This window comes from Streptomyces sp. NPDC056452, from assembly GCF_042796085.1.
Taxonomy (GTDB): domain Bacteria; phylum Actinomycetota; class Actinomycetes; order Streptomycetales; family Streptomycetaceae; genus Streptomyces.
This window is the reverse complement of record NZ_JBHTRI010000009.1, coordinates 1-112254: the sequence shown is the minus strand read 5'-3', so window position 1 is coordinate 112254 and position 112254 is coordinate 1. Positions and strand designations below refer to the sequence as shown.

Annotated in this window: 99 protein-coding genes and 2 pseudogenes (1 of these 101 only partly in view); 58 read left to right on the top strand and 43 right to left on the bottom strand. The window is 71.3% G+C overall.

The annotated features are described in order from the left end of the window. On the top strand, window positions 1-1306 hold the 3' portion of the coding sequence (locus ACFQ6X_RS11655; protein ID WP_383179583.1) for an LCP family protein. The gene continues 500 nt to the left of window position 1, outside the view; 1306 of the gene's 1806 nt are visible here — the last part of the coding sequence; the start codon falls outside the window, past its left edge; its stop codon occupies window positions 1304-1306. Window positions 1307-1430: 124 nt separating this feature from the next. Here ACFQ6X_RS11655 and ACFQ6X_RS11650 read toward each other — a convergent pair whose 3' ends face one another. After that, a complete protein-coding gene (locus ACFQ6X_RS11650; RefSeq protein ID WP_383179580.1) occupies window positions 1431-2606 on the bottom strand; it encodes a serine hydrolase domain-containing protein in 1176 nt (391 codons plus the stop codon). A 67-nt stretch (window positions 2607-2673) separates the two neighbouring features. Then, a complete protein-coding gene (locus ACFQ6X_RS11645) occupies window positions 2674-3570 on the bottom strand; it encodes a LysR family transcriptional regulator (RefSeq protein WP_383179578.1) in 897 nt (298 codons plus the stop codon). Between the two features lie 142 nt (window positions 3571-3712). On the opposite strand from ACFQ6X_RS11645, the gene ACFQ6X_RS11640 reads away from it, so the two are divergent. From ACFQ6X_RS11640 to ACFQ6X_RS11595, 10 genes are all read left to right on the top strand, one after another. Beyond that, the gene (locus ACFQ6X_RS11640; protein WP_383179575.1) at window positions 3713-4678 is read left to right on the top strand and encodes a DMT family transporter; all 966 of its coding nucleotides are present in this window, start codon (window positions 3713-3715) and stop codon (window positions 4676-4678) included. 16 nt (window positions 4679-4694) lie between these two features. Beyond that, entirely contained in the window at window positions 4695-4862 is a 168-nt protein-coding gene (locus tag ACFQ6X_RS11635) for a hypothetical protein (RefSeq protein ID WP_383179573.1), read from the top strand. Between the two features lie 200 nt (window positions 4863-5062). Continuing rightward, on the top strand, window positions 5063-5869 hold the full coding sequence (locus ACFQ6X_RS11630; protein ID WP_383179570.1) for a TIGR03084 family metal-binding protein: 807 nt from the start codon (window positions 5063-5065) through the stop codon (window positions 5867-5869). Continuing rightward, a complete protein-coding gene (locus ACFQ6X_RS11625) occupies window positions 5866-7569 on the top strand; it encodes an acyclic terpene utilization AtuA family protein (protein WP_383179567.1) in 1704 nt (567 codons plus the stop codon). The genes ACFQ6X_RS11630 and ACFQ6X_RS11625 overlap by 4 nt, the downstream gene beginning before the upstream one ends. Then, a complete protein-coding gene (locus ACFQ6X_RS11620) occupies window positions 7566-9173 on the top strand; it encodes an acyl-CoA carboxylase subunit beta (protein WP_383179564.1) in 1608 nt (535 codons plus the stop codon). Before ACFQ6X_RS11625 ends, ACFQ6X_RS11620 begins: the two co-directional genes overlap by 4 nt. A gap of 7 nt (window positions 9174-9180) precedes the next feature. Continuing rightward, on the top strand, window positions 9181-11139 hold the full coding sequence (locus tag ACFQ6X_RS11615) for an acetyl/propionyl/methylcrotonyl-CoA carboxylase subunit alpha (protein ID WP_383179561.1): 1959 nt from the start codon (window positions 9181-9183) through the stop codon (window positions 11137-11139). Beyond that, window positions 11136-12299 (top strand): acyl-CoA dehydrogenase family protein, encoded by a 1164-nt coding sequence (locus ACFQ6X_RS11610; RefSeq protein WP_383179558.1) that lies wholly within the window; start codon window positions 11136-11138, stop codon window positions 12297-12299. The genes ACFQ6X_RS11615 and ACFQ6X_RS11610 overlap by 4 nt, the downstream gene beginning before the upstream one ends. Before the next feature lie 130 nt (window positions 12300-12429). Then, the gene (locus ACFQ6X_RS11605) at window positions 12430-14007 is read left to right on the top strand and encodes a 4-coumarate--CoA ligase family protein (RefSeq protein ID WP_383179555.1); all 1578 of its coding nucleotides are present in this window, start codon (window positions 12430-12432) and stop codon (window positions 14005-14007) included. Continuing rightward, the gene (locus ACFQ6X_RS11600; RefSeq protein WP_383179552.1) at window positions 14004-14738 is read left to right on the top strand and encodes an enoyl-CoA hydratase family protein; all 735 of its coding nucleotides are present in this window, start codon (window positions 14004-14006) and stop codon (window positions 14736-14738) included. Before ACFQ6X_RS11605 ends, ACFQ6X_RS11600 begins: the two co-directional genes overlap by 4 nt. Continuing rightward, the gene (locus ACFQ6X_RS11595) at window positions 14726-15361 is read left to right on the top strand and encodes a TetR/AcrR family transcriptional regulator (protein ID WP_383179549.1); all 636 of its coding nucleotides are present in this window, start codon (window positions 14726-14728) and stop codon (window positions 15359-15361) included. The genes ACFQ6X_RS11600 and ACFQ6X_RS11595 overlap by 13 nt, the downstream gene beginning before the upstream one ends. Here ACFQ6X_RS11595 and ACFQ6X_RS11590 read toward each other — a convergent pair. After that, on the bottom strand, window positions 15320-16135 hold the full coding sequence (locus ACFQ6X_RS11590; RefSeq protein WP_383179546.1) for an alpha/beta fold hydrolase: 816 nt from the start codon (window positions 16133-16135) through the stop codon (window positions 15320-15322). The genes ACFQ6X_RS11595 and ACFQ6X_RS11590 overlap by 42 nt on opposite strands. A gap of 103 nt (window positions 16136-16238) precedes the next feature. Next, complete coding sequence (locus ACFQ6X_RS11585) at window positions 16239-17348, bottom strand: citrate synthase 2 (protein ID WP_383179543.1); 1110 nt, start codon at window positions 17346-17348, stop codon at window positions 16239-16241. 259 nt (window positions 17349-17607) lie between these two features. On the opposite strand from ACFQ6X_RS11585, the gene pdxH reads away from it, so the two are divergent. Both pdxH and ACFQ6X_RS11575 read left to right on the top strand, forming a co-directional pair. Further along, on the top strand, window positions 17608-18234 hold the full coding sequence (gene pdxH / locus ACFQ6X_RS11580) for a pyridoxamine 5'-phosphate oxidase (protein WP_383179540.1): 627 nt from the start codon (window positions 17608-17610) through the stop codon (window positions 18232-18234). 380 nt (window positions 18235-18614) lie between these two features. Continuing rightward, window positions 18615-20015 (top strand): PAS domain-containing protein, encoded by a 1401-nt coding sequence (locus ACFQ6X_RS11575; RefSeq protein ID WP_383179537.1) that lies wholly within the window; start codon window positions 18615-18617, stop codon window positions 20013-20015. Window positions 20016-20076: 61 nt separating this feature from the next. Here ACFQ6X_RS11575 and ACFQ6X_RS11570 read toward each other — a convergent pair whose 3' ends face one another. Beyond that, window positions 20077-20832: an SIS domain-containing protein gene (locus tag ACFQ6X_RS11570; protein WP_329208486.1), complete on the bottom strand. Its 756-nt coding sequence runs from the start codon at window positions 20830-20832 to the stop codon at window positions 20077-20079. A 188-nt stretch (window positions 20833-21020) separates the two neighbouring features. Here ACFQ6X_RS11570 and ACFQ6X_RS11565 point away from each other — a divergent pair, with 188 nt between their 5' ends. Next, complete coding sequence (locus tag ACFQ6X_RS11565; protein WP_329208485.1) at window positions 21021-21713, top strand: metal-dependent transcriptional regulator; 693 nt, start codon at window positions 21021-21023, stop codon at window positions 21711-21713. A 638-nt stretch (window positions 21714-22351) separates the two neighbouring features. Further along, window positions 22352-23245, top strand: coding sequence for an alpha/beta fold hydrolase (locus ACFQ6X_RS11560; protein WP_383179532.1), 894 nt, complete (start codon window positions 22352-22354; stop codon window positions 23243-23245). 69 nt (window positions 23246-23314) lie between these two features. Here ACFQ6X_RS11560 and ACFQ6X_RS11555 read toward each other — a convergent pair whose 3' ends face one another. The 3 genes from ACFQ6X_RS11555 to ACFQ6X_RS11545 are packed head-to-tail and all read right to left on the bottom strand — an operon-like array spanning window position 23315 to window position 26515. Further along, on the bottom strand, window positions 23315-24958 hold the full coding sequence (locus ACFQ6X_RS11555) for a transporter (protein ID WP_383179529.1): 1644 nt from the start codon (window positions 24956-24958) through the stop codon (window positions 23315-23317). Next, entirely contained in the window at window positions 24955-25791 is an 837-nt protein-coding gene (locus ACFQ6X_RS11550; protein ID WP_383179527.1) for an ABC transporter ATP-binding protein, read from the bottom strand. The genes ACFQ6X_RS11555 and ACFQ6X_RS11550 overlap by 4 nt, the downstream gene beginning before the upstream one ends. A gap of 37 nt (window positions 25792-25828) precedes the next feature. Further along, window positions 25829-26515, bottom strand: coding sequence for a bifunctional DNA primase/polymerase (locus ACFQ6X_RS11545; RefSeq protein WP_383179524.1), 687 nt, complete (start codon window positions 26513-26515; stop codon window positions 25829-25831). A 245-nt stretch (window positions 26516-26760) separates the two neighbouring features. On the opposite strand from ACFQ6X_RS11545, the gene ACFQ6X_RS11540 reads away from it, so the two are divergent. Together ACFQ6X_RS11540 and ACFQ6X_RS11535 are read left to right on the top strand one after the other, a co-directional pair. Continuing rightward, window positions 26761-28143, top strand: a complete 1383-nt coding sequence (locus ACFQ6X_RS11540; RefSeq protein WP_383179521.1) for a transcriptional regulator — start codon at window positions 26761-26763, stop codon at window positions 28141-28143. Between the two features lie 160 nt (window positions 28144-28303). Then, window positions 28304-29752, top strand: a complete 1449-nt coding sequence (locus tag ACFQ6X_RS11535) for a hypothetical protein (RefSeq protein ID WP_383179518.1) — start codon at window positions 28304-28306, stop codon at window positions 29750-29752. A 52-nt stretch (window positions 29753-29804) separates the two neighbouring features. On the opposite strand, the gene ACFQ6X_RS11530 is transcribed toward ACFQ6X_RS11535, so the two are convergent. After that, the gene (locus ACFQ6X_RS11530) at window positions 29805-31076 is read right to left on the bottom strand and encodes an ABC transporter substrate-binding protein (RefSeq protein WP_383179515.1); all 1272 of its coding nucleotides are present in this window, start codon (window positions 31074-31076) and stop codon (window positions 29805-29807) included. Between the two features lie 174 nt (window positions 31077-31250). On the opposite strand from ACFQ6X_RS11530, the gene ACFQ6X_RS11525 reads away from it, so the two are divergent. Both ACFQ6X_RS11525 and purU read left to right on the top strand, forming a co-directional pair. Continuing rightward, window positions 31251-31697 carry a hypothetical protein gene (locus ACFQ6X_RS11525; RefSeq protein ID WP_329215137.1) on the top strand — a complete coding sequence of 149 codons (447 nt, stop codon included), beginning with the start codon at window positions 31251-31253 and terminating at the stop codon, window positions 31695-31697. Between the two features lie 28 nt (window positions 31698-31725). After that, window positions 31726-32628, top strand: coding sequence for a formyltetrahydrofolate deformylase (gene purU, locus ACFQ6X_RS11520; RefSeq protein ID WP_383179512.1), 903 nt, complete (start codon window positions 31726-31728; stop codon window positions 32626-32628). A 12-nt stretch (window positions 32629-32640) separates the two neighbouring features. On the opposite strand, the gene ACFQ6X_RS11515 is transcribed toward purU, so the two are convergent. Next, window positions 32641-33873 carry a zf-HC2 domain-containing protein gene (locus tag ACFQ6X_RS11515; protein WP_383179509.1) on the bottom strand — a complete coding sequence of 411 codons (1233 nt, stop codon included), beginning with the start codon at window positions 33871-33873 and terminating at the stop codon, window positions 32641-32643. Continuing rightward, the gene (locus ACFQ6X_RS11510; protein WP_383179506.1) at window positions 33870-34472 is read right to left on the bottom strand and encodes an RNA polymerase sigma factor; all 603 of its coding nucleotides are present in this window, start codon (window positions 34470-34472) and stop codon (window positions 33870-33872) included. Before ACFQ6X_RS11510 ends, ACFQ6X_RS11515 begins: the two co-directional genes overlap by 4 nt. Window positions 34473-34760: 288 nt before the next feature. Here ACFQ6X_RS11510 and ACFQ6X_RS11505 point away from each other — a divergent pair, with 288 nt between their 5' ends. From ACFQ6X_RS11505 to ACFQ6X_RS11495, 3 genes are all read left to right on the top strand, one after another. Further along, window positions 34761-35135 carry an STAS domain-containing protein gene (locus tag ACFQ6X_RS11505; protein WP_329208474.1) on the top strand — a complete coding sequence of 125 codons (375 nt, stop codon included), beginning with the start codon at window positions 34761-34763 and terminating at the stop codon, window positions 35133-35135. Between the two features lie 82 nt (window positions 35136-35217). Further along, a complete protein-coding gene (locus ACFQ6X_RS11500) occupies window positions 35218-35748 on the top strand; it encodes an EF-hand domain-containing protein (RefSeq protein WP_383179503.1) in 531 nt (176 codons plus the stop codon). 541 nt (window positions 35749-36289) lie between these two features. Then, a complete protein-coding gene (locus tag ACFQ6X_RS11495) occupies window positions 36290-36751 on the top strand; it encodes an ATP-binding protein (RefSeq protein ID WP_383179500.1) in 462 nt (153 codons plus the stop codon). A gap of 19 nt (window positions 36752-36770) precedes the next feature. Here ACFQ6X_RS11495 and ACFQ6X_RS11490 read toward each other — a convergent pair whose 3' ends face one another. Then, window positions 36771-37766: a GlxA family transcriptional regulator gene (locus tag ACFQ6X_RS11490; protein WP_383179497.1), complete on the bottom strand. Its 996-nt coding sequence runs from the start codon at window positions 37764-37766 to the stop codon at window positions 36771-36773. A gap of 58 nt (window positions 37767-37824) precedes the next feature. Here ACFQ6X_RS11490 and ACFQ6X_RS11485 point away from each other — a divergent pair, with 58 nt between their 5' ends. Together ACFQ6X_RS11485 and ACFQ6X_RS11480 are read left to right on the top strand one after the other, a co-directional pair. Further along, entirely contained in the window at window positions 37825-38241 is a 417-nt protein-coding gene (locus ACFQ6X_RS11485) for a DUF2809 domain-containing protein (RefSeq protein WP_383179494.1), read from the top strand. 100 nt (window positions 38242-38341) lie between these two features. Next, on the top strand, window positions 38342-39679 hold the full coding sequence (locus ACFQ6X_RS11480; RefSeq protein ID WP_383179491.1) for an MFS transporter: 1338 nt from the start codon (window positions 38342-38344) through the stop codon (window positions 39677-39679). Window positions 39680-39694: 15 nt separating this feature from the next. On the opposite strand, the gene ACFQ6X_RS11475 is transcribed toward ACFQ6X_RS11480, so the two are convergent. The 3 genes from ACFQ6X_RS11475 to ACFQ6X_RS11465 all read right to left on the bottom strand — a co-directional run bounded on the left by ACFQ6X_RS11475 (window position 39695) and on the right by ACFQ6X_RS11465 (window position 42509). Continuing rightward, window positions 39695-40885 (bottom strand): flavin-containing monooxygenase, encoded by a 1191-nt coding sequence (locus tag ACFQ6X_RS11475; RefSeq protein WP_383179488.1) that lies wholly within the window; start codon window positions 40883-40885, stop codon window positions 39695-39697. A gap of 149 nt (window positions 40886-41034) precedes the next feature. Further along, window positions 41035-41703, bottom strand: a complete 669-nt coding sequence (locus tag ACFQ6X_RS11470; protein ID WP_383179485.1) for a pyridoxal 5'-phosphate synthase — start codon at window positions 41701-41703, stop codon at window positions 41035-41037. A gap of 158 nt (window positions 41704-41861) precedes the next feature. Next, a complete protein-coding gene (locus ACFQ6X_RS11465) occupies window positions 41862-42509 on the bottom strand; it encodes a TetR family transcriptional regulator (RefSeq protein ID WP_329208466.1) in 648 nt (215 codons plus the stop codon). Between the two features lie 366 nt (window positions 42510-42875). Here ACFQ6X_RS11465 and ACFQ6X_RS11460 point away from each other — a divergent pair, with 366 nt between their 5' ends. Next, window positions 42876-43685 (top strand): VOC family protein, encoded by an 810-nt coding sequence (locus tag ACFQ6X_RS11460; RefSeq protein ID WP_383179482.1) that lies wholly within the window; start codon window positions 42876-42878, stop codon window positions 43683-43685. A gap of 206 nt (window positions 43686-43891) precedes the next feature. Further along, window positions 43892-46273, top strand: a complete 2382-nt coding sequence (locus tag ACFQ6X_RS11455) for a serine/threonine-protein kinase (RefSeq protein ID WP_383179479.1) — start codon at window positions 43892-43894, stop codon at window positions 46271-46273. 45 nt (window positions 46274-46318) lie between these two features. Here the strand turns inward: ACFQ6X_RS11455 and ACFQ6X_RS11450 are convergent, their stop codons facing one another. Then, window positions 46319-46978: a hypothetical protein gene (locus ACFQ6X_RS11450; RefSeq protein WP_383179476.1), complete on the bottom strand. Its 660-nt coding sequence runs from the start codon at window positions 46976-46978 to the stop codon at window positions 46319-46321. A 209-nt stretch (window positions 46979-47187) separates the two neighbouring features. On the opposite strand from ACFQ6X_RS11450, the gene ACFQ6X_RS11445 reads away from it, so the two are divergent. Beyond that, the gene (locus tag ACFQ6X_RS11445; RefSeq protein WP_383179473.1) at window positions 47188-47733 is read left to right on the top strand and encodes a hypothetical protein; all 546 of its coding nucleotides are present in this window, start codon (window positions 47188-47190) and stop codon (window positions 47731-47733) included. A 78-nt stretch (window positions 47734-47811) separates the two neighbouring features. Here ACFQ6X_RS11445 and ACFQ6X_RS11440 read toward each other — a convergent pair whose 3' ends face one another. The 3 genes from ACFQ6X_RS11440 to ACFQ6X_RS11430 form a co-directional block, all read right to left on the bottom strand. Further along, window positions 47812-48021: a hypothetical protein gene (locus ACFQ6X_RS11440; protein ID WP_383179470.1), complete on the bottom strand. Its 210-nt coding sequence runs from the start codon at window positions 48019-48021 to the stop codon at window positions 47812-47814. Between the two features lie 193 nt (window positions 48022-48214). Further along, entirely contained in the window at window positions 48215-51187 is a 2973-nt protein-coding gene (locus ACFQ6X_RS11435) for a BTAD domain-containing putative transcriptional regulator (RefSeq protein ID WP_383179467.1), read from the bottom strand. A gap of 350 nt (window positions 51188-51537) precedes the next feature. Then, window positions 51538-51741: a cold-shock protein gene (locus ACFQ6X_RS11430; RefSeq protein WP_003967102.1), complete on the bottom strand. Its 204-nt coding sequence runs from the start codon at window positions 51739-51741 to the stop codon at window positions 51538-51540. Window positions 51742-52049: 308 nt separating this feature from the next. Between ACFQ6X_RS11430 and ACFQ6X_RS11425 the strand changes: the two genes are divergently transcribed. From ACFQ6X_RS11425 to ACFQ6X_RS11410, 4 genes are all read left to right on the top strand, one after another. After that, a complete protein-coding gene (locus ACFQ6X_RS11425) occupies window positions 52050-52928 on the top strand; it encodes a menaquinone biosynthetic enzyme MqnA/MqnD family protein (protein WP_383179463.1) in 879 nt (292 codons plus the stop codon). A 359-nt stretch (window positions 52929-53287) separates the two neighbouring features. Next, complete coding sequence (locus ACFQ6X_RS11420; RefSeq protein WP_383179460.1) at window positions 53288-55018, top strand: serine/threonine-protein kinase; 1731 nt, start codon at window positions 53288-53290, stop codon at window positions 55016-55018. A 72-nt stretch (window positions 55019-55090) separates the two neighbouring features. After that, window positions 55091-56290, top strand: coding sequence for a cyclic dehypoxanthinyl futalosine synthase (gene mqnC / locus ACFQ6X_RS11415; RefSeq protein WP_383179457.1), 1200 nt, complete (start codon window positions 55091-55093; stop codon window positions 56288-56290). A 7-nt stretch (window positions 56291-56297) separates the two neighbouring features. Next, complete coding sequence (locus ACFQ6X_RS11410; protein WP_383179454.1) at window positions 56298-56927, top strand: hypothetical protein; 630 nt, start codon at window positions 56298-56300, stop codon at window positions 56925-56927. A gap of 39 nt (window positions 56928-56966) precedes the next feature. Here the strand turns inward: ACFQ6X_RS11410 and ACFQ6X_RS11405 are convergent, their stop codons facing one another. The 3 genes from ACFQ6X_RS11405 to ACFQ6X_RS11395 all read right to left on the bottom strand — a co-directional run bounded on the left by ACFQ6X_RS11405 (window position 56967) and on the right by ACFQ6X_RS11395 (window position 59336). Next, on the bottom strand, window positions 56967-57725 hold the full coding sequence (locus tag ACFQ6X_RS11405) for a DUF3152 domain-containing protein (protein WP_383179451.1): 759 nt from the start codon (window positions 57723-57725) through the stop codon (window positions 56967-56969). A gap of 276 nt (window positions 57726-58001) precedes the next feature. Continuing rightward, window positions 58002-58808: a hypothetical protein gene (locus ACFQ6X_RS11400; protein WP_383179448.1), complete on the bottom strand. Its 807-nt coding sequence runs from the start codon at window positions 58806-58808 to the stop codon at window positions 58002-58004. A 9-nt stretch (window positions 58809-58817) separates the two neighbouring features. Continuing rightward, entirely contained in the window at window positions 58818-59336 is a 519-nt protein-coding gene (locus ACFQ6X_RS11395; protein ID WP_383179445.1) for a SigE family RNA polymerase sigma factor, read from the bottom strand. A 120-nt stretch (window positions 59337-59456) separates the two neighbouring features. Here ACFQ6X_RS11395 and ACFQ6X_RS11390 point away from each other — a divergent pair, with 120 nt between their 5' ends. From ACFQ6X_RS11390 to mptB, 3 genes are all read left to right on the top strand, one after another. Next, window positions 59457-60149, top strand: coding sequence for a demethylmenaquinone methyltransferase (locus ACFQ6X_RS11390; protein WP_383179442.1), 693 nt, complete (start codon window positions 59457-59459; stop codon window positions 60147-60149). Window positions 60150-60280: 131 nt separating this feature from the next. Then, a complete protein-coding gene (locus ACFQ6X_RS11385; protein WP_383179439.1) occupies window positions 60281-61567 on the top strand; it encodes a geranylgeranyl reductase family protein in 1287 nt (428 codons plus the stop codon). A gap of 78 nt (window positions 61568-61645) precedes the next feature. Next, a complete protein-coding gene (gene mptB / locus ACFQ6X_RS11380) occupies window positions 61646-63127 on the top strand; it encodes a polyprenol phosphomannose-dependent alpha 1,6 mannosyltransferase MptB (RefSeq protein WP_383179435.1) in 1482 nt (493 codons plus the stop codon). A gap of 98 nt (window positions 63128-63225) precedes the next feature. Here the strand turns inward: mptB and ACFQ6X_RS11375 are convergent, their stop codons facing one another. Continuing rightward, on the bottom strand, window positions 63226-64038 hold the full coding sequence (locus ACFQ6X_RS11375; protein ID WP_383179432.1) for a C40 family peptidase: 813 nt from the start codon (window positions 64036-64038) through the stop codon (window positions 63226-63228). 958 nt (window positions 64039-64996) lie between these two features. On the opposite strand from ACFQ6X_RS11375, the gene ACFQ6X_RS11370 reads away from it, so the two are divergent. The 15 genes from ACFQ6X_RS11370 to recQ all read left to right on the top strand — a co-directional run bounded on the left by ACFQ6X_RS11370 (window position 64997) and on the right by recQ (window position 83122). Beyond that, window positions 64997-65356, top strand: coding sequence for an NADH-quinone oxidoreductase subunit A (locus ACFQ6X_RS11370; RefSeq protein WP_003992243.1), 360 nt, complete (start codon window positions 64997-64999; stop codon window positions 65354-65356). A gap of 18 nt (window positions 65357-65374) precedes the next feature. Then, window positions 65375-65929, top strand: a complete 555-nt coding sequence (locus tag ACFQ6X_RS11365) for an NADH-quinone oxidoreductase subunit B family protein (protein WP_014154689.1) — start codon at window positions 65375-65377, stop codon at window positions 65927-65929. Beyond that, window positions 65926-66636, top strand: coding sequence for an NADH-quinone oxidoreductase subunit C (locus ACFQ6X_RS11360; protein ID WP_383179427.1), 711 nt, complete (start codon window positions 65926-65928; stop codon window positions 66634-66636). The genes ACFQ6X_RS11365 and ACFQ6X_RS11360 overlap by 4 nt, the downstream gene beginning before the upstream one ends. After that, complete coding sequence (locus tag ACFQ6X_RS11355) at window positions 66636-67958, top strand: NADH-quinone oxidoreductase subunit D (protein ID WP_383179424.1); 1323 nt, start codon at window positions 66636-66638, stop codon at window positions 67956-67958. Before ACFQ6X_RS11360 ends, ACFQ6X_RS11355 begins: the two co-directional genes overlap by 1 nt. 29 nt (window positions 67959-67987) lie before the next feature. Next, the gene (gene nuoE / locus ACFQ6X_RS11350) at window positions 67988-68803 is read left to right on the top strand and encodes an NADH-quinone oxidoreductase subunit NuoE (protein ID WP_383179888.1); all 816 of its coding nucleotides are present in this window, start codon (window positions 67988-67990) and stop codon (window positions 68801-68803) included. After that, window positions 68803-70176 (top strand): NADH-quinone oxidoreductase subunit NuoF, encoded by a 1374-nt coding sequence (gene nuoF / locus ACFQ6X_RS11345; RefSeq protein WP_329208446.1) that lies wholly within the window; start codon window positions 68803-68805, stop codon window positions 70174-70176. The genes nuoE and nuoF overlap by 1 nt, the downstream gene beginning before the upstream one ends. Then, on the top strand, window positions 70173-72677 hold the full coding sequence (locus tag ACFQ6X_RS11340) for an NADH-quinone oxidoreductase subunit G (protein WP_383179421.1): 2505 nt from the start codon (window positions 70173-70175) through the stop codon (window positions 72675-72677). Before nuoF ends, ACFQ6X_RS11340 begins: the two co-directional genes overlap by 4 nt. Then, the gene (nuoH, locus tag ACFQ6X_RS11335) at window positions 72674-74077 is read left to right on the top strand and encodes an NADH-quinone oxidoreductase subunit NuoH (RefSeq protein ID WP_383179419.1); all 1404 of its coding nucleotides are present in this window, start codon (window positions 72674-72676) and stop codon (window positions 74075-74077) included. Before ACFQ6X_RS11340 ends, nuoH begins: the two co-directional genes overlap by 4 nt. Beyond that, the gene (gene nuoI / locus ACFQ6X_RS11330; RefSeq protein ID WP_383179416.1) at window positions 74070-74666 is read left to right on the top strand and encodes an NADH-quinone oxidoreductase subunit NuoI; all 597 of its coding nucleotides are present in this window, start codon (window positions 74070-74072) and stop codon (window positions 74664-74666) included. The genes nuoH and nuoI overlap by 8 nt, the downstream gene beginning before the upstream one ends. After that, window positions 74663-75499, top strand: coding sequence for an NADH-quinone oxidoreductase subunit J (locus ACFQ6X_RS11325; protein WP_383179413.1), 837 nt, complete (start codon window positions 74663-74665; stop codon window positions 75497-75499). Before nuoI ends, ACFQ6X_RS11325 begins: the two co-directional genes overlap by 4 nt. After that, a complete protein-coding gene (nuoK, locus tag ACFQ6X_RS11320; protein ID WP_307539564.1) occupies window positions 75496-75795 on the top strand; it encodes an NADH-quinone oxidoreductase subunit NuoK in 300 nt (99 codons plus the stop codon). The genes ACFQ6X_RS11325 and nuoK overlap by 4 nt, the downstream gene beginning before the upstream one ends. 12 nt (window positions 75796-75807) lie before the next feature. Continuing rightward, window positions 75808-77703 carry an NADH-quinone oxidoreductase subunit L gene (gene nuoL, locus ACFQ6X_RS11315; RefSeq protein ID WP_383179410.1) on the top strand — a complete coding sequence of 632 codons (1896 nt, stop codon included), beginning with the start codon at window positions 75808-75810 and terminating at the stop codon, window positions 77701-77703. Between the two features lie 4 nt (window positions 77704-77707). Then, entirely contained in the window at window positions 77708-79279 is a 1572-nt protein-coding gene (locus tag ACFQ6X_RS11310; protein WP_383179407.1) for an NADH-quinone oxidoreductase subunit M, read from the top strand. Continuing rightward, window positions 79276-80943, top strand: a complete 1668-nt coding sequence (nuoN, locus tag ACFQ6X_RS11305) for an NADH-quinone oxidoreductase subunit NuoN (protein ID WP_383179404.1) — start codon at window positions 79276-79278, stop codon at window positions 80941-80943. The genes ACFQ6X_RS11310 and nuoN overlap by 4 nt, the downstream gene beginning before the upstream one ends. A gap of 136 nt (window positions 80944-81079) precedes the next feature. Beyond that, window positions 81080-83122 (top strand): DNA helicase RecQ, encoded by a 2043-nt coding sequence (gene recQ, locus ACFQ6X_RS11300; RefSeq protein ID WP_383179401.1) that lies wholly within the window; start codon window positions 81080-81082, stop codon window positions 83120-83122. Between the two features lie 23 nt (window positions 83123-83145). On the opposite strand, the gene ACFQ6X_RS11295 is transcribed toward recQ, so the two are convergent. The 11 genes from ACFQ6X_RS11295 to ACFQ6X_RS11245 form a co-directional block, all read right to left on the bottom strand. Continuing rightward, complete coding sequence (locus ACFQ6X_RS11295) at window positions 83146-83751, bottom strand: Uma2 family endonuclease (RefSeq protein ID WP_383179398.1); 606 nt, start codon at window positions 83749-83751, stop codon at window positions 83146-83148. Window positions 83752-83837: 86 nt separating this feature from the next. Then, window positions 83838-86573 (bottom strand): fumarate reductase/succinate dehydrogenase flavoprotein subunit, encoded by a 2736-nt coding sequence (locus ACFQ6X_RS11290; RefSeq protein ID WP_383179395.1) that lies wholly within the window; start codon window positions 86571-86573, stop codon window positions 83838-83840. A 5-nt stretch (window positions 86574-86578) separates the two neighbouring features. After that, the gene (locus ACFQ6X_RS11285) at window positions 86579-87325 is read right to left on the bottom strand and encodes an ABC transporter ATP-binding protein (protein WP_383179392.1); all 747 of its coding nucleotides are present in this window, start codon (window positions 87323-87325) and stop codon (window positions 86579-86581) included. Continuing rightward, window positions 87322-88182 (bottom strand): ABC transporter permease, encoded by an 861-nt coding sequence (locus ACFQ6X_RS11280; RefSeq protein ID WP_383179390.1) that lies wholly within the window; start codon window positions 88180-88182, stop codon window positions 87322-87324. The genes ACFQ6X_RS11285 and ACFQ6X_RS11280 overlap by 4 nt, the downstream gene beginning before the upstream one ends. Beyond that, the gene (locus tag ACFQ6X_RS11275) at window positions 88179-89549 is read right to left on the bottom strand and encodes an ABC transporter substrate-binding protein (protein WP_383179388.1); all 1371 of its coding nucleotides are present in this window, start codon (window positions 89547-89549) and stop codon (window positions 88179-88181) included. Before ACFQ6X_RS11275 ends, ACFQ6X_RS11280 begins: the two co-directional genes overlap by 4 nt. 15 nt (window positions 89550-89564) lie before the next feature. Continuing rightward, window positions 89565-89792 carry a ferredoxin family protein gene (locus ACFQ6X_RS11270; protein ID WP_266533934.1) on the bottom strand — a complete coding sequence of 76 codons (228 nt, stop codon included), beginning with the start codon at window positions 89790-89792 and terminating at the stop codon, window positions 89565-89567. Window positions 89793-89825: 33 nt separating this feature from the next. After that, window positions 89826-90596, bottom strand: coding sequence for a GntR family transcriptional regulator (locus ACFQ6X_RS11265; RefSeq protein ID WP_329208432.1), 771 nt, complete (start codon window positions 90594-90596; stop codon window positions 89826-89828). A gap of 187 nt (window positions 90597-90783) precedes the next feature. Beyond that, a complete protein-coding gene (locus ACFQ6X_RS11260; RefSeq protein WP_383179384.1) occupies window positions 90784-91461 on the bottom strand; it encodes a GPP34 family phosphoprotein in 678 nt (225 codons plus the stop codon). After that, complete coding sequence (gene fahA / locus ACFQ6X_RS11255) at window positions 91458-92684, bottom strand: fumarylacetoacetase (RefSeq protein ID WP_383179381.1); 1227 nt, start codon at window positions 92682-92684, stop codon at window positions 91458-91460. The genes ACFQ6X_RS11260 and fahA overlap by 4 nt, the downstream gene beginning before the upstream one ends. A 126-nt stretch (window positions 92685-92810) precedes the next feature. After that, window positions 92811-94805: a CocE/NonD family hydrolase gene (locus ACFQ6X_RS11250; RefSeq protein WP_383179378.1), complete on the bottom strand. Its 1995-nt coding sequence runs from the start codon at window positions 94803-94805 to the stop codon at window positions 92811-92813. Window positions 94806-94814: 9 nt separating this feature from the next. Beyond that, the gene (locus ACFQ6X_RS11245; RefSeq protein WP_383179375.1) at window positions 94815-96314 is read right to left on the bottom strand and encodes a peptide MFS transporter; all 1500 of its coding nucleotides are present in this window, start codon (window positions 96312-96314) and stop codon (window positions 94815-94817) included. A 156-nt stretch (window positions 96315-96470) separates the two neighbouring features. Here ACFQ6X_RS11245 and ACFQ6X_RS11240 point away from each other — a divergent pair, with 156 nt between their 5' ends. The 5 genes and pseudogenes from ACFQ6X_RS11240 to ACFQ6X_RS11220 all read left to right on the top strand — a co-directional run. Next, window positions 96471-97481, top strand: coding sequence for a polyprenyl synthetase family protein (locus ACFQ6X_RS11240; protein ID WP_329208425.1), 1011 nt, complete (start codon window positions 96471-96473; stop codon window positions 97479-97481). A 218-nt stretch (window positions 97482-97699) separates the two neighbouring features. Beyond that, window positions 97700-98965, top strand: a complete 1266-nt coding sequence (locus ACFQ6X_RS11235; protein ID WP_383179372.1) for an outer membrane lipoprotein carrier protein LolA — start codon at window positions 97700-97702, stop codon at window positions 98963-98965. A gap of 102 nt (window positions 98966-99067) precedes the next feature. Beyond that, a complete protein-coding gene (locus tag ACFQ6X_RS11230) occupies window positions 99068-100048 on the top strand; it encodes an ABC transporter ATP-binding protein (protein ID WP_383179369.1) in 981 nt (326 codons plus the stop codon). Beyond that, window positions 100035-100925: an ABC transporter permease gene (locus ACFQ6X_RS11225; RefSeq protein ID WP_383179366.1), complete on the top strand. Its 891-nt coding sequence runs from the start codon at window positions 100035-100037 to the stop codon at window positions 100923-100925. The genes ACFQ6X_RS11230 and ACFQ6X_RS11225 overlap by 14 nt, the downstream gene beginning before the upstream one ends. 198 nt (window positions 100926-101123) lie before the next feature. Next, window positions 101124-101702, top strand: a pseudogene (locus tag ACFQ6X_RS11220) (TetR/AcrR family transcriptional regulator); the annotation flags it as partial. Window positions 101703-101880: 178 nt separating this feature from the next. On the opposite strand, the gene ACFQ6X_RS11215 reads toward ACFQ6X_RS11220, so the two are convergent. The 3 genes from ACFQ6X_RS11215 to ACFQ6X_RS11205 form a co-directional block, all read right to left on the bottom strand. After that, complete coding sequence (locus tag ACFQ6X_RS11215) at window positions 101881-102429, bottom strand: flavodoxin family protein (RefSeq protein ID WP_383179363.1); 549 nt, start codon at window positions 102427-102429, stop codon at window positions 101881-101883. 134 nt (window positions 102430-102563) lie between these two features. After that, window positions 102564-103370 carry an HAD family hydrolase gene (locus ACFQ6X_RS11210; RefSeq protein ID WP_383179360.1) on the bottom strand — a complete coding sequence of 269 codons (807 nt, stop codon included), beginning with the start codon at window positions 103368-103370 and terminating at the stop codon, window positions 102564-102566. Between the two features lie 66 nt (window positions 103371-103436). Further along, window positions 103437-103886 carry a VOC family protein gene (locus ACFQ6X_RS11205; protein ID WP_383179355.1) on the bottom strand — a complete coding sequence of 150 codons (450 nt, stop codon included), beginning with the start codon at window positions 103884-103886 and terminating at the stop codon, window positions 103437-103439. Window positions 103887-103908: 22 nt separating this feature from the next. Between ACFQ6X_RS11205 and ACFQ6X_RS11200 the strand changes: the two genes are divergently transcribed. Together ACFQ6X_RS11200 and ACFQ6X_RS11195 are read left to right on the top strand one after the other, a co-directional pair. Next, window positions 103909-104538 carry a CGNR zinc finger domain-containing protein gene (locus ACFQ6X_RS11200; protein ID WP_383179350.1) on the top strand — a complete coding sequence of 210 codons (630 nt, stop codon included), beginning with the start codon at window positions 103909-103911 and terminating at the stop codon, window positions 104536-104538. Window positions 104539-104551: 13 nt separating this feature from the next. After that, window positions 104552-104938 carry an SRPBCC domain-containing protein gene (locus ACFQ6X_RS11195; RefSeq protein ID WP_383179347.1) on the top strand — a complete coding sequence of 129 codons (387 nt, stop codon included), beginning with the start codon at window positions 104552-104554 and terminating at the stop codon, window positions 104936-104938. A 6-nt stretch (window positions 104939-104944) separates the two neighbouring features. On the opposite strand, the gene ACFQ6X_RS11190 is transcribed toward ACFQ6X_RS11195, so the two are convergent. Beyond that, entirely contained in the window at window positions 104945-105394 is a 450-nt protein-coding gene (locus ACFQ6X_RS11190) for a hypothetical protein (protein WP_383179344.1), read from the bottom strand. Window positions 105395-105482: 88 nt separating this feature from the next. After that, window positions 105483-105947, bottom strand: a complete 465-nt coding sequence (locus tag ACFQ6X_RS11185; protein ID WP_383179341.1) for a winged helix-turn-helix transcriptional regulator — start codon at window positions 105945-105947, stop codon at window positions 105483-105485. Between the two features lie 164 nt (window positions 105948-106111). On the opposite strand from ACFQ6X_RS11185, the gene ACFQ6X_RS11180 reads away from it, so the two are divergent. Next, on the top strand, window positions 106112-107560 hold the full coding sequence (locus ACFQ6X_RS11180) for an MFS transporter (protein WP_383179885.1): 1449 nt from the start codon (window positions 106112-106114) through the stop codon (window positions 107558-107560). 48 nt (window positions 107561-107608) lie between these two features. On the opposite strand, the gene rarD is transcribed toward ACFQ6X_RS11180, so the two are convergent. Together rarD and ACFQ6X_RS11170 are read right to left on the bottom strand one after the other, a co-directional pair. Continuing rightward, window positions 107609-108655: an EamA family transporter RarD gene (rarD, locus tag ACFQ6X_RS11175; protein ID WP_383179338.1), complete on the bottom strand. Its 1047-nt coding sequence runs from the start codon at window positions 108653-108655 to the stop codon at window positions 107609-107611. A 117-nt stretch (window positions 108656-108772) separates the two neighbouring features. After that, complete coding sequence (locus ACFQ6X_RS11170) at window positions 108773-109633, bottom strand: SDR family oxidoreductase (protein WP_383179335.1); 861 nt, start codon at window positions 109631-109633, stop codon at window positions 108773-108775. 102 nt (window positions 109634-109735) lie between these two features. Between ACFQ6X_RS11170 and ACFQ6X_RS11165 the strand changes: the two genes are divergently transcribed. After that, window positions 109736-110158 carry a winged helix-turn-helix transcriptional regulator gene (locus ACFQ6X_RS11165; protein ID WP_383179332.1) on the top strand — a complete coding sequence of 141 codons (423 nt, stop codon included), beginning with the start codon at window positions 109736-109738 and terminating at the stop codon, window positions 110156-110158. Between the two features lie 7 nt (window positions 110159-110165). On the opposite strand, the gene ACFQ6X_RS11160 is transcribed toward ACFQ6X_RS11165, so the two are convergent. After that, window positions 110166-111224, bottom strand: a complete 1059-nt coding sequence (locus ACFQ6X_RS11160; protein WP_383179329.1) for a 2-oxoacid:ferredoxin oxidoreductase subunit beta — start codon at window positions 111222-111224, stop codon at window positions 110166-110168. Then, window positions 111217-112254: pseudogene (locus ACFQ6X_RS11155) on the bottom strand (2-oxoglutarate ferredoxin oxidoreductase subunit alpha); the annotation flags it as partial. The gene ACFQ6X_RS11160 and the pseudogene ACFQ6X_RS11155, both read right to left, overlap by 8 nt.

The window sequence follows — 112254 nt, the reverse complement described above, 5'->3', positions numbered from 1 at the left end:
CACCGGCGGCTTCAGTAAGGACCGCCCGATCAACATCCTGGTGATCGGGACCGACAAGCGGACCGGCAAGGGCAACGAGGGCTACGGGGACAAGGGCAGCGTCGGCCACGCCGACACCACGATCCTCTTCCACGTCTCCAAGGACCGTACGAACGCGACCGCGCTGAGCATTCCGCGCGACCTGATAACGGACATCCCGGACTGCCCGACGGACCAGAGCGACGGCACGACCAAGGACATCGCAGGAACCCCGGGCAAACGGTTCAACGAGAGCCTCGGGCAGTCCGGGCGTACGCCCAGCTGCACCATGCGCACCATCACGGAGATCACCGGGATGAAGGTCGACCACTTCATGGTGGCCGACTTCAACGCGGTCAAGACCATGACCGCGGCCGTGGACGGGGTGGACGTCTGCCTCGCCAAGGACATCGACGACCCGGACTCCCACCTCAAGCTCGACAAGGGCGAGCACACCCTCGACGGTGAGCAGGCCCTGGCCTTCCTGCGGACCCGGCACTCGGTCGGATTCGGCGGCGACCTGAGCCGGATCGAGATCCAGCAGCAGTTCCTGGGCTCGCTGATGCGGAAGCTGAAGTCCAACGAGACCCTGACGAGCCCCACGAAGATGTGGAGCCTCGCGGAGGCGGGCACCAAGGCGCTGACCGTCGACGACAAGATCAGTGACATCAACCAGCTCCGCAAACTGGGCATGGAACTGGCCTCGGTCGACCCGAAGAACATCACCTTCACCACGGTGCCGGTGATAGACAACCCGACCGAGAAGGTGAAGGCCACGGTCGTCCTGGACGAGACCAAGGCCCCGCAGGTGTTCTCGATGATGCGCGAGGACGTCTCCTTCACCGCGGTGGAGAAGCAGGAGAAGGCCGCGGCCAAGGCCAAGGACGCCGCCAAGCTCAAGGGCGAGATGGCCGACCCGGCGGACGTCCGGGTCGACGTCTTCAACGGCGGAGCCCCGGCAGGGTCCGCGCAGGAAGCGCTGGACTGGCTGCAGAACGAGGAGGGCGTACTCAAGTCCGCCAACCAGGCCAACGCACCCGAGAAGGTGGCGAAGACCCAGTTGGTCTACGCCCCCAACCAGGCGGACCAGGCGCGCCGGCTGGCCGACCTCATGGGCCTGTCGGCCTCGGCCCTGAAGCCGACGACGAGGGACGCGGGCGCGATGGACCCGATGGTGCTGACGCTGGGCCCGGACTTCAAGGAAGCGGGCACCCCGCTCGCGGCCCCGCAGAAGGCCCCGGAGGACATCCAGCAGGTCCAGGCGGACAAGGCGGTCTGCGCCAAGTAACCCCACGGCGGCCCGATCCCGCGCACCCCAGCCCGTCCGGCGTTCGAGGACGGAGCCGGTGCTCCGGACCGGGCCGCCCGTGCAGGGGCCCGCCCGCACCTGACTTGCCGGCACCGCACCCGCGCTACGCGCGCACCCGCACCCGGTCCACCGCCCGGATCACCGCCGCGGCCAGCCGCCCGTTCTCCGGCGCGGGCCCGCCCGGCAGCGCGAACCGGCGTCGCGTGTAGCCGTAGGCCACACCGTGGACCGGGTCGGCGAACGCCTGCGACCCCGCGGCACCCGCGTGCCCGAACGCCCCCTCGCCCAGGAACGGGTAAGGCACCTGCGACGCCTCGAAGCCGACCGTGAAGGGGTTCGGCTCTCCGGTCACCACGTCGTCGCCCGTCCACCGCACCCGGCCGACCTCGGCCAGCACGTCCGGCTTGAGCAGGGGTGCCCGGCCGTCCACCTCCGAGATCGCCGCCGCGTACATCCCGGCCAGCCCGCGCGCCGATGCCACCCCGCCGGCCGAGGCCTGGCCGAGGGCGCGCACGGCACGGGTGTTGGCGAATTCGACGAGGTCGAGGGGCGGGTCCGACGTCCAGCCGAACGCGAGCGACATCAGGCCCTCCGGGTCCACGGGGTTCGCCTCGGCCTCCGCGGCCTGCTCGGGCGTGGGCACGCCGGGCCGGATGGCCACGTACCGCGGTTCGAGCGCCTCGGGCAGCCCCAGGTGGAAGTCCAGACCGTACGGGGCGCGTACCCGCTCCTCGAACAGCTCCTGGATCGACCGCCCGGTGGCCCTGCGCACGACCTCACCGGTGAGGGCGCCGATCACCAGCGCGTGGTAGCCGTACGCCGTTCCCGGTTCCCAGAACGGCCGCTGGCCCGCCAGCCGCTCGGCGAGTATCCGGTCGTCGGCCAGCTCCGCGACGCCGAGTCCGCCGTCCGCCCAGACCACGCCGGAGCGGTGCGAGACCAGCTCGTGCAGGGTCAGCCCGCCCTTGCCCTCGGCGGCGAACTCCGGCCAGTACGACGCGACCGTCCGGTCCAGGTCCAGGACGCCGTCCTGGACGAGCAGGGCGAGGACGAGGTGCGCGGCGCCCTTGGTGGAGGAGTACACCGCGGGCAGTGAATCCCCGGCGATCCCCTCCCCGGCCCACAGGTCCACCACCCGGCGGCCGTGGTGTTGGACGGCGAGCTGGCCGCCCGGCTCGGTGTGGTCCTCGGCGAGTACGGCGGCGAACTCCTCCCGTACGTCCTCGAAGCCGGCCGCGACCGTGCCGTGCACGGTGATGGTCCTGTCCTCGTCCGACATGGCGTGCCCCCGGAGTGATCGGTTCGGTTGGACTGTCCTCAGCTGCCAACTTCCCGACCCCGGCGCTTCATTCCCCGCGGTCGACGATCTCCCTTGCGAGCGCGACCAGTTGGGGCAGGGCAGGGTGGCCGGGCCCGTCCCGCCGGGCCAGCAGGACGGGCAGTGGCGGGGCGTCGTCGAGCGGCCGGTACGCGACCCCGGCGTGCGGGTGCATGTCGGCGGTGGACGCGGCGGAGACGCCGGCCCCGCGGCCCGCGGCGATGGCGGTGAGCCAGTCGTCGGTGTTGGCGACGGTGAGCGTGGAGGCGGGCCGCGCGTGCGGGGGCCACAGGCCGAGCGTGGTGGTGCCGGAGACGGTGTTCAGGACGACGGCACCGCCGGCCAGGTCGGCGAGCGACAGCGACCGGCGGGCGGCGAGCGGTCCGTCGGCGGCGACGGCCGCGACCCGGTTCTCGGTGAACAGCAGCTCGGTGACGAGCCCCGGCGCGTCCACCGGCCCGCGCAGGAGCGCCGCGTCGACCTCGCCACGGGTCAGGCCGGCCGTACGGTCGTCGATCCGCAGCAGTTCGAGCGGGGTCTGCGGGTGGCGCTGCTGCCAGGTCCGCAGCAGGGGTGTGGTGTACGGGCCGAACGCCGACCAGGCGTGCCCGAGCCGCAGCGGCCAGTGGCGCAGCCGTCCCGCGTCGACGGCCTCGTCGAAGGCGCCGACCGCGGCGGCGGCCTTGTCCCGGAAGAGGACGCCCTCGGTGGTGAGGGCGAGATGGTGCGTGGACCGGTCGACGAGCCGGACGCCCAAGTGCTTCTCCAGGGCCGCGAGCGTCCGGGAGACGACGGGCTGGGTGAGCCGGAGCCTGGAGGCGGCCCGGGTGACGCTGCCCTCCTCGGCGATCGCGAGGAAGGCGCGAAGGTGCCGGAGCTCGATACCGCGTCCGCCGCCCCCGCCACTGTCCTGTCCTGTGCTCATGCGTGGGGAGCATAACGGGAGCGCAATCGGCATTTCACGCGAGGCGCGCCCGTCTCTACGGTGAAGGGGTGAGGCCTGAGCGGGTAGTGCCGTACTGTGGACCCACTAGTGCACTCCACTGAACTTTTTTGAAAGGTCCCAGGTGAACGACCAGCGCAGTGCCGCAGAGCCGGCCGCAGCCGTCGCCGTACCGGAGGCGGTGTCCGCGCTCGACGAGCCCGGCCACGGCCGCCCGGGCCGTCCCGGCGCCCGCAGGGCGGCCCTCGTGCCGGTCGCGCTGGTGGTCGCCGGCGGGCTCTCCGTGCAGTTCGGCGCGGCGGTCGCGGTCCTGCTGATGCCGAAGGCCGGCGCACTCGGCGTGGTCACGCTGCGGCTGGCCGCCGCCGCGCTCGTCCTGCTGGTCGTCTGCCGTCCGAAGCTGCGCGGGCACTCCCGGGCGGACTGGGGCACGGTCGTGGCGTTCGGCATCGCGATGGGCGGCATGAACACGCTCTTCTACCAGGCCGCCGACCGCATCCCGCTGGGCGCCGCCGTCACCCTCGAGGTGCTGGGTCCCCTGGTCCTCTCCGTCGTCGCGTCCCGCCGCCTGGTCAACTTCGTCTGGGCGGGCCTGGCCCTCGGCGGCGTCGTCCTGCTGAGCGGCGGAGGCTTCGACCGCCTGGACCCGGTCGGAGCGGCGTTCGCCCTGGGGGCGGGCGCGATGTGGGCGGCGTACATCGTCTTCAGCGCACGCACCGGCCGCCGCTTCCCGCAGGCGGACGGCCTGGCCCTGGCGATGGTCGTCGCGGCGGTCCTCACGCTCCCGCTCGGCATCATGGAAGCCGGCTCGAAGCTCCTGGTGCCGTCCACGCTGGCCCTGGGCGCGGCCGTGGCCGTGCTGAGCTCGGTCCTCCCGTACACCCTGGAGCTCATGGCCCTGCGCCGTCTGCCCGCACCCACCTTCGCGATCCTGATGAGCCTGGAGCCCGCCATCGCCGCCACGGCGGGCTTCCTCATCCTCGACCAGGCGCTCTCCGCGACCGACGCCCTGGCCATCGCCCTGGTCATCGGCGCCAGCATGGGTGCGGTGCGCGCCGCGTCGCGCAGAGGGACCATGGAAGTGAGCTGAGGAAGGGGGCCCGCCCATGGGATCCGCGAAGGGAACCGATGAGTACGACGGGCTGTACGCGCACACTCCCTCGCAGGCCGAGGGTGACCGCGACGAACCCGCCGGGAGCAACCGGGCCTCCGAGGTCCACCCGGACGTTCCACGGACCGAACCCTCACAGGCCGAGGGCGACCGCACGGAGTAGGCCCCTCGTGCCGACCTCCGCGCCATGATTGGGAGTTGTTGTTCGCATTCCGTCGGCGCCCGGCCGCGTGGGGAGTGTCAACAACCGCTCCCGATCACCCGTCCTGGACGACCGGTGAAAAATAATGCAAGCATGCTTGCTTGTTTTCTGGGGCACTGGCATGCTCCGGGGCACACCGCCACGCCCCCAGGGAGCGCACCGTGTCCGATGCATCGGCCGTGACCGTCGCCGTACTCGAGGATCTGCGTCAGGAGAGCAGTGAACTCGACCTGCTGGTAGCCGGACTGAGCGCGGAGGGGTGGGCCGGGCCGACGCCCGCCGAGGGGTGGACCGTCGCCCATCAGATCGCCCACCTGAACTGGACCGACGAGGTCGCGCTGATCGCCGTCACCGAGCCCGACGCCTTCGCCGCCGAGGTCGACAGGGCGGTCGCCGACCCCGGGACCTTCGTCGATCAGGCGGCCGCCGAGAGGGTGGCGCTCCTGCCGCCCGACGCCCTGCTCGTGCAGTGGCGCGAGGACCGGGCGCGGCTTCACGAGGCGCTGCTGGCGGCGCCCGCCGGGGCGAAGTTCCCCTGGTACGGGCCGCCCATGAGCGTCGCCTCGATGGCGACCGCGCGGCTCATGGAGACCTGGGCGCACGGGCAGGACGTCGCCGACGCCCTCGGTGTGACACGGAAGCCGACCGGACGGCTGCGGCATGTGGCCAGGATCGGGGTGCGGGCCCGGGACTACGCCTACTTCGTGCGGGGCGAGCAGCCACCCGATGAGCCGTTCCGGGTGGAACTGGAGGGACCGGACGGCGAGTTGGCCGTCCATGGGCCCGAGGGTGCCGCGCAGCGCGTCACCGGGCCCCTGCTCGACTTCTGCCTGCTCGTCACCCAGCGCGCCCATCGCGACGACCTCGCCCTGCACGCCGTGGGAGCCGACGCCGAGCGGTGGCTGGACATCGCGCAGGCCTTCGCCGGGCCCGCCGGTCCCGGGCGCCCCCGGCAGGGGGACCGGTGACCCGGCCGCTGCGCATCGGCAACGCCTCCGGCTTCTACGGCGACCGCTTCGACGCCGTACGGGAGATGCTCACCGGCGGTCCCCTCGACGTCCTGACCGGGGACTACCTCGCCGAGCTGACCATGCTGATCCTGGGGCGCAGCCGGCTCAAGGACCCCGAACGCGGGTACGCGTCCACGTTTCTGCGGCAGTTGGAGGAGGGCCTCGGGCTGGCCCACGAACGCGGCGTCAAGATCGTCGCCAACGCGGGAGGGCTCAATCCGGCCGGGCTCGCCGACGCCGTGAGGAAGTTGGCCGACACAGTGGGCGTGCCCGTACGCGTCGCGCATGTCGAGGGCGACAGCCGGCCCGTGCCCGACGGATTCCTCACCGCCAACGCCTACCTCGGCGGCGCCGGGATCGCCGCCTGTCTGCGTGCCGGGGCGGACGTCGTCGTCACCGGACGCGTCACCGACGCCGCCCTCGTCACCGGGCCCGCCGCCGCCCACTTCGGCTGGGGCGACGAGGACCACGACGCCCTCGCCGGGGCCGTCGTCGCCGGGCACGTACTGGAGTGCGGGACCCAGGCCACCGGCGGGAACTACGCGTTCTTCGGTGATCACGACGTACGCAGGCCCGGGTTCCCGCTCGCCGAGATCCACGAGGACGGATCGAGCGTCATCACCAAGCACGACGGTACGGGCGGCGTCGTCGACCTCGGCACCGTCACCGCCCAGCTGCTGTACGAGACCGGCGGGGCCCGGTACGCCGGACCGGACGTCACCGCCCGGCTCGACACCGTACGGCTGACGCAGGACGGGCCGGACCGGGTACGGATCTCCGGGGTGCGGGGCGAGGCGCCGCCGCCCACGCTCAAGGTCGGGCTCAACCGGATCGGCGGCTGGCGCAACGAGGTCGTCTTCGTGCTGACCGGGCTCGACATCGGGGCCAAGGCGCAGCTCGTGCAGGACCAGTTCGCCGACGCCCTGGCCCGCGGCGGGCGGCGGCCCGCCGAGGTGCGGTGGGAGCTGGCCCGTACCGACCGTGCCGACGCCGCGAGCGAGGAGACCGCCAGCGCCCTGCTGCGGCTCGTCGTCCGTGACCGGGACGCGGAAGCGGTCGGGCGCGCGGTGTCCGGGGCGGCCGTCGAGCTGGCGCTCGGCAGCTACCCCGGCTTCCATGTGACCGCCCCGCCCGGGAAGGGCGCGCCCTACGGGGTGTTCGAGGCCGCTTACGTACAGGCCGAGGAGGTCGGGCACGTGGCCGTCCTGCCGGACGGGGAACGGGAGACCGTGCCCCCGGCCGTACGGTGCAGGGCCCTCGAAGAGGTCGAGGAGCCCGGGCTCCCGGAGCCGCTGCCCTCCGGCCCCACCCTCTCCGCGCCGCTCGGCCGTGTCGCCGGAGCCCGCAGCGGCGACAAGGGCGGTGACGCCAACGTGGGTGTCTGGGTACGCAGCGACGACGCGTGGCGGTGGCTGGCCCACGAGCTGACCGTCGCCCGCTTCCAGGAGCTGCTCCCGGAGACCGCCGGGCTCACCGTCGTACGCCATGTCCTGCCGAACCTGCGGGCACTGAACTTCGTCGTCCACGGCCTCCTCGGCGAGGGCGTCGCCGCGCAGGCCCGCTTCGATCCGCAGGCCAAGGCGGTGGGGGAGTGGCTGCGGTCCCGGTGCCTGCCCGTTCCCGTGGCGCTGCTGGAAACAACGGAGGTGACCGCATGACCGTCCTGTCCACCGCACTCGACACCGCCGGCCCCGAATACGCCGCCCACCGCGAGGCCATGCTCGCGAAACTCGCCGAGCTCGACACCGAGCACGCCAAGGCCCTGGCGGGCGGCGGCGAGAAGTACGTGGCACGGCACAGGAAGCGCGGCAAACTGCTGGCCCGCGAGCGGATCGAGCTGCTGGTCGACCCGGACACCCCGTTCCTGGAGCTGTCCCCCCTCGCCGCGTGGGGCAGTGCCTCCCCCGAGTACACCGTCGGGGCCTCGCTCGTCACCGGGATCGGGGTCGTGGAGGGGGTCGAGTGCCTGATCACCGCCAACGACCCGACCGTGCGCGGCGGTGCCTCCAACCCGTGGACGCTCAAGAAGGCCCTGCGCGCCAACGAGATCGCCTTCGCCAACCGGCTGCCCTGCATCAGCCTCGTCGAGTCGGGCGGGGCCGATCTGCCCTCGCAGAAGGAGATCTTCATCCCGGGGGGAGCGCTGTTCCGCGACCTCACCCGGCTGTCGGCGGCCGGGATCCCCACCGTCGCCGTCGTCTTCGGGAACTCCACCGCGGGCGGCGCGTACGTCCCCGGGATGTCCGACCACACCGTGATGATCAAGGAGCAGTCGAAGGTCTTCCTCGGCGGGCCGCCGCTGGTGAAGATGGCCACCGGTGAGGAGAGCGACGACGAATCGCTCGGCGGCGCCGAGATGCACGCCCGCACCTCCGGGCTCGCCGACCACTTCGCGCTCGACGAGCACGACGCGCTGCGGCAGGCCCGGCGGATCGTCGCCCGCCTCAACTGGCGTAAGGCGCACGCCGATCCGGGGGCCGTTGAGCCGCCGAAGTACGACGAGGACGAACTCGTCGGGATCGTCCCGGGGGACCTCAAGGTCCCCTTCGACCCGCGCGAGGTCATCGCCCGGATCGTCGACGGATCGGACTTCGACGCGTTCAAGCCGCTCTACGGGACGAGCCTGGTCACCGGCTGGGCGCGGCTGCACGGCTATCCGGTCGGCATCCTCGCCAATGCCCAGGGCGTGCTGTTCAGCGAGGAGTCGCAGAAGGCCGCGCAGTTCATCCAGCTCGCCAACCAGCGCGACATCCCGCTGCTTTTCCTGCACAACACCACCGGCTACATGGTCGGCAAGGAGTACGAGCAGGGCGGCATCATCAAGCACGGCGCGATGATGATCAACGCGGTGTCGAACTCGAAGGTCCCGCACCTGTCCGTGCTGATGGGAGCCTCCTACGGGGCCGGCCACTACGGCATGTGCGGCCGCGCCTACGACCCCCGCTTCCTCTTCGCCTGGCCCAGCAGCAAGTCCGCCGTCATGGGCCCCCAGCAGCTCGCCGGCGTCCTGTCGATCGTCGCCCGCGCCTCCTCCGCCGCGAGGGGCCTGCCCTACGACGACGAGGCCGACGCGGGACTGCGCGCCATGGTGGAGCAGCAGATCGAGTCGGAGTCGCTGCCCATGTTCCTCTCGGGGCGGTTGTACGACGACGGGGTCATCGACCCGCGCGACACCAGGACCGTCCTCGGGATGTGCCTGTCCGCGATCCACACGGCACCGGTCGAGGGCGCCCGCGGCGGCTTCGGCATCTTCCGGATGTGAGGCCCAGATGATCACCACTCTCCTTGTCGCCAACCGCGGCGAGATCGCCTGCCGGATCTTCCGCACCTGCCGTGAACTGGGCATCTCCACCGTCGCCGTGTACTCGGACGCGGACGCCGGAGCCCTGCACGTACGGGAGGCGGACACCGCCGTGCGCCTCCCGGGGGCCGCACCCGCCGATACGTATCTGCGCGGCGACCTCGTCGTCGCCGCGGCCCTCGCCGCGGGCGCCGACGCCGTACACCCCGGGTACGGCTTCCTCTCCGAGAACGCCGGATTCGCCCAGGCCGTGCAGGACGCGGGCCTCGTATGGGTGGGGCCGCCGGTGAAGGCCATCGAGCTGATGGCGTCCAAGACCCGGGCCAAGGAGCTGATGGCCGCCGCCGAGGTGCCCCTCCTCGCCCCCGTCGACCCGGTCCGCGCCACCGCCGAGGACCTTCCGCTGCTGCTCAAGGCGGCGGCGGGCGGCGGCGGACGCGGGATGCGTATCGTGCGCGAACTCGACGACCTGCCGGGCGAGTTGACCGCCGCCTCCGCGGAGGCGGCCTCGGCCTTCGGGGACGGCGAGGTCTTCGCCGAGCCGTACGTCGAACGCGGCCGGCACGTCGAGGTCCAGGTCATGGCGGACGACCGGGGAACGGTGTGGGCGCTCGGCACCCGCGACTGCTCGCTCCAGCGCCGCCACCAGAAAGTCATCGAGGAGGCCCCCGCGCCCGGGCTCGACGAGGCGCTGCGGCAGCGGCTGCACGACGCCGCGGTCGCGGCCGCGCAGACGGTGGGCTACCGGGGCGCGGGGACCGTCGAGTTCCTCGTATCGGCCGAAGGGCGCCCGTACTTCCTGGAGATGAACACCCGCCTCCAGGTCGAACACCCCGTCACGGAGGCGGTGTTCGGGCTCGACCTTGTCGCCCTGCAGCTCCGGGTCGCGGAGGGCGAACCGCTGCCCGCCGCCACGCCCCCGAAGCCGCACGGGCACGCCGTCGAGGCCCGGCTGTACGCCGAGGACCCCGCCGCCGGCTGGCAGCCGCAGACCGGGACGCTGCACACCCTGGAGGTGCCGGACGAGCCCGGGCTGCGCCTCGACACCGGGTACGCCGGCGGCGACACCGTCGGGGTGCACTACGACCCGATGCTCGCCAAGGTCATCGCGCACGCGCCGACCCGTACCGAAGCCGTACGCCTCCTCGCCCGCGCCCTCGAACGCGCCCGCATCCACGGGCCGGTCACCAACCGGGACCTGCTCGTACGGTCCCTGCGCCACCCGGACTTCACCGGTGCCCGGCCGGACACCGGCTTCTACGACCGGCACCTCGCCGCCCTCACCCCCGGGCCCGACGCCGGGGAGCAACGACTCGCCGCGACCGCCGCCGCCCTCGCCCGGGCCGCCGACCGGCCCGCCTCGGGCCCCGCCCGTTTCGGAGCCTGGCGCAACGTCGCCTCCCGGCCCCAGGCCAGGAGCTACCGCGGCGAACCCGACGGCAGCGAGCACGAGATCACCTACCGGACGGGGCGCGGCGGCCTCCTGCCGGAATCCGGCGAGCGGGTCGTCCTGGCCGCACCCGGCAGCGTCCGTCTCGAAACGGGCGGCGTCACCCGGCACTTCGCCGTCGCGGAACACGGCGGGCGGGTGTACGTGGACGGCGACCGCGGCTCGTACACCTTCACCGCCCTGCCCCGCTTCACCGACCCCACCGAACGCACCGAACCCGGCTCCCTGCTCGCACCCATGCCCGGCACCGTCGTCCGCCTCGCGGACGGGCTCGCGCCGGGCGTGGCCGTCGAGGCCGGACAGCCGCTGATCTGGCTGGAGGCGATGAAGATGGAGCACCGCATCCTCGCCCCGGCCTCCGGCACCCTCACCGTGCTCCACGCCGCCCCCGGCCACCAGGTCGAGGTCGGCGCCCTGCTCGCCGTCGTCACCGAACCCGCAGACACGGGATCCGCCGCACCGGAGGAGAACGCATGAGCACCGTCCTCGAAACCGAAGAGCACAAGGCGCTGCGCGCCGCCGTCGCCGCACTCGGCACGCGTTACGGGCGCGACTACATGACCTCCGTGATCCGTGAGGGCTCCCACCCCCACGAGCTGTGGAGCGACGCCGCCAAACTCGGCTACCTCGGCGTCAACCTCCCCGAGGAGCACGGTGGCGGAGGCGGCGGCATGGCCGAACTCTCCATCGTCCTGGAGGAGCTCGGCGCCGCCGGATCGCCCCTGCTGATGATGGTCGTCTCGCCCGCCATCTGCGGCACCGTCATAGCCCGCTTCGGCACGGAGAGCCAGAAGCGGCAATGGCTGCCCGGCCTCGCCGACGGCAGCCTCACCATGGCCTTCGGCATCACCGAACCCGACGCCGGGTCCAATTCCCACCGCATCACCACGACGGCCCGCCGCGAGAGCGGGGGAGGCTGGGTCCTCACCGGGCGCAAGGTCTTCGTCTCCGGCGTCGACATCGCGGACGCCACCCTCATCGTCGGGCGCACCGAGGACGCGCGGTCCGGCACGCTCAAGCCCTGCCTGTTCATCGTCCCGCGCGACGCCCCCGGCTTCGGACGCTCACAGATCGACATGGAACTCCACGCGCCGGAGAAGCAGTTCGAGCTGACCCTCGACGACGTGCGGCTGCCCGCCGACGCGCTGGTGGGCGATGAGGACGCCGGCCTGCTCCAGCTGTTCGCCGGGCTCAACCCCGAGCGGATCATGACGGCCGCGTTCGGTATCGGGATGGGGCGGTACGCGCTCGGCAAGGCCGTCGAGTACGCGCGCACCCGCCAGGTGTGGAAGGCGCCGATCGGCTCCCACCAGGCCATCGCGCACCCCCTCGCCATCGCCCACATCGAACTGGAACTGGCCCGGCTCATGATGCAGAAGGCGGCCCGGCTGTACGACGAGGGCGACGACATCGGCGCCGGAGAGGCCGCCAACATGGCCAAGTACGCGGCCGGCGAAGCCTGTGTGAAGGCTGTCGACCAGGCCGTCCACACCCTCGGCGGCAACGGCCTCACCCGCGAGTACGGCCTCGCCTCCCTGATCACGGCGGCACGCGTGGCCCGCATCGCTCCCGTCAGCCGGGAGATGATCCTGAACTACGTCTCCCACCAGTCGCTGGGTCTGCCGAAGTCGTACTGAGGACGCTCTTGGTCCAGGGTCTCCCCATTCCGTACGGCAGGGGCGATTCTGTCTCTTCACACCCGCGCGGCGGCCCCGCTCCCCGGAGCGGGGTCCCGCGCCCGCCGCACCGCGACGACAGGGGACCGCCATGGTGTTCCGCAGCGAGTACGCAGACGTTCCGGCTCTCGACACACCCATCCACGAAGCGGTCCTGGGCGAGGCCGCCGCATTCGGCGACACGGTCGCCCTGATCGACGGTACGAACGGCCTCTCCCTCACCTACGGCCAGCTCGACACGTTCCACCGCCGCATCGCCGCCCACCTCGCCGAAGCGGGACTCCGCAAGGGCGACGTCCTCGCCCTGCACAGCCCCAACACGATCGCCTACCCCCCGGTGTTCTACGGGGCCACGCGTGCCGGAGCCTCCGTCACCACCGTGCACCCGCTGGCCACGGCCGAGGAGTTCGCCAAGCAGTTGAAGGACTCCGCCGCCCGCTGGATCGTCACCGTGTCGATGTTCCTGGACGTGGCCCGCCGGGCGGCCGAACTCGCGGGCGGTATCCAGGAGATCTTCGTCTGCGACCAGGCCGACGGACACACCTCCGTACTCGACATGCTGGGCTCCACCGCCCCGGAACCCGAGATCGCGTTCGACCCCGCCGAGGACGTCGCCGCCCTCCCGTACTCCTCCGGGACGACCGGCACCCCCAAGGGCGTCATGCTCACCCACCGCTCCATCGGCACCAACCTGGAGCAGCTGCGCCCCTTCATCCCCATGGGCCCCGGCGACAGCATCCTGGCCGTCCTCCCCTTCTTCCACATCTACGGGCTGACCGCCCTGATGAACGTCCCGCTGCGCTGCGGAGCCACGGTCGTCGTCCTGCCCCGCTTCGACCTCGACCAGTTCCTCGGCGCCATCCAGGAGCACCGCATCAGCGGCCTGTACGTGGCCCCGCCCATCGTCCTGGCCCTCGCCAAGCACCCGGCCGTCGGCAACTACGACCTGTCCTCGCTGCGGTACATCGTCAGCGCCGCCGCCCCCCTGGACGCCGAACTCGCCGCAGCGTGCTCGGCCCGCCTCGGCCTGCCGCCCGTACGCCAGGCCTACGGCATGACGGAACTCTCGCCCGGTACCCACGTCGTACCGCTGGACGCCGAGAACCCGCCGCCCGGGGCCGTCGGGAAGCTGCTGCCCAGCACAGAGATGCGGATCGTGTCGATCGAGGACCCCGGCAAGGACGTCGGTACCGGCACCGACGGCGAGATCCTCATCCGCGGCCCCCAGGTGATGAAGGGCTACCTCGGACGCCCCGAAGCCACCGCCGAGATGATCGACGCGGACGGCTGGGTGCACACCGGGGACATAGGCCGTGCCGACGAGGACGGCTGGCTGCACGTCGTCGACCGGGTGAAGGAACTGATCAAGTACAAGGGCTACCAGGTCGCGCCCGCCGACCTGGAGGCCCTGCTCCTGACCCACGAGTCCGTCGCGGACGCCGCCGTCATCGGGGTGTACGACAGCGAGGGCAACGAGATCCCCAAGGCCTACGTCGTACGCCAGCCGGCCGCCCAGGACCTCACCGCCGACGACGTCATGGCGTACGTCGCCGGGCAGGTCGCCCCGTACAAGAAGGTCCGACGGGTCGAATTCATCGAGGCCGTACCCCGCGCGGCCTCGGGCAAGATCCTCCGGCGGGAACTGCGCGACAGGGAGAAGCAGCGATGACCCTTGCGGAACGTGCCCACGAGCGGGGCATCACCACCCTCACCCTCGACTCCCCGGCCAACCGCAACGCCCTGAGCGCACGGCTCGTCTCCGAACTGGCCGGGGCACTCGACGACTGCGCGGCGGACGACACCGTACGGGCGGTGATCCTCACCCACACCGGCAACACGTTCTGCGCGGGCGCCGACCTCACCGCACCGGCCGACCCGCACGCCTTCGTCGCCCTCATGCGGCGCATCGTCACCCTGCCCAAACCGGTCGTCGCCCGGGTCACCGGGCACGTCCGGGCCGGCGGGCTCGGGCTGCTCGGTGCCTGCGACATCTCGGTCGCGGGCCCCGACTCCTCGTTCGCGCTCACCGAATCACGCCTCGGCCTCGCCCCGGCCGTCATCTCCCTGCCCCTGCTGCCCCGCCTGGACCCCCGCGCGGCATCCCGCTACTACCTCACCGGGGAACGCTTCGACGCGGCGGAAGCCGCGCGGATCGGTCTCGTGAGCCTCGCCGCCGAGGACGTGGACAAGGCGCTCGTACCGGTACTGGACGGACTGCGCAGGGCGTCGCCGCAGGGGCTGGCCGCCTCGAAGGAGCTGGCCACGGCTACTGTGCGGAGGAGTTTCGACCAGCACGCAGAAGACCTCATCGCCCGCTCGGCGGCCCTGTTCGCCTCCGCCGAGGCACGGGAGGGGATGACGGCCTTCCTCGAACGACGGGACCCCGCATGGGTGTGGTAACGCCCCCGAACCCGAAATCCCCCAAGCAGGACAGGAGCCGGGCCACCCGCCAACGGCTCCTGGAAGCGGCGGTCGCCTGCCTCGCCGAACACGGCTGGGCAGGCTCCACCGTCTCCGTCGTCGCCGAACGCGCCGGGGTGTCGCGCGGCGCCGCCCAGCACCACTTCCCGACCCGCGAGGACCTGTTCACCGGCGCCGTCGAGTACGTCGCCGAGGAACGCTCCGCCGCCCTGCGCGCCCTGCCCGTCCAGGGTCGCCCGGCGGTGCTCGCCGCCATCGTCGGCCTCTACACGGGGCCGCTCTTCCGCGCCGCGCTGCAGCTCTGGGTCGCCGCGTCCAACGAGGAGCAGCTCCGCCCCCGCGTCACCGAACTCGAGGCCCGAGTGGGCCGCGAGACCCACCGCATCGCCGTCGAGCTCCTCGGCGCCGACGAGAGCCTCCCCGGAGTCCGCGAGACGGTCCAGGGCCTCCTCGACATGGCCCGCGGCCTCGGCCTCGCCAACCTTCTGACCGACGACACGGCCCGCCGCCGCAGGGTGGTGGCCCAGTGGGCCGGCCTGCTGGACGAGGCGCTCGGCGGGTCACGCGCCGCCGGCGACCCGCGTGCCGAGGAAGTCCAGTAGCGCCGCGTTGAACAGCCCGGGCTGCTCGACCCCCGGCAGGTGGCCCGCCCCTTCGATGACGGTCAGCGTGGCGTGGGGGACGAGACGGTGGATGTCCTCGGCGCTGCTGACCGGGGTGTAGACGTCGTCCGCGCCGACCACGATCAGGACCGGTACCTCGACGGCGGCGAGGGTGTCGCGGTAGTCCGGGCGTTCGGCCCGCCCCCGGAGGGCGGCGGCGGCGCCCTCCGGGTCGGTGGCCCGCATCATCCCCAGGACGTGTGCCGCCACGTCCGGCAGGGCGGTGACGTTGTACGCGGCGAGCATCTTGTCGATCACTTCGGCCGCGTAACCGTCCATGCCCTCGGCCAGCAGCCGGTCGGCCAGGGCGTTGCGGAACTCCTTGCCCTCCTCGGTCTCGGCGGGCGCGGACGTGTCGGACAGCACCAGGGCCAGCACCCGCTGGGGGTGGCGGAGCTGGAACTCCATGGTGATCTGGCCGCCCATGGACACCCCGCCGACGACCGCGCGTTCCACGCCCAGGTGGTCGAGGAGAGCGGCGATGTCGTCCGCGAAGCCGGAGAGGAAGACCGTGCCGGGGGTGACGCCGCTCTCGCCGTAGCCGCGCAGATCCGGGGTGATCACGCGGTATCCGGCCGCTGTCAGTGCCTTGACGGACGGCGCCCACAGGGTGCGGTTGAACGGATGGCCGTGAACGAGGACGACCGGCAGTCCGTCCGACGGCCCCTCGTCGTCGTAGTGCAAGGTGGCGTCGTTCAGCGCTGTGTGGCTCATGCCGGCCACCCTAACGTCGTGGCCGGCGGTGGTTCCGTCGGGCAACTGGCAGGGTGCGCACGGAGGTTGAGGCCCCCGTGCGGCATGCCCCGGCGCCGGTACGTCAGTTGCCCAGATCCGCGAGCTGCTCGTACCCCGGGATCTCCCGCGGGTTGCGCGAACCCGGACCGACGTACGTCGCCGAGGGGCGCACCAGCCGGCCCGTCCGCTTCTGCTCCAGGATGTGCGCCGACCAGCCCGCCGTACGGGCGCAGCTGAACATCGACGTGAACATGTGCGCCGGGACCTCCGCGAAGTCCAGCACGATCGCCGCCCAGAACTCGACGTTCGTCGCCAGCACCCGGTCCGGGCGCCTGGCGTGCAGCTCCTGAAGGGCGGCCTTCTCCAGCGCCTCCGCCACCTCGAAGCGCGGCGCCGCCAGCTCCCGCGCCGTACGCCGCAGGACGCGGGCCCGCGGGTCCTCGGCCCGGTAGACACGGTGGCCGAAGCCCATCAGCCGTTCGCCCTTGTCGAGGGCCTTCTTCACGTACGCGGTGGCGTCGCCGGTGCGCTCGATCTCCTCGATCATGCCGAGGACCCGGGACGGGGCACCGCCGTGCAGCGGACCCGACATCGCGCCCACCGCACCCGACAGCGCGGCCGACACGTCCGCGCCGGTCGACGCGATGACGCGGGCGGTGAACGTCGAGGCGTTCATGCCGTGCTCGGCCGCGGAGGTCCAGTAGGCGTCGACCGCCTTCACGTGCCTGGGGTCCGGCTCACCGCGCCAGCGGATCATGAACCGCTCCACCACGGACTGCGCCTTGTCGATCTCGCTCTGCGGAACCATCGGCAGCCCCTGGCCGCGCGCCGACTGGGCCACGTACGACAGGGCCATCACGGCGGCCCGCGCCAGGTCGTTGCGCGCGGTCTCCTCGTCGATGTCGAGCAGCGGTTTGAGCCCCCACACGGGCGCCAGCATGGCGAGCGCGGACTGCACGTCGACACGGATGTCGCCGGAGTGCACGGGGATCGGGAAGGGTTCGGCGGGCGGCAGGCCGGGGTTGAACGCCCCGTCGACCAGCAGACCCCAGACGTTGCCGAACGACACATGGCCGACGAGGTCCTCGATGTCGACGCCGCGGTAGCGGAGCGAACCGCCTTCCTTGTCGGGCTCGGCGATCTCCGTCTCGAACGCGACGACTCCTTCAAGTCCGGGTACGAAGTCGGACATCGGGCGGCTCCCTCGGCTCGGCGGCTGTATGCAGGCCACAGAGGCCCGCTCTCGATACTGGCGGGTACCCACGATGCGGGGAAGGGTGACATCCCGCACAGCACCGGGTTGCTCCGGCGGGCGGTTGTGCCCCCTCCCGGCCCGGCACACCGACCGGCTGCGGCAGGATGGCCCCGTGCCCACAGCTGATGCCACTCCGTCTTCCGCTTCCGCCTCCTCTCGCGCCTCTGCCTCCGATTGCACCACCGATCCGGCCGCGATGCGCGAGCAGTACCGCTCCGAGGACTTCACCGAGAAGGACCTCGCGGCCGATCCGATGGACCAGTTCGCCCACTGGTTCCGCCAGGTCGCCGGGGGCGGCGCACTGCACGAGCCGAACGCGATGGTGGTCTCCACGGCCACGCCCGAGGGCCGGCCGTCCTCCCGCACGGTGCTGCTGAAGCACTACGACGACCGCGGTTTCGTCTTCTTCACCAATTACGGCTCCCGCAAGGGCCGCGAGCTCACCGCGAACCACTACGTCTCGCTGCTCTTCCCCTGGCACCCGCTGGCCCGCCAGGTCATCGTCACCGGCACCGCGGTCCGCGTCGGCCGCGAGGAGACGGTCGCCTACTTCCGCACCCGCCCGCACGGCTCCCAGCTCGGCGCCTGGGCGAGCGAGCAGTCCACGGTGATCGGCTCCCGCGAGGAGCTGGTGACGCGCTACGAGGAGCTCGCCGCCCGCTACCCGGAGGGCGAGAAGGTCCCGGCACCCCCGCAGTGGGGCGGCTTCCGCGTCGTACCGGACACGATCGAGTTCTGGCAGGGCCACGAGAACCGGCTGCACGACCGGCTGCGGTACGTGCGCGAGGGCGAGGACTGGACCGTGGAGCGGCTCTGCCCGTAGGGCCCCGGCCCCACCGGGCCCCGGACACGCAGAAACCCGCAGGCTCTGGTCCCTCCTTGCGGAGGAGCCGGCCGGACTTACCGGCGAGCCTGCGGGTCGGTGACTGCTTGGGTTTCGGCAGACAGCCTGCCGAGGTGCACTGTGTGCGACGACGGGCTGTCAGCCCGCAGCCACCTCACGAATCCGATAAGACTGCACTTTTCGGATCACCTCCTTTCGACGTGTGACCACAGCCTAGGAACCCGTCCCGGGAGACACAAGGCATTTATCGGGGATCGGATGGCCGCCGGATTTCGCGGAAGTGGCTGTGCGGTGGCTCACGTTCGAGTTCAATGGTCTGACGTGCGGCAATGCGGAACACGTCCTGCGGGGGGTACGGAGTGAGTGCTTCCAGGAGCAGTGGAACCACCGACGCGCTCGGACCCGACGAGGACCCCGAGCCGGACCCCGGGCGCGAGCCCCGGGCGGGTGCGATCCCCGGGTCCCAGTTGCTCGCGGCGCTGCTCGACGGGATGGACGCCGCGCTCTGCGCGTTCGACGCGCACGGCACGATCACCCACTGGAACCGTGAGGCCGAGCGGATTCTCGGCTGGTCCGCCGGGGAAGCCGTGGGGCGGAGCGGATTCGCCGGGTGGGCGGTGCGGAGCGCGGACGCGGGGGACGTGCAGGGACGGCTGATGTCCGCCATGGACGCCCCCGGACGGCAGGTCCACGAGTTCGCGCTGCTGCGCAAGGACGGCGGGCGGGTGCTCGTACGGACGCAGTCCTCCGGAGTGCGCGGCGAGGGCGGGAAGCCGGCCGGGGTGTACTGCGCGTTCAGTGAGGTGCACGCGCAGATCGATCTGGAGCGGTCCATCGCGCTGAGCGAGGCGTTGTTCGAGGACGCGTCGTGGGGAGTCGTCCTCGTCGACGTCGATCTGCGGCCGACCGTCGTCAACTCCTATGCCGCGCGGGCGCTGGGAGGCGGGCGTACGGCGCTGCTCGGACGTCCGCTGGGCGAGCTGGTCGTCCAGGGGGTGGAGGACCTGGAGGGCGCGCTGCAGCACGTGCTCGCCGAGGGGGCGCCGCCCGCGCCCGCGGAGCTGTGGGTGACGCTCAGGACGGCCGAGGGCGACCGGCGGCGCTGCTGGCGCAGCGGGTTCCTGCGGCTGGCGTCGCCCCTCGCCGAGGAACCGGTCCCGCTGGGGGTCGGCTGGCTGTTCCGGGACGTGACGGCGGCGAAGCTCGCGGAGCAGGAGGCGGACCGGGTGCGCTTCCGGTCGAACCAGCTGCACCGGGCGGCCCGCCAGGCTGCCGAGTGCGAGGACCCCATGGAGGCGGCGACCTCCTCGCTGGACTTCGCCCTGGCCGGGTTCGCCGACCACGTGGTGGTCGATCTGCTGGCGGGGGAGCGGCTGGTGCGGGCCGCGGCGACGCCGGCCGACGCGCCGGGCCCGTGCCTGCCGGTGTCGGGCGGCTCGATCCCGGTGCGGTACGGGCCGGGGCACCCTGCCCTGCAGGCGGTGGAGCGTACGGGCTCGGTGCGGGCCAGCGCGCGGGCCGGGGCGGACGAGGAGTGGGCGGTGGAACGGCAGTGGCCCCGGGATGCGGTGCACGCGCTGTGCGCGGTGCTGCGGAGCCGGGGGCGGACGCTGGGCGTGGTGACGTTCCTGCGCTCGGGGAGCCGCAGCGCGTTCGAACGCCCGGACGCGATGTACGCGGAGAGCGTGGCGGTCCGGGTCGCCTCGGCGGTGGACCTGGCCCACCTGACCGCCGGCGGTACCGGCCCGTCCGGCGTTTGAGGACGGAACCGTGCACCCGGTCCGGGGTGCCGCTCCCTCCCGCCCGGCCCGGCTCGGCCGCTCAGTGCCGGTAGAAGATCCGGTCCCCGTACTCCCGCATCACGCGCCCGTTCCACTCGTGCCCGCCGTCCACGTTTCCCGACCGCAGCAGCGGCGGCTCGATCCCCCGGGCGACCAGCTCCTCCGCGGCGGTGGCCATCATCGCCTGCATCAGCGCACTGGTGACGACCGTCGACGCGGGCGCGAACGGTGCCTCGATCCCGTCCGCCGTCAGTTCCGCGTCGCCGATCGAGATCTTGCTGTCGAGCACGATGTCGCAGTGGTCCCGCAGGAATCCCCCCGAGGTGTGCCGCGACCGGGTGCCCGTCGCGTACGCGACCGAGGTGACTCCGATGACCGTCAGCCCGAGCGCCCGGGCGTTCTGCGCCATCTCCACGGGCAGTGCGTTGCGCCCCGACAGGGAGATGATCACGAGGAGGTCGCCGGACGTCGCGGGGCTGGAGTCGAGCACGGCGCTCGCGAGACCGTCCACCCGCTCCAGCGCGGAGCCGAGCGTGGCCGGCATGACGTCGACGCCGACGGTGCCGGGGACGGCCAGCAGGTTCATCAGGGCGAATCCGCCCGCCCGGTAGACGACGTCCTGCGCGGCGAGGGAGGAGTGCCCCGCCCCGAAGGCGAAGAGCCGCCCGCCCGCGGCGACCGTGTCGGCGATCGCCGCACCGGCGGCCGCGACGGCGGCGGACTCCTCGTCGCGCACACGCTCCAACAGGCCGATCGCTGCGTCGAAGAACTGACCGGCAAGCGTGCTGTCGCTCATCGAGGAGGCCTTTCCTACGGGGTGGGGTGTCCGTGCCGCGGATCACGTTGCGGTCTGGACCAGTGGGCTGTCAATACCGCTCCGGTGCACCGGCTGCCGCCGCGGCGGCACGGTTGTCGGTGCTATGCGTCAGAATTGGTGCAGGGCCATCGCACGACGACTTCATGTCACAGCATCGAGGGGCACGTATGTCCGGACTGATCGATACAACGGAGATGTATCTCCGCACCATCCTCGAGCTCGAAGAGGAAGGCGTGGTCCCGATGCGCGCCCGGATCGCGGAGCGGCTGGACCAGAGCGGTCCGACGGTCAGCCAGACGGTGGCGCGCATGGAGCGGGACGGGCTCGTCCAGGTCGCGGGCGACCGCCATCTGGAACTGACCGACGAGGGGCGCCGCCTCGCGACGCGCGTGATGCGCAAGCACCGGCTCGCCGAGTGCCTGCTCGTCGACGTGATCGGTCTGGAGTGGGAGCAGGTCCACGCCGAGGCCTGTCGCTGGGAGCACGTGATGAGTGAGGCCGTGGAGCGCCGGGTGCTGGAGCTGCTGCGGCACCCGACGGAGTCTCCGTACGGGAATCCGATCCCGGGCCTGGAGGAGCTGGGCGAGCAGGCGGAGGCCGATCCGTTCCTGGACGAGGGCATGGTGAGCCTGTCCGAGCTCGACCCGGGCGCGGAGGGCAAGACCGTGGTGGTGCGCCGGATCGGTGAGCCGATCCAGACGGACGCCCAGCTGATGTACACGCTGCGACGGGCGGGCGTGCAGCCCGGCTCGGTGGTCAGCGTGACGGAGTCGCCCGGCGGTGTGCTGGTCGGTTCCAGCGGTGAGGCGGCGGAGCTGGACTCCGAGGTCGCCTCGCACGTCTTCGTCGCCAAGCGCTAAAGGCCTGGCCAAGGCTTTGCCGGGGCCTCTTCGGGGCCCCGGCGGGCCGGGCCGCGGCGGCCTTGCGATTGCAGTCGCGGATGCAGATGCACGTGCAGAAGTGGACCAGTAAAGCCCGCTTTCTGTTTTCCGTCCGGAATCGCAGCGCCCGGGCGAATCGCGTGCCAGGCTGTGGCCAGGCATATGACCTGAGAGTGTCGGCAGAGCCTGCCGCGCGGTCGGGGAGGGAGCAGGGAATGCGCCCGTCGTACTGGCATGTGCACCGTGAGGTGGCTGCCGCGCTCCCGGACGCCCTGACGGCCGTACGGCGCGAGTGGCGTGCCCCGGCGGCTCCGCGTGAGGGCGGACCGATCCGTTCCGGAACAGGGGAAGGCCCCGGCGCCCGAGGGCGCCGGGGCCGGTCCTCCCCTGCGCTGACCTGGAGCCCCGAGCTCTCAAGGTCAGTCCCCACGGACCCCTGTCCCCGAGCGGTCCGCTTCCCGCAGAAGGTCTCCCCGCAGTGGCGGGCGTCAATCCTGGAGGGCTGTCACTCGAACGTGGGGTGTTACGAGTCGGAACCCGATTTTCGAATAAAGGTTCGATAGTCTGGCGGAGGCGACCACACGGTGATCGAGGACCAGAAGGGGGTGCCAGAACCTATGGTGCGGCGCATTGATGTGACCGGATCCGACGGCGTACGCCTTGCCGCCTGGGATTTCGCCAATCCGCCCAAAGGGCGTGCGGAGGCCGAGCGCGCCCCCGGGATCTTATTGCTCCACGGGCTGATGGGACGCGCCACGCACTGGTCCTCCACCGCCCGCTGGCTCTCCGAGCGGCACCGGCCCGTCGGCCTCGACCAGCGCGGGCACGGCCGCAGCGAGAAGCCGGCCGAGGGCCCGTACACCCGTGACGCGTACGTCGCCGATGCCGAGGCGGCGATCGAACAGCTCGGTCTCGCGCCCGTCACCCTCATCGGACATTCGATGGGCGCTCTCACGGCGTGGCAGCTCGCGGCCAAGCGCCCCGATCTCGTCAAGGCCCTGATCATCTGCGACATGCGGGCCTCCGCACTCGGGGCGGCCTCGCAGCGGGAATGGGAGGACTGGTTCGACGCGTGGCCGGTCCCCTTCGCGACCCTTGCCGACGTACGGAAGTGGTTCGGCGAGGACGATCCCTGGGTGGAGCGGCCCAACCCGTCCCGCGGTGAGTTCTTCGCCGAGGTGATGGCCGAGCGGTCCGACGGCTGGCGCCCCGTCTTCTCCCGCCGCCAGATGCTCCGGTCCCGGGCGACCTGGGTCTACGACGCCCACTGGGAGGAGCTGGCGCAGGTCCAGTGCCCCGCCCTGGTCCTGCGCGGCCTCGACGGCGAGCTCGGCCGGGCCGAGGCCCAGGAAATGGTCCGCGTCCTGCCGCGCGGGCAGTACGCGGAGGTGGCCGATGCCGGCCACCTCGTCCACTACGACCAGCCGGAGGGCTGGCGCACGGCGGTGGAGCCGTTCCTGGAGCAGCTCGCCGAGGACTTCCGGGACGACAGGGCGCCCGTCAGCCCCTGACGGGGGACGGCTCCGGCGGGCCCGGCCCTCAGCCCCTGACGGGCGACTGCTCCGGGCGGGCCCGGCCCCTCAGCCCTTGCTGACCGCGGTCAGGATCTCCGGGAGCCGGTCCGCCGTGCGGGGCGCGGCCAGCCGCACCCCCAGCCACCCGATGAGCCCCCCGTACACCGTGCCCACCGGCAGCATCAGCCACAGCCAGTCCAGCAGATCGGCCGTGTGCAGCCAGATCGTCAGACCGATCACGGGCCCGCAGAGCAGTCCGGCCACCACCATCCCGCCGAGGATGGAGATCCAGGCCAGCCCTCCCTGCCCGGGCGCCACGTTCTTGAACGCGCCGTCCTGCGGGATCGAGTACGGGAACAGCGCCGAGGCCATGGCCCCCACCGCGAGCATCCCGCCCAGCAGGGCGAACGACAGCCCCATGGCCGCCGGCATCGTCGCCCAGTCCCCGAGCACGGCCGCTGTCACGACGTTCACCAGGACCGTGTACGGCAGGGTGATCAGCAGCAGCGCCAGCGCCCGCGCCCGCAGTTCGAGGTAGGCGTCCCGGGTCGAGGAGATCGTCTGCGCCACCATCCAGAAGGCGGAGGTGTCCTGCCCGAACTGGTTGTACATCTGCATGCCCAGCATGCCCGCCGCGAACGAGGCGAGGTAGACCGAGCCCGCCCCCTGCACCGCGTTGAGCACCGGCACGATCAGACCGACCGCCAGTGCCGTCACCCAGGTCGCCTTCGTCTTCGGGTCCCGTGCGATGTACCGCAGACTCCGCTCCATCACCGTCCCCGTACGCCCCTCGGGAAGCAGCGCGAAGAGCCCGGAGCGGCCGGCTCCGGACCGCTTGGAGGCCGGCTCGGCGGCGGCGATCGTGGAACCGTCCGGTGTTGTCATCAGCTTCACCAGGCTCCGCTGCCACAGCCACCCCAGGGCGCCCAGGGCGAGCACGGAGAGCAGCAGCTGCACGAGAGCCGTCCCGTACGCCCCCTCGGACGCGGACCCCACCGCGCCGAGTGCCGAGGCCGGCGGCAGCCAGCGCACCACGTCCGCGAGCGGTTCGAGCGAGGACAGCCCGCCCGCCCGGCCCAGGCGCTGCGCACCGAAGTTGACGAACTGGATGCCGACCCCGATCACCAGCCCGCTGAGCACCGCGAGATCGCGGCCCTTGCGGGAGGTCAGCAGCCGGATGTTGGCCGTGGCCACGGACCGGGCCAGCGCCACGCAGACCAGCAGCGTCAGCGGTACGGCGACGACCGAGGTCACCACCGCAGCCCAGCCGCGTGCCACGGCGATCACCGAGCCGAGCACCAGGGCGAGCGTGAAGAGCGGCCCGATACCGATCAGCGAGGCCACCAGCAGCGCCCCGATCAGCGGGCGGGGCCGCAGCGGAAGCATGACCAGCCGGCTCGGGTCGAGGGTCTCGTCGCCGCTCGGGAAGAACAGCGGCATCACCGCCCAGCCGAGCGCGACCACCGCGGTCATCAGGACCACGAGGGTCTCCGCCTGGGCGTTGCCGCGCAGCACGACGAGCCCGATCACCTGGCCCACGGCGAGCAGCACGGTGACGACGAGGGACGCGACATAGGCGGCCCGCCGCCCGGACGACTGGCGCAGACCGTTGCGCAGCAACGTCAGCTTGAGCTGTACGAAGACGGGGACGAGGCCGTGGCCCCCGACGGCCGGGACGGCGGACCCCACGGGTGCGTCGAGCACGGTCATCGGGTACCGCCCAGCCAGTCCAGGGACTCCCCGGTGTCCCGGCTGCCCGCGCCGACCAGTTCGAGGAACGCGTCCTGCAGCGAGGACGCCTCGCCGCGCACCTCGGCCAGTGTGCCGTGGGCCCGGATCCGGCCCGCCGCCATGACGGCCACCCAGTCGCAGAGCGACTCGACGAGCTCCATCACATGGCTGGAGAAGACGACGGTCGCGCCGGAGCGCGTGTAGCGCTCCAGCACACCGCGAATGGTCTGCGCCGACACCGGGTCGACGCCCTCGAACGGCTCGTCGAGGAAGAGGACTTCGGGGTTGTGCAGCAGTGCGGCCGCCAGGCCGATCTTCTTGCGCATCCCGGTCGAGTAGTCCACGACCAGCTTGTGCTGGGCGCCCGCGAGGTCGAGCACGTCGAGCAGCTGGGTGGCCCGCTTGTCGACCTCGGCGCCCGGCAGGCCGCGCAACCGACCGGTGTACGCGAGGAGTTCACGCCCCGAAAGCCGCTCGAAGAGCCGCAGTCCCTCGGGGAGCACCCCGATCCTGGCCTTCACCGCGACCGGGTCCCGCCAGACGTCGTGCCCGCCGACCTCGATCTTCCCCATGTCCGGCCTGAGCAGACCGGTCACCATCGAGAGCGTCGTGGTCTTGCCCGCGCCGTTGGGGCCCACCAGGCCGACGAACTTGCCTGCGGGCAGCTCGAGATCGATCCCGGCGACCGCGACCTGTTCGCCGAACCGCTTCCACAGCCCCTGCACCCGCACAGCGGGCGCCCCCACCGCCGGCCCGGAGATGTCCGTGTTGTCCGTCACGGTTCCGCTGTCCGTGTCCGTATGGTCCGGCATGCCACTGCCTTTCGGTATCCCCGCTCGTGGGGACACCCTACGAAAGGCGCGTCCGGGCGTCGGCGGCCTCCCGTGCACAGGCGTAGGCGAGGGGGCTGATGAGCTCCGCCGCGTCGGGCAGCCACCGGTTGGTGTGGGTCGGCCGGCGGGCCCACTGCACGGCACCGCGCCCTCCGACGCGGGTCGGCGGCCCGGCCACGTAATCGCCCTCGCCCCGGCCCACGAGGTCGATCGCCGCGGCGTCCCAGCCCAGGTGCCCCACGAGATCGGGTGCCTTGGCGGCGGCGCCGGGCAGCACGAAGAACAGCATGCGGCGGTCGGGGGTGCACGTCACCGGACCGAGCGTGAGGTCCATCCGCTCCATCCGGGCCAGGGCCAGGAACCCGGCGGTCTCCGGGACGTCGAGTGCGTCGAAGGCGCGCCCCGTCGGCAGGAGTACCGAGGACTTCGGGTGCTCCACCCACATCCGGCGCGCGGCCGCGGCGCTGCCGGTGGCCTGCCCGGCCCAGTCGGGCCGGGTGGGATGGGCTCCGGGGGAGGGGCAGCCGGCGTCGCCGCACGAGCAGCGTTCCCTCCCCTCCACCGCTTCGAGCCAGGTGCCGGGAAACACGTCCCAGTGCCGCTCCTCCGCGTACCGTGCTGCGGCGTCGAGCAGCTGTTCACCTCGCTGTTGGGGGACCTGTGCGGCTTCCGTCACTCCGATGGGCTCTTCCACGAACAACACAACTACCGCCGCCACCTGGGGTTACGGGCGTGGCGCAGTGGGACACGGCGGATCGATCCTGCATATGGGGCGCACGGAGGCATGGACGGGGGCGCGCGTGAGGCAGTGCACCGATGTGCGGGTAACCACTGCAGGACTGTGCCAACTCGCTACTGCTCGTACCCAATGCAGATGAATATGCGCATTTCTTGTGTATGTGCCGGGCAGTGATCCCTTCATTGATCACTGCGGTCTCAGGGGGAAAAATGGCAGCCAGGCCTCTCGTCGCCCGTCAGCCGAACGAACGGCTTCAGACGCTCATCCAGGAAGCCGCCTGTTCCAACGCGGGCCTCGCACGTCGCGTCAACATGGTCGGGACGGAGCGCGGACTCGACCTCCGCTACGACAAGACCTCCGTGGCCCGCTGGCTGCGCGGACAGCAACCGCGTGGCAGGGCACCGGGAATCATCGCCGAGGCGCTCGGCCGCAAGCTCGGCCGTACGGTCACGATCGACGAGATCGGCATGGCCAACGGCAAGAACCTGGCCTCGGGTGTGGGCCTGCAGTTCGCGCCCACCGTGCTCGGTGCGATCGAGCAGGTCTGTGAGCTGTGGCGCAGCGACGTGGGGCGCCGCGACCTGCTGTCCGGGTCGGCCGTGGCCGCGTCGGCGCTGGTCGAGCCCAGCCGGGACTGGCTGATCACGGGCGCGGACCCGCAGGTGGCGCGGACGGCGGGGGCCCGGGTGGGCATGCCGGACGTGGAGGCGGTGCGGGCGATGACGGCCGCGCTCGTCGACCTGGACCACCGCTTCGGCAGCGGACATGTGCGGCCCGTCCTCGTGCACTACCTCAACAGCGTGGTGTCGGGGCTCCTTTCGGGGGCGTACCGCGAATCCGTCGGCCGGGAGCTGTTCGGCGCGGCCGCCCGGCTCACCGAACTGGCCGGGTACATGGCCGTCGACACCGGCCAGCCGGGGCTGGCCCAGCGGTACTACATCCAAGCGCTGCGCCTCGCCCAGGCCGCGGGCGACCGGGCGTACGGCGGCTATGTGCTGGCCGCTTCGATGAGCCATCTCGCGGCCCAGCTCGGCAATCCGCGCGAGATCGCGCAGCTGGCCCGGGCGGCGCAGGAAGGTGCGCGGGGCCGGGTGACGCCGCGCGCGGAGGCGATGTTCCACGCGGCGGAGGCCCGGGGGCACGCGCTGATGGGGGACGCCCGTACCTGCCAGGTGGTGGCGGGCCGGGCGCTGACGGCGCTGGAGTCGGCCGACCCGGACACCGGCGACGACCCGTCCTGGATCGCCCACTTCGACGTGGCCTACCTCGCGGACGAGCTGGCGCACTGCCACCGCGACCTCGGGCAGGCGGAGCCTGCCGCGCGCAGGGCGAAGGAGGCTCTCGCGGCCCTCCCGGAGTCCCGGACCCGACGCCGCGGGATCGGGCTGGTGCTGCTGGCCACCGCGCAGGTCCAGCAGCGTGAGGTGGAGCAGGCGTGCCACACGGGCCTGCGGGCGATGGAGCTCCTGGGCACGGTGCGCTCCAGCCGGGGTGCTGAATATCTCGATGACCTCAAGCAGCGGCTTCTGCCGTACGGGGAGACGCCCGCGGTCCGGGAGTTCGGCGCCAGGATGGAGCTGCAGGCCGCCTGAGCTGCCGATTCTTCGAGTCCGCCATGAACAGCGCCGGAAGCGGGCTGCGTGTTACCGGCTGTGTGAAGGGGTGGTGAGCGCTCCCGGGCGCTTGGCGTGGGGCGGCAGCCACCCGATAGCGTGAGCCGACGATTCCATAGGTTCACACGTAGGAGTCCCGGTGACGCAGAGCGGACAGGGTGACGAGCGGCAGCTCCCTGCTGTACGGCCCGCGCACGAAGGTGTCGTGCTGCCCGCAGAGGGCGGTGCCCCCTGGACCGCGGGAGGGCCCGCAGGAGGCCCGGCGGCCGACCAGGCCGTCCCCGCGGGCGGGCAGCCGTGGGGCCAGCCCTGGGGGCCGCAGGACGCGCACCAGGACGGCACCGCCCCGGGGCAGCTCCCGCCGGAGCAGCACCAGCCGGGTGCGTACGCACCGCAGCAGGGGCAGTACCAGCCCCAGCAGCAGTACGCCGCCCCGCAGGACCCGTACGCGCACCGGCAGGACCCGTACCAGCAGCAGTACGCCCAGCCCCTGCCGCCCGAGGCCGTGCCCGGTATGGGAGCGGGCGGGGACGCGGACGCCACGCAGTACATCGCGCCCGTACCCGGGGGCCCCGGCCCCGGTGGCCTGCCGCCCGAGCACCGTGCCGAGTCGACCCAGTACCTGGGGCAGACGTCCCAGCCCGCCCAGGCGGGCGACGCGGACGCGACCCAGTACATACCGCCGGTGCCCGGTGGAGCTCCGTACGGCATACGGCCCGGGGCCCCGGGCGACCGGCAGCCGCCCGCGGAGTTCGACAGCCTGTTCCGCAGCGAGGAGCCCGCGGGCGCCACGCAGCAGATGCCCCGCTTTGACGCCGGTCAGCAGCAGCCGCGCCGCCAGCAGCCCGGCCGGCCCTACCAGGGCGCGCACGGGCAGCCGCAGCCGCCGCAGGCCCAGCAGCCCTTCCCGCCGGGCGCGCAGGAGCCGCCGGAGCACCAGGGGCGCGGAGGGCAGGGCGGACGGTCCTCGCACATCAAGCTGATCGCCGCGGTCGTCGTCGGCTGTGCCGTCATCGGGCTCGGTGCGGGTGCGCTGATGAGCGGCGGCGACGAGGGCGGCAAGGGCGACAAGCAGCCGGTGGCCGCGCAGAGTTCACCCGCCGCCGGGGATCCGACCGCCAAGGCGGCCGACCCGGCGGAGCCGCAGGCCCAGGCGCTGGACAAGCTGCTCGCCGACAGCAACAACAGCCGTGCGGCGGTGATCGGCGCGGTGGAGAAGATCAAGAGCTGCCGGGCGCTGGACCAGGCGGCCGCCGATCTCAGGGGCGCCGCGGCGCAGCGCCGCGATCTCGTGACGCGGCTCGAGGGGCTCTCCGTCGACCAGTTGCCGAGCCACGCGGAGTTGAAGTCCTCGCTGACGAAGGCCTGGCAGGCGTCCGCGGAGGCCGATGACCACTACGCCGCGTGGGCCGGCCAGGCGAAGAACAAGAAGGTCTGCAAGGGCGGCAGCGCCAAGTCGACCGACGAGAAGGCCAAGGCCGACGCGTCGAGCGGTGAGGCCACCCTCGCGAAGCGCGAGGCTTCGGGGCTGTGGAACTCCATCGCCCAGAAGTACGGCCTGACCAAGCGCGCCCCCACCCAGCTCTGAGCGGTACGACCTTCGGGCCCCGGCTTCTCGGCCGGGGCCCGTCGGCCGTGCGTCAGAACATGCGGCGGGCGTCCATCAGGGTCTCCGTGACGTCCACGAAGCCCTTCTTCTGGGCGACCAGGCGTCCTTCGCGTACTACCTGGAACGTCACCTGCCTGTTGACGATGCGCGGATACCCGGGCGAGCCGATGGTGTCCGCCCAGCGCCAGCGCAGGACCGGTGTCAGGCCGCCGGTGTCCGCCTCGGCGCCCCGGTTGAGGGCGACCGCGAGGCTGCTCGCCGTGATCTCCGGCCGGTCCATCGCCTCGATGACCTTCCTGAGCGCGGTGTACGCGATCCACGTCGTCTGCACGCCGGTGTCCTCGGGATCGATCCGGTTGTCGCCGAAGGCGTACTTCTCGATCACCCCCCGCATCTCGGCCCAGCGGGCATCGCCCGAGTCCGGGTACCAGCCGGTGACGTATGCGCCCTCGAACGGGCTGTTCCGGCCGCCCGTACGGTCGATGAGCGGCTGCCCGATGCTGCCGAGCACGGAGGAGATGCGGACCTCGCTGTCCTCCGGCTCGAGGCGGCGGAACGAGTCGAAGAACGTCTCCGTGCGCTCGCCCAGCACGGCGGTCACACAGCCGTCGCCGGCCTGCTGGAGAGCCTTGGACGCCTGCGAGTCGTACGAGGTGGCCCCCTCGGGGGCCCTGATGTCGTAGGACGCGGGCCGGTCGGCCTTGGTGAGGCTCGAGTCGACGAGCGAGGGCATGCCGTCACCGACCAGCGAGTCGGGCCGTACGAGCGACACCTTGTCGCACGTGGCCGCCAACTGCTGCCCGTTGCCCGCGAGCAGGGCCGACTGGCCGCCGTTGACCGGGTAGGAGAGATAGCTGACGAACTCGTCGGCCGAGGCGCCGTAGCCGCCGATGTACGGAATGCCGGCAGCCTCCAGAGGAGCCAGGAAGGACCGGCCGTACCTGCTGTACGAGCCGACGACCGCGACCGCGTTCTCTTCGACCGCACGCCGGGCGCACTTCGCCGCGCCGCGCGAGGTGTCGTCCTCGTTGCAGGTGATCACCCGCAGCTCGTGACCGTCGATGCCGCCCTGCTCATTGATCCAGCGGCCGTAGGTCCTCGCCATGGCCGGCATGCCCGCCATGTTCACCGAGTCGGCGAGGGTCGCGTCCGGGGCCCAGGTCATGACGGTGACGGGCTCCCTGGAGCCCCCCGAGACTCCAGGGATCACCCCGCAGCCGGATATCAGCAGCGCCCCTGCCGCCGCCGTACACGTGAGGATTTTGTAGGGGCGGGGGGAGGTGAGGCGTCGCCATCCGGTCATGGGCATGAACTTTTCCGCCCCAGGGGTAACGCCGCAGTGTGCTCCGTTCAACGCTCGGTGACGTAAAGGTGAATTGCAGGGGGCTGTGTGCACACGAGCGGAGGGAACGTACGATCGACAACCGTGCAGCAAGGTTCGGAGAACACTTCCCGTCGCGGCCGTCGCTCCTCCACCATGGGCGACATGCCGCTCAACGACATGCCGTGGTGGCGCTGGCGCAGCAATGTGCGCTCGGCGCTGCACATGCTTTCCGACCCCGTCTTCCACCACGAGTGCTGGCTGGCCGGCCGGGAAGGGTACGGCGACGTCACCGACGCCGTGTACCGCCTGGTCGAGGACACCTGGCTGGACAACTGGTCCGCCGAGAAGTACGTCGGGACGATCTTCCGCGACTCGGCCGAGGCGGCCCTCGTGGACGTCGCCGCGCTGCGGGTGCTGCGCATCATGCACCAGGTCGGCGCGGACGCTCCCGTCTCCGTCTACCTGGAGCACCAGGGCTGGCCCGAGGCCGTCGCGGCCGCTCGCGAAGCCCATGTGATGCTCGCCACGAACGACGCCGAGGACCCGGACATTCCGCCGCGTTCCCTGGACGTGCTCCGCATCATGACCAGATCGGCCTGACCCGGGAAGGGTGTGGCACCCTACGGGAATGACCGCGCCGCAGCCTGCCGAATCCGTCCCCGCCGCTGCCTCGGACGCCTTTGCCGAGCAGTACGTCCTCACGCTCTCGTGCCCCGACAAACAGGGCATCGTGCACGCCGTGTCGAGCTATCTCTTCATGACCGGCTGCAACATCGAGGACAGCCAGCAGTTCGGCGACCACGACACCGGTCTCTTCTTCATGCGGGTCCACTTCTCCGCGGACGTCACGGTGAACGTGGACAAGCTGCGGGCCAGCTTCGCCGCGATCGGCGACTCGTTCCGGATGGACTGGCAGATACACCGCTCCTCCGACCGCATGCGGGTCGTGCTGATGGTCAGCAAGTTCGGGCACTGCCTCAACGACCTGCTCTTCCGCTCCGGCATGGGGGCGCTGCCGGTCGAGATCGTGGCCGTCGTCTCCAACCACACGGACTTCGCCGAGCTCGTCGCCTCGTACGGCATTCCGTTCCGGCACATCCCCGTGTCCAGGGAGAACAAGGCGGACGCCGAGGCGCAGCTCCTCGAGCTCGTACGCGGTGAGAACGTCGAGCTGGTCGTCCTGGCCCGCTACATGCAGGTGCTCTCCGACGATCTCTGCAAGCAGCTGAGCGGCCGGATCATCAACATCCACCACTCCTTCCTGCCGAGCTTCAAGGGCGCGAAGCCGTACCACCAGGCCCATGCGCGCGGTGTGAAGCTGATCGGTGCGACGGCGCACTACGTGACCGCGGACCTCGACGAGGGGCCGATCATCGAGCAGGAGGTCGAGCGCGCGGGCCACGGCGTCACGCCGGACCAGCTCGTCGCCATCGGGCGCGATGTGGAGTGCCAGGCGCTGGCGCGCGCGGTCAAGTGGCACGCGGAGCGGCGCATCCTGCTCAACGGCCGCCGTACGGTGGTCTTCGCCTAGGGCCTGACCGGTTCACAGCCGGCTGAGGGACGCCGCGGCGAACAGCACGTCGCGGATCGCCTCGCGGTCGCCCTCCTGCCCCGCCGCGGCTTCCACCGGCGGGACGTGTCCGGCGACCAGCCGGCAGAACTCCACCCCGTCGAGTGCGACCTGCGCGACCGTGTGCTCGGGGGAGCCGACCGCGGCCGGTGAGTCCAGCGCGATGTACCAGTTGCCACCGCCCCGGCCCTCGACCTCCAGATGGAGTGACCGCCCCGGGGATCCGGCCGTCACCAGCTGCCGGGCGGGCGCGGCCAGCCCGGCGCGGCGGCGGCCCGCCAGGGTGGCGGGCAGCAGCCGCGCCGCCAGGTCGATCATCCGGTGGAGATGGGCGGCGGCGGGCGGCTCGTACGGGTAGTCCACCGCGTCCGCGATGTCGCCGCCGTGCACCCAGCACTCGAAGGCCCGCTCCAGGAGCGAGTCCTGCAGCGGGAGGGCGAAGTCCCCGTACGGAACGGACTGCTCCGCGACACCGCGGCCGGCGAAGGACACCGTACGGATGAGGGTGTGGCTCTGGTCGCGCCAGGGCTCCCGGACGGCCCGCGTGGGCGGCCTGAAAGCGGCTGACCAATACGTTTCGGTGCGCTCCGTCGGCGACAGGGGCTTCACACCGGCTCCGAGCGGGTCGTCGAGCCCGAGAGCCGTGGAGACCAGGCCGTCCACGGCCATCAGGTGGGCGATCACCCCGGCGACCGTCGTCTTGCGGTTGACCTGGCGCTCGCCCTCGAACCACTTCAGCCGGACCGGCGCGTGCCACTCGGAGTCGCCGATGTCCCGGAGCAGGGCGTCGAGCCGGGCGGTCTCCGCGTCGTAGGGAGCGGCCCAGGCAGGGACCGGGATCCTCGCCGGGCGGCGGCCCAGGCAGCCCTCCAGGACCCGGGCCCGGAGCATCGGATCCAGGTCCAGGCTGACGTCGCTGTGCAGGAGCCCCACGGCGTCGCGCAGCCGCAGCGCCTCCTCCGCGCAGGGGGCGCACACGGTGAGGTGGTCCTCGACCGCGGCGGTCTCCTCGGCCGAGCAGGCGGCCAGGGCCCAGGCGCCGAGAAGGGACTTGAGCACCTTGTGGGAGAGGACCGGAGGGCCGGGCTCCGTGGGAGTCATCGCCGTGAGGTCCTCGCTGTCGTCCGCGGCGGCCCGTGGCCCGGGTATACGCCGCGCGCCCAGGTTCTCCCCGTCGCGGCCGTTCCCGCCGTTGCCCCCGGTCACAGCGCCCGCCCGTATCCGGGCGGCGAGAAGCCTTCCAGCGGTCGGGTGTTCGCGGTCGAGAGCAGCTGCAGCCCCAGGCGCAGCCGGCGCCGGGCCTCGTCCCCGGTGACACCGAGGTCGGCCGCGGTCTGCCGGTAGTCCCGGCGCTGGATGTACGCGAGCTCCAGCGCGGCGCGCAGCGGCGCCGGCATCGACGCGACGATGTAGTCGGCGCGGGCCGCGGCCGTGGCCCTGCGGACCCGCTGCTCCAGCTCCTCCGTGGACAGGCTGTCGTCCTCGCCGTCGGAACCGGCCCCGTCGTCATCGACGTCGTCATGAGCTCTGCGCAGCCACTGCACGGACCGGTGATGGGTGAGCCGGGTCACCCAGGACCTCATGGAGCCCTGTTTGGGGTCGTACGCGTCGGGGTTCTCCCAGACGTAGCCGAACACCTCGCGGGTCACCACGTCCGCGGCGTCCTCGTCGTCGAGCATCCGGTGGGCCTGGCTGTGGATGAGCGCCGCGAACCGGTCGTAGAGCTCGCCGAGAGCTGCCGCCTCGCCGCGCGCCAGCCGCTGCTGCATCCGGCGGTCCCAGCGGGGTGGTGCGTCCTTCGCCATCGAGCCCCCAGCCCTGTGCCCCTCGTCACGTCGAATGTAGTGGCCGCCGTCGGCCGTGCACGCACCTTTCCACCAAGTACGTCCCTCGAGTGGCGCCGGATGATAGGGAATACGTCACGCGTTGCCGTTTCCGGGCAGGGTAAACGGACTTCAAGTGATCATTTCCGGAGGAAACCCGCGCCGGTTGGTGAGCAGGCGGGGTTTCACGGGCAGGGGACCGGGGCAGCCGCGAGGAGGAACGGAAACTTCCGCATCCTCGGGATTCCCCGGAACGAGAGGCCCAGTCGCGTGACGCTGAAGGTGGACGAGACCGAGCAGGGCGAGTGGACCGTGCTGCGGATCCGGGGCGAACTCGATCTGGTGACCTCACCCGTCGTACGCCAGTCCGTCCACGGGGCGGTGGCCGAGGGGCAGCACGACGTGGTCCTGGACCTCTCGGGCGTCCTCTTCTGCGACTCCAGCGGTGTCGGTGTGCTGATCGCCTCCCGCCGCCTGATGAAGTCCTGCGGCGGCCGGCTGCGGCTCATCCTCCCGGCCAGGGGCGCGGAGGACGGCTCGCACGTCAACAAGGTGCTCGGCGCCCTGGGAGTGCGCCGCCTCTTCGAGGTCTACCCCGACGCCGAGGCCGCCACGGACGAGGAATCCCGGCCCCTCACGGCGTGACCTCCTGAGTTAAGACCAGGTTGTAACACCGGCTGGGGGCTTTAGTGACACGTGACGCCGTTCGGCGTCGTACGCTCCCCGCATGGACAGCGCAGAGTACGAGCGCAAGATCGCGCACCGCTTCGCCGCCTTCGACCAGGACGGCAACGGCTACATCGATCGCGCCGATTTCAACGCCGCGGCATCCCGTCTGCTCACCGAATTCGGTACGACGGCCCGCTGCGACAAGGGGCAGGCCCTCTATACGGGCGCCGAGGCCTTCTGGCAGGGCATGGCGGGCATCGCCGACGTGGACGGGGACCAGCGCGTCACCCGTGAGGAGTTCGTGGGCGGGGCCGTGAAGCGGCTGCGTGACAACCCCGAGCGCTTCGCGGAGATCGCCCGCCCGTTCCTGCGCGCGGCGATCTCCGTCGCCGGCGGCGCGGAGTCCGCAGGCTCGGCGTCCGCTCCCGTGGCGGCCGTGGAGCGGGCCCTGCGGGTCCTGGGCGCCGAGGACGCGGTCGCGGGCGTCGCGGCCCGCAGCCTGGATGCCGACGGGGACGGCCGGATCGCCGAATCGGACGCGGTGGCCGCGTTCGCGGCGTACTTCACCGTGATCGAGCCGGACGCGTAGGACCTCCGCTCAACACGCCCAACCGCACAAGCAGTTCGCGCCGGGCCCGCCGCAACGACCGCGGTGGGCCTGCCCGGGGGTCCCGGGCTGGTGGGGGACGGGGCGGGAGCGTGCCGGCGGCGGGGTGCGGTGTGACGCAGTGCAGCCGATACCGGGTTGTGTCCTGGTCCGGCTCGTCACCGGGCGGAGTCGTCCACCCGGCTCGGGTACGCTCCGTTGGATGCGAGTGGTTCTGGAACCGAGGGATCCGGATGTGGCCTGTGCGGCGACTCCGGGCCGGGAACGGCGCCCTGCTCGTGACCCACGGAGATGCGCCGGGCCTGCCGGGGAGTCAGCTCCCTCGGTGCCCACGCGCTCCTGTTCGACTCTCCGCAGCGTGCGTCGCACAATATGCACCACGCGTACTCCTTCGCGCTGGAATATGCCCGAAGCGCTTGTTGCGGTGACTGTACGTCAACCATGCTGTCTCGCAGGGGAGTCACGTTCCGTGACCCTGAGGAGGCGCGAGGCGATGTGTCCGCCGGTTCGGATGGTGTGAGCGGTGCAGGTGCTTCAGGTTCAGCTGGAGGTCGGGCCGGATCCCGCAGAGGTGGGGAGGGCCCGCAGATGGGCGCGGTCGCGACTGGTCGGGTCCGGAATAGAGGACGATGAGCCGCTCGCCGAGACGCTCATCCTGCTGATCTCGGAGCTCGTCACGAACGCGGTGGTCCACACGGGCTGCCCGGCCGTGCTGCGGATGCTGTTCGGCTCCTCGGGATCGACCGGGACGGTGCGGGTCGAGGTGGCCGACACCAGCTGCTGTCCTCCTCAGCCGCGTCACGCCGAGGGCGAGGACACCAACGGCCGTGGCCTGGAGCTGGTCGACGGCCTGGCGGACCGCTGGGGCTGGCTGCCGGAGGGCGCCGGGAAACGGATCTGGTGCGAGATCGACCGGGGCGGCCCCGTGATGGTCCCGGTGATCCAGGAACAGCCGGGCGACCTCGCGCGACGGGCCAGTCTCTGAAGGCGGCGGGCCCTGTGTCCTAGCGTGCCTGCCCGGGGACCGTCGAGCGGAACGTACGCCGGTACACCGTCGGTGACACCCCCAGCGCCGCCTGGACATGTTGCCGCAGGGACGTGGCCGTACCGAACCCCGCGTCCCGTGCCACCTGGTCGACCGACAGGTCCGTGGACTCCAGCAACTGCCGTGCCCGCTCCACCCGCTGCTGGGTGAGCCACTGCCCCGGGCTGATGCCGACCTCCTCGCGGAAGCGGCGGGTGAACGTCCGCACGCTCATCGACTCCTGGTGCGCCAGGTCGCGGAGCAGGATCGGCTGTTCCAGCCTGCCGAGCGCCCAGGCGCGCGCACCGGTCGTCGTCGCGAACTGCGTCTCGGGGACGGGCCGCTGGATGTACTGGGCCTGGCCTCCGTCGCGGTGCGGGGGGACGACGGTGCGGCGGGCGACGTCGTTGGCGACGGCGGTGCCGTGGTCGCGGCGCACGATGTGCAGGCAGAGGTCGATTCCGGCCGCGACCCCGGCGGAGGTCAGGACGTCGCCGTCGTCGATGAACAGGACGTCCGGATCGACGCGGACGTTCGGGAAGAGCCGCTGGAAGTGGTCGGCGGCCGACCAGTGCGTGGTGGCGGGGCGGCCGTCGAGGTACCCGGCGGCGGCCAGGACGTAGCCCCCCGTGCAGATGGAGACCATCCGCGTACCCGGCCTGATGTACGCGAACGCGGCGGCGAGCTCGTCGGTGAGCCTGCCCTCCGAGTACACCGGGCCGAGCTCGTACGAGGCGGGGATGACGACCGTGTCCGCGGTGGCCAGGGCCTCGGGGCCGTGCTCGACGACGATGCTGAAGTCCGCGTCGGTGGCGACCGGGCCCGGCGGACGGACGGAGCAGGTCACGACGTCGTACAGCTTCGTGCCCCTGTTGAGGGGTTCGGAGCTCAGCGAACGGCCGAAGATCCGTTGGGGAATGCCCAGTTCGAAGGGGAGCAGCCCGTCGAGGGCGAGTACGACGACGCGGTGCGGCATGCGGTTTCCTCTCCCACGGCTGGCTTGCTGAGACCTTAAGCTGATAGGTGTCCTCGACGTGAAGGAAAAGTCGGCGGGCCCTGCGTTCATTCCCTCGGTGGCGGGTCCCCGGGCGGTGGCGGCGGCAGCAGCTCTTGTGACGGTGGCGGCGGGGCTCGGCGTGCGGTCCGTGGCGGGCGGCGAGCTCGCGAAGTACGCGGGGGACGCGCTGTACACCGTGCTGATCCACGCCCTCGTCCTGTTCCTCGTGCCCAGGGTGCGGCCGCTGACGGCTGCGGGGTCGGCCCTCGCGTTCAGCTGGGCGGTCGAAGCGGCGCAGTTGACGGGGGTCCCGGCGGAGCTGTCCGAACGGAGCGCGGTGGCCCGGCTGGTGCTCGGCTCGACGTTCAACGCCCCCGACCTGTTCTGGTACGTGGTGGGAGCCGCCGTGGCCTGGGCCGTGCACACCGCGTACCGGAGCAGGTCCGGCGCCTGACCGTACGGAGAGGGCGGCCCGATCCCTGGTGGCCCGATCTCTGCGAAGGGTGTCTGTCCAGCCACTCGTACGGGAGTCGCGGCCCCCGGATGCTGGCTGCGTGACACAGACAACCGAAAGCGCCGCCAGGGACGACGACCGTCGGACCACACCCGCCGACGCACCCCGTCGTTCCTCCCGTCCGCGCATCCACCGGGCATGGATCGTGGCCGCCGTCACCTTCGTGACGATCATCGGCGGGGCCGCCTTCAACTCCCTCCCAGGCCTCCTCATCGACCCCCTCCACACGGAGTTCGGCTGGTCGCGCGGGGAGATCGGCCTGGCCGTCTCGATCGACATGGCGCTGTACGGGCTGACCGCGCCGTTCGCCGCCGCACTCATGGACCGGTTCGGCATCCGCCGGGTCGTGGTGGTCGCGCTGAGCGCGGTGGCCGCCGGGGCGCTGGCGAGCGTCTGGATGACGGCGTCCTGGCAGCTGATGATCTACTGGGGCCTGCTCGTCGGCCTGGGTACCGGCTCGATGGCCATGGCCTTCTCGGCCACCGTCACCAACCGCTGGTTCGTCGCCCGCAGGGGTCTGGTCACCGGCATCCTCACCGCGGCCGGCGCCTCCGGCCAGCTGGTCTTCCTCCCCCTGTGCGCCTGGATCGTCGACGAGCACGGCTGGCGGCCGGCCTCGGTGACGGTCGCCCTCGCCGCGCTCGTCGTCGTCCCGTTCGTCTGGCTCCTGATGCGGGACCACCCGGCCGACGTGGGGCTCGCCCCGTACGGCGGTTCGTACGTGGAGAAGCCGGCTCCCGCGGTGGGCGCGGCGACCCGCACCGTACGGGTCCTGCTCGACGCGGCCCGCACGGGGCCGTTCTGGCTGCTTGCCGGCTCGTTCGCGATCTGCGGTGCCTCCACCAACGGCCTGATCCGCACCCACTTCGTGCCCTCGGCGCAGGACCACGGCATGGAGATCACCGCGGCGGCCTCGCTGCTGGCGGTCATCGGGATCTTCGACATCATCGGCACGATCTTCAGCGGCTGGCTCACGGACCGCTTCGACGCCCGCAGGCTGCTGGCCGTCTACTACGCGCTGCGGGGCATCTCGCTGCTGTTCCTGCCGATGCTGATGGCACCGGCCGTGCACCCGTCGATGCTGTTCTTCATCATCTTCTACGGTCTGGACTGGGTCGCCACGGTCCCGCCGACCCTGGCCCTGTGCCGCGAGCACTACGGCGAGGACAGTGCGATCGTCTTCGGCTGGGTGCTGGCCTCGCACCAGGTGGGCGCGGCCCTGGTGGCGTTCCTGGGCGGCGTCGCACGTGATGTGTTCGGTTCGTACGACGTGGTCTGGTACGCGTCGGGGGCGCTGTGCGCGTCGGCCGCCCTGATGGCGCTGGTGATCCGGCGGAAGCCGGCCGACGGCGCGCTGAAGGACGCGGCCGTCGGCTGAGGAGCTGCTGCCGGGTCAGCGCGTGCGGGCCAGCCGCCCGGCGATCTTCCGGGCGTCCAGGGCCATTTCGCGGAGGTTCCCGCTGATCGGATTGGTGAACCCGGTGAAGTAGAGGCCGGGCGCCTGCCGCGGGGTGCGGGCGCCGTGCACCACGGGGCGGCCACGGGCGTCCAGTACGCCGAGGTGGCCCACCAGGTCCTCCAGGGCCCGCCGGTACCCGGTCGCCGAGATCACCGCGTCCGGGGTGATCCGGGTTCCGTCGGCCAGCACCACCGTGTCCTCGTCGAAGGACTCGACGGCAGCCACGGGGACCACCAGGCCGCGCTTCACCGCGTCGATCAGGCCGACGTCCTGGATCGGGATCGCGCCCTCCTTGACCCGGGAGTACAGGCCCGTGTCCGGCCGGGGCAGACCCTGCCCGGAGAGGTCGGGGACGGAGATGCGGGACATCAGGCCACCGGCGCGGTCGACCAGCCGGACCGGCAGCCTGCGGACCAGGACCGCGGTCGCCTGCGCGGGCCAGCCCGCCGTCGAGCGGCGCACGATGTGCGGCGTGGTGCGGACCGCGATACGTACCCGGGAGGCGCCGCCCTCCACGAGGTCCACGGCGATCTCCGCCCCCGTGTTGCCGATGCCGGCGACGAGGACGTCCCGGCCCGCGTACGGGGCCGGGTTGCGGTACTCGGCGGCGTGCGTCAGTTCGCCGGTGAAGGTCTTTGTACCGGGCCAGTCCGGTGTCCGCGGGGTGTGGTTGAAGCCGGTGGCCACGACGACCGCCCGGCCGGTCAGCACCCGGCCGCCGGTCGCGGTCAGCTGCCAGCCGGTTCCGTCGGCGGCCGGGTCGATCCGGTTGACCTCGACGCCCGTCACCACTTCCAGCTCGTGGTGCTCGGCGTACTTCTCCAGGTAGCGCACCATGTCGTCGCGCGAGACCCAGCGCCCGAACCGGCGCGGCATCGCCAGCCCCGGCAGAGCCGACCAGCGCCTCGTGGTGTGGAGGTGCAGCCGGTCGTAGTGACGGCGCCAGGACGCCCCGACGGCACCGGACTTCTCCAGCACCACGGCCCGTACTCCCTGTTCCCGCAGGGTCGCTGCGACGGCGAGGCCGCCCGGCCCGCCGCCGATCACATAGACCGGCCGGTCGTCGGTGCGGTCGATGGAGGAGGGAAGAACGGGGCCACCGGCGGTGGATGTGCTGTCTGACATGTTCCGGAGCGTAATCCGGCGTTCACTTGATGGGTCTCGGTCAAGACCGGAATCGGTTGCGAATTGATCACGGATGCGTGCTTGCTGTGCGTTCGGAGGCCGATTTCGGCTTCTCCTGCACACAAGCGTTCACAGCACCGGTGCGGTCTCTACGGCCACAGGAGTTCGCGGGTCCACGTGCCGCCGGCCTCGCGGCGGTAGCGCAGACGTACGTGCCGCCGCTGCGCGTCGCCCTGGAAGAACTCCGCCTCCTGGGGCTCGACCACGTAGCGCGTCCAGGTCTCCGCGTCCGCGTCGGGCTCGGCCCGGGCGCGTTCCCAGGCGGCCTCGGAGGCCCGGACGAGCTCCTCGGACGAGGCGAGCACCTCGCTCTGCGAACCCGTCAGCGCGGCGGCCAGCGCGCCGGTCGACCGGGCGTGCAGATCGGCCAGGCTCTCCGCGCGGCCCACGGGGGTGACCGTGCCCCGTACCCGGATCTGGCGCCCCTGCGCGGGCCAGTAGAAGTTGAGGGCCGCGTGCGGGCGGGCCGCGAGCTGGCGGCCCTTCTCGCTGGTGGAGTGGGTGGCGAAGTGCCAGCCGCGCTCGTCGGCGTCGTGCAGCATCAGCGTCCGCACGTCGGGCCTCCCCTCGGCGTCCACGGTCGCCAGGGTCAGGGTGTGCGGCTCCGTCTGTCCGGCGTCCACGGCCTCGGCGAACCAGGTGTGGAAGAGGGCGAGGGGGTCGGCGGGCGCCGTGGACGGGTCGAAGCGGGGGAGGGTGACGTCCCAGACGCGCTGGGCGTGGAGCAGCTCGCGGAAGGCCTTCTGTGCATCGCTCATGGATCCATTCCACAGCCTCGCGGGGCCGTTCGCCCAGTGGGTGCGGGAACGCCGACGGCGGACCACGTGGGGAGTGGTCCGCCGTCGGTGAGACAGGACGTGGGGCGCCGCGGGGTGGCCGCGGGTGCCCGGCGTGTGTGGGGGGTCCTGGCCGGCGCCTACCTGACCGGCTTCTTGCCGGTGATGCCGAGGTGTACCAACAGGGCGAGGTTCGGCCGGAGTTCGGCCTGCTTCACGCCCCAGGTGGTGAAGCCCTTCTGGTGCGAGGCGACCGCGGCCAGCATCACGACCATGGAGCCCGCCACGGCGGCGGGGCTGACGTCCTTGTCGACCTTGCCCTTGGACTGGAGCTCCTTGACCGAATCCGTCAGGGAGTTGGTGACCGAGTTCAGGATCTTCATGCGGATCTTGTTGAACCGCTTGTCGCCCTCGGCCGCACCGAGGTCGACGACGCGGAGGATCGCGTCGTTGCGCCGCCAGAAGTCGAGGAACCCCTCGACGAGTTCTTCGGATGTCTGCCAGCCGGCCTTGCCGATCCAGGAGCGGCCTGCGACCAGTTCGGTCAGGCCGGCACCCTCCTTGGCCATTTCCTCGGCGACTTCGAGGACGGCGCCCTCGACGTCGGGGAAATACTGGTAGAAGGTCGCGGGTGAAGTCCCCGCCTTCCGGGCCACGTCGATGACTTTGACGTCCCGGTACGGCGAGGAGCTGAGCATCTCGCTGAGGCAGTCGAGCAGCTTCTGCCGCGTCGCCTGACCGCGCCGACCAGCCACGCGGCCGTCGACGGTGCGTACTTGTCCTGTCATGCCGTCAGCTTACCGAGGGGTGATCGGAGCGCGATTTGACCGACTGCAAATGGGGAACGCCCCAGTGCGGACGGGGTGCACGGCGCTTTTCCGTGGGGGCGGGGCCGGTCTGCGGGAGGCTGATCCGGGGCGGGTCGGGAGCTGTGGAGCGCAGCTGCCGGCGCGGTGGGAGGTTCCGGTGTGACGGTCTTATCAACAGCCTGTGGATAACTTCGGTGGACAACTTTCGTCCACGAGGGGCGCAGAACCTTCACGATTCGGGCGAATGTTCTATTTGGACGGGTCGGGATGCTCGGGGCGCGCCGCGCGGCGCCCGACGTTACGTTGACTGTGACGGGCGTCACCGCTACGGAAGGACCCGGGCCCATGGTCGTATTCGCGCAATCCGCGCCGTGCTGGGTGGATGTGCAGCTCTCCGACCTCGAAGCCGGCAAGCGCTTCTACGGCGGGCTCTTCGGCTGGACCTTCCGGGCGGGTGACGGCATGCCCTTCGCCGACGCCTTCAGCGACGGCAAGCTCGTCGCCGCACTCGCCGCCAAGCAGGACGGCCGCATGCCGACCGCCTGGGGCGTCTACTTCGCCACCGACGACATCCTCGCCACCGTCGCCGCGATCCGTGAGGCGGGCGGCCAGGTGATCACCGAACCCGTTCGGGCGGGCCGGGCCGGCGTACTGGCCCAGGCGGCCGATCCCGGCGGCGGGGTCTTCGGGCTGTGGCAGGCGGGGGACAGGGCCGGCTTCGAGAAGCAGAACGAGCCGGGATCCTTCTGCTGGACCGAGGTCTACACCCGTCAGCCGGAGCGTGTGGACGCCTTCTACGAGGAGGTCTTCGGCTTCCGGGGCACGGACCTCGACGAGCCCGGGGGCGGGAGCGACGACAGCGACGTACTCGGTACGGACTTCCGCATGTGGTCCCCGGCCGGCAGCGATCCGGGGCCCGACACCGCGATCGGCGGACGGAGCGTCATCACGGACGCGTTCCCCGAGATGATGCCCAGTTACTTCCTCAACTACTTCGCCGTAGCCGACTGTGTCCGTACCGTCGAGACCGCCACCCGCCTGGGTGGCCGGATCTCGGCTCCGCCCTTCGATATTCCTTACGGGCGCATGGCGGTTCTCCAGGACGACCAGGGCGCCGCGTTCGCGGTACTGCAGCCGACCGAGCTGTTGCCGTAGCTGTTGCCGTAGCTGTTGCCCCGGCTGTCCTGAAAGGGGTGGAGTGCCACAAGACACCCCGATCCGCCCCCGGGTTCGCAACCGGGGCCTGAGCCAGGAAGAATCAGGGTGCGCACCGCCAGGTGGTGCCCAGTGGTGAGACGCTGCACAGGGCGGGATTTCGCGGGCTTCTGTTCCTGAGGTCCGTACGGGGAGGTGGCAGGCAAGTGGAGCAGCTGACGCAGCATGACCCGAGGCGGATCGGCCCGTTCGAGGTGCTGGGACGACTCGGGGCCGGCGGCATGGGGCTGGTCTATCTCGCGCGCTCGGCGTCGGGCCGGCGGGTGGCGATCAAGACGGTACGCACGGAATTGGCCGAGGACCAGCTGTTCCGGGTCCGTTTCACGCGTGAGGTGGAGGCAGCCCGCGCGGTGAGCGGCTTCTACACCGCCGCCGTCGTCGACGCCGATCCGCGTGCGGCAGTGCCATGGCTGGCCACCGCCTACGTCCCCGCCCCCTCGCTCGAGGAGATAGTGAGTGAGTGCGGGCCGATGCCGACGCAGGCCGTGCGGTGGCTGGCCGCGGGCATCGCGGAGGCCCTGCAGTCGATCCACGGGGCAGGACTGGTCCACCGCGACCTGAAGCCGTCCAACGTGCTCGTGGTCGAGGACGGGCCGCGGGTGATCGACTTCGGTATCGCGTCCGGTGTCTCCAACACCCGGCTGACCATGACCAACGTCGCGGTGGGCACTCCCGCGTACATGTCTCCGGAACAGGCACGCGACTCGCGGAGCGTGACGGGGGCGAGCGATGTGTTCTCGCTCGGCTCGACTCTGGTCTTCGCGGCGACGGGACATGCGCCCTTCCACGGGGCGAATCCCGTCGAGACCGTGTTCATGCTGCTGCGGGAGGGGCCCGACACGGAGGGGCTGCCCGACGACCTGCGTCCGCTGATCGAGTCCTGCATGCAGATGGACGCGACGCGGCGGCCCAGCCCGGCCGATCTGCAGGCCCAGCTGGCCCCGCACCTGTTCGCCTCCGGCAGTGACGACAGCGGTACGGCGTCGGCGTGGCTGCCGACCCGGGCGACCGCGATGATCGAGCAGCGCAGGGGCGGCGGCCGCACCGCCGCCGTGCCCGCGCCCGTGGTCGCGCCGCCCCAGCAGCCCGGCCCGCCGCCCCCGGGAGCCGACTGGGACGGTGCCTGGCGCGCGGGCGGCGACGTACGCACCGCGCCCGCGCCGTCGCAGGTGGCGCCCGCGCCCGACGGCGGCCCGGTGCGGCTGCCCGGCGCGCAGGTGCCGATCGGTCCGGGCCCGCGCCCGGTGGACGTACGGGGCGCGGCCGCCGCGCACGCGGACCCGGCCACCGGCTGGGTGCGCCCGCCCGCAGGGCTGAACGGCGCGGCCGGCGGGGCCGCCCCCACGGCCCCGGTGCCCGCCCCCTCGCCCGCCCCGGACGCGGCGCCGGACCGCTGGCGGCCGTGGCGTTTCCGCATGTCGAACGATGTGTGGGGCACGCCCGTCGTGGTCGGCGATCTGCTGTACGTGACGTCCTTCGAGGTCCACGCGCTGGATGTGGGCAACGGGCGCCGCCAGTTCAAGACGCGGGACGTGGCCTGGGCGATGGCCGTCGACGGGGGCAGGATCCATGCCTCGGACGGTCCGTCCCTGTACGCGCTGGACGCGGCGACCGGCGCCGAGCGGTGGCGGCTGCAGACGGACGCGTGGGTGTACTCGCTGAAGGCCGACCGCGGCACGGTCCTGACCGGGACGCGCGGGGGTGGCGTACAGGCGTGGGAGGCGTCCAGCGGCGAGAAGCTGTGGGAGGCCCGGGGCGTCCAGAGCGACTTCGAGACGCCCGAGGCCGGGCCGGTGATCCACGACGGCACGGTCTACCTGTGGCAGGACGCGCGGCTGCGGGCCGTCGACGCCCGGACGGGCACGGAGCGGTGGTCCTACCCCATCGGCGACGCGGCCTCCTGTGGCGGTGTGCCCGTGCGGGTGACCCCGGCGCCGGACGGCTTCGTGTACATCGCCGCGGGAACCCGGGTGCTGGCCGTGGACACGGTCTCGGGCCGGGTGCGCTGGCACTTCGAGTCGCCGGCCGCCTTCCTGTCGCCGCCCGCCTTCGCGCCGGGACCCGCGGTCACCGGGGGCGGGGTGTACCTCGCCGACTATCTCGGCACCGTGTACGCGCTGGACGCCTCGACCGGCAAGGACCGGTGGCGGATCGCGACGGAGGCCCGGCAGTCGATCGAACCCGTGCTGGTCACGGCGGGGAACGTGCACGTCGGCAGTGGCAGCGCGCTGTACACGCTGGACGCGGTGACCGGCACGCCCAAATGGCGGTTCGCGGCGGGCGGCGACGTGGTCGGCGCACCGGTGGTCGCGGACGGCCGGGTCCACTTCGGCTCGGCGGACCACGTGCTCTACACCCTGGACGCGGCGGGCGGCCAGCTGCGCTGGAAGCTCGCCACGGGCGGCGAGATCACGGGCTCACCGGTCGCGCAGGCGGGTGTCGTCTACGCGTGCAGCAAGGACCGGTGCGTGTACGCACTGGACGCGCTGAAGGGAACGGGGACGGGGAGCAGGGCGGCACGGACGTAACCCCGGTCACGCCTCAGCACGCCTTACGGGCGTCTCACGGGCGTCTCACGGGCGGGGCGGGGGATGGCGGCCGTCGTCCTCGTCCTTGACCGGGTACGGGGCGGTGTCCTCGTCGGACCTGCCCCGGTGCTGGCCCGTCCCCGGCCCCGTGTACGGGTGCGCCTCCGGCTCCGGCCACGGCGTCGTCTGCGCCGACATGCCCGGCTCCTGCGTCGGAGGCCAGGTGTCCGGACGGTCGTCCGGCGGCACGGGATACGGGTCGAGGTCGTCACGCGGTGCTGCCCGCACTGCCCGCGTCCGCCCCGACATCACCAGGGCGCCCAGCAGGAGCATCACACCGCCCGCGGCCGCCTGTGCCACACCCATCCGCAGTCCGGACCCGTCGCCGTCCACGGTCAGGCTGCCCGTCGCCTGCCCCTGGCGGACCATCCACAGCACGGTGAAGCCGAGAACGATCAGGCCCGCCACGGCCACCACCCAGCGTGAGCGGAGCACCACGCCCACCAGGGTCACCAGGGCGGCGAAGAGGAACGGCAGAAGGATCGAACCGAGCACGGCCGACGAGGTGGCGCTGATGCCGTTGAACAGGTCCTGGATGCGGTAGTCCCGGCCGAGGCGGCCGTCGTACCAGCTCTGGAAGGGGCTCTGGACGGCGGCCGCCGCTCCTAGGAGAGCAAGGACGGAGCCGAGAACATTGCGGATCATCGTCAGCCTCCCGGGCCTGTGCGCAGGACACCGCTCTCGGGCTCGACGCTACGCCCGGCCCCTCACCCGTGCCATCGGAGACCATTGCCAGACCGTGACAGGGTCATGACTGGACTGCGGGTCTGCGGCGGGAATGCTGTGCGTTACGGTGTCGCGCGGCTGTGCGACGGCCGTGGACGGCCGACAACAAACAAAGGGGGGCTGCATCGATGATGCGGCGACGAATGAGGTTCGCGGCGGTACTGGTCGTGGTGGTGCTCGCGCTCACCGGATTCTCCACCTCCAGCAGCGGCGGCAAGGGCGGGAAGAGCCGCAGCGGCAAGAGCAGCAGCTCGGGCGGCGGCTGCTCCAACTCGAAGAAGAGCAACAACGGTTACCACGACTACGACTACGACGACGACTACGACAGCTCGTCGAGCAGTTCGTCCGGCGGCTCCACCTACTCCACGCCGACCCCCACCGCGACCGCGACGGACGCCCCCGACGTCCGGGTCGTACGCTGCGCCCAGCCCCGCAAGGGCAAGCGCAAGGCGGTCACCACGTCGACGGTCGAGATCCGGTCGACGGCGACGGGCACACACACCTACGACGTCGACGTGACGTTCCTCGACGCGAGCGGCAACACCGTCGACACCGGTGAGACCACGGTCGACCTCGACTACGACCAGGCCGAGACCCTGACGGTCCGCATGGACAGCCCGCGGACCGTCTCCCGGGTGAAGCGCTGCCTGGTCACGGCGGAACTGCGCTACTGAATCCTGTGCGCGGACACGCAGCGGCCGCGGCGGCACCCCCTCCGCGCCGCCGCGGCCGCTCCCCGTGCGTCGTGAGGTCTAGTTGGCCGGCTCGCCGGTGGCGTGCGCGTCCGCCGGCTTGAGCGGCGAGCCGGTCGCGTGGGCGTCCTGAGTGGTGATCTCCTCGCCGGTGGCGTGGGCGTCCGCCGGCTTGAGCGGCGAGCCGGTCGCGTGGGCGTCCTGAGTGGTGATCTCCTCGCCGGTGGCGTGCGCGTCCGTCGGCTTGAGGATGTCGCTCTTGTCGGCCATGAGGTTCAACTCCTGAAAAGGTCTGACAGCGGATGGATGGGCCCGCCCGGCGGTTCCCCCGTGGATCGCCGGGCGGGCCTTCCAGGGCCGTTCACCTTAGTGGTGTGGCCACTCGGCAATCCGTCTGCCCCCCGACGCGACGGATCGATGAGTAGAGAGTGCCGTGCGGCGATAAACGATTGATGAACGCCCGTCAGGAAGCCCTGGCGACCGGGGCCGGGGCCAGCAGGGCGCGTACCGCGTCGGCTTCCGGCGACCCCAGCTCGTCGAAGATCGACAGAGCCTCGTTCCAGCAGACCTGTGCGCGATCGGTCTGCCCTATGCCCGCGAGCCCGCGTCCCAGTGCGGTGAGGACGTTCGCGCGCCGCCATTCGCCGCCGATGCCGCGCAGGATCACCAGTGCCTGCTCGGCGTGTGACGCCGCGTGAGCCGGCTGGCGGATGGCGAGGTGCAGCTCGGCCAGCCGGAACAGGGTCATCCCGTGCCACAACTGCTGGCGGCTGTCACGGAATATGGCCATGGCCTCGGTGAGTGCCTGCTGGGCGAGGCCCGTCCGGCCCGTGCCGGTGAGCGCCAGTCCCAGCGCGTACTTCCCGTTGGCCAGGCGCAGGGCCAGACCCGAGGCGTCCGTCTCGTAGATGCCGACGCCCTGCTGGGCGAGGTCCACCGCACTTGCCGTTCGCCCCGTGGCCAGGTGGACCCGGGACAGGTTGCACAGGGCCGAGGCCTCGCCCGGCTTGTTGCCGTCGGCACGGAAGGCGGCCAGGGCCTGCGTCAGGTGGGTCTCGGCATCGGTGTGCCGGTTCTCGTACAGGGCGACGATGCCGCGTTGGTTCGGGACCTGGGCCAGCGAAACAGGGTCGTCGGCCAGCCGGCCGAGTTCGAGAGCGCGCCTGGCCTCGCTCTCCGCCTCGGCGAACCGTCCGGAGACGCTGAGGACATGGGTGAGCATCGTGCGGGCGCGGCCTTCGGCCCGCGCGTCTCCCGCCGCGCGGGCTGCCTCGCTCACGGCTTTGGCCGCAGTGGCGAACTGGTGTGAGTTCGCACCGGATTCACCCAGATCGACCACGGCCATGAGCAGGTCGGACGCCCGCCGGGGCATGCCGGAACCGGCCGACTGGCGTGCGCAGGCCAGCAGTCCGCTGGATTCCGAGAACAGCCAGTCCAGTGCGGTCTCGCGGACCCGGAAGGTGAGACCGGGGTACTCGGTGCGCGAGAAGTGGTCGAGCACCCGCTCCCCGGGCCGCTCCAGCGCGTACACCCCCGCCGCCGTCGCCAGGTAGAAGTCCAGCAGCCGCGACAGCGCCAGCTCCCGTTCCACCGGCGGCTGTTCGTCACGTTCCGCGCACGCGCGCGCGTAGAGGCGCACCAGGTCGTGGTAGCGGTAACGTCCCGGGGCCGCCGACTCCAGGAGGCTCGTGTCGACCAGGGCCTCCAGGAGGTCCTCCGCCGCGTGCGTCTCCAGGTTCAGGAGGGCGGCGGCGGCCGCGAGGGAGATGTCCGGGCCGTCCGCCAGGCCCAGGAGGCGAAAAGCGCGGGCCTGCTGGGGTTCCAGCTGGCCGTAGCCGAGCTCGAAGGTCGCCTTCACCGCGAGGTCGCCCGCCTGGAGCTCGTCCAGCCTGCGGCGTTCGTCGGCGAGCTTCGAGGCCAGCACCGAGACCGTCCAGGTGCGGCGGGCGGCCAGCCTGGACGCGGCGATACGGATGGCCAGGGGCAGGAACCCGCACGCGGCGACGACGTCGAGGGCTGCCTCGCGCTCGGAGGTGACGCGTTCGTTGCCGACGATGCGGGTGAAGAGCTGCAGGGCCTCCTCGGGGGACATCACGTCCAGGTCCACCAGGTGCGCGCCCGCCAGGTCGACCATGCGGACCCGGCTGGTGACCAGGGCCGCACAGCCCGCCGTGCCGGGGAGCAGGGGGCGGATCTGGGCCGCGTCGTGGGCGTTGTCCAGGAGGACCAGGATGCGACGGCCGTCCAGGGTGGAGCGGTACAGGGCGGCCCGCTCGTCCAGGGAGTCCGGGATCGCGGAATCGGGGGTCCCCAGGGCGCGCAGGAACGCCCCCAGGACCGTCTCCGGTTCGGCGGCTCTCGCGCCCGCGCCCTGGAGGTCCACGTACAGCTGGCCGTCGGGGAAGTGCGGGCGGGCCCGGTGGGCCACGTGGACGGCCAGCGTCGTCTTGCCGACGCCGCCGATGCCGGCCAGTGCGGAGACGGCCATGACGGAGCCCTCGGCGGTGGCGAGCCGGTCGCCCAGCTCGGTCACGAAGGGGGCGCGGCCCGTGAAGTCCGGGACGGTGGCCGGGAGCTGGGCGGGGCGGACCGGGACGGTGGCAGGGGCCGGCTCGTCGACCGGGCGGGCCAGTTCCTCGTCGGCCTGCAGGATCCGCTGCTGGAGCTGGGCCAGCTCGGGGCGCGGGTCGACGCCCAGTTCCTCGGCGAGCAGACGCCGGGTGTCCGCGTACACCGCGAGCGCCTCGGCCTGGCGGCCGCTGCGGTAGAGGGCGACCATCAGCAGCTCGCGCAGCCGCTCGCGCAGGGGGTGCGCGGCGGTGAGTGCGGTCAGCTCCGAGACGGCCTCGGCGTGGCAGCCGACCTCCAGGTCCATGTCGAGCCGGGTCTCGGTGAGCTGGAGACGCCATTCCTCCAGGCTCGTGCGCTGGTTCTCCGCGTACGGGCCGGGCACCGAAGCGAGCGCCTCGCCGTCCCACAGGCCGAGCAGTTTGTTGATCAGGGTGCGGGCCTGGCAGCGGTCACCGCCGCCGCGCGCCTTCTCCGCCTCGGCGGCAAGGTCCTGCGCGAGCGTGAGGTCGAGCGCCTCGCGGCTGATCCGGATCGCATAGCCGCCCGACTCGCTGACCAGGGTGTCCTGCCCCAGGATCTTGCGGAGCCGGGACGCGTACGTCCGTACCGCCGCGAGCGCCTGCGAGGGAGGGTCGTCGCCCCAGAGGGCGTCGATGAGCTCGGCGGCGGTGGCCGTGCGGCCGTCGCGCAGGAGCAGGGCGACCAGCAGGGCCCGTTGCTGGGGCGACCCGGACGCCAGAGCCTCTTCGCCGCGCCAGGCGCGAACGGGACCCAGCACGGCGAAGCGCAGTTCGGTGCCGGCCGTCCGTCCTTGCGGAGCACGCTGCTCCGGAACGCGCACACGAGGTCCGTCGTCGCGGTCCATTGATGCCCCCTGTCCTGCTTGCCCCGCCGGTCCTGCCGATCGTGCTCTGCTCCGTGGCGCTGGTATCGCGCTCAACAGTCTGCCTTGTTATAGGCGGACTCGTCAGCAGTGGGTGACGCTCTGCACAAGGCCTCGACAACGATTCGGGGACGGCGGCCTTTTCGGACAAGTGACGCCGCGTCGGATGAAGCCCCCCGGGTGCGCCGGCCGGGGATGCCGGCACCGTCGGCGTCGCCGGGGCGCGGCATCGGTCCGGTGGACGCAAGGCAGGAGCCCCGCTCCTCCGCCGGGGCGGGGGAGCGGGGCTCCTTGGGTACTGCTGACCGGCCGCGATCGGCCGACCCGGGCAACTAGGCCGGGGTGACGTTCTCAGCCTGCGGACCCTTGGGTCCCTGAGTGACGTCGAAGTTCACGACCTGGTTCTCCTCGAGAGAGCGGAACCCGGACGCGTTGATCGCGGAATAGTGAACGAAGACATCCGGGCCGCCGCCGTCCTGGGCGATGAAGCCGAAGCCCTTTTCAGCGTTGAACCACTTGACGGTTCCGGTAGCCATAAGCCCTCCTTGGGCCAAAGGGTTGCCCTGCTCCAGAACCTGCAAACAAGTCTGAAAACTACAAAAGCCTGCGGGTTACATGCTCCGCAGGCTCTGTACTGCAAGGGAAACCAAACTGCAACTTGCGGGCGAGCCTAGCACGCAGTCTGCGGGGAGCGGTAGAGGGAAAGATCACTTCACTCGGATGTTTGGCGGACGTGTGCTCGAGGTGGCGGAGAGGGGCCCGAAGGGGGTGCCGGAGGAGACTCGGGGAGCCGTCCGGGCGCCCCGCTGGTGCCCGCCCGGGGGCGCAGGTCTAGCCTCGCGATGTGGACAATTCAACCGTCTCTCCCGTAGAAGGCGACGACCGTCGCAGCAGGCCGCGCGTCGGCCACATCCAGTTCCTCAACTGCCTTCCCCTCTACTGGGGGCTGGCACGGACGGGGACCCTGCTCGATCTCGAGCTCTCGAAGGACACCCCGGAGAGACTCAGTGAGCAGCTGATCAGGGGCGACCTCGACATCGGTCCCGTCACCCTGGTCGAGTTCCTGCGCAACGCCGACGACCTGGTCGCCCTCCCCGACATCGCCGTCGGCTGCGACGGGCCCGTGATGTCGTGCGTGATCGTCTCGCAGCTGCCGCTCGACCGGCTCGACGGGGCCCGGGTGGCGCTCGGCTCGACCTCCCGCACCTCCGTACGGCTCGCCCAGCTGCTGCTCGCGGAGCGCTTCGGGGTCACGCCCGACTACTACACCTGCCCGCCCGATCTCGGTCTGATGATGCAGGAGGCCGATGCGGCCGTGCTGATCGGCGACGCAGCGCTGCGCGCCAACCTGCACGACGCCCCGCGGCTCGGGCTGCAGGTCCACGACCTGGGCAAGATGTGGAAGGAGTGGACGGGGCTGCCGTTCGTCTTCGCGGTCTGGGCGGTCCGCAAGGACTACCTGGCCTCCCACCCCCTGTACGTGGAGAAGGTGCACGAGGCGTTCCTGGCCTCGCGTGACGTCTCGCTGGAGGAGGTCACGAAGGTGGCCGAGCAGGCGGCGCGCTGGGAGGCGTTCGACGCCGAGGTGCTGGAGCGCTACTTCACGACCCTGGACTTCCGCTTCGGCCCGGACCAGCTGGCCGGGGTGCGCGAGTTCGCCCGCAGGACCGGACCGACGACCGGCTTCCCCGCGGACGTGACGGTCGAGCTGTTCGGCGGCTGATCCGGACAGGACGGGAATGGTGCGGGAACAGATGAATCCCGTACCTTCCCGGGTCCGGCCGGTCGTTTATCGCTCTCCGTCCACGGAGACCGCCACCGGCATTCCCTTCCGGTAAAGGGACGAATGGGCCGGGGGTCCGCCCGGTGTGCCCGAAGTCGAATAGCGGACAACCTCCGGAACGCATCCGGCCCGCCTCCCGGTATCGCGCGGATGAACGGCGTATTCGCGCCTTTCGCTGTGGCGAAAACCGCCCTTCGTGCCCTTAGGGGCGAAATCGGCAGAAGGGTTCTCAGTGACCGCATGACCTGTGCGCCCTAGGCTGCGGTCGGAGGTCCCAAAGGCCCACAGGGGGAGACCGTATGCAGCCGCTGGAAGCCGGCGAACCGCACAGCATCGGCGCCTACCGGCTGCTCGGCCGGCTCGGGGCCGGCGGCATGGGCCGCGTCTATCTGGGCCGCAGCGCGGGCGGACGCACCGTGGCGGTCAAGGTCGTCCACCCCCACTTCGCCCTCGACGAGCAGTTCCGTGCCCGATTCCGGCGTGAGGTCGAAGCGGCCCGACGGCTCGGAGCGCAGTGGACGGCCCCGGTCCTGGACGCCGACCCGGACGCGCCCGTGCCCTGGGTGGCCACCGGTTACGTCGCCGGGCCGCCCCTCTCGGACGCGGTCACCCGGCACGGCCCGCTGCCCGAGTACGCGGTACGGACCCTGGGAGCCGGCCTCGGTGAGGCGCTCGACGCCGTGCACGCCCACGGCCTCATCCACCGGGACGTGAAACCGTCCAACGTCCTGCTGGCACTCGACGGCCCCCGGCTGATCGACTTCGGGATCGCCCGTGCCCTCGGCGCGACCGTCTCCCTCACCTCCACCGGGGTCTCGGTCGGCTCGCCCGGCTACATGGCGCCGGAACAGATCCGGGGCCTGGACATCTCCGGCGCGGCCGACGTCTTCTCACTCGGTGCGGTCCTCGCCTACGCGGCGACCGGCAACGCCCCCTTCGCGGGCGACTCCTCCGCCGTACTCCTCTACAAGGTGGTGCACGAGGAACCCGAACTGGGCGACCTGGAGGGCGAACTGCGCGAACTGGTGGCCGGGTGTCTGGCGAAGAACCCCGGTGACCGGCCGGCCCCGGCGGAACTGGCCCGCAGGCTCGCGCCGGGCGGGGCCGCCGCGCTGGTGACGGCGGGCTGGCTGCCGAACTCCCTGGTGCGCGAGGTCAGCCGGGCCGCGGTGGCCCTCCTCGACCTGGAACCGCAGGAGGCACCGGTCCAGTCCGGCCCGGTGCCGTTCAGCAACGCGTCACTGGGGAACGCGGCGCTCGGCACGTTCGGCCCGCCCCTCGCACCGCCCCCGCCGTCCCTGCCGCCGCGCACCGGCGGAGCCGACGGCACGGCAGGCGGGGAGAGCCGGGCCGGCAGGGACAGCGGTGACAGGACCGGCGTGCCCGGACAGCGCGGACCCGGCAGCCGCGTCGCCGTCAGCGTGAGCGCCGACTCCCGGCCAGGGGCGGGCCGGGGGCGACGGGTGAGCTGCACCGTCGCGCTGGCCGTGGCCGGAGCACTCGCCGCGGTGACGCTCGGCACGGGGATGCTCCAGGACCTGCTGCAGGACGGCGGCGCCGACAGTCACAACGACGGAGCCGCGAAGCCCCCGGCGGCCACCGAGTCGAAGAGCCCGGGATCGACCGCCCCGGAACCGACCGCCACGGGCGGCGGTTCGGTGAGCGCGCTGCCCGAGGCGTTCGCCGGCACCTGGCAGGGGCCCACCACCGAACGCAGCGGCCTGCCGCACGGCACGGTCACCGCCGTCTTCACCGAAGGGAAGAAGGGCGAGGACGTCGTCCGCCTTTCGCACCGGCTCGATGTGCTCGGAACGACCGTCGAGTGCAAGGGCATCGGCCGGCTCGTCTCCGGTACGGCCACGGAGGTGAAGGTCCGGGAACGCACCGACCCGGACAACGCCGACAGCGCCCTGTGCACCGGCGGCGATGCCGATCTGGTCTTCACCCTCACGGGCAACACGCTCGGTTATCGCTCCCAGGAGGAGGCCGCCGGCACCCCGAAGGGCACGCTGACCCGGTCCGACGCCTGACTCCGGCAGGGGCTGGCGTAGGCTGGATCGGTCCGTGGATCCGTAGAGAAACCGCCGAAAGGTGACAGCCCGGTGACCGAGAAGGCCGACCTTCAGCCCGTCCTCGACCGCGCCGCCGAAGGCGGGCGGATCTCCCCGGAGGAGGCGCTCGACCTGTACCGGTCGGCACCGCTGCACGCGCTGGGGGTGGCGGCCGACACCGTGCGCCGCCGTCGTTACGCGGGTACGGAGCACATCGCGACGTACATCATCGAGCGCAACATCAACTACACCAACGTGTGTGTCACGGCCTGCAAGTTCTGCGCCTTCTACGCAGCGCCGAAGGACACCGCCAAGGGCTGGTCCCGCGATCTCGACGACATCCTGCGCCGCTGCGCGGAGACCGTCGAGCTGGGCGGTACGCAGATCATGTTCCAGGGCGGTCACCACCCGGACTACGGCGTCGAGTACTACGAGGAGCACTTCTCCGCGATCAAGAAGGCGTTCCCGCAGCTGGTCATCCACTCGCTCGGCGCCTCCGAGATCGAGCACATGGCGCGTATCTCCGGCGTCTCCGCGAAGGAGGCCATCCAGCGCATCCACGCCGCCGGCCTCGACTCCTTCGCCGGCGCCGGAGCCGAGCTGCTGCCTGCCCGGCCGCGCACCGCGATCGCTCCGCTCAAGGAGTCGGGCGAGCGCTGGCTGGAGATCATGGAGATCGCCCACGGCCTGGGCGTCGAGTCCACCTCCACCATGCTGATGGGCACCGGCGAGACCAACGCCGAGCGCATCGAGCACCTGCGGATGATCCGTGACGTACAGGACCGGACGGGCGGCTTCCGCGCCTTCATCCCGTACACGTACCAGCCGGAGAACAACAAGCTGAAGGGCCAGACGCAGGCCACGCTCTTCGAGTACCTGCGGATGATCGCCATCGCCCGGCTCTTCCTCGACAACGTCGCCCACATCCAGGGCTCCTGGCTGACCACCGGCAAGGAGGTCGGCCAGCTGTCGCTGCACTACGGCGCGGACGACCTCGGCTCGATCATGCTGGAGGAGAACGTCGTCTCCTCGGCCGGCGCCAAGCACCGCTCGAACCGTCTGGAGATCATCGACCTGATCCGCAAGGCGGGCCGGGTTCCGGCGCAGCGCGCCACGACGTACGAGCACCTCGTCGTCCACGACGACCCGGCGAACGACCCGGTCGACGAGCGGGTCGTCTCGCACATCTCGTCCACGGCGATCGCGGGCGGCACCGCCCACCCGGAGCTGAAGCTCCTCGACGCCAACTAGCTCTGCCGTGCTGACGATCCATGCCGCCGACGCGGTCATCGGCGCCCCGGAAGGGGCGGATTCCGTGGCCGTGGACGGCGGCTCCGTCGTCGCCGTGGGCTCGTACGGGGACGTCACCGCCGCCTTCCCGCAGGCCAGGGTGCGGCGCTGGTCCGGGCTCATCACGCCGGGCCTGGTGAACGTCTCGGCGCGCGCCCTGCTGGAGGCGGCCTACCACCCCGACCCGCGCGAGGCGGACGAACTGGGCACCGTCCCGCTGACCGGCGACGCGGTCGCAGCCCTCGGGATGGACGACGCCCGGTGGGGCGCGAGTGCCCGGCGCGGGCTGCAGCGGATGCTCCGGCACGGTACGACCGCCGTCGCCGGCACCTTCACCCGGCCCGCTGTGCGCACGGCGGTCATGCGCTCGGGACTCCGCGTCCACGCACCGGCCGAGGGGGACGCGGGCCGGCCCGTGTCCCTCGACCCGCTCGCGGGGACGGAGCCGGCGGACGCGCTCGGCGGGCCGCCGGTGATCGGCGGCCCCGCCGACCTGGCGGTGTTCGATGTGCGGGACACGGCGGAACTGGCCGCGGTGGGCGCGGGCAGCTGTGTCGCGACCGTGCTCGGCGGGCGCCTGGTCTTCCGCCGCTCCTGAAGGCTGCACCGGCCGCAGGCCCTCCGCTCTGCGCGAGGGTCATTGCGCGGACGGGCCGCCCAGGTACGTTCCGTCGGAGGTGTAGGGCCAGGCGTTGGACACACACCCCTTCAGACCCTTGATCTGCTGCATCATCGCCGGAGCCGGGCGCCCGGGGCCGGGGCAGGTCTCATGGCCGTGGCCCAGCCAGTGGCCGACCTCATGGTTGATGATCAGCGCCCGGTACTCGGCCGGCGAGCCGTCGAAGGTCGGTGAACCGAGCTGCCAGCGCCGCAGGTTGACCATGACGTCCTTGTCGCCGCGGCAGTTGAGCTCGCCGCGGGTGTTCAGGTCGAAGGTGCCGCACAGCCGGTCGGTGGTGGCCGGGGTGCCGATACGGATCACCAGCCCGGCCGAACTGTCGCTCACCTGGCGGAAGGAGCGGGTTCCTCCCCTGCTCCAGCCGCGCGGGTCGGCGAGGATCGCGGCGACGTCCTCGGCGGCCCGGTCGGGATCGACTCCGCTGCCGTTCTCCACCTCGACACGGTAGGGGTGCCCGCTGCCCGCGGCCGTGGCGCCCTCCTGGGCGACCGTGAAGGTGCCGGGGCCGGACTCGGGCACCTTCGGCGGCCCGGACTTCTTCGCGCCCGGGGAGGGCCCGGGGGAACGGGGGGAGGGGGAAGCCGTGGCCCGGGCACTGTCCGAGGCCTCGGGTGTCTTCGCGAGGCGGGACGGGGCCGGCGTGACCGCGGCGGGCGGGGCAGGGGCGGCGGCCGGCGGGGAAGCCTGCCCCCATGGATGGTTCAGGTAGAGGAACACCGCGGTGACCGTGGACGCGAAGGTCGCCAGAAGGACCAGCGAGCGCTTCTGTCTGCGTCTTCGTCGTGCGCGGGCCTGCTGCCGGGACCACCGGGGTCTGCCGGGAGCTGCTCCTCCTGGCGGGCGGCGGGTGGCGGGGGTGCTCCGTATTCGGTTGCCTGTGTGCGTGTTCAGGGTGCGTCCGTCCGTCTGTTCGTCTGTCCGTGCCGGGGCGGTCGTCGGGGGAATGTCCGAGGGGAGCCCGGCCGCGTGCGGCCGGGCCCCGCGGGCACGAGGTCAGCCGCCCCGGACGCTCACCTGCTTCTCGAGCAGCGGGTGCTCGTCCGCGTACCGCACGACGTCCAGCAGTCCGCTCTCCCGTACCCCGTCCAGGAGTTGCTGCGCGGTCACCGGCGCGGACGTCCCTGTCCGCTCGTCCGGGGAGATCTCCAGCAGGACGTCACTGCCCCTGTATGTGAACGCCATCGAGGTGGCGTCGGTTTCCATCGAGCCCGACGAACCGACCCGGATCCTTGTCTCGGTACCGGCCTCCAGCTCCACCGTCTCGCACGTCATCCCCTTCTCCGGAACGCTCGTGCAGGGCCCGGCGGCCACACCGTCGTCCGGCCGCACCGCGAACGTCACACGGAAAACGTTCCCGTCCTTCTCCCCCTGGTAGGCGACGACGGAGGAGTCGAGCGGACGGATCGTCCCGACCGCGTCCGGCAGCGCCCCGTCCAGCACGGCGGCCGTCCACTGCTGGAACTCCTCGAACCGCTTCCGCTCGGCGCCGGACAGACCGTTCAGGCTGCCCTCCTCCGGCTCGCCCGAGGTGGCCTCCACATGGACGGGCGTGCGGTACGGGGCCGGGGGGACCGTACCGGTGGCCGCGACACCGGCCTGCGTACCGCCGCCCGGCAGCGCGAGCGCCCCGAGCGCCGCCAGCCCGGCCACCCCCAGGGCGCTCGCCACGACCGCCAGCCGCGCCCGTGCCCGGCGCCGCCGCCCGGACACGGCTGCGGCCGCGACCAGGTCGGGCAGCGGCGGCAGATCGTCGACCGTACGCTCCATCGCGTCCCTGAGCAGGGAGACATCGTTGTTCATCGCGGATCCTCAGCTCTCGGTGGTGTAGATGTGGGCCGGCCCCAGCTGCTCCCGCAGCCGCGCCAGCGATCGCGAGCACTGGCTCTTGACCGTGGACTCGCTGCACCTCAGGAGTTCGGCGACGGACTCGACGCTCAGGTCCTCCCAGTAGCGCAGCACGACCATCGCCCGTGCCCGGGGCGGGAGTCCGGCCAGTGCGTCCAGCAGCGTCACCGTCAGCTCGGGACCGACGGCGGCACGCGGGGTGTCCACCCGGGTGTGGGCGAGGAGGTCGCGGAGCCGGCGTCGGCGCTCCGCGAGATAGGTGCGCGTCAGCACGGTGCGCGCATAGGCCTCCGGGTACTGGGCCCTGCTAGCCCGCCGCCAGTGCTGGAAAAGCTTCGCCAGCGTCGTCTGGGTCAGATCGCGGGCAGCCTCCGCGTCACCGCAGAGCAGATACGCCGTCCGGTACAGACGGCGCTGGCTCGCCCGGGCGAATTCCTCGAAGCTCGTGGAGCCGGCGGAATCCCGGCTGTGGGCGGTGGACATCTGCCTCCTCTCTCCGGTTCTCGGTGGTCTCACCCTGTTACTGAGTGCCGCCGGACCCAAAAGGTTGAAGCGGCTCACGCCGCCGTGAGACGTCGGCACGCGGGCTGCTTGAATGGGAGGGTGACCCGAGCATCCCTGGACAAGCAGCCGCACGAAGTCGCCTCGATGTTCGACGACGTGGCGGCGAACTACGACCTCACCAACGACGTGATCTCCCTCGGGCAGGCCAGGCTCTGGCGCAAGGAGGTCGCGAAGGCGGTGGACGCGCGCCCGGCGCAGAAGATCCTCGACCTGGCCGCCGGAACCGCCACCTCCTCGCAGCCCTTCGCCAGGGCGGGCGCCTACGTCGTGCCCTGCGACTTCTCGATCGGGATGCTGCGGGTCGGCAAGGAGCGCCACCCGTGGATGCCGTTCACCGCGGGCGACGGGACGAAACTCCCCTTCAAGGACGAGTCGTTCGACGCCGTCACGATCTCCTTCGGGCTGCGCAACATCCAGGACACCGACCAGGCGCTGCGCGAGCTGTACCGGGTGACCAAGCCCGGTGGCCGGGTCGTGATCTGCGAGTTCTCGCAGCCGACGTGGGCGCCGTTCCGCAGGGTCTACAGCGAGTACCTGATGCGGGCACTGCCGCCGGTCGCCCGCACGGTGTGCACCAACCCGGACGCGTACGTGTATCTCGCCGAGTCGATCCGCGCCTGGCCCGACCAGGCGGGCCTCGCCGCCCGGCTGCAGAAGGCCGGCTGGTCGGACGTCGCCTGGCGCAACCTCACCGGTGGTGTGGTGGCGCTGCACCGGGGTGTGCGCGACTGAACCCCGGTACCTGCGGGTCGGGCCCCGGACACCCCGGCCCGGCCGCCGGGACCGCCCCGGCCGGGCACCCATAGACTGCACGCGACCGGTGCCGCGCGGCACGCGATTTCGAGTCTTCGGGAGATCCGACCGTGACCGAGCAGCCCCTCTCCGAACACAGCGCGGACGTGATCGTCGTCGGGGCGGGCCCAGCCGGCTCCACGACCGCGTACTACCTCGCCAAGGCCGGACTCGACGTACTCCTCCTGGAGAAGACGGCGTTCCCGAGGGAGAAGGTCTGCGGCGACGGCCTCACCCCGCGCGCCACCAAGCAGCTCGTGTCCATGGGCATCGACATCTCCGAGGAAGCCGGCTGGCTGCGCAACAAGGGCCTGCGCATCATCGGCGGCGGCGTCCGCCTCCAGCTGGACTGGCCGGAACTCGCCTCGTTCCCGGACTACGGACTGGTCCGCAAGCGCGACGACTTCGACGAGCAGCTGGCCCGCCAGGCGCAGAAGGCGGGCGCGCGGCTGCACGAGCGCTGCAACGTCGGCGCTCCCCTCGTCGACGAGCGCACCGGACGCATCACCGGCGTGACCGCCAAGGTCGGCGAGGAGAAGACCCCGGTCACCTTCCACGCCCCCCTGGTCGTCGCCGCCGACGGCAACTCCACCCGGCTCTCCCTCGCCATGGGCCTGCACCGCCGCGAGGACCGCCCGATGGGCGTCGCGGTCCGTACGTACTTCACCTCGCCCCGCCACGACGACGACTACCTGGAGTCCTGGCTGGAGTTGTGGGACCGGCGCGGCGCCGAGGACCGCCTGCTGCCCGGCTACGGCTGGATCTTCGGCATGGGCGACGGCACGTCCAACGTCGGCCTCGGCATCCTCAACTCCTCCTCCGCGTTCAAGGAGCTCGACTGGCGCGAGGTGCTCAAGGCCTGGTGCGCCTCCATGCCGGAGGACTGGGGCTACACCCCGGAGAACATGACGATGCCGATCCGCGGCGCCGCGCTCCCGATGGCCTTCAACCGCCAGCCGCACTACACCAAGGGCCTGCTGCTCGTCGGTGACGCGGGCGGCATGATCAACCCGTTCAACGGCGAGGGCATCGCGTACGCCATGGAGTCGGGCCAGATCGCCGCGGACGTCATCGTCCAGGCCCACGCCCGCGCCACCCCCGCCCAGCGTGAACTGGCCCTGAACAACTACCCGAAGGTGCTGAAGGAGACCTACGGCGGCTACTACACGATGGGCCGAGCCTTCGTGAAGCTGATCGGCAACCCGAAGATCATGAAGATCGCGACCCAGCGGGGCCTGACCCACCCCCTCCTGATGAAGTTCACGCTGAAGATGCTCGCCAACCTCACCGACCCGACGGGCGGCGACGCGATGGACCGCATCATCAACGGCCTCTCGAAGGTCGCACCGAAGGCCTGAACCGGGGTGTGCCGGAGGGTGTGACCCGGACCCTGTGTCCGGCCGCGGGCCCGGTGTAGGTTGCGGACCATGCGGGCCATGGGGGAGTGGAGCGCCGGCGCATGCCGCCGGCTGGGTACGGCCGGATCGGCCGGGGTCGCCCTGGGCGGCTGGGCCGTCGGCACCCTGCCGGCCCGCGACCCGTGGGGGGTGTGGGTGCCTCACGGGGCCGTGGTCGGCGCCGTGGGCCACTTCCTGGCGTACGGCGGGCTCACCCTGCTCGTCATCGCCTGGTGGCAGTACCGCAGGGCCGGCGCCTCCGTACGCGACACGATCCGCACCCTCGTCTGCTGGGCGGCCCCGCTCGTCCTGGCCCCGCCGCTCCACAGCGCCGACGTGTACAGCTACATAGCCCAGGGCGCGATGGTCCTCGAGGGCCACGACGTCTACAGCGCCGGTCCGTCGGTACTCGACCCCGCCGGGCCGGGCGGCGACGCCGCGGCGAGCGTGGGCGGCCACTGGACCGACACCCCGGCCCCGTACGGTCCGTTCTTCCTCATCCTCGCGCGGGGTGTGGCCTGGGCGACGGGCGGAACGATCGTCCCCGCCGTGCTGGGCATGCGGATCCTCGCCCTGGGCGCGCTGGCGCTGATCGTATGGGGCCTGCGGCACCTCGCCCGGGAGCACGGCCGCAGCGAGAGCGCGGCCCTCCGGCTGGGCGCGCTCAACCCTCTGCTGCTCGTGCACGTCGTCGGCGGCATGCACAACGACGGACTGATGATCGGCCTCATGCTGGCGGGCGCGGTGCTCGCCCTGCGCGGGCGGTGGATCACCGGCGCGGCGCTCATCGGCCTCGCCGTGATGGTGAAGTCCCCGGCGGCCGTGGCGCTGTTGTTCGTAGGCGTAGTGGTGGGCCGGGCGGCGACCGGGTCCGTCGTACGCCGGGCCGCGAAGGGGCTGCTGGCGCCCGGACTCGTCGCCGGGGCGGTCGTGGCCCTGGTGACGCTCCTGGGCGGCACGGGCTTCGGCTGGCTGGGCACCCAGGGCGTCGCCGGACGCATACACACCGCGCTGTCGGCCAGCAGCGACCTCGGCCTCGGGCTGGGCGAACTGCTGCGGCTGACCGTCGGCACCGACCCGGACCCGGTGAAGTCCGCCGTACAGAACCTGGGTCTGCTGGTGGCCCTCGTGCTGATCGCCCGCCTCGCGTGGCGCTCCGCGGGCGGCCGTACGGAACCGGTCCACGCCCTCGGGGTCGCCCTGGTGACCCTGGTGGCCCTCTCCCCGATGGTGCAGCCGTGGTACCTGCTGTGGGGTACGGCGGTGCTCGCCGCCACCGCGTGCGAGGGCCGGATCCGGAACGTGGTGACCGTGCTGTCGGCGGCGCTCGTGTACGAGACGCAGCCCTCCGGCTCGACCCCCGTGTACGGCTTCGTGCTGGCGGGGCTCACCTGCGTGGCCGGGGTGCTGCTCCTGCGCCGCGAGGCGGCCACGCGGGAGTTGCCCCGGGTGCCGGTGCAGCGCGGGCCCGAGGACGCCGTGACGAAGGCGGAGGCGGACATGCCGGCCGCCTCGCACTGACCGGCAGCACCGCCGCACACCGACGGGCCGTCACTCCCGAGCGGGGGAGTGACGGCCCGCGGCCGTACTCAGGTGTCCGGTCTACCGGAGCTTGTGAATCAGAGAACGCGGACCGCGCCCGACGGCGGGTCGTAGTCCAGGGACTTCTGCACCACACCGGTGCTGGAGTTCTGCGCACCGACGAACTGGCCGCCGCCCACGTAGATCCCGACGTGGTACGCGCTGCCCGCGCCGCCCCAGTACAGGATGTCGCCGGGCTGCAGGTTGCTGAGTGAGACCTGGGTGCCGGCCGTCGACTGGCTCTGCGAGACACGCGGCAGGTCGACGCCCACCGTGCGGAACGCGGCCTGGACGAGGCCCGAGCAGTCCCACGAGTTGGGGCCGGTGCCGCCGGAGACGTACGCGTCGCCGATCTGCGACTGCGCGAACGCGACGACGGACGCCGCGGAGCCCGTGGCGTTCGACGAGTAGGAGGGGGAGTCCGAAGAGCCCGAGGAGGCGCTGAGCGTCGTGCGCTCGGAGGTACGGGAGGCGCGCTCGGCGGCCTCCGCCTTGGCCTTGGCGGCCGCCTCGGCCTTCTTCTTGGCCTCTGCCTTGCGGATCGCCTCGGCCTTGGCCTTCTTGGCGGTCTTGGCCGCGGTGGCCGCCGCTGCGTCCTCGTTGGCCTGCGTCTCGAGGTCGAGGGCGACCTGCTGCGTGGCCTGCGCGGAGGCGGCGACTGCGGTGGAGAGCCCGGCGGTGATGGTGGGCATCTCGATGGTCTGGGTCACCGGCTCGGCCTGCGCCGGGCCGGCGGCACCTGCGACCGCGATGGTGCTGAGGACGCCACCGGCAACTCCGGCGCGCAGCGCCGTCTTGGAGGCGCTTTGGCGGGGCTTCCGGTGGCTGGGTATGTGAGCGGTGTGGGACATGGGTACTAGCGCTATCAGGGCTGTAGGGGTCCCATCAAGAAACGTGTGTTGCGACACAGTTACGTTCGGAATCTGTGAATCCGCTTATTTGAGGCCTTTATTGACGCCGTAACGGGCAAACCGGGCACCCGTCATCACAGCCGTGATCACGGAGTTTCAGCAATACGCCCGAATTGCCCGTCGCTTACCATCCGTTCACACCGATGGCCAAGCCCGCTTTTGTTGAAGCGTTGGTGGAGTGATGCAGGTCACAGCATGACTCTTGCGTGAGAGGCAACCGCGCGACCGCGTCCCGAGTGGGGGCGGAATCGGCCGGCCCCTCCCGGCTCCGTGGCCTATTGGCGAGTCATGTCCGTTTGCTCCGGGTCCGGTCGGCGTCCGGTCGGCATCCGGGTCGGCGTCCGGTCGGCGTCCGGGTCGGCATCCGGTCGATGCCTCGCCGGTGACCCCTCGGTATCTCGTTCGCGATCCCCGGTGCCCCGTCCGCGGTCCTTCGGCGGTTCAGCACTCTGTTCGGGGGCCGTGCGTCCGGAAGTTCGTGAATGCGTGCGCATTGTCCACATCGGTACCCCGGACCCCACGTCCGGGTGGCTGCCGGACGGTGCCGATTCCTATATCACCGGCAGAGCGTCCATCGCCAATTTGCTTGCAATGGCCGTCGATTGATAGAGCTATGCGCCTTTGACCAGCGGTAACGCCACCGGATGTCACGTCTCGTAGCTACTCGGCCGCTTCGCGTACGAAGATCACCGCTCATCCGACTTCATGATCGTTCGTCAGGTGGTGGAGATCACAAAGACGGTGACGTACCCCGTGTCGCAGATCACAGGACGGCAGGCATAGGATGCGGGGCAGTCGGGCTTGTGAACTGCCTCACATGTGCACGATCTTGGTGAGGTGGCGAGCCGGTCGCCCGATGCGGTCCAACGGTCAAGGACGACTGGAAGGAGCGAGGAGCGTGAATGCCTACGCGCCCATCCTCGTGCTCGGCGCCCTCGGGGCAGGCTTTGCGATCTTCTCCGTGGTCATGGCCACGCTTATCGGGCCAAAGCGGTACAACCGAGCAAAGCTGGAAGCGTACGAGTGCGGTATCGAACCCACCCCCACTCCAGCTGGAGGCGGCCGGTTCCCGATCAAGTACTACCTGACGGCGATGCTGTTCATCGTCTTCGACATCGAGATCGTCTTCCTCTATCCCTGGGCGGTCACCTTCGACGCCCTGGGGATCTTCGGGCTCGTCGAGATGCTGCTCTTCGTGCTCACCGTCTTCGTCGCCTACGCGTATGTGTGGCGCCGGGGCGGCCTGGAATGGGACTGAGGGGCTGAGGGGCACACCATGGGACTCGAAGAGAAGCTGCCAAGCGGCTTTGTGCTGACCACTGTCGAGCAGGCCGCCGGCTGGGTACGGAAGTCGTCCGTCTTCCCTGCCACCTTCGGCCTCGCCTGCTGCGCCATCGAGATGATGACGACCGGAGCCGGGCGCTACGACCTGGCCCGTTTCGGGATGGAGGTCTTCCGCGGATCGCCGCGGCAGGCGGATCTGATGATCGTCGCGGGACGGGTCAGCCAGAAGATGGCGCCCGTCCTGAGGCAGGTCTACGACCAGATGCCGAGCCCCAAGTGGGTCATCTCCATGGGGGTTTGTGCGTCATCGGGCGGTATGTTCAACAATTACGCCATTGTGCAAGGTGTTGATCACATTGTTCCGGTCGATATCTATTTGCCGGGATGCCCGCCGCGTCCCGAGATGCTGATCGACGCCATCCTCAAACTCCACCAGAAGATCCAGGGCTCCAAGCTCGGGGTCAACGCGGAGGAGGCCGCCCGCGAGGCGGAGGAGGCGGCCCTCAAGGCACTCCCCCTGATCGAGATGAAGGGGCTGCTGCGGTGAGCGACGAGCAGAAGAACAACGGAGTGCCCGCACCGCGCGAGGACTCCGGTGACGTCATCGGCGTACGCAAGGGCATGTTCGGTGCCAACAACGGCGGCGACACCTCGGGCTACGGCGGACTCGTCCGCACCGTGACCCTGCCGGGTGCCTCGTCCCGCCCCTACGGCGGCTGGTTCGACGAAGTGGCCGACGAGCTGGAAGGGGCCCTGGAGGAACAGGACCTGCTGCCCGCCAACGCCATCGAGAAGACGGTCGTCGACCGGGGCGAACTCACCTTCCACATCGCCCGCGAGCACCTGCTCACCGTGGCCCGCACCCTGCGCGACGACCCCGCCCTGAGGTTCGAGCTCTGTACGGGCGTCAGCGGCGTGCACTACCTCGGGGACAAGGGCCGCGAGCTGCACGCGGTCTACCACCTGAGGTCGCTCACCCACGGGCGGCTGATCCGCCTCGAGGTGTCCGCCCCGGACAGTGATCCGCACATCCCGTCCCTCGTCGCGGTCTACCCGACCAACGACTGGCACGAGCGCGAGACCTACGACTTCTTCGGGCTGGTCTTCGACGGGCACCCCGCCCTCACCCGGATCATGATGCCGGACGACTGGCAGGGCTTCCCGCAGCGCAAGGACTATCCGCTCGGCGGCATCGCCGTCGAGTACAAGGGCGCCCAGATCCCGGCTCCGGACCAGCGGAGGTCGTACAGCTGATGACCACTCCCCATGCAACACCCCGTGCCACGACCGAGGGGACTGTATATACAGTCACCGGCGGCGACTGGGACGAGGTCGTCGAGTCCGCGGCCAAGGCGGACGACGAACGCATCATCGTCAACATGGGCCCCCAGCACCCGTCCACGCACGGCGTGCTGCGGCTGATCCTGGAGATCGACGGCGAGACCGTCAAAGAGGCCCGCTGCGGCATCGGCTATCTCCACACCGGCATCGAGAAGAACCTCGAGTTCCGGAACTGGACACAGGGCACCACCTTCGTCACGCGCATGGACTACCTGACCCCGTTCTTCAACGAGGCGGCGTACTGCCTCGGGACGGAGAAGCTCCTCGGTATCGAGGACCAGATCCCCGACCGGGCCACCGTCCTGCGCGTGCTCCTGATGGAGCTCAACCGGATCTCCTCGCACCTGGTGTGCATCGCCACCGGCGGCATGGAACTCGGCGCCACGACGATCATGATCTACGGCTTCCGTGATCGTGAACTCGTTCTCGATCTCTTCGAGCTGATCACCGGCCTCCGGATGAACCACGCGTTCATCCGGCCCGGCGGCCTGGCGCAGGACCTGCCCCCGGGCGCGGTCGACCAGATCCGCGAGTTCATCAAGACCATGAAGAAGAACCTGCCGGAGTACGACAAGCTCGCGACCGGCAACCCCATCTTCAAGGCCCGTATGCAGGACGTCGGCTACCTCGACCTGACCGGCTGCATGGCGCTCGGCGCCACCGGCCCGGTCCTGAGGTCCGCCGGACTCCCGCACGACCTGCGCAAGAGCGACCCGTACTGCGGCTACGAGAACTACGAGTTCGACGTGCCCACCGCGGACACCTGCGACGCCTACGGCCGCTTCCTCATCCGCCTGGAGGAGATGCGCCAGTCGCTCAGGATCGTCGAGCAGTGCCTGGACCGGCTGGAGCCGGGCCCGGTCATGGTCGCCGACAAGAAGATCGCCTGGCCCGCGCAGCTCGCGCTCGGACCCGACGGACTCGGCAACTCGCTCGACCACATCAAGAAGATCATGGGCACCTCCATGGAGGCCCTGATCCACCACTTCAAGCTGGTGACCGAGGGCTTCCGGGTCCCGGCCGGACAGACGTACACGGCCATAGAGTCCCCCAAGGGCGAGCTGGGCGTGCACGCCGTCTCGGACGGCGGCACCCGGCCCTTCCGGGTCCACTTCCGCGACCCGTCCTTCACCAACCTGCAGGCCATGGCGGCGATGTGCGAGGGCGGCCAGGTCGCCGACGTCATCGTCGCTGTCGCGTCCATCGACCCCGTGATGGGAGGCGTCGACCGGTGACCGCATCCAACCAAGAAGTCAGCCTGGGGATGCCGCAGCTCCCCGCCCCCGCCTACCCGGCCGAGGTGCGCACCCGGCTCGAAGCGGACGCGAAGGAGGTGATCGCCCGCTACCCCGGCAGCCGCTCCGCGCTGCTGCCGCTGCTGCACCTCGTGCAGTCCGAGGAGGGGTACGTCTCCCGTACGGGCATGACGTTCTGCGCCGAACTGCTCGGCCTCACCACCGCCGAGGTCACCGCGGTCGCCACCTTCTACTCGATGTACCGGCGCCGTCCGAGCGGCGACTACCAGGTCGGGGTCTGCACCAACACCCTGTGCGCGGTCATGGGCGGCGACGCCATCTTCGACCGGCTCAAGGACCACCTCGGCGTGGGCAACGACGAGACGACCGAGGACGGCAAGGTCACGCTCGAGCACATCGAGTGCAACGCGGCCTGCGACTTCGCGCCCGTCGTGATGGTCAACTGGGAGTTCTTCGACAACCAGACGCCGGAGAGCGCGACGCAGCTCGTCGACGACCTGATCGCCGGCCGGACCGTCGAACCCACCCGCGGCGCCCCCCTGTGCACGTACAAGGAGACCGCCCGCATCCTGGCCGGCTTCCCCGACGAGCGCCCGGGTGCCGTCGCGGCGACCGGCGGAGCGGGTGCCGCCTCACTGGTCGGACTGAAGCTGGCCAGGGGCGAGGCCGCCCCGCAGCCGCGCGTCGTCGCCCCGCGGGGCGAGGCCCCGAGCGACCAGCCGCAGAAGGGTGCCGAGCACCTCAGCTCGCACGACGCGCCGCAGCAGACCTCGGCCTCCGACCCGGAGCACCCGGCCGGGCCCGCAGCCGAGGAGGGGGAGTGATGACCTTGGCAGCCGAGATCGACAAGAACGGGACCAGCCCGGAGAAGCTCCTGGCCCCGGTCCTCTCCGCCTTCTGGGACGAGCCGGAGTCCTGGACGCTGGACACCTACCGGCGTCACGAGGGCTACGAGGGCCTGCGCAAGGCGCTGGCCATGTCGCCGGACGACCTCATCGCGTACGTCAAGGACTCCGGTCTGCGCGGGCGCGGCGGCGCCGGCTTCCCCACCGGGATGAAGTGGCAGTTCATCCCGCAGGGCGACGGCAAGCCGCACTACCTGGTCGTCAACGCCGACGAGTCGGAGCCGGGGACCTGCAAGGACATCCCGCTCCTCTTCGCGAACCCGCACAGCCTCATCGAGGGCATCGTGATCGCCTGCTACGCGATCAGGTCCTCGCACGCCTTCATCTATCTGCGCGGTGAAGTCGTCCCCGTACTGCGGCGGCTGCACGAGGCCGTACGTGAGGCGTACGAGGCTGGGTACCTGGGGAAGGACGCCCTGGGCCCGGGGCTCGACCTGGAACTCACGGTGCACGCCGGTGCCGGTGCGTACATCTGCGGTGAGGAAACCGCGCTGCTCGACTCGCTCGAAGGACGCCGCGGCCAGCCCCGGCTGCGTCCCCCCTTCCCCGCGGTCGCCGGTCTGTACGCCTGTCCCACTGTGGTGAACAACGTCGAGTCCATCGCCTCGGTTCCCGCGATCCTGAACAAGGGCAAGGACTGGTTCAAGTCCATGGGCAGCGAGAAGTCCCCGGGCTTCACGCTGTATTCGCTCAGCGGGCACGTCACCAGCCCCGGCCAGTACGAGGCCCCGCTCGGCATCACCCTGCGCCAGCTGCTCGACATGAGCGGCGGCATCAGGGCCGGACACCGCCTGAAGTTCTGGACCCCCGGCGGCTCCTCCACCCCGATGTTCACCGAGGAGCACCTCGACGTCCCGCTGGACTACGAGGGCGTCGGCGCCGCCGGCTCCATGCTCGGCACCAAGGCGCTGCAGTGCTTCGACGAGACCACCTGCGTGGTGCGGGCCGTCACCCGCTGGACCGAGTTCTACGCCCATGAGTCCTGCGGCAAGTGCACGCCATGCCGTGAGGGCACCTACTGGCTCGTCCAGCTGCTCCGCGACATCGAGGCCGGCAAGGGCGAGATGGCCGACCTCGACAAGCTGAACGACATCGCCGACAACATCAACGGCAAGTCCTTCTGCGCCCTCGGTGACGGCGCCGCCTCGCCGATCTTCTCCTCGCTGAAGTACTTCCGCGAGGAGTACGAGCAGCACATCACGGGCAAGGGCTGCCCCTTCGATCCCGCCAGGTCGACCCTCTGGGCCGACGACAAAGACGACAAGAACGCTCACCGGGGGGTGAACGCATGACAGTCACCACGAGTGCGCCCTCCGGGGGCGGCGAGGCGGCCATCCCGCCCGAGGACCTGGTCACGCTGACCATCGACGGCATCGAGATCAGTGTCCCCAAGGGCACCCTGGTCATCCGTGCCGCCGAGCTCCTCGGCATCGAGATCCCGCGCTTCTGCGACCACCCCCTCCTCGACCCGGCCGGCGCCTGCCGGCAGTGCATCGTCGAGGTCGAGGGCCAGCGCAAGCCGATGGCGTCCTGCACCATCACGTGCACCGACGGCATGGTCGTGAAGTCGCAGATCACCTCGCCGGTCGCGGAGAAGGCCCAGAAGGGTGTGATGGAGCTCCTGCTCATCAACCACCCGCTGGACTGCCCGGTCTGCGACAAGGGCGGCGAATGCCCCCTGCAGAACCAGGCGATGTCGCACGGCGGCGCCGACTCCCGCTTCGACGGGAAGAAGCGCACCTTCGAGAAGCCCGTCCCGATCTCCACCCAGGTGCTGCTGGACCGCGAGCGGTGCGTGCTCTGCGCGCGCTGCACCCGGTTCTCCAACCAGGTGGCGGGCGACCCGATGATCGAACTCATCGAGCGTGGCGCGCTCCAGCAGGTCGGCACCGGGCAGGGCGACCCCTTCGAGTCGTACTTCTCCGGCAACACCATCCAGATCTGCCCCGTCGGCGCGCTCACCTCGGCGGCGTACCGCTTCCGCTCCCGGCCCTTCGACCTCGTGTCGACGCCGTCGGTGTGCGAGCACTGCGCGGGCGGCTGCGCGACCCGCACCGACCACCGCCGCGGCAAGGTCATGCGGCGGCTCGCCTCCAACGACCCCGAGGTCAACGAGGAATGGCTCTGCGACAAGGGCCGCTTCGGATTCCGCTACGCCCAGCAGCGTGACCGGCTCACCACTCCGCTCGTACGCAACGCGGACGGGGTACTCGAAGCGGCGAGCTGGCCCGAGGCACTGGCGGCCGCGGCAACCGGTCTCTCGGCCGCCCGCGGCAGGGCCGGTGTCCTCACCGGCGGCCGGCTCACCGTCGAGGACGCCTACGCGTACAGCAAGTTCGCGCGGATCGCCCTCGGCACGAACGACATCGACTTCCGCGCCCGGATCCACAGCAGCGAGGAAGCCGACTTCCTGGCCGCGCGGGTGGCCGGACGCGGTCGCGACCTGGACGGCAGCGGGGTCACGTACACCTCGCTGGAGAAGGCCCCGGCGGTCCTGCTGGCCGGCTTCGAGTCCGAGGAGGAGGCGCCCGGCGTCTTCCTGCGGCTGCGCAAGGCCCACCGCAAGCACGGGCAGCGGACGTTCGCGCTCGCCTCGCACGCCACGCGCGGACTGGAGAAGGCGGGCGGCACCCTGCTCCCCGCCGCCCCCGGTACCGAGACCGAGTGGCTGGACGCGCTCGCGGGCGGTGTCGGACTTGAGGGTGACGGTGCCGTCGCCGCCGAGGCGCTGCGCGGTGAAGGCTCCCTGATCGTGGTGGGCGAACGGCTCGCCGGGGTCCCCGGGGCGCTGACCGCCGTCGTACGGACCGCCGCCGCCACCGGTGCCACGCTCGTGTGGATTCCGCGGCGGGCCGGCGAACGCGGTGCGGTGGAGGCGGGCGCGCTCCCGTCGCTGCTGCCCGGCGGCCGTCCGGCGACCGACCCGCGGGCCAGGGAGGAGGTGGCGTCCGTCTGGGGCGTCGCCGAACTCCCGTCCCGCTTCGGCCGCGACACCGGCCAGATCGTCGAGGCCGCGGCCACCGGAGAGCTGGCCGCGCTGCTGGTCGCCGGTGTGGACCCCGAGGACCTGCCCGACCCGGCCGGTGCCCTGCGGGCGCTGGACGAGGTCGGCTTCCTGGTCTCGCTGGAACTGCGCCCCGGCGCGGTCACCGAGCGGGCCGACGTGGTCCTTCCCGTCGCCGCGGTCGCGGAGAAGCCCGGCACGTTCCTCAACTGGGAGGGCAGGGCGCGGATGTTCGAAGCCGCGCTGAAGCCCGAGCAGCTGCCGCGCACACTCTGCCCGACCGACGCACGGGTCCTGCACATGCTCGCCGACGCCCTCGACGTGCACCTCGCACTGCCGGACCTGAGGGCGGCGCGGCGCGAGCTCGACCGCCTCGGCGGCTGGCAGGGCACCCACGCCGAGGACCCGCGGGCCACGTCCCGGCCGGTGCCCGGGGCCGGCGACGGCGAAGCCGTACTCGCGGGCCACCGGATGCTGCTCGACCGGGGCCAACTGCAGCAGGGCGACGAGGCGCTGGCCGGAACCCGGCACGCGGCCGTCGCACGGCTCTCCGCCGCCACCGCGGCCGAGACCGGAGTGAAGGACGGCGACCTGCTGGCCGTCACCGGACCCGCCGGCACCACCGAACTCCCGCTGACGGTCACCGACATGCCGGACCGGGTGGTGTGGGTGCCCCTCAACTCCGTCGGCCGGGGCGTTCCCGCCGACACCGGAGTGCAGCCGGGCGGACTGGTCCGGATCGGTCCGGCCGCCGGAAGCCCCGCAGAGACACCGGAGGTGCGAGCGTGACTGGCCTCGCTCAACTCGCCGCGACACCGAACGGTGCCGTACTCGCCGCCGAGGACCTCTCGATGTTCGGCACGGACCCGTGGTGGCTCGTCGTCGTCAAGGCGGTCTTCTGCTTCGCGTTCCTGATGGTGACCGTGCTCTTCTCCATCGTGTGGGAGCGCAAGGTCGTCGCCTGGATGCAGCTGCGCATCGGCCCGAACCGGCACGGCCCCTGGGGCATGCTCCAGTCGCTCGCCGACGGCATCAAGCTGATGCTCAAGGAAGACGTCATCGTCAAGCGGGCCGACAAGGTCGTCTACGTCCTGGCCCCGATCATCGCCGCCGCACCGGCGTTCATGGCGATCGCGGTGATCCCGTTCGGCCCGTCGGGCAACGAGGTCTCGATCTTCGGGCAGCGCACGACGATGCAGCTCACCGACCTGCCGATCGCGATGCTGTACATCCTCGCGGTCGCCTCCGTCGGCATCTACGGCATCGTGCTGGCCGGCTGGTCCTCCGGATCGACGTACCCGCTGCTCGGCGGTCTGCGCTCCTGCGCCCAGATGATCAGCTACGAGATCGCGATGGGCGCCGCCTTCGCCTCGGTGTTCCTCTACTCCGGGTCGATGTCGACCTCGAAGATCGTGGAGGCGCAGGAGGACCGCTGGTTCATCATCCTGCTGCCGGTCTCCTTCATCATCTACGTCGTCACGATGGTCGGGGAGACCAACCGGGCCCCGTTCGACATGCCGGAGTCCGAGGGCGACCTCGTCGGCGGCTTCAACACCGAGTACTCCTCGATCAAGTTCGCGATGTTCATGCTCGCCGAGTACGTCAACATGGTCACCGTCTCCGCGGTCTCCGTGACCCTGTTCCTGGGCGGCTGGCGGGCTCCGTACCCGATCAGCACCTTCTGGGAGGGCGCGAACCACGGCTGGTGGCCGATGCTCTGGTTCGTCATCAAGGTCCAACTGCTGCTGTTCTTCTTCATCTGGCTGCGCGGCACCCTGCCCAGGGTCCGCTACGACCAGCTGATGAAGCTCGGCTGGAAGGTCCTGATCCCGGTCTCCGTGGTCTGGCTGATGCTGGTGGCCACGGTCAGGGCGCTGCGCAACGAGGGCTACGACTTCTCGAAGATCGTGCTGTACGTCGCGGGGGCCGTGATCGCGATCCTGCTGATCTCCTTCGTCGTCGACATCTTCCGGGACCGCAAGGCGAAGGAAGCCGAAGCGGCTGCCGAGCCGGAGCCGGCGTTCGACCCGATGGCGGGCGGATTCCCGGTACCGCCGCTGCCCGGACAGAGCCTGCCGCCGGTACCGCGCCGCAGGCCGCGCCGTGAGCGGGAGCTCGTTGTCAGTGGCGGACCCGATACTCAGAGTGACGAACACGCGAGTGACGGAAAGGAGGCTGACGGTGTCTGAGTCATCAGAACCCTCAGGGGAGAAGTTCCAGAATCCTGTGGCCGGCTTCGGCGTGACCTTCAAGGCCATGTTCAAGAAGCGGCTGACCGAGCAGTACCCGGAGACGCCGAAGGTGACGGCGCCGCGCTTCCACGGCCGGCACCAGCTCAACCGTCACCCCGACGGCCTGGAGAAGTGCGTCGGCTGCGAGCTGTGCGCCTGGGCGTGTCCGGCGGACGCCATCTACGTGGAGGGCGCGGACAACACGGACGAGGAGCGCTACTCCCCGGGGGAGCGCTACGGCCGCGTCTACCAGATCAACTACGCGCGCTGCATCCTGTGCGGGCTCTGCATCGAGGCGTGCCCCACCCGGGCGCTCACGATGACGAACGAGTTCGAGCTCGCCAACACCACCCGCGAGAGCCTCATCTACACCAAGGACGAGCTGCTCGCGGGGCTGGAGGAAGGCATGGTCGACAGTCCGCACGCGATCTTCCCCGGCATGGACGAGCAGGACTACTACCGGGGCCTGGTGAGCGAGGCCGCACCCGGTACGGAGCGTCAGACCGCGGTCTCCAAGGGCGAAGCCGACAAGGAGGTGGACGCATGACCTCCGGTCTGGCCGCCGCGGCCTCCACGACCTCCACTCCCGAGGCCGTCCAGTTCTGGCTGCTCGGCACCGTCGCCGTCATCGGCGCGCTCTCCACCGTCCTGATGAAGAAGGCGGTCCACAGCGCGCTGTCGCTCGCCGGCACCATGATCGTGCTGGCGGTCTTCTACCTCGCCAACGGCGCCTACTTCCTGGGCATCGTCCAGGTCGTCGTCTACACCGGCGCGATCATGATGCTGTTCCTCTTCGTGGTCATGCTCGTCGGTGTCACGGCGGCGGACTCGCTGAAGGAGACCATCAAGGGCCAGCGCTGGCTGGCCGCCGGATGCGGACTCGGCTTCGGCGTCCTGCTGATCGCCGGCATCGGCCAGGCCTCCCTGGCCAGCTTCAACGGCCTCGGCGCGGCGAACGCCCAGCACGGCGGGAACGTCGAGGGCCTCGCCAACCTCATCTTCACCAAGTACGTCTTCGCGTTCGAGATCACGGGCGCCCTGCTGATCACGGCGACCGTCGGCGCGATGCTCCTGACGCACCGCGAGCGCACCGAACGCGCCAAGACGCAGCGGGAGATGTCCGAGGACCGGGTGCGCAGCAACCACCTCCCGCCGCTCCCCGCCCCGGGTGTCTACGCCCGGCACAACGCGGTGGACATCGCCGGACTGCTCCCGGACGGCACCGCCTCCGAGCTCACCGTCATGCAGACGCTGCGCCGGCGGGGCCAGATCCGGGACGTGTCGACCGAGTCGCTCGCCGACCTCAAGGCGCTGGAACAGCGCTCCGGGGAACGGCTGGGCCGTGACCACGAAGAAGAAGGGGAGGAGATCGCCAAGTGAATCCGGTCAACTACCTCTACCTCGCCGCCCTTTTGTTCACGATCGGCGCCTCCGGCGTCCTGATCAGGCGGAACGCGATCGTGGTGTTCATGTGCGTGGAGCTGATGCTCAACGCCTGCAACCTCGCGTTCGTCGCGTTCTCCCGGATGCACGGAAACCTCGACGGCCAGATCATCGCCTTCTTCACGATGGTCGTCGCCGCCGCCGAGGTCGTCGTCGGGCTCGCGATCATCGTGTCGCTGTTCCGCTCCCGCCACTCGGCCTCGGTCGACGACGCCAGCCTGATGAAGCTGTAAGGGGTCGGAATCGTGGAAAACCTGATTGCGCTGCTGGTCGCGGCGCCCCTGCTCGGAGCGGTGGTCCTGCTGTGCGGGGGCCGCCGGCTCGACCGGGCCGGCCACTGGCTCGGCACGCTGTTCTCCGCCGCGGCCTTCGTCGTCGGCGTGGTGCTGTTCATCGACATGCTGGGCAAGGGCGCCGAGGACCGCGCCCTGCACCAGATGCTGTACAGCTGGATTCCCGTCGAGGGCTTCCAGGCCGATGTGGCCTTCCAGCTCGACCAGCTGTCGATGACGTTCGTCCTGCTGATCACGGGTGTGGGAACGCTGATCCACATCTACTCGATCGGCTACATGGAGCACGACGAGCGCCGCCGCCGCTTCTTCGGCTATCTGAACCTGTTCCTCGCGGCGATGCTCCTGCTGGTCATCGCCGACAACTACCTCCTCCTGTACGTCGGGTGGGAGGGCGTCGGCCTGGCGTCGTACCTGCTCATCGGCTTCTGGCAGCACAAGCCCAGCGCGGCCACCGCCGCCAAGAAGGCCTTCCTGGTCAACCGGGTCGGCGACATGGGCCTGTCGATCGCGATCATGCTGATGTTCACCACCTTCGGCACGTTCGCCTTCGGGCCGGTGTTCGCCGCGACCGACGGGGCGAGCGAGGGCAAGCTGACCGCGATCGGCCTGATGCTGCTCCTCGCGGCCTGCGGCAAGTCCGCCCAGGTCCCGCTGCAGTCCTGGCTCGGTGACGCGATGGAGGGCCCGACCCCGGTCTCCGCCCTCATCCACGCCGCCACCATGGTGACCGCCGGCGTCTACCTCATCGTCCGCTCCGGCGCGATCTTCAACGCGGCGCCCGACGCCCAACTGGTCGTCGTGGTCGTCGGCGCGGTCACGCTCCTCTTCGGTGCGATCGTCGGTTGCGCCAAGGACGACATCAAGAAGGCCCTCGCCGGGTCGACGATGTCGCAGATCGGCTACATGGTCCTGGCCGCGGGTCTCGGCCCCATCGGCTACGTCTTCGCGATCATGCACCTGGTGACGCACGGCTTCTTCAAGGCCGGCCTCTTCCTCGGCGCCGGTTCGGTCATGCACGGCATGAACGACGAGGTCGACATGCGGAAGTACGGCGGCCTGCGGAAGTACATGCCGGTCACCTTCATCACCTTCGGCCTCGGCTACCTCGCGATCATCGGCTTCCCCGGCCTGTCCGGCTTCTTCTCCAAGGACAAGATCATCGAGGCGGCCTTCGCGAAGGGCGGCACGGAGGGCTGGATCCTCGGCTCCGTCGCCCTGCTCGGCGCCGCGATCACCGCGTTCTACATGACGCGGGTGATGCTGATGACGTTCTTCGGCGAGAAGCGCTGGCAGGCCGACGCGGAGGGCCACGACCCGCACCCGCACGAGTCGCCGAAGTCGATGACGATCCCGATGGTCGTGCTGGCCTTCGGGTCGGTCTTCGCCGGAGGCTTCTTCTCCATCGGCGACCGGTTCATGCACTGGCTGGAGCCCGTCACCGGACACGACCACGGGCACGCGCCCGTCAGCGCGACCACCGTCACCTCCGCCACCATGGTGGTGCTGGTCATCGGTGTCGCCATCGCCTGGTTCATGTACGGGCGCAGGCCCGTCCCCGTCGTCGCCCCGCGCGGCTCGCTGCTCACCCGGGCCGCCCGCCGCGACCTTCTCCAGGACGACTTCAACCATGTGGTCCTGGTCCGCGGCGGCGAGCACCTCACCCGCTCCCTGGTCTACGTCGACCACACCCTGGTCGACGGCGTCGTCAACGGCACGGCCGCCTCGATGGGCGGGCTCTCCGGCCGGCTGCGCAAGCTGCAGAACGGCTATGCCCGCTCCTACGCGGTCTCGATGTTCGGCGGTGCGGCGGTCCTCATCGCCGCAACCCTGCTGATGAGGGCGGTCTGATCACATGTCCTTTCCCCTCCTGACAGCGACGGCGGCGCTCCCGGCGATCGGCGCGATCGCCACCGCCGCCGTCCCCGCCGCACAGCGCACCGCGGCCAAATGGCTCGCGCTGATCGTCTCGCTCGGCACGCTCGTCCTCGCGGGCATCGTGTTCGCCCGCTTCGAACCGGGCGGCGACCGCTACCAGCTGACCGAATCGCACGCCTGGATCAAGGACTTCGGCGTCCGGTACGAGCTGGGCGTCGACGGCATCGGGGTGGCGCTCCTCGCGCTCACCGCGCTGCTGATCCCCTTCGTCATCCTGGCCGGCTGGCACGACGCCGACCCCCTGGAGACGAAGTCCTCCCGCTGGAGGCCCACGCAGGGCTTCTTCGCCCTCATCCTGATGGTCGAAGCGATGGTGATCCTCTCCTTCGAGGCCACCGACGTCTTCCTCTTCTACATCCTCTTCGAAGCCATGCTCATCCCGATGTACTTCCTCATCGGCGGCTTCGGGGACCGGGCGCACACGGGCAGCGACGAGAACGCGGCGGCGCAGCGCAGCTACGCGGCCGTGAAGTTCCTCCTCTACAACCTGGCCGGCGGGCTCATCATGCTGGCCGCCGTCATCGGGCTCTACGTGGTCGCGGGGAGCTTCTCGCTCTCCGAGATCGCCGAGGCCCGGGCCAACGGTTCGCTGGAGATGGCGAGCAGCACCGAGCGGTGGCTGTTCCTCGGCTTCTTCTTCGCCTTCGCGGTGAAGGCGCCGCTGTGGCCGCTGCACACCTGGCTGCCCAACGCCATGGGCGAGGCGACCACCCCGGTGGCCGTCCTGATCACCGCGGTCGTCGACAAGGTCGGCACCTTCGCGATGCTCCGCTTCTGCCTCCAGCTGTTCCCGGAGGCCAGCAAGTGGGCGACGCCGGTGATTCTCGTGCTGGCGCTGATCTCCATCATCTACGGGGCGCTGCTCGCCGTCGGCCAGCGCGACATCAAGCGGCTCATCGCCTACGCGTCGATCTCGCACTTCGGCTTCATCGTGCTCGGCATCTTCGCGATGACGAGCCAGGGCCAGTCGGGCGCCACGCTCTACATGGTCAACCACGGTCTCTCGACGGCCGCGCTGATGCTGGTCGCGGGCTTCCTGATCACGCGGCGCGGCTCGCGGCTCATCGCCGACTACGGCGGGGTGCAGAAGGTGGCACCGGTGCTGGCGGGGACGTTCCTCATCGGCGGTCTCGCCACGCTCTCGCTGCCCGGACTCGCCCCGTTCGTCAGTGAGTTCCTCGTCCTGGTCGGCGCGTTCAGCGCGTACCCGGTGGTCGGCATCATCGCGACCCTCGGCATCGTGCTCGCCGCGCTGTACGTCCTCGTCCTCTACCAGCGGACGATGACGGGACCGGTCACGGAGGCGGTCCGGAGCATGCCGGACCTCAAGGTCCGTGAACTGGCGGTCGCCCTGCCGCTGATCGCCCTGCTGATCTTCCTGGGTGTCTTCCCGAAGCCGCTCACGGAAGTCGTCAACCCGGCGGTGCAGCACACCATGCACGACGTACAGAAGAAGGACCCCCAGCCCGAGGTGGAGGCCGCCAAGTGAGCGCAACAGCTGTCCACAGCCTGTGGACGACGGCGGGCGGCGGGGTGACAACGGCTGCCGCGGGCGACAAGTTCACCGCGCCGACCATCGAGTACGCCCAACTGGCGCCCGTCCTGATCGTGATCGGCGTCGCCGTCCTGGGCATCCTGGTGGAGGCCTTCGTCCCGCGCAGGGCCCGCTACACCACGCAGGTCTTCCTGACGGTCGTCGCCCTCGGTGCCGCGTTCGCCGCGGTCCTGGGGCTCGCGGCCGACGGGTACGCGGGAAAGAACGCGCAGATCGCCGCGATGGGCGCCGTCGCCGTCGACGGCCCCGCCCTGTTCCTGCAGGGCACCATCCTGCTCGTCTCGATGGTCTCCGTCTTCACGTTCGCCGAGCGGCGCCTGGACCCCGCCTCGCACGGCAACCGCGTGGACTCCTTCGCCGCGCAGGCCGGTTCGGTGCCCGGCAGTGACGGCGAGAAGGCCGCGGTCAAGGCCGGGTTCACCACGACCGAGGTCTTCCCGCTGGTCCTCTTCTCCGTCGCGGGCATGCTGGTCTTCCCGGCCGCCAACGACCTGCTGACCCTCTTCATCGCGCTCGAGGTCTTCTCCCTCCCGCTCTACCTCCTGTGCGCCGTCGCCCGCCGCAAGCGGCTGATGTCGCAGGAGGCCGCGGTGAAGTACTTCCTGCTCGGGGCCTTCTCCTCGGCGTTCCTGCTCTTCGGGATCGCCCTGCTCTACGGATACGCGGGCACCGTCTCGTACGCCGGTATCGCGAACGTCGTGGACGGCACCGTCCAGGAGATCGACCCGGCGCTCGCGGACACCATGGGCAACGACGTGCTGCTGCTGATCGGCGGCGCGATGATCCTCATGGGCCTGCTGTTCAAGGTCGGCGCGGTCCCGTTCCACATGTGGACCCCGGACGTGTACCAGGGTGCGCCGACGCCGGTCACGGGCTTCATGGCCGCGGCGACGAAGGTCGCCGCGTTCGGTGCCCTGCTGCGCCTGCTGTACGTGGTGCTGCCGGGTCTCACCTGGGACCTGCGCCCCGTCATGTGGGGCGTCGCGATCGTCACGATGCTGGGCGGGGCGATCGTCGCGATCACCCAGACCGACATCAAGCGGCTGCTGGCCTACTCCTCGATCGCGCACGCGGGCTTCATCCTCGCGGGTGTCATCGCGGCCAGTCCGGAGGGGATCTCCTCGGTCCTCTTCTACCTCGGCGTCTACTCCTTCGTGACCGTCGGCGCCTTCGCCGTCGTCACCCTGGTGAGGGACGCGGGGGGCGAGGCGACGCACCTGTCGCAGTGGGCCGGTCTCGGCCGGCGCTCGCCGCTGACCGCGGCGGTCTTCGCCGTGTTCCTGCTGTCCTTCGCCGGTATTCCGCTCACCTCGGGCTTCTCCGGCAAGTTCGCCGTCTTCAAGGCGGCGGCGGACAACGGCGCGGGCGGCCTGGTCGTGGTCGGTGTGATCTCGTCGGCCATCGCCGCGTTCTTCTACATCCGCGTCATCGTCCTGATGTTCTTCAGCGAGCCGAAGGCCGACGGCCCCACGGTCGCCGTCCCGTCCCCGCTGACGATGACGACGATCGCGGTCGGAGTCGCGGTCACGCTGGTGCTGGGCCTGGCCCCGCAGTACTTCCTGGACCTGGCGAGCCAGGCGGGAGTCTTCGTGCGGTAACCGCGTGAGAAGCGCCGCGACAACGCCGGACGGGCCCTGGAAGTCAAACCCGTCCGGCGTTGTCGTATGTGGCGCCTATGGTTGCTGTGGACGGTTGGACAGCGACACGGACGGCACGGACGGGCGGAACGGAACGATGAGTGTGACGACCGAGAGCGCCGCGCAGCAGACGCTGCACCGGGTGTTCGGGTACGAGGCGTTCCGCGGCGAGCAGGGTGCGGTGATCGAGCATGTGGTCGCCGGTGGCGACGCGGTCGTGCTCATGCCCACCGGGGGCGGAAAGTCCCTCTGCTACCAGATCCCCGCCCTGGTCAGGCCGGGTACCGGCGTCGTGGTCTCTCCACTGATCGCGCTCATGCAGGACCAGGTGGACGCCCTGCGCGCGCTCGGTGTCCGCGCCGGCTTCATGAACTCCACGCAGGACTTCGACGAGCGCCGCTCGATGGAGGCCCAGTTCCTGGCGGGCGAGCTCGACCTGCTGTACCTGGCCCCGGAGCGGCTGCGCCTGGACTCCACCCTCTCGCTGCTCGCCCGCGGCGAGATCTCCGTCTTCGCGATCGACGAGGCGCACTGCGTCGCCCAGTGGGGCCACGACTTCCGCCCCGACTACCTGGCCCTGTCCGTCCTGGGCGAGCGCTGGCCCGACGTACCGCGCATCGCGCTCACGGCCACGGCGACCGACGCCACGCACCAGGAGATCACCCAGCGCCTGGGCATGCCCGAGGCCAGGCACTTCGTGGCCAGCTTCGACCGGCCCAACATCCAGTACCGCGTCGTGGGGAAGTCCGACCCGAAGAAGCAGCTGCTCACCTTCCTCAAGGAGGAGCACCCCGGGGACGCGGGCATCGTCTACTGCCTCTCGCGCAATTCGACGGAGAAGACCGCCGAGTACCTCTGTCGCAACGGCATCGAGGCCGTGCCGTACCACGCGGGCCTGGACGCGTCGGTGCGCGCCGAGCACCAGTCGCGCTTCCTGCGCGAGGAGGGCCTGGTCGTCGTCGCGACCATCGCCTTCGGCATGGGCATCGACAAGCCCGACGTGCGCTTCGTCGCCCACCTCGATCTGCCGAAGTCCGTCGAGGGCTACTACCAGGAGACAGGACGCGCGGGCCGTGACGGTGCGCCCTCCACGGCCTGGATGGCGTACGGACTCCAGGACGTCGTCCAGCAGCGCAAGCTGATCCAGGGCGGCGAGGGCGACGAGGCGTTCCGGCGCCGGGCCGCCGCGCACCTCGACTCGATGCTGGCGCTCTGCGAGACCGTCCAGTGCCGCCGTGCCCAGCTCCTGACGTACTTCGGCCAGGAGCCCGGCTCCGAGAGCTGCGGCAACTGCGACACCTGCCTCACCCCGCCCGAGACCTGGGACGGCACGGTGGTCGCGCAGAAGCTGCTGTCCACCGTGGTCCGGCTGAAGCGGGAGCGCGGGCAGAAGTTCGGGGCCGGCCAGATCATCGACATCCTGCTGGGCCGCAAGACGGCGAAGATCATCCAGTTCGACCACGACCAGCTCTCGGTCTTCGGTATCGGCGAGGAGCTGGCCGAGGCGGAGTGGCGTGGTGTGGTGCGCCAGCTGCTGGCCCAGGGGCTGCTCGCCGTCGAGGGCGAGTACGGCACGCTGGTGCTGACCGAGGAGAGCGGTTCCGTGCTCGGCCGGGAGCGCGAGGTACTGCTGCGCAAGGAGCCGAAGAAGCCGACGGCCAAGTCGGCGAGGGGCGAGCGCAAGGGCAAGTCGGCCGCCGCCGTGGCGGACCTGCCGGCCGAGGCCCTCCCAGTCTTCGAGGCGCTGCGCGCCTGGCGCGGTGCCCAGGCCAAGGAGCTGGGCCTCCCGGCGTACGTGATCTTCCACGACGCGACGCTGAGGGAGATCGCCGCGCTGCGCCCCGGTTCGCTCGCGGAGCTGGGCGGGATCAGCGGCCTGGGCGAGAAGAAGCTGGCGACGTACGGCGAGGGCGTCCTGGAGGTGCTGGCCGGGCTGGGAGACGTCGAGCCGGGCGCCGACAGTGCCCCCGCCGAGCCGGAACCGGCGTCCCGGCCTGCAGCGGTCCCGCCGCAGCCGGAGGCCTCACGCGCCGCGGGGCCGGTGCGGGCTGCCCAGGTGGAGCCGGTGCGGCAGGCGCAGGCGGAGCAGGACACGGACACGCACTTCGGCTGGGACGAGGAACCGCCCGAGTTCGACTGAGCGCGTGACGGGCGGCGACGGGTCTACTCCGGCGTCGCCCGGCGGCGCGTGACGATCGCGGTCAGGTCGAGATCGACGGGGAAGGGCGCGGAGACCTTCATCCGGTCGTGGAAGATCCCGGTGGACGTATAGGCGCCGGTGGCGGGTTCCAGCTCGAAGACGTACACGACTGCTCGGCCGTCCTGGTTCTCCACCCGCCAGTAGTGCGGAATCTTCGCCCGCGCATACTTCACGGGCTTGGTCTCCCGGTCCCGGGTGACGGACTCGTCGGACACGACCTCGACGGCCAGCACCACACTGTGCGACGGGAACCGCGTCTGCCGCAGACTCTCGACCGCGTCCGCACGCACGACGACCACATCGGGCTCGGGCCGGTTCTGGAAGTCGACGTCGATGGTGAATTCGCGAAAGACTTCCAGGTCGAGCGGTGCGAGCGACTGCAGCTGCCACTTCAGGTAGTCGATCGCACGCTCATGGAAAACGGTCTGCGGACTTACGAGGACGAGGCTCCCGTCGATCAGCTCCGTATGCGGAGGCAGATTCGGAAGCGTGTCCAGGTCATCGGCGGTCCATCCGCCCGCGGGCGGAACCGCCCACCGCGGCTCAGGTGCCTCGGGTCCGACGCTCATCAGTGCTCCCATATGAAGGAGTCTCGCGGGCCCGTCCAGCGTATCCGCCGACAACCGGATCAAGCCCACCCGCACGTGTGCACGACTCACGCGTCGTTGACCACCGCCCCCCTCGCCGCGTACGCGCGCACGTCCGCGTCCGGGTCGGTGAGGACTCCGGCCAGGGCTTCCCGGGCCGCGTCGTGGGCAGTGTGGTGCAGCAGCGCCAGGACCGCCGCCTTGCGTACGTCGGCGTTCGGGTCGCCCAGGGCCCCGGCCAGCGGGGCGACCGCGGCATCCGGGGCCGCCGAGGAGAGCGCCGTCGCCGCCCCCGCCCGGACCTGCCACGCGGGGTCCCCCAGGGCAGCAGTAGCCGTCGCGGCGTACGGCGCAGGGCACCCCGTCGCCGCGAGCGCGGCCAGGGCGGCGGCGCGGACCAGCGCGTCCTCGTCCGCCAGCAGCGGGGTGAGCGGCTCCGGGGCGGGGGTGTGCGTGGCGGCCAGCCCCTTCGCCACGGCCACCCGGACCTCGCGGGACGGATCGGCCGCCGCAGTAGTCAGTGCCTCAACCGCGTCCACCGAGACGAGCGCGCGGACGGTGTGCAGCCGCACGTCGATGACCGGGTCGCCGAGCGTGCGCGCGTACAGGTCGGCGTCCCCCAGCCGCAGCGCCCGCAGGGTGTCCAGCGCGGTGGCCCGTACGACCGGGTCGTCCGAGCCGAGGGCCGTCACCAGCGGTGCGCGCAGGGCCGGTTCGGCCGGCAGCACCTCGACCAGTTCCCGCAGGGAGGCGGCGGCCGCCGCCCGCACCGACGGTGCCGGGTCGGCGAGCGTCCCGGCCAGTGCCGGACCCGCGCCCTCCGGCGTCGACTCGGTGAGCGCGGCCACGGCCGCCCGCCGGACCGCCGGGTCCGCGTCGGCCAGGTACGGGGCGAGGACCGGCAGGTCCGGCTGGTCGTCGGCGAGCGCGAGGAGTTCCAGGATGCGGGGGGACGGGCCGGACGGTGCGGGCGCAGCGGCGGCGGGCGCGGAGTCCGCCGCCGTCCGGGAGCCGGACGACGGGGCCACGTCCCGCCGTCCCGCCGTGGCGACCTGCTCCGCCGCGACCTCGCCGATCTCGCGCGAGGCCCCGCCCACGGGGGCGAACCCCTCCACGGGCACGAGGTAGGGAGCCACCGGCCTCGCCGTGAACTCCATCGCTCCCGAAGCGGACTTGTGCAGGTCCAGGTGGTGGAACCAGTCCGCGTCGTCACGCTCGGGATGGTCCGTACGCTCGTGGTACAGGCCCCAGCGGGACTCCGTGCGGGCCAGCGAGGAGCGTGCCGCCATCTCCGCGCAGTCCCGGATGAAGCTCACCTCGGCGCACCGCATCAGCTCGTGCGGGGTCGTCGCGCCCATCTCCGCGATGTCGGTCCGCATCCGCTCGAACGCCTCCAGGGCGAGCGAGAGCCGCGCCCCCGACTTGGGCGGGGCCACGTAGTCGTTCACGAAGCGGCGCAGTTTGTACTCGACCTGGGGCTGCGGCGGCCCCTGAGGGTTGTGCAGCGGCCGGTAGATCAGCTCGTGGGCCTCGCGCAGCTGCTCGGCGGGAAGTTCGCCCTCGTACGCCGTGAACTGCGAGGCGTCGGCGCCCGCGAGGTCACCGAAGACGAACGCGCCGATCATGTAGTTGTGCGGGACGCAGGCCAGGTCCCCGGCGGCGTACAGGCGCGGCACCGTCGTACGGGCGTGGTCGTCGACCCGGACGCCGGAGGCCGAATGGCCGCCGCACAGGCCGATCTCGGAGATGTGCATCTCGATGTCGTGGGTGCGGTAGTCGTGGCCCCGGTTCGCGTGGAACGTGCCGCGCGTGGGCCGTTCCGTCGTGTGCAGGATGTCTTCCAGGGCGCTGACGGACTCCTCGGGGAGGTGGCTCAGCTTCAGGTACACCGGCCCCCGGTCCGAGGCGACCTCCGCCGCGAACTCGGCCATCATCTGCCCCGACCAGTAGTCGGAGTCGACGAACCGTTCGCCGTGCCGGTTCACCTGGTAGCCGCCGAACGGATTGGCGACGTAGGCGCAGGCAGGACCGTTGTAGTCCTTGATCAGCGGGTTGATCTGGAAGCACTCGATACCGGTCAGCTCGGCGCCCGCGTGGTACGCCATGGAGTAGCCGTCGCCGGCGTTGGTCGGGTTCTCGTACGTCCCGTAGAGGTAGCCGGACGCGGGCAGCCCGAGCCTTCCGCACGGCCCGGTGGCCAGGACGACGGCCCCGGCGCGGACCGTGACGAACGCTCCCGTACGGGTGTTGAAGCCCGCCGCCCCGATCGCCCGGCCGTCGTCACCGGTGAGGATCCGGACCGGCATCACCCGGTTCTCGATCCGGATCCGCTCCCGCATCTCGCGGCGCCGCAACTGCCGGTAGAGAACCTTCTTGACGTCCTTGCCCTCGGGCATCGGCAGCACGTACGCACCGGAGCGGTGCACTTGGCGGACCGCGTACTCCCCGTGCTCGTCCTTCTCGAACTTCACCCCGTACGACTCCAGCCGCTGCACCATCGGGAAGCCGAGCTCCGCGGTCCGGCGGACGGTGGACTGGTCGACGATGCCGTCGTTGGCGCGGGTGATCTCGGCGACGTAGTCGTCGGGTTCGGCCCGGCCCGGGATCACGGCGTTGTTGACGCCGTCCATCCCCATGGCGAGGGCGCCCGAGTGCCGGACGTGCGCCTTCTCCAGCAGCACGACGGTTGCTCCGTGCTCGGCGGCGGTGAGGGCCGCCATGGTGCCGGCCGTTCCGCCCCCGACGACCAGTACGTCGCAGGAGAGTTCCTCGGCGTCGGCGAGGGCGGGGATCTGCACGGTCATGCCTTTCAGTGGGCGGGAGTGAGCGATTCGAGGACCTCGCGGCGCAGCGCGACGGTCGCCGGGTCGGCATGCGCGGCGCGTTCGCGCGGACGCGGTACGTCCAGGACGCGACCGGTGGGCAGCAGCGCCACCCGGTCGCCGAGGAACAGCGCCTCGTCCACGTCGTGCGTGACGAAGAGGACGGTGGCGCCCGTGCCGTGCAGGACGTCGACGAGCAGCTGCTGCATCCCGGCCCTGGTCTGGGCGTCCAGCGCGCCGAAGGGCTCGTCCATCAGGACGGCGCGCGGTTCGGCCGCCAGGGCGCGGGCCAGCTGCACACGCTGGCGCTGGCCGCCCGAGACGCGGTGCGGAAGCTTCGCCCCGTGGTCCTCCAGGCCGACCCGGGCCAGCCAGGACTCGGCCCGGCGCCTGCGCTCGGAGCGGGCCACGCCCCGGATGGCGAGGGGCAGTTCGACATTGGCACGCACCGTGCGCCACGGCAGCAGCGCGTCGTCCTGGAAGACGAGGGCCCGCTCGGCACGCGGTGCGGTGATCGGCTCGCCGTCCTGCGCGACCTCGCCGCCGAGCGCGGGCAGCAGCCCGGCGAGGGTGCGCAGGAGCGTGGACTTGCCGCAGCCGGACGGGCCGACGACGGCGAGGATCTCACCGGGTACGACATCGAGGTCGATCCCCTCCAGGACGGGTGCCCCGGCCCGGCCGAGCACGGCACCGCGCAGGGTGAGCCGGACGCCCGGGGACGTGGTGGTGGTCATGGGTGCACCCGCTCCTTCGCCAGGGTGGCCGGCGCAGCCGCCGGGGACACGGTCCGGGGCCGCTGCCGTACGGGGGACGGGGGGCGGCTCTCCGTACGCGGCAGCCACCGTGTGAGTTGGCGGCCCAGCAGTTCCACCGCCGTCGAGGTGATCCAGCCGAGCAGGCCGATCGTGGCCATGCCGACGAAGACGCCCGGGTAGTCGACGACCGTGTAGTCCTGCCAGGTGCGGTACCCCACCCCGTACTCGCCGGAGATCATCTCGGCGGAGATCACACAGATCCACGACACCCCGATGCCGACGGAGAGCCCGCCCAGGATGCCGGGGAGCGCGCCGGGCAGGACGACGGAGCCGAGGACCCGCCACCGGCCGCCGCCCATCGTCAGGACGGCCTCCTCCCACACCGGGGTGAGGGCGCGCACCGCGTGCCGGGTGGAGACCATGACGGGGAAGAACGCCGCGGTGCACGTGATGAAGACGATCCCCTGCTCGTTGCTGGGGAAGAGCAGGATCGCCACCGGTACCAGCGCGATGGCCGGGACCGGGCGGATCACTTCGAGGACCGGGCCCAGCAGGTCACAGGCCAGCCGGGAGCGGGCGACGGCGGTGCCGACCGTGATGCCCAGGACGGCGGCCAGGGCGAAGCCGGTGACGATCCGGGTCAGGCTGTCGGTGAGGTCCTGCCAGTACGCGTCCGTGCCGAGCCGGTCGCCGAAGGCGCGCGCCACATCGGTCACCGTCGGGAACTGCTCGAAGCGCAGCCACAGGTTGATGTCGAAGGCGGTCAGCAGCTGCCAGATGCCCAGGGCGGCCACCAGCGACAGGGCCCGCAGCACGATCGACCACCGGCCGCTCATGAGACGCGGGCCCGGTCGAGCGCGGTGGCGTACGGGACGATCCGGGCGCCGGGGTGCGTGGCGACGTCGGCGCGGGCCGCGGATCCGGTGACGTACGGCCGCAGTGCGGCGCCCTCGGACACCCAGACCGCCCGGTCGGCGAACCACAGCGTCCCGGTCCTCGCGTCGGGGACGTACGCGGCGCGGACCTGCCCCGGGTGCGCGGCGGCGTACCGCAGGACCTCGGTGGGGGTGGCGAACGCCGACGTGGCGTCCTTGCCCTTCAGCCAGACCTCTCCGCCGCGCGCGGCGGGCGGACCGGCTGCCTGCGCCTTCGCGTAGGCGGAGCCGTACACCCGCTTCACGTACTGCTCGTCGACGAAGGCGTCCACGTCCACGTCGCCGACCAGCTTCGCCGAGCGCAGCACGGGGACGTCCTTCTTGAGCGCCGCGACCAGTGCGGGCTTCACCGTGGTGTCGAACGTCGCGATGCCCTGGGAGCCGTTGTAGAGGTGCACGACCTCGGCCGGCAGGCCGGTGGCCTTCGCGACCGATTCGGACGACGCCACCGGGTGCTCGTGCAGGTAGTCCGTCGCCCGGCCCTGCGCCCGCAGGAAGTCCTCCAGCACGGCGGGCCGCCCCTTCGCGAACTCCTCGCGGACGGTGACCCCGTGGAAGGTCGGAAGATTCAGCTCCGCCCCGTCGTAGAGGGCCTTCGCCCGGCCCTGGAAGGCCAGCAGTCCGGGCCAGGCCACGAACTGCGACAGGGCGTCCGCACTGCCGGCCTGGAGCGCGGACGCACCCACCGCGGGCTGCTGGTTGAGCTTGCGGATGTCCTTCTCCGGGTCGATCCCGGCCCGTTGGAGCGCGCGGACGAGCGTTCCGTCGGCGGCCGATCCGACACTTGTGGAGACCTTCTTGCCGCGCAGGTCCTCCAGCGAGTCGAGGTCCGAACCGGGCGCGGTCACCACGGTGTTGAGGCCGCCGCGCAGGTTGTACCCGGTGACCGAGACGAGGGTGGTGGGACGGTTCAGCTGCTTGCCGCGGGCCGCGTTGATCAGCAGAGGGAAGTCGCCCATCGAACCGATGTCGATCTTCCCCGCGGTCATCTGCGCGGTGATCGGCGCGCCGGTCGCGTAGTCCTGCCACTTCACCTTGTACGTGACGCCGTCCCGTTCGCCGCGGGCCCGCAGCTCTTCCTCGAAGTAGCCGAGGGAGCGCAGGAGGGTGCCCGCGGTGACGGTGTTGATGGTCCTGGACTGATAGCCGACGGTCACCGTGACCGTGTCGCCGTCACCCGCGCTCGCTTCGCCGCCGCAGCCCGCGGTGAGCGGGACGAGAGTCGCGGCGGTGAGCAGGGCGGCGGCGCGGATTGCCGTGCGTCGCATGGGAGGAAGGGCCTTTCACCTGAGGAGGTAGGGCATGTTGACCGTGACCGCGTCGGTGGGACACCGGGCCGCGCACGGGCCGCAGTACCAGCACTCGTCGACATGCATGAACGCCTTGCCGCTGTCCGGGTTGATGGCGAGGGAGTCGAGAGGACACATGTCGACGCAGAGGGTGCAGCCGTCGATGCACTTCGACTCGTCGATGGTCACGGGCACGTCGGCCCGCTGGGGCGCCAGAGGCATGGCGGTCTCCAGGAAAGAGGGGAAGGAGGGGTCTCAGTCCGACCTGTGCAGCAGGCCGCTCATGCTGATGCGGTCACCGCGGAACCGGATGAACTCCAGGTCCACGGGCCGCCCGTCACAGAGGTGGGTGAGGCGTTCCAGCATCAGGACGGCGGCGCCCTGCGGGGTCTCCAGGACGGCGGCGGAGTGCGCGTCGGCGTTGACGGCCTCCAGGGTGATCTCGGCGGTGCCGAGCGCCCGGCCGGTCAGGGATTCCAGCAGCCGGAAGACATCGGTGTTCTCCAGGTCGCAGCCGAGCAGCCCGGCGCCGATGTCCATCGGGATGTACGTGAGGTCGAGGGACAGCGGCAGCCCGTTCAGCAGCCGGCGCCGCTCGATGTAGAGGACGTCGGTGTGCTCGGCGATCCCGAGCCGTCGCGCGACGGGTCCGGGGGCGGCCACGGGGCCGACGGTACGGACCTCGTTGGTGACCCGGCCGTGTTCGTGCAGGGTCTCGGCCAGACCCTGGAGCCGGTCCAGGCCGTGCGAGTACTTCTCGCTGACGACGACGGTGCCGACGCCGGGCTGGCGTTCCACCAGGCCCTCCGCGCGCAGCAGGTCGAGGGCCTGGCGGACGGTGTTGCGGGAGACGCGGTAGTCGGCGCCGATGGTGTCCTCGAACGGCAGTACGCCGCCGGGAAAGCCGCCGGTGCGCACCTGGTGGCGCAACAGGTCGGCCAGCAGCCGGGCATGGTCCGCGCGCAGCCGGCGCCGGCGGGCGGCGGCGACGGGCACGGTGTGCTCACGGATGCGATCGGCTGGCATGCGCTGGACCATACCGACGGGGCCCCCGCGGTGGTGTTGCCGCAGTGTTGCGCCACTTCCGGCCCCGAGTCGCAGGCCTGTGACCTGTGGCTTTCCTCCCGTGTGACGAAGATCTGCCACCCGGGACGACCACCCCTCGGACACCGGGGGCGCCCTTCGGTCACCCCTCGGACACCCGGGGCAGGTGTCAGTCGCCGCCTCCGCCGCCACCCCCACTGACGCCGCCGCCTCCGCCGTTCTGGCCGGCCTTGTCCTGGCGCACGTTGCGGTGCACCGCCAGGGCCGGCCACTCCTGGCGGGCCAGTGCCCGCACGGCCGAGCGGGTCCGCCGGTCGCCCTGCCTGACCGCCGACGGCAGCTCGACCGCCGCGGCGAGGGCCGCCAGCAGCCTGTCGCGGCGGTCGGGGAAGCCCGCCCCGCCGGCCGCCGCGAAGTGCTCCCGTATGTGTGCCGACAGGCCGCCGGGGCCCGGGAGATGGCGGTGGTAGGGCAGCAGGCCGAGGAAGCGGCGGGTCTCCCTGCGCAGGATGCCGCGCTGCACCAGGGCGTCGAGACAGAGGCCCTCGGCCTGCCGCCCGGCGTGCCGGACCCAGCCCCTGGCCGACACGCCCCCGCGGAACCGGCTCTTGCCGGGCGCCGGCAGGCTGCGCAGGAACACCGCGAGCAGCGGGTCCGGCGGATCCAGCGGATTCGTCACGTGCACCCGGCCGTGCTCCTCGGTGATCCGCCCCTGGAGCTCCAGTTCGGCCAGTACGGCCCCGGCCAGGCCGTACTCCAGGTACCTGCCCCGGCACAGCGGCCTGCCGCGCACCGGGTCCAGGGCGAGCAGCAGCAGTTCCTCGGGGAGTGTCGGCCGTTCGTTCACGCCGCGGGCACGATCCGGCCGGTGACCTCGCCGAGACCGACGCGCGTGCCGTGCGGCCCGGGGGCCCAGGCGGTCAGGGTGACCGTGTCGCCGTCCTCCAGGAACGTCCGCTTGCCCTCGGGCAGGTCCAGCGGATCGCGGCCGTTCCAGGTGAGTTCGAGCAGGGAGCCGCGCTCGCCGGGCTCGGCGCCGCTGACGGTTCCGGAGCCGTACAGGTCACCCGTGCGCAGCGAGGCGCCGTTCACCGTCATCTGCGCCAGCTGCTGCGCCGCCGTCCAGTACATGGAGGAGAACGGCGGTTCGGAGACCGGCTGTCCGTTGATCTCGACCGAGATCCGGATGTCGAAGCCGCCGGGCTCCTCGTCGTCCGCGTCGTCCAGGTAGGGGAGCAGCTCGAAGTCCCGGGCGGGCGGAGCGGTCCGGGCCGCGTCCAGGGCCTCCAGCGGGGTCACCCACGCCGATACGGAGGTGGCGAAGGACTTGCCGAGGAACGGGCCGAGCGGCACGTACTCCCAGGCCTGGATGTCCCGCGCCGACCAGTCGTTGAGCAGGCAGAGACCGAAGACGTGCTCGCGGAAGTCGGCGAGCGCGACCGGGGCGCCCTGCCGCGAGGGGACGCCGACGACGAAACCGACCTCGGCCTCGATGTCCAGCTTCACCGAGGGGCCGAAGACGGGGGCCGGGTCGGTGGGCGCCTTGCGCTGCCCGGAGGGGCGCACCACCTCGGTGCCGGAGACGACGACCGTGCCCGCCCGCCCGTGGTAACCGATCGGCAGGTGCTTCCAGTTGGGTGTGAGCGCCGCACCGTCGGGCCGGAAGATCCGCCCGACGTTGGTGGCGTGGTGCTCGCTGGCGTAGAAGTCGACGTAGTCCGCGACCTCGTACGGCAGGTGCATCGTCACCGCGTCCACCGGATACAGCAGGGGCTCTATGTCCGGGCGGTGCGCCGGGACCGTCACCCAGGCGGTGAGCGCGCGGCGCACGTCCCGCCACGCGGTGCGGCCCGCCGCGAGGAGCGGCGTCAGGCTGGGCCTGGCCAGCAGCTGGGCGTACGGAGAGCCGAGCGCGTGCGCGGCGGCCCCGGCGTCCAGCACATGGGTGCCGATGCGGACGCCGACCCTGCGGTCGTCCGGGTGTTCGGGGGTGGAGAACACTCCGTACGGAAGGTTGTGCGGACCGAAGGGGTCGCCCTCGGCCAGATCGAGCGGGCTGCTCTCGGGCATCTGTTGCTGCCTCGCTTTCCAGGTCGCTTGGGGGACACGTTACGTCGGCGGTGGCACCCGGCGGCAGTGTCTCAACTATGCGTAATGCCCGGAAAGTTCCGTCGTACTCCCGTATGGCCGTCGCCTTCATCCCGCCGTGCGCGGGATCCTCTTCTCCCAGGTCCGGTGGAAGACGATCTCGTCTCCGTCCCTGCACACCACCTCGTTGGACGTGATGAAGTCGTCCGCGTCCGCGCTCGTCTCCGAACGCGACTCGATCCTCACGTCCCAGGACATCTCCGGCCGGTGCAGCCGGATCTTCCAGTCCGAGCGGGCGGCGGCCGAGAGCGGGTCGTCCTCACGGATCGTGTACGTCTCGAGCGCGTCCTCGGTGAACTCCAGTCCGTCCGGGTAGACACGCGTGCCGCCGTAGCGGGGGTCGACCTCCAGCCGCCATTCGCCCTTGGCCACGTCGCGGACCACCAGACGCTCCGGGCGTTCCTCGTCGAGCGTGACCGGGAAGACGACGCCGAGCGGCTCCGACTGCTCCGGTTCGCCGAAACTGATCGCCGGGTCCTCGGTGTGCCTGCGCACCGGGAGCTCGACGAGGCTGCCGTCCGCGTCGAGCGTGAAGCCGTCCGAGCCGGCCTGCGGCCAGATCCACGGCCAGTACGAGGACGAGACGGCGAGCCTGATCCGGTGGCCGGGCGGGAAGGTGTGCCCGATGCCGTTCAGCTCGAAGGTCACGTCCTCGGTCTCCCCGACGGGCCAGTCCTCCGACCGGTCGCGCCCGTGGCGCGCCGCCAGGTTCAGCACGCCCCGGGTCACCAGGGTCGAGGCACCGTCCGGAGCCACGTCGCAGAGCCGGGCGATCGCCTGGCCGCGCGGCACGTCCATCCGGATGCGGAGCCTCACCCGGGGCCGGCCGAGGATCTCGATGGGGGCCTCCTCGACGGGGAACTCGAAGCACACCGACTTGGCGTCCTCGTCGCGCTGGTCGGGCGGCAGGTCGGCGGCGTTGCCGAAGGGGAAGAAGCGGCCCGCGTCCAGCCCGGTCTGCTGCGGCGAGCGCACGGTCTGCGGACCGCCCTGGAGGGCGTACGCCACCGGCGCGACGTTCTCCGACGGCCAGTCCGCGTCGCCGACCCAGCGGCCGGGAAGCGTCTCGTAGACGGTCGCGGGAGGGTGCGAACCGCTGATCCAGGACCGCAGCAGGGGCTCGTTCATCACCCCGGTGTCCTTGTCCTTGAGGTGCTGGTCCCACCACCGCAGGGTCTCCTGGAGGAAGCCGATCGCGGGCCCCGGGGGCAGCCCCCGGTCCGGGTACTGGTGCGACCAGGGGCCGATCAGCCCCCGCACCTTCGCCGGGTCCAGGTGTTCGACGAGCCGCAGGACGGTGTCGCGGTACGGGTCGTGCCAGCCGCCGACCGCGAGGACAGGGGCCTTGACGGCGCCGTAGTCCTCGCACACGCTGCCGTGCTTCCAGTAGTCGTCACGGGTCTGGTGCGCCAGCCACGTATGGATGAACGGGTCGACGGCCTCGAGCCGCTTCAGCCACATGTCCTTCCAGTCGTCGCCGACGTCCGCCGGGTCCGGCGGACGGCAGACGAAGGCCAGCATGGTGGCGGCCCAGGCGTGCATGTCGACGCCGAGGACGGAGCCGCCCATGTAGTGGACGTCGTTGTCGTAGCGGTCGTCGGCCGAGCAGACGGTGACGACCGCCTTCAGGGGCTCCGGGGCCAGGGCGGCGATCTGGAGGGAGTTGAAGCCGCCCCAGGAGATGCCGAACATGCCGACCCGGCCCGAGCACCACTCCTGCTGGGCGAGCCAGTGCACGACGGCCACCCCGTCGGCGAGCTCCGTCGCGTCGTACTCGTCGCCGGGCATGCCCTCGCTGTTGCCGTGCCCGCGCACATCCACCCGTACGGAGGCGTAGCCGTGGCCCGCGTACCAGGGGTGGCGCTGCCAGTCGCGCGGGGCCGTCCAGTCGCTCAGGCGGTAGGGCAGGTACTCCAGCAGCGCGGGCACCGGTTCGTCGGTGACCGGCCGCCAGATCCGCGCGTACAGCTCGGTGCCGTCCGGCAGGGGGATGTAGAGGTCCTCGTGGGTCGTCTCGTAGGGGAACTCGGTGCGGATCTGCATGGCGGTACCTCAGTGGACGGGGTGCATGGTGCGCTTGAGCCAGGGAGCGGCGGCGAGGACGGCCACACCGGCCGCCACCGCGATTGCGCCATTGACACCGAAGTAGGCGGGGTTGGAGACCTCGCCGTACAGCTTCACGATCTGTGCCTGGATGCCGTTGGCGAGGGCCAGGGACAGGAACCACAGCGCCATCGTCTGGCTGGCGAACGCCTTGGGGGCGAGCTTCGTGGTGGCGGACATGCCGGACGTCTCCAGCAGGATGTCGCCGAGCCCGAGGAGCAGGTACGAGCCGACGATCCACCAGGCGGCCATCCGGTACGTGTCGTCGGCGTGCCCGGAGGTCGGTACGACCATCAGGAGGAACGACAGACCGCCGAGGATCACCCCGAACGCGATCTTGTTCGAGGCGTGCGGCTGGCGCGGACCCATCCGGGCCCAGACCGCGGCCACGACGGGCGCCAGGGCGACCTCGAAGGCACCCAGCGCGGAGGCGTACCAGCTCGCCGGGAAGTGGAAGCCGAAGATTTCCGTGCGGGCGTTGGTCGAGGCGAGCAGCATCATCGTCGAGTACGCCTGGAAGAGGATGAAGTTGAAGACGACGGACGCCAGGAAGAGCACGACGTACGGCCGCAGCCTGCCGCGTTCCTCCGGAGTCACCCGGGGACTCCGGAACATCACCACGAAGTACACGACGGGCAGGATCACCGACACCAGGGTGAGCACGTCGACGAAGCGGTCCATGGTCAGCCACCCGGACAGCGCAAGGCCCGTCGCCACGAGGGCGAACACGACGACTCCGGCCACGATCGTCAGCACCGCGCGGCGCATCGGACCGGGCGCCAGGGCGTACTCCGCCGCGTGCTTGCGCCCGGCCAGGTGACGCCGGCCCAGCACGTACTGGATCAGGCCGAGCGTCATACCGAACGCGGCGGCCGAGAAGCCCCAGTGCCAGCTCGCGTGCTCGCCGAGCCAGCCGGTGACCAGCGGACCGGCGAAGGCGCCGATGTTGATGGCCATGTAGTAGAGCGCGAACCCGGCGTCGCGGCGCTGGTCCTCGGTGGCGTAGAGCTTGCCGACCATGGAGGCCACGTTCGGCTTGAGCAGGCCCGTTCCCGCACTGATCAGGCCGAGGCCCACCCACGTCATCGTGGCGGTCGGCACGGCCATCGCGTAGTGGCCGCACGCGATGAGGATGCCGCCGTACAGGACGGCGCGGTACGAGCCGAGGATCCGGTCGGCCAGCCAGCCGCCCGCGACGGAGACCAGATAGACCAGCGTGCCGTAGGCCGCGGACACCGAGGCGGCGGTGCCCGGGTTCATGCCCATGCCGCCGTTCGCGACCGTGTCGGCGAAGAAGAGGACCAGGATGGCCTGCATCCCGAGGAACGAGAAGCGCTCCCAGACCTCCAGCCCGGACAGGGTCATCAGACCCCTCGGATGGCCGAAGAAGGCGTGGTCGTCCCCGGGCGGCGGCTGGTCCGGCTCGACGTCGGTCGCGGTGAGGGACAAAGCGGCAACTCCTGATCGTATGACCTGATCCCGAACATACCGGCGATGGCGGGAAGGCGCCCACGTTGATCCAAAGGCGACCGGATACGCTGAGTTGAGTGAGGACAGCGACACATCGACATTCCGTGTGATCGTCAGCAGACAGGAGATCCCCTCGTGACCGTCGTCGGGCCGTTCGGACTGCGCGTGCGGGACCAGGCTCTTGAGGCCGATGTCCAGACCGGTTTGGCCGCTGTCGAGGCGGGGCTGCTGGATGCCACCAAGAGCGAGGTCCCGTTCATCACGGAGGCCGCGCAGCACCTCGTGAGCGCGGGGGGCAAGCGGTTCCGTCCGCTGCTGGTGATGCTGGCGTCCCAGTTCGGTGACCCGGACGCGCCGGGAGTCGTTCCCTCGGCCGTGGTCGTCGAACTGACGCACCTGGCGACGCTGTACCACGACGACGTCATGGACGAGGCGGACGTACGCCGCGGGGTGGACAGCGCGAACACCCGCTGGGGCAACTCCGTCGCCGTCCTGACGGGCGACTTCCTCTTCGCCCGCGCCTCGCACATCCTGGCCGACCTCGGACCCGAGGCCGTACGCATCCAGGCGGAGGCGTTCGAACGGCTCGTCACCGGTCAGATCCTGGAGACCGCGGGCCCGCGCGACGGCCGCGACCCCGTCGACCACTACATGGACGTGCTCGGCGGCAAGACCGGCTCGCTGGTCGCCGTGTCCGGACGGTTCGGCGCCATGATGGCGGGCGCGGACGAATCGGTCGTCGACATCCTCACCCAGTACGGGGAGCGGCTCGGCATCGCCTTCCAGCTCGCCGACGACGTCCTCGACATCGCCTCCGACTCCCACGAGTCGGGCAAGACGCCCGGCACGGACCTGCGCGAAGGCATCCCCACCCTCCCGGTACTCCATCTGCGCGCGCAGGCGGCGGCCGACGGAAAGCCGGACGACCTGGAGCTCGTCGCGCTCCTGGACGGCGACCTCGGCGACGACGACCGGCTCGCGGAGGCGCTGCGCAGGCTGCGCGCCCACCCCGCGCTCGAGCAGGCGCGGCGGGACACCATCCGCTACGCGCAGGAGGCGCGGGCGACCCTGGCACCGCTGCCCGAGTGCTACGCGAAGGCCGCGCTGGAAGAGCTGTGCGACGCCGTGGTGCACCGCGCGGGCTGACGCGGGCCCGGCCCGTCCCCTACTGGATGGCGGACCCCGGACCCCCCGGTGTCATACCGGAGGGGTAGACACAGTTGCTCCCGCGGGCTGACGCATGGTGCCGCCCGATTTGGTCAGATGGAGAACAACCACTCCTGACCACATCGGGTGAGAATGGCGGCAGGGAGTGGACAGAGTGCAACCGGACGGAAGCCGCCGACCACGGAGGTAGGGCACACATGGCACCGAACGACAGCGCAGAGACCAACGGCGAGGCCACGGGCACTGTCGTGGGCCGCAGGAAGGCCGCACGCTACATCGTTCCCGTCGCAGTGGCAGGAGTGGCCGCCGCGACGATCGGACTCGTCCCGGCGCTCGCGAACTCCGGGGACCCGGAGCTGCCGAAGATCACCGCGCAGGAACTCATCGAGAAGATCGCCGCATCGGACGAGGAGCAGCTCTCCGGCACGGTGAAGGTCAGCACCGACCTCGGCATCCCGTCCCTCGGCGGGCTCGCGGACTCCTTCGCCCAGGGCGCGACCGGTACGGACAAGGGGGGCGACGGCACCTCCAGCGCCGCGCCCGAGGCGAAGCTGATGGAGCTCGCCTCCGGGACGCACACGCTGCGGGTGGCGGCCGACGGCCCCGACAAGCAGCGTCTGTCGATCCTCGGCGAGGCCTCCGAGTACAGCATCGTCCACAACGGGGACGATGTCTGGGCGTACGACAGCAAGTCCAACGAGGCGTACCACGCGCAGTCCGGACAGAGCGACCGCGCGGGCGGGAAGGCCAAGGAGCACAAGGCGCCCGGCGGCGTCCCGGCCACACCGAAGGAGCTGGCCGAGGAGGCACTCGCCGCCGCGGGTGACACCACGTCGGTCACGGTCGACGGCACGGCGCAGGTGGCGGGCCGCGACGCGTACCAGCTGCTGATCAAGCCCAAGCAGTCCGGTTCGACGATCGGCTCCATCAGGGTCGCGGTGGACGCCGAGAACGGCGTACCGCTGAAGTTCACCCTGTCGCCGAGCAGCGGCGGCAAGGCCGCGATCGACGCCGGTTTCACGAAGGTCGACTTCAAGAAGCCCGACGCGTCCTCCTTCTCCTTCACCCCGCCCAAGGGCGCGAAGGTGACCGAGGCCGACGAGCTGCAGGCCGAGGCCGAGAAGAACGCCAAGGCGGACAAGGTTCCGGAAGACCTCGCGGCACTGGAGGACTTCAAGGGCCTCAACGTCATCGGCGAGGGCTGGAACGCCGTCGCCGTGATCGACACCCCCGGCGGCAAGGGTCTCGCGGGGCTTCCCACGGAGGGCACCGGATCCGGTGATGTGCCGGAGGGTGCCATGCAGTTCCTGGACGCCCTCGGCGACAAGGTCACCGGCGACTTCGGCTCGGGCACGGTCTTCAAGACGCGCCTGGTCAACGCCCTGGTGACGGACGACGGCAAGGTCTACGTCGGCGCGGTCACCAAGGACGCGCTGGTGAAGGCAGCCAACACCGCCAAGTAGTACACGCCGTACGCACCGCCCCGCCGTACGCTCCGTACGGCGGGGCGGCCCGTTCACGGACGGCAGCCCCACGGCGGCGAGCGGGAAGGACCGGGAGTGCGCATGACCGACACAGCGGCCGGAACGGTGGAGGCGGGACCGGGGCCGGCCCCCGTGATCGAGACCCGCGGCCTCACCAAGCGCTACCGTGGCGGCCAGCTCGCCGTGGACGGACTCGACCTCAGCGTCCCAGGCGGCAGCGTCTTCGGCTTCCTCGGCCCCAACGGCTCGGGCAAGACCACCACCATCCGGATGCTCATGGGCCTCATCGACCCGACGTCGGGCACCGCACACGTCCTCGGCAGATCCATGCCCGCCGCATCCCGCACCGTGCTCCCGCAGGTCGGCGCACTGATCGAAGGGCCCGCGCTGTACGGGTTCCTGAGCGGCCGCGACAACCTCCGGCGGTACGACTCCGTCGATCCGTCCGCCGATCCGCGCACCCGACGCGCACGCGTCGAAGGCGCCCTGGACCGGGTCGGCCTCGGCGCAGCGGCCGGCAAGAAGGCCAAGGCGTACTCGCTCGGAATGAAACAGCGCCTCGGGCTCGCCGCCGCGCTGCTCCAGCCCCGCAGACTCCTCGTCCTGGACGAGCCGACCAACGGCCTCGACCCGCAGGGCATGCGCGAGATCCGCTCCCTGATCCGCGAACTCGCGGCCGAGGGCACCACCGTCTTCCTCTCCTCCCACCTGCTCGACGAGATCGAACAGGTCTGTACGCATGCCGCGGTGATGGCCCGCGGGCGGCTCCTCACGCAGGGCTCTGTCGCCGAACTGGCGGCGGGCACCCGCGGCCGGCTCTCCGTCACCACCCCCGACCCGGGCGCCGCCGCCCGCATCCTCCGGGAGCACGGGGCGACGGGTCTCCTGAGCGACGGGGACCGGGTCACCGCGGACGCGCCACCGGCCGGGGTCGAACTGGCGGACCTCAACACCGCCCTGGTGCGCGGCGGAGTCCGCGTACGGTCCTTCGGCGTCGAACGGGCCTCGCTCGAGGACGCCTTCGTCGCACTCACCGGAGAGGGATTCGATGTCGCAGGCTGAACTCACCACGGCGGCCGTACCCCGCGCACCGCGCAGCCCGCTGTGGACGCTCGGAATCCTCCGCTCCGAACTCACCACCACACTGCGCCGCTGGCGCACTCTGGCGCTTCTCGGTGTGCTGGCCGCCGTACCCGTACTCATCGGGATCGCCGTGCGGATCGAGACGAGCGACGGCTCCTCGGCGGGCCCCGGCGGTGGGGGCGGCGGGCCGGCGTTCCTCGCCCAGGTCACCAACAACGGTCTCTTCCTGGTCTTCGCGGCCCTGTCCGCGACGCTCCCCGTCTTCCTCCCGATGGCGGTCGGGGTCGTCGCCGGCGACTCCGTCGCGGGTGAGGCGAGCGGCGGCACCCTGCGCTACCTTCTGGTCGCCCCGGCGGGCCGGACCCGGCTGCTGCTCGCGAAGTACGCCTCGGTGCTGGCGTTCTGCCTGGTCGCGACGCTGGTCGTGGCGGCATCGGCACTCGCGGTGGGTGCGCTGCTCTTCCCCGTCGGCGAGGTCACCACGATCTCGGGCACCCGGATCGGCTTCGGCGAAGGACTCGTGCGGGCCGGTCTGATCGCGGTGGCGGTAGCGGTGTCCCTGACGGGGTTCGCGGCGCTCGGCCTGTTCGTCTCCACGCTCACCAGCAGCGGGATCGCGGCGATGGCGGCCACCGTGGGGGTGCTGATCACCGTACAGATCCTGGACGCGATGCCGCAGTTGGACGGGATCCACCCGTATCTCTTCCCGCACTACTGGATGTCCTTCACGGACCTGCTGCGCGACCCCGTCTACTGGGACGAGATGGCCAGGAACCTCGGACTGCAGGCGGCGTACGCGGCGGTGTTCGGCTCGGCGGCCTGGGCGCGTTTCACCACGAAGGACATCACTGTCTGAAGGCGGCCCGCCGGGGACCGTCCGCGCCGTCGGCCGGTCGAGCCGTCCCCCGATCGGCTCGTCGCGGCGCAAACGGCACGAACGGTATGAAGTACGGAACGTCACGACACGGTACGTTCCGTTTCTTCCAGGTCATTGTTCGACTTCTGGCGACGGGCTGTCAACAAGCAGCGTCCCGAATCCCCCTATGCTCACCGAATGATCACATCGCCGAGTTCCCTGCGCCGCAGCGAGCGATCACGACGGGCGACTCTGGACGCGGCCATGGAGCTGTGCACGGAGAAGGGGTACGGACGGGTCACCGTCGAGGCCATCGCTGCCCGCGCCGGCGTGAGCAAGAAGACGATCTACCGCTGGTGGCCGTCGAAGGGCGCGGTGCTCCTCGAGGCATTCACCGAGGCGCTCGTCGGTGCGACGCCGTTCGTCGACACCGGTGACATCGCGGCCGACCTCCGGACCCACATCAACAGCGCGGTGAAGCTGATGTCCTCGCCGCCGTACGGCCCCGCCTACGCCGGGATCCTCTCCGAGATGCACCATGACGACGACCTCGCGGTGGCGGTCAGGGAGCAGCTGGTCGACCCGCGGTTCGAGCGTGCCGTGGGGCGGCTGCGCAGCGCCCAGGAGCAGGGGCAGGTTCCGGCGGACGCCGATCTGCCGCTGGCCGTGGAGATGCTCTACGGTCCCGTCTACTACCGCCATGTGCTGCGCAAACCGGCTCAGGACGATGCGACGGTCGTCGCGCTGGTGGCCCATGTCCTGCGGTCGCTGGGGGCCGGGAGCGCGGCGGCGGGAGCCGGGGCGGAAGGGGCCGGGGTGGAAGGGGCCGGTGCGCCGGGGCCTGAGGCGCCCGGGCCGGAAGGTGCCGACGCGGGGTCGTCGCGACCGGAGGGTCCGGGCCCTGAGGAGCCCGGCCCCGGGGGTCCGGAGCCCGAGGGCACCGGCCCGGACCGCGTCAGCTGAAGAAGGTCTTGGCCCGGGTCACCGCCGCGGTGTCGGACAGGACGTCACCGGGCTTGCTGCCGTTGCCCAGCAGCACCCCGCCCCACCGCATCCCCAGGTACTGACCGGAGATCCTCAGCGTGCCCGCCAGCGGCTCGGTGACCGCGGGATCCGAGTCCGCGAGTGCCGTGACCCCCCACAGGGTCTTGCCGGCCATCCGCTGCTTGAAGTCGACGCCGGGCAGCCTCAGCCAGCCCGACCAGTGGTCCAGGTAGCGCTTGGTGGAGGTGGAGACCGAGTACCAGTACAGCGGCGAGGCGATGACCACATCGGTGGCGGCGAGCGTGGCCTCCAGGAGGGTCGCGGCGTGCCCGGTCGGGGGCAGGTGCCCGCCGTCCGCGTGCCTCAGGTCCTCGAAGTCCGGCAGCGGCAGGTCCCGCAGGTGCAGCCAGCGCTGCTCGGCATCGGCCGGGAGCTGTTCGGCGGCGAGCCGGGCGAGCGTCTCGGTATTGCCGTCGGCGCGGCTGCTGCCGAGCAGGAAGAGGAAGCTGCGCGTGGCCATGATGGTCCCCCAGTTGACTGCGTGCGACTGTTACCTGCGTCCGCATTATATGCACGCGCATGGAATTGGGAAAGGTCGCCCGGCCGGACAGCACCCAGCCGCTCAGCCGAACGGCCGGTCAGCCGAACAGCCGCTCAGCCGAACAGCCGCTCCAGGACTGCCGCGACGCCGTCGTCCTCGTTCGACAGAGTCACCTCGTCCGCCGCAGCCTTCAGCTCGGTGTGGGCGTTGGCCATCGCCACACGGTGGCCCGAACGACGGAACATCGGCAGGTCGTTGGGCATGTCGCCGAACGCCACCGCACCGGCGGTGTCGCAGCCCAGCACCTCCGCCGCCAGCGCGAGCCCGGTGCCCTTGTCCACGCCGAACGGCGCCAGCTCCACCGTCCCCGGCCCCGCCATCGTGACGGTCGCCAGATTCCCCACGACCCCGCGGGCCGCCGCCGCCAGCTCGTCGTCCGTCAGCTCCGCGTGACGCACCAGGACCTTGATGATCGGTGCCGCCCACAGCTCGCTGCGGCGCTCCGTCCGCCGGGCGGGAAGTGAGGGGTGCGGCATGCGGTAGCCCGGCTCGATCAGGGTCCTGCCCTCGGTGCCGTCCTGGTCGACCGCGGCGAAGACCGGCCCGACCTCGGCCTCTATCTTGCCGAGCGCGGTGTCGGCCAGCTCCCGGTCCAGGGTCACCGAGCTCAGCATGCGGGCCGACCCGGCGTCGTACACCTGTGTGCCCTGCCCGCAGACCACGGGGCCGTCGTAGCCCAGGTCCGCGAGCAGGCCTCGTATGCCGGGCACCGGCCGGCCCGTGACGATCAGATGCCGCGCGCCGGCGGAGGCGGCGCGGGCGAGGGCGGCCCGGGAGCGGGGGCTCACGGTGTCGTCGGGACGCAGGAGGGTGCCGTCCAGATCCGTGGCGACGAGGGTGTAGGCGGGTGGCGTCAGCATGGGGGTCAGCCTAGGGAGATCGGCTTCCGGCCGTACCCCGCTGACCTGCGCGGACGGTCAGCCCTGTCATTGGACGCAGAATTCGTTGCCCTCCGGGTCGACGAGTACCTGCCAGGACCCGGAGGGCTCGTCGACGATGCGCAGCACGCTCGCGCCCAGCCCCACCAGGCGTTCCACCTCCGCCTCGCGCTGTCCCGAGGGAGTGTGTACGTCCAGGTGGAGGCGGTTCTTCACCGTCTTCGGCTCCGGGACGCGCTGGAAGAGCAGCCGCCGTCCGAGGCCCATGCCGCTCTTCTCCTCGTGCGGATCGTCGGGGTGCCGCACCGCGGCGAGGTCCCGCCAGGCCCGGCGCCCGTGGGACTCGGTCGTGAGGGACTCGTCCACCGCCCCGAAGCCGAGCAGCTCCTCGATCAGGGCGCTGTGGTCCTCCACCGCGTATCCCAGCGTCTCGGCCCAGAAGTCGGCCTGGGCGTGCGGGTCCTGGGCATCGATGACGACTTTCCAGTGCAGGGTCATGGAAACCGTTTATAGTGGTTACATGACTGCGTCGGCAACAGGCACGCCGGAGCCGGGGCTGATCCTCCGGACACGGCAGGGCCGTTCGTACCGGTTCGATCCGGGCGCCCTGTGTCTGGAGCTCCTGCTCACCAGCGATCCGGGCGGCGTGCCCTGGCACTACGAAACGCTGCACGAGCCCGCCGACCTGGCCCGCTGGGCGGGCGAGAGCCGGCTGCCCGGCGGTCTGGTGCTCCTGGCCGGCGAGGCGGAGCTGGCCCGCGCCCATGAACTGCGCGGCGCGCTCTGGCGGATGACCCAGGCCCGCGCGAAGGGCATCGCCCTCGCACCGGCCGACACGGACGTGGTGAACGCGGCGGCCGCCGAGCCCCCGCTGGTGGCCCTGATGACGGTCGGCGGCAGCCGGGAGTGGGCACCGGGGGCTACCGGAACGGAACTCCTGTCGACGGTCGCCCGGGATGCCGTGGAGCTGTTCACCGGGCCGTACGCCACCCGGATCCGGGAATGCGAGGCCCACGGCTGCGCCCTGCACTTCGTCGACACCTCCCGCCCCGGCCGGCGGCGCTGGTGCGCGATGGGCCGCTGCGGGAACCGCCACAAGGTGCGGGCGCACCGCGCCCGCCACACGGAACCCGGCGGCGCCGGGGAGTGAAGGGAGAGGCATGATGCCGACCGGACTCACACAGGACGCCGGGTGGGAGATCGGCGTTTCCAGGACCCTGCCCAGGACCGCTTCGGCCGTCTGGGACTTCATCGCCGGCGACGAGGGCGTGGCCCTCTGGCTCGGCTCCGCGTCGCCGCTGCCCACCGAGAAGGGCGCCCCGTACCGCACGGCCGGCGGGGTCGAGGGCGAGATCCGCAGCTACCACCCGGGCAACCGCATCCGGCTGACCCACGGCTCCACGACGGTCCAGGTCACGGTGTCGCCCAGCCCGCAGGACAGGGCGGTGCTCCGCTTCCACGAGGAGCGTCTGGCGAGCGCGGAGGAACGCGAGGAGCGGCGCGCCCACTGGCAGCACGTGATGGACCGGGTCGCGGCCGCGCTCGGCTGAGCCGTCCTACTCGGGCGGGCAGGTCCTGCAGACGTGCCCGTCGAGTGCGGTCAGCAGCTCCTGGGCGGACTCGCGGACCGCTGGGTCGCCGTCGCCGGTGAGCCGCAGGGCCGTCGTCCGGCCCGCCAGGACGGCCAGGTGGGCCTCCCTGGTCCACTCGGGGTGGTGTGTGTGCCCGTGGGCGAGGATCGTCCGCAGCAGTCCGAGCACTCCGACGCGGTCCTTGACCGACTGTGTCGCGGCGAGCTCCCACAGGAACGGCACCGTGGCGACCGTCGAGTCGAAGACGGCCAGAGCGCCGATCCACTGCCCCAGGTCGCTCAGTGCGTCCTCGGCGGACTCGCTGTCGCCCCAGGCGATCCGCGACAGCATGCCGGGGACCTGGGAGGCGGAGCCGCCCGCATGGCGCAGCTCATGCCACTGAACGTGCCTCATGTCCCCCAGAATCGTCCCCATCCCGGGCACTCAATCAGCCTTTGCGTGTGCCGTCCACCATGCATGCCACACCCACCCGGTCCGAGCTCATGATCCAGACGGAACACTCCTAGCGTTCCTCCAGGGCTGCGCGTGCGTCGTAGCCCGCGCGGGCGGCCGCGATCTCGTCCTGGTGCTCCTCGGTCCAGGTCACCAGGGTGCGGATCGTGGTGTGCAGCGTGCCCCCGAGAGGCGTGAGCTCGTAGTCCACCCTGGGCGGTACCACCGGATGGACCGTCCGCTCGATGAGTCCGTCGCGCTCCAGCTGGCGCAGGGTGACGGTCAGCATCCGCTGGCTGATGCCGTCGATCTCCCGCTTCAGCTGGGTGAAGCGGAGCTTGCGGCGGTCGAGCAGCGCGATCACCAGCAGGGACCACTTGTCGGCGACCCGGTCCAGGATCTGCCGCACCTCGCAGCCTTCGCGGGTGTCCCACTGGAAGGGGTCGGGATCGCCTTCCGTCGTGTGCGGCTCCGGCGGGAGCGTGGTCACGGTGCCTTCGGGGTGCCTCGGTGACTTTGAAGTGCCTTCTTCCATAAAGCCCCATGCTGGCGCACGATCTCCATGGTTACAAGAGGGAACCGACCCTCCTGTTCGTAACCGCACCTGCCCCGTACCGCTCCACGCACTCGGGGCTTCGCAGCACTCCGGACCACGACAAGGGGACTCCTGTGTCTGTCGCCGCACCCCACGCACCCGCACTGTCCGCCCGCGCCTGGGCCCTGCTGCTCGTCCTGTGCGGCACGATCTTCCTGGAGGGGATCGACGTCGCCATGCTCGCCGTGGCCGTCCCGACCATCAGGGCCGATCTGGACCTGTCGACCGGCACGGCGGCCTGGGTGATGAGCGCCTACGTCCTCGGCTACGCCGGCTTCACCCTCCTCGGCGGCCGCGCGGCCGACCTGCTCGGCAGACGCAGGATGTTCCTCGTCTGGCTCACCGTCTTCCTGCTCTTCTCCGGTCTGGGCGGCTTCGCCACCGAAGGCTGGATGCTGATCGTGGCCCGCTTCGTCACCGGCGTCGCCGCCGCCTTCATGACCCCCGCGGCCATGTCACTGATCACCACGTCGTACGAGGAGGGGCCGCAGCGCAACAAGGCCCTGCTGGTCTTCGCCGGCACCGCGGCCGGCGGCTTCTCGCTCGGCCTCGTCATCGGCGGTCTGCTCACCCAGCTCGGCTGGCGCTGGGTGTTCTTCGCGCCCGTGCTGCTCGCCGCGGGAATCCTGCTCGCGGCCGTCCGTACGGTCCCCGTCGAGCCCAGGCCCGCACGCACCGGCGGATTCGACCTGCCGGGGGCCGCGACGGCGGCGGGCGCGATGCTGCTCCTGGCCTTCGGGATCGTGCGCCTGGAGCACGCGGCCGAGGGCTGGGCGCTGCCGGCCGGGGCCTTCGCGGCCGGACTGCTCCTGGCGGGGCTCTTCGTCCTGATCGAACGACGGGCGTCCGCCCCGCTCGTCAGGCTGGCGATGCTGCGCAGGGCGTCCATGATCCGCGCCGACCTCGGGGCGCTGCTCTTCGTGGGCTCCTTCTTCGGCTTCCAGTTCGTGGTGACCCTGTACCTCCAGGAGCTGCGCGGCTGGTCCTCGCTGCAGACCGCGCTCGCCCTGGTGGTGATGGGCGCAGACGCCGTCCTGGCCCCGACCCTGACCCCGCGCCTGGTCGACCGCTTCGGCAACGCGCGGGTCATCCTCGGCGGCTTCGTGCTCGCCATCGCCTCGTACGGGCTGTTCCTGCCGATCGGGCTCGACTGGACCTACCTCGCGATGTTCCCGACCCTGATCCTCACCGGAACCGCCTTCGCACTGGCGTACGGTCCGCTGTCCATCGCCGCGACCGACGGCGTGCCCGACGCCGAGCAGGGGCTGGCGGGAGGACTGCTGCACACCTCGACGCAGTTCGGCTCGGCGGTCGGCATCTCGGCCGTGACCGCGGTGTATGGCGCCGTCTCGGCCGGAACGGACGGTTCGGCCGCCGCCACGCTGACGGCCTTCCGCGCGGCACTGGTGGTGCCGGTGGTGATGGTGGTGCTGGGCGCGCTGATCACGGCGTACGGCCTGCGTACGGAGAGGCGCAGGGCCGGCTCCGGGGGCGGAGCCGTGGCACCGGTGCCCGCAGGGGAGCCGAGGGACACCGAAGGAGCCGTGGCCTGACCCGGCCGGGGGAGCGGCGCGGGTACCGGATCCACCTGGCCCACCCGGTCAGGAAGCCGGTGCCCGCTCCGCGGCCGCCGCACCCGCATCCGTACCGGCAGACGCTCCCGGCGTCGTTCCGGGCACCGCATCCGGTGTCGGAGCGGCAGTCGTGCCCACCGGCGCCCCGGCCTCCGCGGCCAGAACGGCGAGGCGCAGCGCCTCGGCCCGTGTCCGTCGCGCCGTCCGCAGCGCGTCCCAGGTCAGCAGCATCAGCGCCACCCAGACCAGCGCGAATCCGGCCCATCGCTCGGGCGGCATCGCCTCGTGGAAGTACAGGATGCCGAGCCCGAACTGGAAGACCGGAGCCAGGTACTGCAGCAGGCCGAGCACGGACAGCGGCACCCGGATCGCCGCCGCACCGAAGCAGACGAGAGGGACGGCCGTCACGAGGCCTGTCGCGGCGAGGAGCGCCCCGTGTCCGGCGCCCCCGACCAGGAACGTCGTGTCGCCGCGCGCGGCGAGCCACAGGAGGAAGCCGAGCGCGGGCACGAACAGCACGGCGGTCTCGGCGGCCAGCGATTCCAGGCCGCCCATGTTGACCTTCTTCTTCACCAGGCCGTACGTCGCGAAGGAGAAGGCCAGGGCCAGCGAGACCCAGGGCGGCTGCCCGTAGCCGATCGCCAGGACCAGCACCGCGGCGAAACCGGTCGCCACCGCGGTCCACTGCACGGGCCGCAGCCGCTCACCGAGCAGCAGGACGCCCATGGCGATCGTGACCAGCGGATTGATGAAGTAGCCGAGCGAGGCCTCGACGACGTGGCCGTTGTTGACGGACCAGATGTAGATGCCCCAGTTGACGGAGATGACCGTCGCGGCAATCGCTATCAGGCCCAGCTTCGCGGGCTGCCTGAGCAGTTCGCCGATCCAGGCCCAACGGCGCAGGGCGAGCAGCGCGATGCCGACGACACCCAGCGACCAGACCATCCGGTGAGCGAGGATCTCCATCGCTCCGGACGGCTCCAGCAGCGGCCAGAACAGGGGCACGAGGCCCCACATCCCGTACGCGCCGACTCCGTACAGCAGGCCTGCCCGCTGTTCGTTCTTCCCCTTCACGGGCCCTCCCGGCGCTCCTGCGTCGGCGATCGGCCGACTGCACGACGGTAGCGCCGGAAAGCCCCCGTGTCATAGCCGTCTCACGGAAACGCTCGTGACAGGGCTACCGCCGGTCGTTCACCCGGCGGCGACCGCGGCCGCCACCGTCTCGGCGAGCGGAGTCGTCGGCCGGCCGATCAGACGGGCCAGGTCACCGCTCGTGCCGGCGAGGAGTCCGCGCCCGATCGCCTCGTCGACGTCGACGAGGATCGCCGCGAGGTCCTCGGGCAGCCCGGCGCCGACGAGGATCTCCCGGTGCGTGTCGGCGGGCACGTTCGTGTAGGCGATCTCCCTGCCGGTCGCGGTGGCGACCACGGCGGCGTACTCGGCCAGGGACCAGGCGACATCGCCGCTCAGCTCGTACGCCGTGCCGAGGTGGCCCTCGCCGGTCAGTACGGCCGCCGCGGCGGCGGCGAGGTCGGCACGCGAGGCGGACGCGATGCGGCCGTCACCCGCGTTGGCGACGACGGCCCCGTGCTCCAGGACGGGCGCGAGGTTCGCCGTGTAGTTCTCGGTGTACCAGCCGTTGCGCAGGAGGGTGTACGGGAGTTCCGAGTCGAGGATCAGCTGCTCCGTCACCTTGTGCTCGGCGGCCAGCTGGTAGTCCGCGTCCGGCCCGCCCAGCACACCGGTGTACGCGAGCTGGGCGACGCCCGCCGCCTTGGCGGCGGCGATCACGGCGGTGTGCTGCGCGACCCGCCGGCCGATCTCGCTGCCGGAGACGAGCAGCACCCGGTCGCCCGCCCGGAACGCATCGGCGAGGGTCTCCGGCCGGTCGTAGTCGGCGATGCGGATCTCGACGCCGCGGGCGGCGAGAGATGCGGCCTTCTCCTTGCTGCGGACGACGGCGGCGATCCCGTCCGCCGGGACCGTGGTGAGCAGCTGCTCGATGACGAGGCGGCCGAGCTGTCCGGTGGCTCCGGTGACGACGATGCTCATGGGGGGTTCTCTCCTGGTGGTGCTGATGCGAGTGGAAACGTCACTCACCATAGGAGTAGTACTAACCATGGGAAAGTACCCACTTTGAAGTAAGGTACTGGTATGAAGGTAAGCATCCTTGACGAAGTGGGCGGTCGGCGCCCGGACGTCAACCAGCAGAACTGCCCCTCCCGGCTGGTCCTCGAGCACATCACCAGCCGGTGGGGCGTTCTCGTGCTGGCCGCACTGCTGGGACGCTCCTACCGGTTCAGCGAACTGCGCCGCGAGGTCGGCGGCGTCAGCGAGAAGATGCTGGCCCAGACCCTCCAGATGCTGGAGCGCGACGGCTTCGTGCACCGGGACGCGAAGCCGGTGATCCCGCCCCGCGTGGACTACTCGCTCACCCCGCTCGGCAGGGAGGCCGCCGACCAGGTCTGGGCGCTGGCCCGCTGGTCCGAGCGGCAGGTGGACACGGTCGAGTCGGCGCGCGCGGCATACGACGAGGCCCGGAACCAGTCGGCTCCGGGCCCCGGCGAACAGGCGTGACGGCGGATCAGCCGATCACGGTCCAGGTGTCGCTGCCCGCCAGCAGGGTGCTCAGATCACCCTTGCCGTGTTGTTCGATGGCGGTGTCGAGCTGGTCGGACATGAGGGTGTCGTAGACGGGTCGTTCGACGCTGCGCAGGACGCCGATGGGGGTGTGGTGGAGGGTGTCGGCGTCGGCGAGGCGGGACAGGGCGAACGCGGTGGTGGGGCTGGGGTTGTGGGCGTCGTGGACGAGGATGCGGGACTGGTTGTCCTCGGTGACCGCGACGACTTCGAGGTCGCCGGTGATCGGGTCGCGGACGACGCCCCTGTGGCCCTCGGCGCCGAAGCGGATGGGCCGGCCGTGTTCGAGGCGGATGACGGCTTCCTCGGCCTGGTCCTTGTCCTTGAGGGCGTCGAAGGCGCCGTCGTTGAAGATGTTGCAGTTCTGGTAGATCTCCACGAGTGCGGTGCCCGGGTGGTCGGCCGCTGCGCGCAGCACACTGGTGAGGTGTTTGCGGTCGGAGTCGACGGTGCGGGCGACGAAGGACGCCTCGGCGCCCAGGGCGAGGGAGACGGGGTTGAAGGGGGCGTCGAGTGATCCCATCGGCGTGGACTTGGTGATCTTGCCGATTTCGGAGGTGGGGCTGTACTGGCCCTTGGTCAGTCCGTAGATCCTGTTGTTGAACAGGAGGATCTTGAGGTTGACGTTGCGGCGCAGGGCGTGGATGAGGTGGTTCCCGCCGATGGACAGGGCGTCTCCGTCGCCGGTGACGACCCAGACCGACAGGTCACGGCGTGAGGTGGCCAGCCCGGTCGCGATCGAGGGGGCGCGGCCGTGGATGGAGTGCATCCCGTAGGTGTTCATGTAGTACGGGAAGCGGGACGAGCAGCCGATGCCGGAGACGAAGGTGATGTTCTCCTTCGCCAGCCCGAGTTCGGGCATGAACCCCTGCACCGCCGCGAGTACCGCGTAGTCACCGCAGCCCGGGCACCAGCGCACCTCCTGGTCGGACTTGAAGTCCTTCATGGACTGCTTGCCCTCGGCCTTGGGGACCAGGTGGAGGAGTTCGTTGGTGTCAGGCATCGATGGCCTCCTTGAGGGCTGTGGCGAGCTGCTCGGCCTTGAAGGGCATTCCGTTGACCTGGGTGAAACTCTGGGCGTCGATCAGGTACTTGGCCCGGATGAGCATGGCGAGCTGGCCGAGGTTCATCTCCGGGACGACGACCTTGTCGTAGCCCTTCAACACCTCGCCGAGGTTCTTCGGGAACGGGTTGAGGTGACGCAGGTGGGCCTGGGCGATCGGCTCACCGGCCGCCCGCAGCCGGCGTACCGCCGCGGTGATCGGCCCGTACGTCGAACCCCACCCGAGGACCAGGGTGGTGGCTCCCGCCGGATCATCCACCTCGAGGTCCGGGACGGTGATGCCGTCGATCTTGGCCTGGCGGGTGCGGACCATGAAGTCGTGGTTGGCCGGGTCGTAGGAGATGTTCCCGGTGCCGTCCTGCTTCTCGATCCCGCCGATCCGGTGCTCCAGCCCCGGCGTCCCCGGCACCGCCCACGGACGGGCCAGCGTCTGCGGATCCCGCTTGTAGGGCCAGAACACCTCCGTACCGTCGGCGAGTTCATGGTTCGGGCCGGTCGCGAACTGTGTCCGCAGATCCGGGAGACTGTCGGTCTCCGGGATCCGCCACGGCTCCGAACCGTTGGCCAGATACCCGTCCGACAGCAGGAACACCGGAGTCCGGTACGTCAACGCGATCCGCACCGCGTCCAGCGTCGCGTCGAAGCAGTCCGCCGGCGTCCTCGGAGCCACGATCGGCACCGGAGCCTCACCGTTGCGCCCGTACATCGCCTGCAGCAGATCCGCCTGCTCCGTCTTCGTCGGCAGCCCCGTCGAGGGACCACCCCGCTGGATATCGATGATCAGCAACGGCAGCTCCAAGGACACCGCCAGACCGATCGTCTCCGACTTCAGCGCCACCCCAGGACCCGACGTCGTCGTCACCCCGAGCGAACCACCGAACGCCGCACCCAGCGCCGCCCCGATCCCCGCGATCTCGTCCTCCGCCTGGAACGTGCGCACACCGAAGTTCTTGTGACGCGACAGCTCATG

What these genes read in the sequence shown, in the direction of transcription:
- ACFQ6X_RS11650 (WP_383179580.1), bottom strand. Translation starts at nt 2,606, where the DNA reads ATGTCGGACGAGGACAGGACCATCACCGTGCACGGCACGGTCGCGGCC.
- ACFQ6X_RS11645 (WP_383179578.1), bottom strand. Translation starts at nt 3,570, where the DNA reads ATGAGCACAGGACAGGACAGTGGCGGGGGCGGCGGACGCGGTATCGAG.
- ACFQ6X_RS11635 (WP_383179573.1), top strand. Translation starts at nt 4,695, where the DNA reads ATGGGATCCGCGAAGGGAACCGATGAGTACGACGGGCTGTACGCGCAC.
- ACFQ6X_RS11620 (WP_383179564.1), top strand. Translation starts at nt 7,566, where the DNA reads ATGACCGTCCTGTCCACCGCACTCGACACCGCCGGCCCCGAATACGCC.
- ACFQ6X_RS11615 (WP_383179561.1), top strand. Translation starts at nt 9,181, where the DNA reads ATGATCACCACTCTCCTTGTCGCCAACCGCGGCGAGATCGCCTGCCGG.
- ACFQ6X_RS11610 (WP_383179558.1), top strand. Translation starts at nt 11,136, where the DNA reads ATGAGCACCGTCCTCGAAACCGAAGAGCACAAGGCGCTGCGCGCCGCC.
- ACFQ6X_RS11605 (WP_383179555.1), top strand. Translation starts at nt 12,430, where the DNA reads ATGGTGTTCCGCAGCGAGTACGCAGACGTTCCGGCTCTCGACACACCC.
- ACFQ6X_RS11600 (WP_383179552.1), top strand. Translation starts at nt 14,004, where the DNA reads ATGACCCTTGCGGAACGTGCCCACGAGCGGGGCATCACCACCCTCACC.
- ACFQ6X_RS11595 (WP_383179549.1), top strand. Translation starts at nt 14,726, where the DNA reads ATGGGTGTGGTAACGCCCCCGAACCCGAAATCCCCCAAGCAGGACAGG.
- ACFQ6X_RS11590 (WP_383179546.1), bottom strand. Translation starts at nt 16,135, where the DNA reads ATGAGCCACACAGCGCTGAACGACGCCACCTTGCACTACGACGACGAG.
- ACFQ6X_RS11585 (WP_383179543.1), bottom strand. Translation starts at nt 17,348, where the DNA reads ATGTCCGACTTCGTACCCGGACTTGAAGGAGTCGTCGCGTTCGAGACG.
- pdxH (WP_383179540.1), top strand. Translation starts at nt 17,608, where the DNA reads ATGCGCGAGCAGTACCGCTCCGAGGACTTCACCGAGAAGGACCTCGCG.
- ACFQ6X_RS11570 (WP_329208486.1), bottom strand. Translation starts at nt 20,832, where the DNA reads ATGAGCGACAGCACGCTTGCCGGTCAGTTCTTCGACGCAGCGATCGGC.
- ACFQ6X_RS11565 (WP_329208485.1), top strand. Translation starts at nt 21,021, where the DNA reads ATGTCCGGACTGATCGATACAACGGAGATGTATCTCCGCACCATCCTC.
- ACFQ6X_RS11560 (WP_383179532.1), top strand. Translation starts at nt 22,352, where the DNA reads ATGGTGCGGCGCATTGATGTGACCGGATCCGACGGCGTACGCCTTGCC.
- ACFQ6X_RS11555 (WP_383179529.1), bottom strand. Translation starts at nt 24,958, where the DNA reads ATGACCGTGCTCGACGCACCCGTGGGGTCCGCCGTCCCGGCCGTCGGG.
- ACFQ6X_RS11550 (WP_383179527.1), bottom strand. Translation starts at nt 25,791, where the DNA reads ATGCCGGACCATACGGACACGGACAGCGGAACCGTGACGGACAACACG.
- ACFQ6X_RS11540 (WP_383179521.1), top strand. Translation starts at nt 26,761, where the DNA reads ATGGCAGCCAGGCCTCTCGTCGCCCGTCAGCCGAACGAACGGCTTCAG.
- ACFQ6X_RS11530 (WP_383179515.1), bottom strand. Translation starts at nt 31,076, where the DNA reads ATGACCGGATGGCGACGCCTCACCTCCCCCCGCCCCTACAAAATCCTC.
- ACFQ6X_RS11525 (WP_329215137.1), top strand. Translation starts at nt 31,251, where the DNA reads ATGGGCGACATGCCGCTCAACGACATGCCGTGGTGGCGCTGGCGCAGC.
- purU (WP_383179512.1), top strand. Translation starts at nt 31,726, where the DNA reads ATGACCGCGCCGCAGCCTGCCGAATCCGTCCCCGCCGCTGCCTCGGAC.
- ACFQ6X_RS11510 (WP_383179506.1), bottom strand. Translation starts at nt 34,472, where the DNA reads ATGGCGAAGGACGCACCACCCCGCTGGGACCGCCGGATGCAGCAGCGG.
- ACFQ6X_RS11500 (WP_383179503.1), top strand. Translation starts at nt 35,218, where the DNA reads ATGGACAGCGCAGAGTACGAGCGCAAGATCGCGCACCGCTTCGCCGCC.
- ACFQ6X_RS11490 (WP_383179497.1), bottom strand. Translation starts at nt 37,766, where the DNA reads ATGCCGCACCGCGTCGTCGTACTCGCCCTCGACGGGCTGCTCCCCTTC.
- ACFQ6X_RS11475 (WP_383179488.1), bottom strand. Translation starts at nt 40,885, where the DNA reads ATGTCAGACAGCACATCCACCGCCGGTGGCCCCGTTCTTCCCTCCTCC.
- ACFQ6X_RS11470 (WP_383179485.1), bottom strand. Translation starts at nt 41,703, where the DNA reads ATGAGCGATGCACAGAAGGCCTTCCGCGAGCTGCTCCACGCCCAGCGC.
- ACFQ6X_RS11465 (WP_329208466.1), bottom strand. Translation starts at nt 42,509, where the DNA reads ATGACAGGACAAGTACGCACCGTCGACGGCCGCGTGGCTGGTCGGCGC.
- ACFQ6X_RS11460 (WP_383179482.1), top strand. Translation starts at nt 42,876, where the DNA reads ATGGTCGTATTCGCGCAATCCGCGCCGTGCTGGGTGGATGTGCAGCTC.
- ACFQ6X_RS11450 (WP_383179476.1), bottom strand. Translation starts at nt 46,978, where the DNA reads ATGATCCGCAATGTTCTCGGCTCCGTCCTTGCTCTCCTAGGAGCGGCG.
- ACFQ6X_RS11445 (WP_383179473.1), top strand. Translation starts at nt 47,188, where the DNA reads ATGATGCGGCGACGAATGAGGTTCGCGGCGGTACTGGTCGTGGTGGTG.
- ACFQ6X_RS11440 (WP_383179470.1), bottom strand. Translation starts at nt 48,021, where the DNA reads ATGGCCGACAAGAGCGACATCCTCAAGCCGACGGACGCGCACGCCACC.
- ACFQ6X_RS11435 (WP_383179467.1), bottom strand. Translation starts at nt 51,187, where the DNA reads ATGGACCGCGACGACGGACCTCGTGTGCGCGTTCCGGAGCAGCGTGCT.
- ACFQ6X_RS11430 (WP_003967102.1), bottom strand. Translation starts at nt 51,741, where the DNA reads ATGGCTACCGGAACCGTCAAGTGGTTCAACGCTGAAAAGGGCTTCGGC.
- ACFQ6X_RS11420 (WP_383179460.1), top strand. Translation starts at nt 53,288, where the DNA reads ATGCAGCCGCTGGAAGCCGGCGAACCGCACAGCATCGGCGCCTACCGG.
- ACFQ6X_RS11400 (WP_383179448.1), bottom strand. Translation starts at nt 58,808, where the DNA reads ATGAACAACGATGTCTCCCTGCTCAGGGACGCGATGGAGCGTACGGTC.
- ACFQ6X_RS11395 (WP_383179445.1), bottom strand. Translation starts at nt 59,336, where the DNA reads ATGTCCACCGCCCACAGCCGGGATTCCGCCGGCTCCACGAGCTTCGAG.
- mptB (WP_383179435.1), top strand. Translation starts at nt 61,646, where the DNA reads ATGGGGGAGTGGAGCGCCGGCGCATGCCGCCGGCTGGGTACGGCCGGA.
- ACFQ6X_RS11375 (WP_383179432.1), bottom strand. Translation starts at nt 64,038, where the DNA reads ATGTCCCACACCGCTCACATACCCAGCCACCGGAAGCCCCGCCAAAGC.
- ACFQ6X_RS11365 (WP_014154689.1), top strand. Translation starts at nt 65,375, where the DNA reads ATGGGACTCGAAGAGAAGCTGCCAAGCGGCTTTGTGCTGACCACTGTC.
- ACFQ6X_RS11355 (WP_383179424.1), top strand. Translation starts at nt 66,636, where the DNA reads ATGACCACTCCCCATGCAACACCCCGTGCCACGACCGAGGGGACTGTA.
- nuoE (WP_383179888.1), top strand. Translation starts at nt 67,988, where the DNA reads ATGCCGCAGCTCCCCGCCCCCGCCTACCCGGCCGAGGTGCGCACCCGG.
- nuoF (WP_329208446.1), top strand. Translation starts at nt 68,803, where the DNA reads ATGACCTTGGCAGCCGAGATCGACAAGAACGGGACCAGCCCGGAGAAG.
- ACFQ6X_RS11340 (WP_383179421.1), top strand. Translation starts at nt 70,173, where the DNA reads ATGACAGTCACCACGAGTGCGCCCTCCGGGGGCGGCGAGGCGGCCATC.
- ACFQ6X_RS11325 (WP_383179413.1), top strand. Translation starts at nt 74,663, where the DNA reads ATGACCTCCGGTCTGGCCGCCGCGGCCTCCACGACCTCCACTCCCGAG.
- ACFQ6X_RS11310 (WP_383179407.1), top strand. Translation starts at nt 77,708, where the DNA reads ATGTCCTTTCCCCTCCTGACAGCGACGGCGGCGCTCCCGGCGATCGGC.
- recQ (WP_383179401.1), top strand. Translation starts at nt 81,080, where the DNA reads ATGAGTGTGACGACCGAGAGCGCCGCGCAGCAGACGCTGCACCGGGTG.
- ACFQ6X_RS11295 (WP_383179398.1), bottom strand. Translation starts at nt 83,751, where the DNA reads ATGAGCGTCGGACCCGAGGCACCTGAGCCGCGGTGGGCGGTTCCGCCC.
- ACFQ6X_RS11290 (WP_383179395.1), bottom strand. Translation starts at nt 86,573, where the DNA reads ATGACCGTGCAGATCCCCGCCCTCGCCGACGCCGAGGAACTCTCCTGC.
- ACFQ6X_RS11285 (WP_383179392.1), bottom strand. Translation starts at nt 87,325, where the DNA reads ATGACCACCACCACGTCCCCGGGCGTCCGGCTCACCCTGCGCGGTGCC.
- ACFQ6X_RS11280 (WP_383179390.1), bottom strand. Translation starts at nt 88,182, where the DNA reads ATGAGCGGCCGGTGGTCGATCGTGCTGCGGGCCCTGTCGCTGGTGGCC.
- ACFQ6X_RS11275 (WP_383179388.1), bottom strand. Translation starts at nt 89,549, where the DNA reads ATGCGACGCACGGCAATCCGCGCCGCCGCCCTGCTCACCGCCGCGACT.
- ACFQ6X_RS11270 (WP_266533934.1), bottom strand. Translation starts at nt 89,792, where the DNA reads ATGCCTCTGGCGCCCCAGCGGGCCGACGTGCCCGTGACCATCGACGAG.
- ACFQ6X_RS11265 (WP_329208432.1), bottom strand. Translation starts at nt 90,596, where the DNA reads ATGCCAGCCGATCGCATCCGTGAGCACACCGTGCCCGTCGCCGCCGCC.
- fahA (WP_383179381.1), bottom strand. Translation starts at nt 92,684, where the DNA reads ATGCCCGAGAGCAGCCCGCTCGATCTGGCCGAGGGCGACCCCTTCGGT.
- ACFQ6X_RS11250 (WP_383179378.1), bottom strand. Translation starts at nt 94,805, where the DNA reads ATGCAGATCCGCACCGAGTTCCCCTACGAGACGACCCACGAGGACCTC.
- ACFQ6X_RS11235 (WP_383179372.1), top strand. Translation starts at nt 97,700, where the DNA reads ATGGCACCGAACGACAGCGCAGAGACCAACGGCGAGGCCACGGGCACT.
- ACFQ6X_RS11230 (WP_383179369.1), top strand. Translation starts at nt 99,068, where the DNA reads ATGACCGACACAGCGGCCGGAACGGTGGAGGCGGGACCGGGGCCGGCC.
- ACFQ6X_RS11225 (WP_383179366.1), top strand. Translation starts at nt 100,035, where the DNA reads ATGTCGCAGGCTGAACTCACCACGGCGGCCGTACCCCGCGCACCGCGC.
- ACFQ6X_RS11215 (WP_383179363.1), bottom strand. Translation starts at nt 102,429, where the DNA reads ATGGCCACGCGCAGCTTCCTCTTCCTGCTCGGCAGCAGCCGCGCCGAC.
- ACFQ6X_RS11210 (WP_383179360.1), bottom strand. Translation starts at nt 103,370, where the DNA reads ATGCTGACGCCACCCGCCTACACCCTCGTCGCCACGGATCTGGACGGC.
- ACFQ6X_RS11205 (WP_383179355.1), bottom strand. Translation starts at nt 103,886, where the DNA reads ATGACCCTGCACTGGAAAGTCGTCATCGATGCCCAGGACCCGCACGCC.
- ACFQ6X_RS11200 (WP_383179350.1), top strand. Translation starts at nt 103,909, where the DNA reads ATGACTGCGTCGGCAACAGGCACGCCGGAGCCGGGGCTGATCCTCCGG.
- ACFQ6X_RS11195 (WP_383179347.1), top strand. Translation starts at nt 104,552, where the DNA reads ATGCCGACCGGACTCACACAGGACGCCGGGTGGGAGATCGGCGTTTCC.
- ACFQ6X_RS11190 (WP_383179344.1), bottom strand. Translation starts at nt 105,394, where the DNA reads ATGGGGACGATTCTGGGGGACATGAGGCACGTTCAGTGGCATGAGCTG.
- ACFQ6X_RS11185 (WP_383179341.1), bottom strand. Translation starts at nt 105,947, where the DNA reads ATGGAAGAAGGCACTTCAAAGTCACCGAGGCACCCCGAAGGCACCGTG.
- ACFQ6X_RS11170 (WP_383179335.1), bottom strand. Translation starts at nt 109,633, where the DNA reads ATGAGCATCGTCGTCACCGGAGCCACCGGACAGCTCGGCCGCCTCGTC.
- ACFQ6X_RS11165 (WP_383179332.1), top strand. Translation starts at nt 109,736, where the DNA reads ATGAAGGTAAGCATCCTTGACGAAGTGGGCGGTCGGCGCCCGGACGTC.
- ACFQ6X_RS11160 (WP_383179329.1), bottom strand. Translation starts at nt 111,224, where the DNA reads ATGCCTGACACCAACGAACTCCTCCACCTGGTCCCCAAGGCCGAGGGC.